Genomic DNA, 113,262 nt, shown 5'->3' with positions numbered 1-113,262 from the left:
GCGCCAGCGCGGTTTCCAGGCTTTCGGCCAGGCGCGAGCGCACGCCTGCGCGTACACGCAGGCGGTCCACCACGACATCCAGGCTGTGGCGGGTGTTGGGGTCCAGCGCCGGCATGGAGTCGATGTCCGTCATCTCGCCGTCCAGACGCAGGCGTACATACCCCTGAGCTTGCAGATTGGCACATTCGGCTTCGAAACTGCCCTTGCGGTCGTGTGCCACGGGCGCGAGAATGGCGATGCGGCTTTCTTCCGGCATGGCGAGCACGGCATCGACCATCTGCGCGACGCTTTGCGCTTCCAGCGGCTCGCCATGTTCGGGGCAATAAGGTGTGCCAACTCTGGCATACAGCAGGCGCAGATAGTCGTGGATTTCTGTTACCGTGCCGACGGTGGAACGCGGGTTGTGGCCTGCGGATTTCTGCTCGATGGCAATGGCGGGCGACAGTCCCTCGATCAGGTCGACGTCCGGCTTGTCCATCAGTTGCAGGAACTGGCGCGCGTAGGCCGACAGGCTTTCGACGTAGCGCCGCTGGCCTTCGGCATACAAGGTGTCGAAAGCCAGGGAAGATTTGCCCGAACCCGAGACGCCCGTCATCACCACAAGCTTGTGGCGAGGCAGGTCCAGGGAAATGTTTTTCAGGTTATGGGTGCGTGCGCCGCGTATGCGAATTTCATCCATCCGGTAGTCACAGATGCGTAGGCCAACTTGGTACTATAGCGCCCTTCAATGTAGTACGTAGAGGAGAACGGCATGGCGTCGGTCAACAAGGTCATTATCGTGGGCAACCTGGGGCGCGACCCCGAAGTCCGCTACAGCGCGGATGGCGCGGCAATCTGCAACGTATCCGTGGCAACGACTTCTCAATGGAAGGACAAGGCAAGCGGCGACCGCCGCGAGGAAACGGAATGGCACCGCGTGGTGTTCTACGGCCGACTGGCCGAAATTGCCGGTGAATACCTGCGCAAGGGGCGTTCCATTTATCTCGAAGGCCGCCTGAAAACCCGCAAGTGGACGGACAAGGACAACATCGAGCGCTACACCACGGAAATCGTGGCGGACCAGATGCAGATGCTGGGTGGCCGTGAAGACGGCGGTGCCGGTGGTGCTGGCGGCAGCTATGGTGGTGGCCGTTCCGGTGGTTCCGATTATGGTGATTCGGCGCCCGCACCGCGCCAGGTGCCGCAACAGCGCCAGGCGCCGCAGCAATCCGCACCGCGTCCCAGCCAGGCGGCGAACCTGGCGGACATGGACGACGATATTCCGTTCTGAGGATGGCCGTGGCGTGCTGCCGGCGGTAGGCTCCTGTCGCGGGAGCCAGACTGCCAGGCGCCGCTGCGGATGTCATGCAGTGCCACGGTCGCAGAAGCGGCCGCTGCAGGCCGGCCTTGTGCCGGCCTGTCTGTTTTTTGTATCAAAGTCTGGGCAGTTGGCGCTCAGAACGTCTTGCGCAGTTTCCGGTCCAGGGAAATCAGGCCGCCACCGAAGGCTGCGAAGAACAGGCAGCCGAAGGCCCAGAGGCTGGATAGCTGGACGGCCTTGTGTTGCAGCGTCGAAAGCAGGGCGGCACCGCCATCGGCCAGGCGCCGCGCACCGTTGGCGGTGACCAGCGTGGCGGTTTCCTTGATGGCGGCGATGCCGTCCGGACTGAGCAGCGGTTCGGCGTCATACGGGAAGTGCAGGTGGTACCAGACTGTCGTGAACAGCATGACGGCATTGGCCAGCGCGAAGGCCCGGGTATAGAACCCGAGCAGGATGGCAATGCCGCCCACGACCTGCACAATGGCCAGGAGCGGTGAAAACAGCCAGCCGGGGTGAAAGCCAATGTTTTCGACAAAGCCCACCTGGCCCAGCGGGTCCAGGATCTTGGGCCAGCCTTCGATCAGCAGCCAGCCGCCCAGCGCGACGCGCAGCAGCAGCCAGCCCAGGGGCTGGGCGAACTGGTTATAGAAACCAGATAGTTTGGGGATAATCAGCTGGTCTGGCGAGGTATTGAAATCCAGCGGTGTTTTCATGGAACTCTCGGTATGAAGGAAGGAATCGACCAGCGGCAGAGTATCCCGCCGTTGTTGCTGCAATTCTTATAATGATTGAGGATCATTTGCCAAAGCGCAAGCTTTAGTTGCGCATGAATACATGCCTGCCGGCAAGGCTGTTGCCGGACAATGGCGGCGTGCAGGCTGCTTCGTCCCGCCACCATCGGCTGGCCCGGGGGCGCAACCGTGCATGCCATGGCCATGGTCGTGACATGCCTACTATATGGTTAAAAATGATAAGTACATTGAGCAGTGCCGATATCGCCGCCCGCGCACCGCGCTTTGCCTTGATTCCGGTAGGCGCCTTCGAGCAGCACGGCCCTCATCTGCCGGTGACGACCGATACCCTGATTGCCCAGGCCATCGGACAGGCGGTCTGCGAGCGCGCCGGCGGCATGCTGGTCAGCCCGGTGACGGTCAGCTGCTCGCATGAACATGCCGGGTTTCCGGGTACGGTTTCGGTGTCGGCGACGACGCTGGCGATGCAGGTCCATGACATGGCCGATTCCCTGGAGCAGGCCGGGTTTGGCCTGGTGGTCGTGCTGAATTGCCATGGCGGCAATTATGTCTTGTCCAATGTGGCGCAGGAACGCAACGTGAGGCGCCCGCGCATGCTGCTGTTGCCAGCGCGCCAGCATTGGGAAGCGGCAGTGGCCCATGCCGGCGTGGAAAGCAGCCCGAGCGCCGACATGCATGGCGGCGAGATCGAAACTTCCCTGCTGCTGCATCTGTGGCCTCAGGCGGTGCGCGTGGATCTGATCCAGGACCATGCCGCGCCGAACCGGCCCTTGCTGACGTTCCATGGCATGCGCCACTATGCCGAGCAGGGCGTGATCGGTTTCCCGTCGAGGGCGACAGCCAGGAAAGGCCGGCTGCTGCTGGAAAAAATGGCAGAGCTGCTGGCAGGTGAGATCTTGTCGGCGCTAGAGCACGTCGGGTGTCCCCTTGACGGCCCAGCCGCCATCGACCGATAGGGTCGTGCCGGTAATGTAGCTGGCCGCTGGCGATACCAGGAAGGCGGCCGCAGCGGCGATTTCCTCGGGTTCGCCCAGGCGACCCAGGGGCGTGCGGCGGGCAATGGCCTGCATATCCAGTGCCCCCTTGTCCTGCAGGGCCAGCGTCAGCGCGGTGGTGACATAGCCAGGGGCAATGGCATTGACGCGTATGCCCTGGTTGCCCCATTCGACTGCCATGGCGCGCGTCATGCCGAGAATCCCGGCCTTGGCGGCGCTATATGCATTGCGGGCGGGAATGCCGACGAAACTGGCAATAGAACCGGTATTGACGATGGCTCCCCGGTTGCCGCGCGCATCCGCTTGCTGGTGCAGCATATGGGCGGCGACGGCCTGGCTCATCAAGAAGGCGCCGCCCAGGTGTATCGAAAGCAGGTGGTTGAAGCCGGCGGCGCTTTGTTCCAGCGTGGGCGCGACCTGTTCGCCTATGCCGGCGTTGTTGATCAAGGCATGGATACGCCCGAAATGCGCAATGGCAGCTGCCACGGCGTCGCGCACGCTGTCCTCCTGGCTGACGTCGCAGCCCAGCCCCAGGTGGGCGGGCCCCAGTTCAGCGGCGCATTGGCTGGCCTGGGCGGCGTCCAGGTCGAGTATGCCTACCCGCCAGCCGCTGTCCGCCATATGCCGGGCGGTCGCCCAACCTATGCCTTGGGCCGCGCCGGTGATGAGGATGGCGGCAGGGGAAGAAATCGCTTGCATCGTTGTCTCCTTGGTTTTTTTGCAGGACGGGCGAAATCCGTGATAGAAATAGCATTCCAATATTGAATCATGTTCCAGTTTTGGCGTCGTGGGTAGGGGCAGCCTGGCCGGATGACAGGAAAAGGCCGCGCCGCGATGCGTTCCGGATGGATGGCCAGTGAAACCGAATACGAGCCTGCCGCTGCAGCATGATGAGTCCTTGCCCGACGTTAAATACCTGCGTTTTCTCGATACGCTGTACCGCACCCGGCGCCTGAGCCGCACGGCGGAACTGTTGGGCCAGAGCGCGCCAACCATGAGCATCTGGCTGGCAGCTTTGCGCGAGCAGCTGCGCGATGCCCTGTTCGTGCGCACGCCCGGGGGCATGCAACCGACGCCACGCACCGAATCCCTGATGCCGCTGGTGCGTAATGCGCTGGATTCATTGCGCGGCATCGTGGCCGGCCCGGGCAGTTTCGACCCGCAGACGGCCGAGAGGCAGTTCCGCCTCTGCATGACCGACGGCAGCATGCTGACTTTGCTGCCACGAATCCTGGCGCACCTGCGGCTGCAAGCGCCCCAGGTCAAGCTCAAGGCCATCAAGATCAATGCCAGAACGCCTCGATTGCTGGAAAGCGGCGAGGCCGACCTCGCGCTGGGCTTCGTGCCTACACTGGCTACCGGTTTCTACCAGCAGGCGCTGTTCGACCAGGTATGGGTGTGCCTGGTCAATCCGGACCATCCCGAGATCGGCAAGCGGTTGGATCTGGAAACCTACGCGCAGGCGCGCCATATCGAGATTCCCGGCGGCACCGGACATGCCATGCTGGCCGATGCCCTGGCGCGGCACCAGGTCATGCGCCGCGTCGCACTGGAGATCCCGGTATATCTGGGAATACCGGCGATCATTTCGAGCAGCGACCTGATCGCCACCGTGCCCAGCCTGACTGGCCATACGCTGGCGCGCCGCTCTGGCCTCAGCATCCATCCCTGCCCGGTACCTGTGCCCCCCTTCACCGTCATGCAGTACTGGCATGAGCGCGTGCACCTGGATGCCGGCCACCGCTGGCTGCGCCAGGCGGTGCACGAGGTTTGCGCCGACCGCACCCGCACGCCTGTTCCGGTCTGATCCGGGGCGTTGCATGGCGCAAGTTTGCCAAAGGCAAACTCGCACTTTGCCTCTGCCCCAGTGCCAGCCATGGCTCAGCTTCCTAGAATTCGCAAAAAAACGAGGAGGCAGCTATGAGGGTATTGGTGACCGGGGGCAGCGGTTTTTTGGGGGCCTGGGTCGTGCGACAACTGGCGGCGGCAGGCGTGACGCCCGTGGTGTTCGACATGAGCGGCGCGCGCGACAAGGTGGCGCAGGTGGCAGGGGCTGAGCTGGCACGCGACCTGGTCTGGGTTGTGGGTGATATCCGCCGCTCAGATGAAGTCATGCTGGCGGCTGAAGGGTGCAAGGGCGTTATCCATCTGGCCGGTATGCTCACGCCGGAGTGCTCGGCAGACCCGGTGCTGGGTGCCGAGGTCAACCTGATCGGCACCCTCAATGTGTTTGACATGGCACGCCGCTCCGGTATCGGGCATGTGGCCTACGCCAGCAGCGCCGGTGTCTACGGCCCGGAAAGCAGCACGATGCCGCAGCCGGCCACATTCTATGGTGCCTACAAGCTGGCCTGCGAGGGCGCGGCCAGGGCCTATTGGCGCGACTATGGCATTTCCAGTATCGGCTTGCGGCCTTTCGTGGTCTATGGGCCGGGTCGCGAGGGGGGGCTCAGTGCTGGCCCGACATTGGCCTGCCGCGCCGCGGCCCTGGGCGAGGCATACCGCCACCCCTTCACCGGCAGCTGTGGCCTGGTGTATGTCGAGGATGTTGCGGCTGTCTTTGTGCAAGCGGCCTTGCAGGCCACACCGGGCGCGCAGGTGTTCAACATGGGGGGCGAGGACGTAGCTGTTGCAGCCTTGCTGGATGCCATCCGGCAACAGGTGCCGGGTGCCAGCCTCAGTGCGCACGGGCCTGCCCTGCCAATTGCGGCCGGGCAAGGCGCGGCGGGTCTGGACGACTGGTTTCCGGGGCGGCCACGTACGGGGCTGGTGGCTGGGCTGGCGCAGACCATCGCCTATTACCGCACCGCAGCCGCCGTGCCAGCGGCCAACCCGGAGCAACCGGCATGAACATGGAAAAACGTGGGCGCGTCGCGCTGGTGGCTGGTGCGGCTGGCGGTATCGGGGCAGCCGTGGCGCAGCGGCTGGCGCGCGAAGGCGCTGCGCTGGCGCTGCTGGACCGGGATGTGGAGCGGGTGATGGTCCTGGCAGACAGTTTGCCTGGCAGCCTGGCGCTGGCCTGTGACTTGACGGACGAAGCCGAGGTGGCCGCGGCGGTCGGGCAAACCGTGGCGCACTGGGGGCGGCTGGATATCCTGGTGCACAGCGTCGGGCTGATCGGTTCCTCGCTGCCGGTGCATGAACTGCCGGTCGACGACTGGGACCGCATTATGGCGGTGAACCTGCGTAGCGCCTTCCTGTGCACGCGGGCCGTCGTGGCCCCCATGCTTGAGCATGATTACGGTCGCATCGTGCATATCGCTTCGATTGCGGGCAAGGAGGGCAATGCGCAGCAATCGGCTTACTCCGCATCCAAGGCGGGGGTCATTGCGCTGGTGAAGTCACAGGGCAAAGAGTTGGCGCGCACGGGCATACGCGTCAATGGCATTGCGCCTGCGGTGATACAGACCGCGCTGGCCGAGCAGATGACACCCGAAGTCAAGGCGGCGGTACTGGCGCGCATTCCCATGGGCCGGCCGGGCGAACCGCAGGAAGTCGCAGGCATGGTGTCTTGGCTGGCGTCGGACGAATGTTCCTTTTCCACTGGCGCGACTTTCGATCTATCAGGGGGCAGGGCGACGTACTGAGTGCCGGTGCCGGAGTACGGGCCGGGCAACAAAGGCGCAACGGCGGGCAGCGTGCCGCCGCTGTGCACGATAAAACCAATGGAGACAAACATGAAAAAAGACCTTCTTCGCATGGTGCCGGAAGCACCGGCTGGCCGCCGCCAGTTTCTCAAGACCTGCAGCGGCGCCACGGTGGCGGGCCTGGCGGCGGGCTTGTCGCTGCCGGCGCTGGCGCAGGCCAAGCCCATCACGCTCAAGGCCGTGGTGCAGCATCGCAACGGCGAATCCTACAAGAAATGGGCCTGGTTGCAGGAGCAGGTGGCGCAGCGCAGCGATGGCAGACTGGCGATAGAAATCACCACCATCGGTGAATTGGGCCTGGGCGGTTCCGAGATGCTGCGCGTGCTCAAAAGCGGGGTCATCGACATGGCCGAGGTGCTGCCTGGCTACGTCGCCAGCGATTTTCCGATGATAGAAGCCTGCGACCTGCCGGGTATCTCTACCAGCTTCGATCAGTCGCGCCATATGTACGATGTCTGGACCAGCAATGTCGTGGCCAGGCATGAATCGGTATTGGGCGGAAAGGTCATCAGTTCCTTCTGCTGGTCCACCATGTTCATGTACACCAAGTTTCCGCTGGATGCGCTGACGGACTTCAAGGGCCGGAAGATCCGTGTTTTCGCGCCAGCGCAGGCGCGTTTCCTCACGGCATTGGGGGCGGAGCCGGTCAGTATGACAACTGCCGATATGTACCCCGCGTTGCAGCGCGGCATCATCGACGGCGCCATTACCGGTACCGAGCATGTGAAGGCCAGCAGCTTGTGGGAGGTGACGCGCTACATGACCAACATCAATATTCCCCCCATGGGCTCCTACATTGTGCTCGGCGCACGCTCCTGGGCCAGGCTGCCTGCGGATCTGCAGCAGATCTTCATCGACATCGGCCCGGCATTGACGGACCTGGGCTGGAAGCTGGGGCGCGACAACGACGTGCTGGGTTTTGAGTATGCCCGCGAAAAGGACATGGTGCTGACCCTTGAAGCCAAGCCTCAATGGGTGCCGGAACTGACGCGGATTTCCTCCCAGGACATCGTGCCCTGGTGGGCCGGGCGGGCTGGGCCGCAAGCCAGGAAAAACTTCAATGAGTTCCTGGCGCCCATCGTTGGCTACACCTTGAACTGAGCCGCTCGCCACCGCACGCGCCCGCCAGGGCGTGGCGCCGCCGGCTTTTTCCTCCAACCCCGGTTTCCCGGTACGGCGCGGCCGGCCCAGGGGGATGCCGTTCCTAGGGGATGATTGTGATCGTTTTACGTAATTTCCTGGCCCGCCTGGCCGAAGGCATGGCATGGGTCAGTGGACTGTTGTTCCTGCTGCTGGCGTTCTACATGACGGGCGATGCGCTCAGCCGCACGCTGGGTGGGCCGTTCACTGGCGTGGCCGATCAGGTCGCGTCGCTGACGCTGGCGCTGGGCGCATCCTGGGCATTGGCCATGGGGGTCAACAATGGTACGCATGTCCGTTCCGACATCCTGCTGCCCTTGTTGCCCGCGCCGCTCAAACGTCTGTTCGGTATTTTCGCGCTGATCGGACTGACGGTGCTGGCATGGATACTGACTTGCAACTTCTATGTCATGGCGCTGGAATCCTATGAAATTGGCGCCATGCTGCCGCAGTCCATTGTGGAGATGCAGCTGTATATCCCGCAGGCCATTTCCACGTTTGGTTTCCTGGTGTTTGCCCTGACCTCGACACTGGCCTTGTTGATTGCCATTGCGGGTCGCGCGGGTGCAGAAGAAGGAGGTGCATGAAATGGCCGCCGTCGTGACAACTTCCCTGTTGGTGCTGTTTGCCTTCTTCATGCTGAGTTTCCACGTCGCCAGTGCACTGGGGCTGACGGCCGCGATTACCGGTTCGCTGTTCCTGGGGGATATCTGGAGCTTTTTCGCGCAGATCCCCTGGAACAACATCAGCAATAGCGGGCTGATCGTCGTGCCGCTTTTCATCCTGATGGGTGAACTGCTGTTGCGCAGCGGCGTGACCGAGGATCTCTATGAAACGCTGTCCAAATGGATGGGCCGCGTGCCTGGCGGCCTGCTACATTCCAACGTGCTGGCCAGCGGCCTGTTCGCGTCCATTTGCGGCTCCAGCGTAGCGACGACATCCACCATTGGCGCCGTGGCGCTGCCGCAAATGCGCCGGCATGGCTACGACGAGAAGCTGGCCATGGGCTCCATCGCGTCCGGTGGCACCCTGGGTATCCTGATTCCGCCCAGCGTCATCATGATCATCTACGCGATCATGGCCGAAGTATCCATCGCGCAGCTTTATATGGCAGGCATCGTGCCAGGCCTGCTGATGATGGTGGCCTTCATGCTGGTCATTTTCATCGCGGCGCTGTTGGTGCCGACCAAGGCGCCACGGCTCCAGGCGCGGGCCAGCTGGCAGGAGCGCATCCGTGGGTTGCGGGCCATCGTGCCGGTGCTGATCCTGATGTTCATGGTGTTGGGCACGATTTATGCAGGCATTGCCACGCCGACCGAGGCGGCGGGCTTTGGCTCCGTGGGGGCATTCTTCCTGGCCTTGCTACGCCGCCGGGTGAACCGCGCCATGTTGCGGGAGGTGTTCCTGGCCACCGCGTCGACGACCAGCATGGTGATGCTGGTCGTCGTGACGGCATTCGTCCTGCAGTTCGTGCTGTCGCTGGGAGGCGTGCCGGCGGCCGTGTCCAACTGGATTGGCGGCCTGGGCCTGAGCCAGCTGGAGCTGATACTGCTGATTGCCGTCATCCTGGTGCTGCTGGGCACTTTCATGGAAAGCATGGCGCTGATCGTTTGCACGATGCCCATCTTGCTGCCTATCCTCAAGATGGCTGGCGTGGACCTGGTGTGGTTCGGCATCATTGCCGTGATCCTGGTGGAAATGTCGCTGATCACGCCGCCGGTGGGCATGAACCTGTTCGTCATGCAAGGGCTGCGCATGCGTTTGGATGGTGCGCATCGCGTCGGCCCGATTACCCAGGTATTCGCGAGTACGGTGCCGTTCGTGGTGGCCATGGCAGTGGTGCTGGGGCTGATCATCGCCTACCCGAACATCGCCATGGGCCTGGTGCACAGCATGCGCTAACGCCGCCGGGGGGCGCCAGGAAAGGGAACGTCTAGCGCCGCTCCAGCAGCACGCCGCTTTCCATGTGGTGCGTCCAGGGGAACTGGTCGAACAGCGCGCAGCGTGTTATGCGGTGGGTGTCGTGCAGCTGCGCGATATTCTGCGCCAGGGTTTCCGGATTGCAGGATACGTAAAGGATACGGTCGAAGCGGCGGGCCAACTCGCAGGTGTCCGGGTCCATGCCGGCGCGTGGCGGGTCGACGAACAGCGTGCCGAAGTCGTAGCTGTCGAGGTCTATGTCCTTGAGGCGCTGGAAGGCGCGCACCTTGTTGAGCGCCTGCGTGAATTCTTCCGCAGACAGCCTGGCAATGACAAGATTGTCGATGCCGTTGGCTGCGATATTGGCTTGCGCCGCCGCAACCGATGTCTTGCTGATTTCGGTGGCCAGCACGCGCCGCACCTGGGTGGCGAAGGGCAGGGTGAAATTGCCGTTGCCGCAGTACAGCTCCAGCAGGTCGTCATCGCGTTGCCCCAGCGCGACGCAAGCCCATTCGATCATCTTGATATTGACCGTGCCGTTGGGCTGGGTGAAGGCGCCTTCTGGTTGCCGGTAGTGAAATGCGCGCCCCCGGATGGCCAGGGTTTCGGTGACGTAATCCTGGCCGATGACGCAACGCTGTCCCCGCGAACGGCCGATGAGGCTCACGCCCAACTGTGCTGCCAGTGCTGTGGCGGCCCGCGTCCAGGCTTCGTCGAGCTTGCGGTGATAGCACAGGGTGACCAGCGCTTCGCCCGAGAGCGTAGTGAGGAATTCGACCTGGAACAGACGCTCGCCCAGCACCGGGTTGCTGTTCCAGGCTTGCTTGAGCAGTGGCATCAAGGCGTTGATGTGCTGGCTGGCAGGCGGGAATTGTTCCAGCAGGATAGGCGAACGCTTGCCTTCGCCGGGCGCGAACATGGCGTAGTGGCGCTCGTCGCCGTCACGCCAGAGGTGAAACTCGGCCCGCAGGCGGTAGTGCTGGCGCGGCGAGTCATGGACGTCAGGCGCGGGCGCGCTGAACGGAGCCAGCAGCTGCGCCAGGCGCAGGCGCTTGGCTTCCAGCTGGGTCTGGTATTCGGATTCTTGATAAGTGTGCGACATGGTGCAGGCCGGGCGGTGATCCGGGCGGTATCGTAACCCAGCGCCGGGGTGGCTGGCGGCGTTCCGGCCTATTCGCTTTCGGCGCGCGCCAGGTCGCCAAGCGCAAGCACCGGCGCGGCGTCTATCTCGCTGGCGTTGAGCAGGCTGGTGAGGCGTTGCAGCGAGGCCAGCAGCACGGCCTGTTCCCAGCCTGGCAGGCCATCGAAGCGCTGCACGAACTGTTCCTGCAGGCAGGCGGGTGAGTTCTGCATGAGGGTGATACCGGCGTCGGTCAGTTCAATCCAGACACGGCGCTTGTCGTGTTCGTCGCGGCGTCGGCGCACCAGCCCTTTCTTTTCCAGGCGGTCGAGGATGGTGGTGATGGTGGCTTGCGTCAGGTTCATTGCCTGGGCCAGCTGGCTGCCCTGCATGGGGGCGTGTTCCCGGAGCGCCTGCATGGCGAGCAACTGCGGCAAGGTCAGGCCATGGCTGCGGCTGAGCTGTTTGTCGGAAAAATCCGTGGCGCGGATGATCTGACGCAGCAGGACCAGGGCGGTTTTGCTTTGTTCCATGCTTACCGGGTAGAGAGCTAGAGGAGTGAAGGGGTAGGAGAGATTTGGGGACGGAAAAGAGGGGGGAGTGCTAGGGAAGGGCGGCGCAGGCAAGTTTAACGCCTTTGCCTGGGCTCGGCTCCCGAAGTGGTGTGCGGCGTTTTGGTCTGAAATCACGCATCAATATGTTTAGTGATTCAAATGAAATTATTCCGGTATTTGATCGGTTTTATTTGATTGCCCTAGGGTTTTCCCTTTATTTGTATCTAAAAATTAGGTTGTTATCGTTTAAATCATGGTGTTAGGATAAAAAATACATTGAATCACTAAGTATTTTCCGGGTGGATGACGGGCCATGCAATGGCCTGTTCCTGTCTTGGTAACACATGCGCTGCCGGGGAAAAACAAGGAGGATAGAGATGCAAGCGGTTTTCACACGCCGGCCCTGGCAGAGGCTGGCCGTTGCAGCGGGCATGGCGCTGCTGGGCGTTTCGGCGCAGGCGCAAACCACGGTCGAGGACTTGCAGTCACGCGGCGCGCGCATTGGCTATGCCAATGAAAAACCATTTGCCTATACCGAGATGGACGGGCACGTCACGGGGGAATCGCCGCAGATCGTCGCGGCTATCCTGCCCGCGCTGGGCATTGCGAAAATCGAACCGGTGCTGACGGAGTGGGGCGCGTTGATCCCGGGCTTGCGCGCCCAGCGTTTCGATCTCATCGCCGCTGGCATGTACATCACGCCCGAGCGCTGCAAGCAGGTACTTTTTACCGATCCGCACTACCAGTTGCCCGATACGCTGCTGGTGGCCCAAGGCAATCCCAAGAATCTCGATAGCTACGAGTCCATCGCGGCTGATCCGTCGGTGAAACTGGCGATCACCTCTGGCACCGTTAACCTGAAGTATGCGCGTGATGCTGGGATCAGCGACGACCAGATCGTCCAGGTACCCGATACCTCCTCGCAGTTGCAGGCGGTGCTGAGCGGCCGCGCGGACGCGACGATAGGTACGCAGCTCACCATGCAGGGGCTGGCAGCGCTTTCGCGCGGCCGTGCCGAGGCCCTGAGGGAGTTCAAGGACGACCCGGCGCATATGGGCTACGGTGCGCTGGCATTTCGTCCCGAAGACCGTGCATTGCGCGATGCTGTCAATACGGCCTTGAAACAATGGCTGGGGTCTGAGGCGCATCTGGCCGCAGTCGCGCCGTTCGGTTTCGACGAGCGCAACATTACGCACAAGACGGCCGCCGAGCTTTGCCAGGCGGAGTAATGGCAGCATTTTCAGGCCCAGTCCGTCCGAGGCGGGGCGACGTTCATCCGGGAGGCTCCCGTGCCTGACTGGATGCCACTCTTGCTGCAAGGCGCCTGGCTCACGGTGCAGATCACGTTCTTCGGCGCGCTGGTTGCCATCGTGCTGGCGGTAGCGGGGGCGCTGGGCCGGCTCTCGCCCTGGCGCTTCCTGCGCTGGTTCAGCATTGCCTATATCGAGTTGTTCCGGGGCACGTCGCTGCTGGTGCAATTGTTCTGGCTGTTCTTCGTGTTGCCGCTGCCGCCTTTCAATGTGTCCCTGTCGCCCTATGTGGTGGGCATACTGGGCCTGGGGCTGCACATTGGCGCCTACGGGGCGGAAGTCATGCGTGGCGCTATCCTGTCGGTGCCGCGCGCGCAGTATGAAGCCTGCATTGCGCTCAACATGGGGCGGGGCCGGCGGTTCTTCCGCATTATCCTGCCGCAAGCCTTGCTGGCGGCCATCGGGCCGGGCACCAACCTGCTGATCGAACTGCTGAAGAATACCTCGCTGGTATCACTCATCACGCTGGCAGACCTGACCTTCCGCGCCCGTCAGATCGAACAGGCCACCTTCGAGACCGTCACGGTATTCGGCCTGGTGATGCTGCTGTATTTCGCCATGGCGCAGTGCATCAATGCCGCGATGCGGCTGCTCGAGCGCAGGCTGGCGCGCGGCAGGTTGAAGGGAGGCATGTCGTGAGCGAACTGATCGACTGGAAATATGCCTGGGATATCCTGCCCGCACTGTTGCATGCGTCATTGAAGACGCTGCTGATCACGGTGCTGGGTTTTGCCATAGCCGTGGTGCTGGGGTTATTCCTGGCCGTATGGCGCCGCAGCCGGCACGCCTGGTTGTCCTGGCCTGCCACGGCGCTGATCGAATTCATACGCAGCACGCCACTGCTGATCCAGGTGTATTTTCTGTTCTATGTCGGGCCGTCGATAGGCCTGAATCTGACCGCGATGCAGATCGGCATACTCGGTATTGCCGTGTATTACGCCAGCTATACCGCCGAAGTCTACCGGGCGGGGCTGGATGTCGTGCCGCGCGCACAATGGGAAGCCGTGCGCGCCTTGAACTTCGAGGCAGGCCGCGCCTATCGGCGCATCATCCTGCCGCAGGCGCTGAGGCCGGTCCTGCCGGCATTGGGCAACTACATGATCGCCATGCTCAAGGACACGCCGGTGCTGTCGGCGATTACCGTGGTGGAGATCATGCAGGAAGCCAAGAATCTCGGGGCCGAGCATTTCCGTTATCTGGAACCCATCACCATGGTGGGCCTGTTCTTTCTCGCGCTCAGCCTGGTGCTGGCCTACCTGGTGCGGCGCCTGGAAATTCGCATGGAGCTGCCAAGATGAACCTGTTTCGCATGATCTCTGCCTTCGGGCCCGGCTCGCAGTCCGGCGCGCCGTCGCCTGCCCCGTCGGACTACATGGTGCGCTTCCAGAACGTGGAAAAGCGCTATGGCGATTTCAAGGTGCTCGACGGGCTCAACCTGGATGTCCGTCCCAATGAAAAAATCGCCATTATCGGCCCCAGCGGTTCGGGCAAGTCCACGCTGCTGCGCACACTCATGACGCTGGAAGACATAGACAGCGGCCTGATCGAAGTGGACGGCGAGTGGTTGACGCATATGCCCGGGCCGGACGGCACGCCTGTCCCGGCCAGCGAGCGGCACCTGCGCCAGGTGCGGGGCAAGATAGGCATGGTGTTTCAGAGCTTCAACTTGTTCCCGCACCTCACTGCCTTGCAGAATGTCGTCGAAGCGCCGGTACAGGTGCTGGGGCTGCCAGCCGCAGAAGCGCTGGAGCGGGGGCGGGCGCTGCTGGAACAGGTGGGCCTGGCCGAAAAAATGGATCACTATCCGGCCCAGTTGTCCGGCGGCCAGCAGCAGCGCGTGGCGATTGCGCGGGCGCTGGCGATGCGGCCCAAGGTCATGCTGTTCGATGAAGTGACATCGGCGCTGGACCCTGAATTGTGCGGCGAGGTGTTGTCTGTCATCCAGCAACTGGGCGAGGAGCATGACCTGACCATGCTCATGGTGACCCACCAGATGGGGTTTGCGCGGCAGTTCGCCGATCGCGTGTGCTTCTTCTATGCCGGGCGTATCCACGAGGAAGGCCCGCCTGAAGAAATCTTCTCCGCGCCGCGCGAGCCGCGTACCCAGGCCTTTCTGAGCGCGGTGCAGGAAGCCGCCTGATCGCGCATGCGTCTGCCAGGTTTACAATCGCGCGGTTTCCGCGGCCATGGGGGTTGCGGACAAGGCCCGGTGCCGCAGGCGGCGGGCGGCCGGGACGATCATCATGGATGCAGAAGGAAAAGCGGCGCGGGTTGCCATCGTGGGAGCAGGCCCGGCGGGCCTGATGGCCGCAGAGCGGTTGTCCGCCCAGGGCGTGGCGGTGGATATCTACGAAGCCATGCCTTCTCCGGGCCGGAAATTCCTGCTGGCTGGACGTGGCGGTCTGAACCTGACTCACACGGAGGCGCACGATGCCTTCGTGCGCCGCTATGGCGAGCGTGCCGGCGAGGTCGGCGCCTGGCTGGCGGCCTTTGATGCCGAGGCGGTGCGCGCCTGGGCCGCAGGCCTGGGGGTGGAAACGTTCGTGGGATCGTCCGGCAGGGTCTTTCCGACCGGCATGAAAGCTGCGCCCTTGCTGCGTGCCTGGCTGGCGCGGCTGGCGGCCCATGGGGCCAGCCTGCATGTGCGGCACCGCTGGCAGGGCTGGTCAGAAGATGGCGCGTTGCGATTTTCCGCACCGGCGGGCGAACGCCAGGTCGTGGCGGATGCCGTGGTGCTGGCGCTGGGCGGCGCCAGTTGGCCGCGCATGGGGACGGATGGCCGCTGGGCGGAGTGGCTGCGCGAGCGCGGGATAGCCGTTGCGCCATGGCAGGCGGCCAATGCCGGCTTCCAGGTCGGCTGGAGCGAGCACTTCATTGAGCGTCATGCCGGCGAACCCCTGAAAGATGTCGCCATGGCGGTGCCTGGGACGGGCGATGGGGCGGGCGACGATAGCGCTGCCCTGGTGTGGCGCCGGGGTGAATGCATGGCAACGCGCTATGGCCTGGAAGGCGGGCTGATCTATGCCTTGGGCGCGGCCTTGCGCCAGCACCTGGCGCAGGCGGAACAGCCGCAGTTGTGGCTGGACTTGCTGCCGCAACGCGATGCGGCCTGGGTGGAGGCTGAAGTCCGGCGTCCGCGCGGTGCGCGTTCCTGGTCGTCGCACTTGCAGAGCCGGCTGGGCCTCAAGGGCGTGAAGATGGCCTTGTTGCGGGAATGCCTGCCGGCAGAGGTGTTCACGGATCCCCGGCGCCTGGCTGCGGCCATCAAGTGCCTGCCGGTGCGCTTGTCCGGCATGCGGCCGGTGGCTGAAGCCATCAGCAGCGCGGGGGGCGTTGAGTTTGCCGAAGTCGATCGGCATGGCCAGTTGCTGCGCTTGCCCGGCGTGTTCTGCGCCGGTGAAATGCTGGATTGGGAAGCGCCTACCGGCGGTTATCTGTTGACCGCCTGCCTGGCTGGCGGTGCCGTGGCGGCCGAGGGCGTGAGCGCCTGGCTGCGGAACAGGCAGAGCGCAGGCGTGCCGGTGCCGCACGCCTGAGCGGTATTCAGCCGGGTTCACCCTGTTCCCGGCGGCCGGACCAGGCCAGCAGTGCGCACAAGGGTATGAACAGCAGAAAGACTGCCTGCTGCCCCAGCCACTGACCGGGAAAGCTGCCCAGCAGCCCGCCCGCCAGCGCGCCGGCGGGCCCTGCCATGGCCTGGAAACCGGCAACCCGGCCCAGCCCGACGCGTTGGCCCAGCAAGGCGAATTGTGTCAGTGTCTGGATTTGCAGCAGCCCCAGGCCGCCGCCCAGCAGCATGCCCCCCAGCCATAAGAGAGGCACCTGGGCGGCCAGGCCCAGTACCAGCGTGCCGCAGGCCAGCAGGGCGGCGCTGAGCAGGCTGGTGTCGTGCCCCAGCCGGGCCACCAGCCCGCCACCCAGGAACAGCGCCAGGATGAAGGCAACCCCCTGCACTGAGACCAGCGTCGCTGCAGTCGTTTCTCCCAGCCCCAGGTGCTGGATCGCGATGACCACGATATAGAACGCATAGTACATATGCAGCATCTGTATGAACGCCTCGCGCAAGGCCAGGCGGCGAGCTTGCGGGTGGGCGACCAGCGCACGGGTATCGAAGCGCCGGGATTGCCCCGCCGGCGGCCCCAGCGGCTGTTGAGTGAAAACCAGCGGCGCCAGTAGCGCCGTTATCAGGAACATGGCGGCGATCAGCCAGAAGCCGCCGCGAAAGCCGACGGCCTCGATGACGCTGGCGCCCAGGATGGGGCCCAGCAGGAACATTCCAGCCATATGGGTGGCCCGGTACCATCCGGCGCGTTCCTGGCCGATGCGGCTGAGGGCTGCCATGAAAACCGTGTTCAGGGAAACGAAGCGCGCCGGCATGATCGCGCTGATGGCGACCGTCACGATCAACAGGAACAAGGCATCGGACACCAGCGGCAGGATCACATACAGCGAGCCGGCTGCCAGCGACCCGGCGATGAATAGCCGTACGGCCCCGTAGCGTTCTACCCAGTAGCCCATGGGCAGGCTGGTGAACAGAATCCCCAGGCTCTGGCCGGCGGCGACCAGCCCGAGCAGCCAGGGGGAGGCCTGGAGGTGCAGGGCATAGAGCGTGGTGTTGATTTTTGCCAGGCCCACACTGATGCCCATGAACAGGGAAAGGGCGGCGAACGAGGCCAGGAAGCGGTGCCGGGCCAGAAAGGCGAAGGCGGCGCCCAGGGCAGCAGGGCGGCGGCCGGTATCTATGTGCATGTCACGCTCGGGAAAGGCGGCTGCAAGCCGGAAAGACGGAATACCGGAAATATTCCGTCTTTTAATTATCTGCCGCCTGGCGATTTTCATTGCATCTGGTTTTCTATTTGGTTATTCGCGTTTGCTACGGTGGGATTGTTATTAATTCATGCTTGGGGAAGTAAATGAATTAATTGTATTTGACGCTGTTTGGCGGCGGCAAAGATACTGGCAAGGAGGTATCAAAACAATCAAATCTACGCGGGAATTCTCATGGTGCATTTTTGGAAATGGCCTGGCCAGGCCGCAGGAATTATTTTGTCCGCCGCCATGGCGGCAACGCCAATAGCGGCGGCAGCACAGGGGGACGGGCAGCCAGCCGCGCTGGAACAGACGGAAATCCGCTATCAGGGCTGGGCCGGACAGGTGATATGGATAGAATTGGCCGACGACCTGGGGTTCCTTGCGCCATTGCAGGCCAAATGGGTAGGCAATACGATCAGCGGGCCACAGGACATTCAGGCGGTCGTGACGCGCGACACGGATATTGGCGGGGCATTTAATGGCGCAGTCGTCAAATTGCTGAGCAAGAAAGCGCCGGTGACTGCCGTGATTGGTTATTACGGCGTCGACGATCATACCTGGACCGGTTATTACGTAACCGATGACAGTCCGATAAAAAGCGCGCAGGATTTGATTGGCAAGAAAGTGGCGGTCAATACATTGGGCGCGCACCACGAATTCATGGTGCGTGAATACCTGGAGCGTGCGGGTCTCAACGCCCAGGATGCCAAGCAGGTATCGCTGATCGTCACGCCGCCGGTCGCGGCCGAGCAAAGCCTGCGCAGCGCCAATGTCGACGTGGCGCAGCTGGGCGGCGTACTGCGCGATAAGGCGCTGGAGCGCGGCGGCATTCATCCGTTGTTTACCGACCAGGATCTGTTCGGCACCTTCACGGCGGGCAGCTATGTGCTGCGAGATGATTTTATTGCGAAGAACCCCAATACTACGCGCCATCTCGTGACGGCACTGGCCCGGGCGATAGAGTGGGCACGGGAGACACCGCCGGACGAGGTGCGGGCGCGCTATACGCGCATCATCAAGGAACGCCGGCGCGCGGAGAGTGCCGATGCGATTCCCTACTGGAAGAGTACCGGCGTGGCCCAGCCGGGCGGGCTCATCACCGATGACGAATTCCAGATATGGATAAATTGGCTGGTGAAGGACGGCCTGCTGCAGGCGGGCCAGGTTCAGCCTGCCAGTCTCTACACCAACGAGTTCAATCCCTATGCCGGTGCTGCCGGCGACGGGGCGCGGCCATGAGTGCGCAGACGGCAGGCCAGGCGCGCCACGGAGCGGTGAAGATTCGTTTTCAGCAGGTGCGCAAGGAGTTCCAGGTGCGTGCCGAGAACGGCGCCCGGGATCAACGGTTCGTTGCGGTCGACGGGCTGGATCTCGAGATACATGCGGGTGAATTCCTGGTGCTGGTCGGGCCCAGCGGCTGCGGCAAGTCGACGTTGCTGGACTTGCTGGCTGGCCTGTCGCTGCCCACCAGCGGTCAGGTGCTGCTCGATGGGGTGCCGATACGTGGCCCGGCGCGTGACCGTGGCGTGGTGTTCCAGCAATATGCCCTGTTCCCCTGGCGCACCGCGCTGGATAACGTGGCGTTCGGCCTGGAGGTGGCTGGCCTGAACCGGCGCCAGCGGCGCGAACAGGCGCTGCACTATCTGGACCTGGTTGGGTTGGGAGCCTTTGCCAGCCGTTACCCGCACGAGTTGTCCGGCGGCATGAAGCAGCGCGTGGCGATTGCGCGCAGTCTGGCTTACGACCCCCAGGTGCTGCTGATGGATGAGCCGTTTGCGGCGCTGGATGCGCAGACGCGAGAAACGCTGCAGGAGGAGCTGGTAGACATCTGGCAGCGCACAGGCAAAACCATCGTCTTCATCACGCACGGCATAGACGAAGCCGTGGTGCTGGGGCAGAGAGTGGCGGTCATGACATCTCGGCCAGGCCGCATCAAGCACATCGTTGATATTCCGGATGCTTTGCGGGCCGATGTCGATGATGTGCGGTCGCTGCCATTGTTTGGTGAGCTGCGCCATGAAATCTGGACGCAGCTGCATGACGAAATCAGTACGGCGCGCCAGGCACGCCGCGAGCGTATCGCACGCCAGCCATTGATCAAGGAGCCCAGCCATGTCTGAATCATCTTCTGCCGTCCTGCCGGCGGGCAAGCCCGTCCTGGCATGGCCTTCCTGGCCGCAACTGCAGGTACGCCTGGCCCGGCTGGCCTGGCGTTCGGCGTTGGTGTTGATCCTGATCGCCGTCTGGGAACTGGTGCCCCGCCTGGGCTGGATAGATCGCGTCTTCCTGCCGCCACTCAGCGAGGTCCTGGAAGCGGGCTGGGTGCTGGCGCTCAATGGCCAGCTTTGGGAGCACACCAGCGTTAGCTTGCTGCGCGCAGTCGGGGGGCTTGCTATTTCCGTGGCCTATGCCGTGCCGCTGGGCCTGGCGGTCGGCTGGTACGGCCGGCTGGGGGATTTCCTCAATCCGCTGATCGAATTGCTGCGCAATACGGCGCCGCTGGCGCTGCTGCCGGTATTCATCCTGTTGCTTGGGATCGGCGAGGTCTCCAAAGTCAGCATGGTGGTGTATGCCTGCTCCTGGCCGCTGCTGCTCAACACGATCGCGGCGGTCAAGCAGGTGGACCCCTTGCTGATCAAATCGGCACGGACCATGGGGGCCACACCCTGGCAATTGTTTAGCAAGGTCATCCTGCCGGCGTCGGTGCCGACGATTTTCGTCGGCATACGGCTGGCCAGCGCGTCGGCCATGCTGGTGCTGATCGCTACTGAAATGGTGGGGGCCAAGGCCGGCTTGGGCTATCTGATCATCTATGCCCAGTACAGTTTCCTGATACCGGACATGTATTTCGGCATCATCGCCATCACGGTGATCGGTGTCGTCCTGAACTATCTGCTGCAACGTCTGGAGCAGCACTTCACGACCTGGAAAGGGCAGCCGGCCTGAGATAAGGCCTGAAGGAGAATGGATATGAGCAAGCAGGCACGCAGGCAACTGAAACTGGGCGCTTTCCTGATGGCGCCGGGCCACCATGTTGCCGCCTGGCGCCATCCCGGGGCGCAGGCGGATCTGGGGCGGGATTTCGCTGCGTATGCGCGCATCGCGCAAGAGGCCGAGGCGGCGCGCTTCGATGCGGTATTCCTGGCCGATACCCTGTCTGCCGGCGATACCTCGGCCAGCGCCAGTTCGCGCACGGCGCGGGTGTCTTATTTCGAACCGTTGACGCTGCTGTCGGGCCTGGCGGCGGTGACGCACCGGATCGGCCTGATTGCGACGGTGTCGACATCATTCAACGAGCCATTCAATGTCGCCAGGAAATTTGCCTCGCTGGACCTTATCAGCCAGGGGCGGGCAGGCTGGAATCTGGTGACGTCGAATCATCAGTCCGAGGCGGACAATTTCGGTGCCGGCCGTCACCTGCAGCATGACCTGCGCTATGAGCGCGCCGAGGAGTTTGTCGATGTCGTGCTCAAACTCTGGCAATCCTGGGCGCCGGATGCTTTCCTGTACGACAAGCCTGAGGGTCGCTACTACGACCCGGCCAAGCTGCGTGATACCCGCCACGCCGGCCGGCATTTCCAGGTGCAGGGGCCGTTGCACGTGGCGCCGTCCGCGCAGGGGCATCCGGTCATCGTGCAGGCAGGCTCGTCGGGGCCGGGGATAGAGCTGGCGGCGCGCACGGCGGAAGTCGTGTTTACGGCGCAGCGCACCCTGGAGGAAGCGCAGGCGTTCTACCGAACCTTGAAAAGCCGGGTGCAGGCCTACGGCCGCGATCCGGACGACCTGAAAATCATGCCCGGCATTTTTCCAGTCATCGGCGCCAGCCGCACTGAGGCCCAGGAGAAGTTCGAGGCCTTGCAGGCCCTGATCCATCCGGAAGTGGCGGTACACCTTTTGTCCGACATGATCGGCTTCGATCTGACGGGCTATCCGGTGGATGGGCCGTTGCCGACCCTGCCGGTTTCCAATGGCGGGCAAAGCCGCCAGCAACTGCTGCTTGCCCTGGCGCGTGATGAAAACCTGAGCATCCTGCAATTGGCGCGCAAGATCGCCGGGGCGCGTGGCCATTGGCAACTGGTCGGTACGGCCAAGGATGTCGCGGACGAACTGGAGGCATATTTCGTGGGCGGCGGCGCGGACGGTTTCAATATCATGCCGCCCACTTTGCCCGGCGGCCTGACCGAGTTCATCGCCGGCGTACTGCCGGAATTGCGTCGGCGCGGCCTGTTCCGTGAAGAATATGAAGGCGATACCCTGCGCGCCAACCTGGGCCTGCGCGTGCCGGTGGACGTGGAAGCGGGTACCCGCAGCCGGGCTGCGGCCTGAAGACAGCGCCCTGGCCTGGCCGCGATACCGGGCCAGGCCAGGGTGGTGCCGGGTGATCGGGGTTGTCCCGCATTGAGCCGGGCGCAGGGCGAAAATGATGGCGATCCCCTGCGGCGCTATGTAGAATACGCAGCAGGGTGTTAGCCGCATATTGCGGCGAGACAGGTTCATGCGCTGGTCGGGCCGCCGCGCGGAGCCATCGCGTCCATGACTTCCGTCTGCCCGTGCGCCCGCGAACCCTTGCGTTCGTGCTGCCTGTGCCGCCTTCGCCGCCTGCGCCATCTTCACCTGCGCCATCTTCACCTCCGTCCCCCTCTTTCCTGCAAGCGTCCGGCGCATGCCTGGCCGCGCCCCTGCGTGGCGCCGCAGGCGCTGCTGCCGTTCCGTCGTGCATGGGGCCGGCTTCCTTTTGTTCCTTCTGCTGCTTGCCTGCTTGGCCCGGCTATCCCGGCCCGGGTTGCCGTGGCGTTTCGGCGTGGCGCCGCGCCAGTCCGACCATGCGCCGAGTGCTGGCGCATGCGGCGCCTGAAGCCACCTGATCGGGTCGCCCGATCCGGCCGCCTGATCCGGGCGGCTGATGCCGGGCTGCCGGTCGCCAGCGGCCACTGCCGCTGAACGAGACTCGAACAACGAGAGACAAACCGCCCGATGCACGGCTCCTGGAAGGCCGTCCGGGCACAGATTACGGATATTCCCCCATGCAGGTTTCAACTCTGGAAATCCTGGCGACCGCCTTGTTCGCCATTGCCATCATCCATACGTTTTCCGTGCCGGTGTTCGCCCGGCTGGCGCACCGCAACGGCCCGCATGCCGGGTTGTGGCACATGTTCGCCGAGGTCGAGGCCGTCTTCGGCCTGTGGGCCTTTGCCTTCCTGGTCGGCATGGCAGCGCTGCAGGGCGCCGGGCCGATGATCGAATACATGGACACGCGCAACTTCACTGAGCCGCTGTTCGTGTTCGTCATTATGGTGGTGGCTTCCAGCCGGCCCATCATCGAACTGGTGGGCGTTGTGGTGCGCGCCCTGGCGCGCCTGCTGCCGGTGCCACGCGAATTGGCGCTGTTCTTCGTCACCATGTCGGCCGTACCCCTGGCCGGGTCGTTCATTACCGAGCCTGCTGCCATGACGCTGGCGGCGCTGCTGTTGCGCGATGCCTATTTCCGGCGTCCGGGCCAGGCCGGCTTCAAGTACCTGACGCTAGGGGTGTTGTTCGTCAATGTCTCCATCGGCGGCGTCCTGACCTCCTATGCCGCGCCGCCTGTCCTGATGGTGGCCTCCACCTTCGGTTGGGATAGTACTTTCATGGCGGCGCATTTCGGTTGGCGTGCCGCGCTGGCCGTGGTGATCAATGCCTCCCTGCTGACCCTGGTCTGCCGCCGGGTGCTGCTGGCCGGGGAAGTGCAGGCCGGCAAGCAGCAAGACGTGCAGGTGCCCTGGATATGCACGCTGGTGCATCTGGCTTTCCTCGTCTGCATTGTCGTGACGGCGCATCACCCAGCGGTTTTCCTGGGTCTCTTCCTGATGTTCATGGGCTATACGCAGGCCTACAAGCGTTTCCAGTCGCCACTGATGCTCAAGGAAGGGCTGATGGTGGGCTTTTTCCTGGCTGGCCTGGTGGTGCTGGGCGGCATGCAGAAATGGTGGTTGCAGGACCTGCTGGGCGGTCTTGCTCCCCAGGTACTGTTCTGGGGCGCGACGCTGCTTACGGCTGTAACGGACAATGCGGCCCTGACCTATCTGGGGTCGCTGGTGGACGGCACCTCGGAGGCCTGGCGCTATATGCTGGTGGCCGGCGCCGTGACGGGCGGGGGGCTGACGGTCATCGCCAATGCTCCCAATCCGGCGGGCTACGCCATCCTCAAGCATGCGTTCCCGGATGGCAGTATTTCCGCCGGGCGCCTGCTGCTGTCGGCGCTGGTGCCGACAGCCGTGGCGGCGGCCATGTTCCTGCTGCCGGTCTGAATCCGGCGCAGGGGCCGGCCGGGCTGGCCAGAGGCACTGCTTTGTCCTGATATCGTGCGCAAACGGACGGTTGTGGCAGGCGGGATGAGGGCGGCCGGCGCAGACTTGTCCATGTCTGTCACGGCCACCTGCACAAAAGAGGCTAAAATCGTGTTTTTCCGGCTGGCCTCTCCTTTGGGCGGGGGCCGGCGCCAGCGTGGCGGCGCCTTGTGTGCCGCATCATGCGCCCGGGCCTGCTGCGCTTACGCCATGCCCGCCCCGGCGGACAGTCCGAACCAAACAAGTTCATACACGGAGTTTCCTCGCATGCGTACCTGCTACACCGGCCAGGTTTGTCGCGACCATCTCGGCCAGACCGTCACCTTGTACGGCTGGGTGCATCGTCGTCGTGATCACGGTGGCGTGATCTTCATCGACCTTCGCGACCGCGAGGGCCTGGCCCAGGTGGTGTTCGACCCCGATGGCGTCGAGTCCTTTGCCATTGCCGAACGCCTGCGCAACGAGTTTTGCGTGCGAGTCACCGGCCTGGTGCGTGCCCGCCCCGAAGGCACGGTCAATAAAGACCTGAAATCCGGCGAAATCGAAATCCTGTGCCGCGAGGTCGAAATCCTCAACGCCTCGGTCACGCCGCCGTTCCAGCTCGATGACGACAATCTGTCCGAAACGACCCGCCTGACGCACCGCGTGCTGGACCTGCGCCGCCCGCAGATGCAGCGCAACCTGATGCTGCGCTACCGCGTGTCCATCGAAGTGCGCAAGTACCTCGACAGCCTGGGCTTCATCGACATCGAAACCCCGATGCTGACCAAGAGCACGCCGGAAGGCGCGCGCGACTACCTGGTGCCCTCGCGTGTGAACGCCGGCCACTTCTTCGCGCTGCCGCAATCGCCGCAGCTCTTCAAGCAGATGCTGATGGTGGCCGGTTTCGACCGTTACTACCAGATCACCAAGTGCTTCCGCGACGAAGACCTGCGCGCCGACCGCCAGCCTGAATTTACCCAGATCGACTGCGAAACCTCCTTCCTCGATGAAGTCGAGATTCGCGCGATCTTCGAAGGCATGATCCGCTCGGTCTTCAAGTCGGTGCAAGGCGTGGACCTGGCCGAAAGCTTCCCCACGATGACCTGGGACGAAGCCATGCGCCGCTATGGCTCGGACAAGCCCGACCTGCGCGTCAAGCTGGAATTCACCGATGTCACCGATGTGATGCGTGACGTGGATTTCAAGGTATTTTCCGCTGCCGCCAATGCGCCGGGCAGCCGTGTCGTGGCGCTGCGCGTGCCGGGCGGCGCGGCCCTGTCGCGCAGCGAAATCGACAGCTACACCCAGTTCGTCGGTATCTATGGCGCCAAGGGCCTGGCCTGGATCAAGGTCAATGAAGTGGCCAAGGGCCGCGAAGGCCTGCAGTCGCCCATCGTCAAGAACCTGCACGATGCCGCGCTGGCCGAACTGGTCAAGCGCAGCGGCGCCCAGGACGGCGACATCATCTTCTTTGGCGCCGACCGCGCCAAGGTCGTGAACGACGCCATTGGCGGCTTGCGCGTCAAGATCGGCCACAGCGAATTCGGCCGCAACAACGGCCTGTTCGAAAGTGGCTGGAAGCCGCTGTGGGTGGTCGATTTCCCGATGTTCGAATACGACGAGGAAGACGATCGCTACGTGGCGGCCCACCATCCCTTCACCAGCCCCAAGGACGGCCACGAGGATCTGCTCGAAACCGATCCGGGCAAGGCGCTGGCCAAGGCCTACGACATGGTGCTGAACGGCTGGGAAATCGGTGGCGGTTCGGTGCGTATCCACCGTGCCGAAGTGCAGAGCAAGGTGTTCAATGCGCTGAAGATCGGCCCGGAAGAAGCCCGCGAGAAATTCGGCTTCCTGCTCGATGCGCTGCAGTATGGCGCGCCGCCCCATGGCGGCCTGGCGTTCGGCCTGGATCGCATCGTCACCATGATGACCGGCGCCGAGTCCATCCGTGACGTGATTGCCTTCCCCAAGACCCAACGTGCGCAGTGCCTGCTGACCCAGGCGCCGTCGGAAGTTGATGAAAAGCAATTGCGCGAGTTGCATATCCGCCTGCGCCAAACGGAAGTGAAGTAAGCTTCCAGTTACCATGAAGCCTCGGGAGGCGCAGGCATGTCAGTGATCCGGGTCGTCAGCTACAACATCCACAAGGGACGTTCGGCGCTGGGCAGTCGGGAATCACTGTATGACTTGCGGCTGGGGCTGCATGGGCTCAGCCCGGACCTGGTCTTCCTGCAGGAAGTCCAGGGCCGCAACGACTTGTCGGGCGTGCTCGATGCGCAGCACGAATCCCTGGCGGCGGGGCTGGATCTCCAGGTCGCGTATGGCCGCAACGCCGTCCGCGACCACTCCGAGCATGGCAATGCACTGTTGTCGCGCTATCCCATCATCGGCCACGAAAACCAGGATATCTCCGACCATAAGCTGGAGCAGCGCGGGCTGCTGCACGTGCGGGTGGAACTGGATGGCCACGAGGTGCATTGCTTCGTGGTGCACCTGGGCCTGTTCGCAGGCAGCCGGGTGCGGCAGATCCAGGCCTTGATGGAGCGCATCAAGACCCAGGTGCCGGGTGATTCCCCGCTGCTGATCGCGGGCGATTTCAACGACTGGCAGAACAGCCTGTCGCCGCTGTTCGTTGAGCAGCTCGGGGTCTATGAAGTCTTTGCGAATGCGCCGCGTGCGCAGGGTGTGGGCCTGCCCAGGCTGCGAGAATCCGTGCGCGCCATCAGCAATACGCTGCGTGGCCAGGGCCGCGGCGCTGGCGGGGTGGAGCACCGCGTCAACCAGCTGGGCATGGGCAGTTCTTCGCGCCTGGTGCCGCCGCCACGCACTTTCCCCGCCGTCTTCCCCTGGTTCCGCCTGGACCGCATTTACCAGCGGGGCTTTGCCGTGCGCAGCGCCCGGGTGTTGCGCGGCCAGCCCTGGGGCAAGTTCTCCGATCATTCCCCTATCCTGACCGAACTCGAACTGCCCTGAGGCTGCTGTCCTGGCGCTGGTCGCGCCCTTGGTGGCAAGGCCCTGGGCAGCGCGGTTCCGGTGTGGCGCAGAGGGCTGTTGCGCCTGGTGGCGAGGCGGCTCGGACTTCCAGGCTGTGTTTCTTCTCGGCCGCTTTTTTTGCCTGGCGTTTTTTTTCGGTACACTGCAAGACATACCTGTTTTCAATTGTTGCCATACTGTCATGTGTGGCTGAATTCCTGTTTTTTGCCGCTAGGCCATTCCGGGGCGCAGGCACCTCCTTGCGGGGCACCTTGCGGACGGCATGGCGAAGAGGCTTTTTTGCACGGCCGGAAACTGCATGAATCGTATTCTTCTAGTGCGCACATCGTCCCTGGGGGACATGATTCACGTGCTGCCGGTAGTTTCAGATATTCAGCGTCATTTCCCTGGCGCCACCATAGATTGGGTGGCGGAAGAGGCGTTCGCCGAAATCCCTGCCTGGCACCCCGGCGTCAACGAGGTCATCAAGGTGGCGCACAGGCGCTGGCGCAAGAGCTGGTGGGCACCCGAGGTCAAGGCGGAACGCGAAGCCTTGAGGGAGCGTCTGGGGCGCTATCACTACGATGTCGTCCTCGACATGCAGGGCATGCTCAAGACCGTCTGGGTTGCACGCCAGGCTCAGGGGCGGCGTCATGGGCTGGACTGGAAATCCGCGCGCGAAGCGATTGCGTCGCTGTTCTACGATGTGAAACACCGCATCGAGTTCTGGCAGCCCGGCGTTCTGCGCCAGCGCCAGCTGGGCGCCAAGACATTTGGCTACAACCTGGATGCGCCGCCGGATTTCGGCCTGTCGCGCTTCCTGATCCGGCCAGAGCCGCCTGCGTCCTTTGTCGAAGCCTATGAGCAGCGCGAAGCTCCCTATGCCGTGATCATGCCGTCTGCCAGCCGTCCGGAAAAGCGCTGGGCCGACGCTCATTGGCACCAGGTTTTCGCGCAACTGCGCCAGGCCGGCCTGCAACTGCGCATTGTGTCTGGCAGCCAGGCGGAGTTTGAGTGGGCGCAAGCCCTGGTGCAGGATATGGACGGCGTGACTGTCCTGCCGCGCATGGCCTTGACGGAAGTGGCGCAGCTCCTGGCCGGAGCGCGTGTGATGCTGGGCCTTGACACCGGGCTGACGCATCTGTCTGCAGCCTTGGGACGCCCGACCATAGGCATTTATACCGACTCCACTCCCAGGCGCGGCGGCCTGGTGGGTACTGCTTACACGGCCAGCCTGGGCGACAAAGGCCAGCCGCCCGACTACGAAGCCGTCAGGCGCGCCATCGAGCAGGCCATGGGGCCGACGGTAAGCTTGCCGATTTAATCCGGAGATGTCATGAACACGCGCCCAAGCGCAAGCCCTGGTCAGCAGGCCGAGGGCCAGCGAGGCAGTTCCCCTTCGGAGCCGCCCATTTCTTCAACGAGCGTGGAACGGCTGGCCAGGCTGCTGTACTGCTGTCTACTGTATCTGTTGGCGCCATTGGCATGGTTGATGCTGGCCCGCCGTGGCCGCCGTGCGGGCGGCCGCTGGGAGGTGCTGGGGGCCGGGCGCTTCGGCTACTACGGCCGCCAGCAGGCGCCAGCGCGTACCGGGGCGCAGTGGGTGCATGCCGTCAGTGTCGGGGAGACCCGGGCGGCGCAGCCCCTGGTGCAGCAAATCCTCGCTGCTGGCCATCCGGTATTGCTCACGCACATGACGGCCACTGGCCGCGCCGAGGGCGAGCGCCTGTTTGCCGCTGCCATTGCATCTGGCCAGTTGCAGCAAGCCTGGATTCCCTATGATTTCCCTGGTGCTACGCGTCGTTTCCTGGCGTATCACCAGCCTGCCCAGGGCATATTGATCGAGCGTGAAATCTGGCCGAATTTGCTGGCTGCTGCGCGCCAGCGTGGCTTGCCCGTAGCCCTGGCCAGCGCGCGCTTTTCCGGCAAATCACTGCGCCAGGCGCGCCGTTTTGCCTGGCTCATCCGGCCGGCCCTGCGGGGCTTGGCGCCGGTGCTGGCGCAGACCCAGGCCGACGCCGGACGCCTGACGCTGGCCGGTGCGCGGAACGTGCAGGTCGTGGGAAACCTGAAATTCGACCAGCAGGTGCCGGCACGCCAATTGCAGGCGGGGCGCGGTTGGCGCATCCGTCTGGGGCGGCCGGTTATCCTGATTGCCAGCACGCGGGAAGGGGAAGACGTCCAGATCGCGCAGGCGATTGCCGCCTTGCGGCGTGCGCACCTGGCGGCTGCGGATTGCCTGTTCGTCCTGGTGCCGCGTCACCCGCAAAGGTTTGATTCCGCGGCTGCCGTGCTGGCAGAGCGCGAATTGCCCGCCCGGCGTCGCAGCGAAAGCGAGGAAGTGCCGCTGCCCGGGCTGGAAACGGCCGTGCTGCTGGGCGATTCCATGGGGGAGCTGGCGTTCTTCTATGCGGCGGCGGATGTGGCGATCGTGGCTGGCAGTTTCGAGCCCATGGGGGGCCACAACCTGATAGAAGCCTGTCTGGCCGGTGCGCCGGTCATCGTGGGGCCTCATACCTTCAATTTCAAGGATGCGGTGGAAGATGCCCTGGCACGTGGCGCCTGTTTGCGGGCCGGCGATGCCGACGCTGCCGTGAAACTGGCCTGGGATCTGGTGTGCAATGATGCGCGCCGTACCGCCATGGCAGCGCGCGCACGGCAGTGGGCCGACAGCCATACAGGCGCCACGGCGCGCATGATGACCGCCTTGGGCCTGGACGCGGCACCTGCCGCCTGATTTTTCTGCCTGAGTTTGTTGCCTGAGTTTGCCGCTTGAGTCCGCAGCCTGACACTGTATTTTGAACGGGTTCTTCCTTATGCGCTTGTCTCCAGGCGCATAAGGGGTCGGGCAGAGGTCACGCGGGGGCGTTGCCAGCCAGGTGTGCCAGGCCGTCCAGCACGGCATGCGGCACCAGTTGCGGGACAATAGGGGGCAGGTTCGCCAATGCGGCCAGGCTTTGCAGCAGGCTTTCCACTTCGCCGGCCAGTTGCGGCCAGTTGCCGCCGGACACGAAAAGCTGCGGCGCTGCGTCGCAATGCTGACGCAGCGCCAGCCATTGGCGCAGCACGGCCCCGGCCTGAGCGGCGGCCATGCCGCTGGAGATGGCGTCATGCGTATTGGTCGGGAAATTCTGCAGGTCGCCGGCAGCCAGCGGCAGGTGGGCCGTGCCCTGGGCCAGGCTGCGTCGCATCATGGCTGCGCCGGGCAGAATCAATCCGCCCAGAAAGCCGCCTTCCGGGCTGATGGCGTCTATCGTCGTGGCCGTGCCGAAGGTGGCCAGCAGCAGGGGCGTGCCGGCCTGGCGGCGCTTGTGCCAGATGCCCAGCAGCGCCGCCCAGCGGTCCGCGCCCAATTGCCCTGGCGCGTCGTAGCCATTGTGCAGTCCGAGGGCGCTGGCAGCCGGCTTGAGCCATTCCAGCGCGCAGCCTGCGGCGGCAAGGATGTCCGCCAGGCGCTGTCCGAGCGCCGTGCCGGCCACATTGACGCCACAGGCTTGCCGGAATGGCGGTTGCTGCGCCGCAAGCCAGCCGGGCAGCACGGTCGGAATGTCTTCATGGGCCAGTGACAGCACGTCCGTGGCCCGGCCATCCGGCGCGCTCCAGGCCGCCAGCTTGATCCGGGTGTTGCCGGCATCTATCAATAGTTTCATGCTTGGGCCCTGACGGAGATCTCGCCGACGGTAATTGCATCCATGCCCAGGGCGTGGCGCACCTGCAAACGGCCGAACCCGTCCAGTCCGGCGGCGGTGCCGGACAACAGTACCCGGCCGTCCTCGATGACATTGACCTGCCGGCTGGCCAGCGCGTCCATGCCGGCATGCCGGTCCAGAAAGGGCTGGAAGCCTGCGGTTTCATGCAGGTGCACGGCGGTCTGCCAGGCGCTGGCGATGTCAGCGGCCAGTTGCACGGCCATATCCAGCCATTGCTCGGCGCTGCCGGGGGCGGCGCCGCTGACCTGACTCCAGTCGGCCACGGCGCGGCCAAAATGCTGGCTGACCGCTGCGGCGTCGCGCAGGTTTACGCCCATGCCCATGACGACAGCGCGCTGGCCCGTGGCGGGTTGGCGGGCGGTTTCCACCAGGATGCCGGCCAGCTTGGCGTCGCCGTACTGCAAATCGTTGGGCCATTTCATCAGTACCTGGCCGGCATTGTCACCTGCGTGGCGTCGCAACGCTTCGCAGGCGGCAATGCCGGCAACCAGGGACAGGCTGGGCAACAGTGCGGGCGCGGCCGTGGTGGGGAAGGCACAGGAAAGCATCAGTGCCGCGCCTGGCGCGGCATTCCAGGGGCGTCCGGCACGGCCCCGGCCCTGGATCTGCAGGTGCGCGCCCAGCAGCCAGGGCAGGGCGGGTGGGGTGGCCTCGCGGATCAGGGTCATCAGGTCCGCGTTCGTGGAACCGGTTTCCTCAACCCAGCGCAGCATGCCAAAGTCCGCGAGCCTGGGGGCCAGCGCGGACTGCAGCATGGCGGCGGCAGGCAGGGCAAATGGGGCAGTGGGCATACTCATGGCGGCGATTTTATAGGAATTGGCCGCGACCGCCTCTGGCGCAGTGGGAAAGCGCTGGCCGGCTGGCTGCCGGGCCTGCATGCGGCCGGCCGCGCCGGTATGATTCGTCCTGTATGTATTCGCCGTGGGCGGCGACAGGAGGACAGACTATGGCAGCAAGAACGGAAACTGAAATCTTCGAGGGCGAAGCCGGCCGCATCGACTGCGCGCTGGACTGGCCCGACGGTGAGGTCAAGGGGTGGGCATTGGTGTTGCACCCCCACCCCCTGCATGGCGGTGCGCGCGGCAACAAGGTCGTGACGACCATCGCGCGTGCGGCCAACCAGCGCGGCCTGCTGGCCGTGCGTCCCGATTTCCGTGGTGTGGGGCAGTCCGAAGGCAGCTTCGACCATGCGCGTGGCGAAACCCGCGACATGATTGCGCTGGTCGAGCAGTTTCGTACCCGCTACCCCGATGCTGCCGCAGGCGCGTGGGCGCTGGGTGGATTTTCCTTTGGCACCGCCGTGGCGGCGCATGTCTACGATGCCTATGCGCGCCAGGAGCGCGCGCCGGATGCCTTGCTGCTGGCGGGGCCGGCAGTGGCGCGTTTTCCGCTGGAAGGCCAGGAAGAAGCCCGGCGGGTGCCGCTGGACCGCACGCTGCTGGTGCATGGCGAAGTGGATGACGTCGTGCCCCTGGCGGAAGTGTTCGACTGGCTGCGCGCCGATGGTGTGCCGGTTACTGTCGTGCCCGGGGCTGGCCATTTCTTCCATGGGCATCTGATCACCTTGCGTGGCCTGGCCGAAGCGCACATCGCCAGGCTGTGCGGCTGAACCCCAGGGATGCCGAAACCTGGCAGGAACTTTGCGGGGCGAGTGCCGGTCACAAGGCATTGCTATGCATGCGGTGGCGGTATCGTTACAGAGGGTTTCCGCCGTTGGCTTTCTTGTGCCGGCGGGAAGGTGAGACAATAACCGCTTCCATCCTGAACCCCGTCCGGGGGGCGGGCGGTAAGCCGTGCCTCCGGATTCGTCTTTTCTGCTTTTATCCATGACAGCTGCTTCTCACAAGAAATCCCCATGGCGTCCCGTGCGGCGTACCCTGGTGACGCTGGCGCTGGCCGCTGCGCCATTGCTGGCCACCGCCCAGACTACTGCGGCGCAGGCGCCGGGTACGCCGGCCGCAGTCGCCGAGCTGTCGTCCATTCCTGCACCGGTCATCGCGGCACGCGCCTGGATCTCCATCGACGTTACCAGCGGCCAGGTGCTGGCAGGTTCGCAGCCGGACATGCGTGTCGAGCCGGCTTCGCTGACCAAAGTCATGACGGCCTATCTGGCTTTTGCTGCGCTGGATGAAAAGCGCGTGACGGCCGACCAGCAGGTGGCCGTGTCGCAGCATGCCTGGAAGACCGGTGGCTCGCGCATGTTCATCGAACCGCGCAAACCGGTGACCTTCAATGAATTGCTGCAGGGCATGATCGTGCAGTCGGGCAACGACGCATCGGTCGCAGTGGCCGAGACCATTGCCGGTAGCGAAGCCGTGTTCGCCGACCTGATGAACAAGGAAGCGAAGCGACTGGGCATGACCGACAGTCATTTCATGAACGCCACTGGCCTGCCAGACCCGCAGCACACCACGACGGTGCGCGACCTGGCGACCCTGGCGACGGCGCTGATCCGCGACTATCCCCAGTATTTCGGCTTCTACAAGCAGCGCGAATTCACCTATAACAACATTACCCAGCCCAATCGCAATCGTCTGCTCTGGGCCGATCCGTCTGTCGATGGCATGAAGACGGGCTTTACCGACGCCGCAGGCTACTGCCTGATCGCGACGGCCATGCGCGGTGACCGCCGCATCCTGACGGTGGTTGTCGGTACCGACAGCGACGCTGCGCGTGCCGAGGAAAGCCTGAAGCTGCTCAACTGGAGCTTCCAGAACTTCGATACCGTGAAGGTCTTCGCCGATGACAGCGCCAACCTCGTGGTGCCGGTGCGCGAAGGCAAGGAAGATACGGTGCAGCTGGGTACGTCCGAGCCGCTGTGGCTGTCCGTGCCGCGTGGCCGCGCCCAGGACGTCAAGCCCGTGGCCTCGCGCCCGGACCCCTTGCTGGCGCCGCTGCATGTCGGCCAGGAGATCGGTACGGTATCGCTGTCGCTCGACGACAAGGTCCTGACCACTGCGCCGCTCGTCGTCAAGCAGGATGTCGAGCGTGCCGGTTTCTTCGGCCGCCTGGTGGATAACGTCAAGTCCTGGTTTGATTGATCCACGCCGGGTGCGGGGCTGACCCGCGCCCGGGGGCCGTCCCTGTCTTCGGGCAGGGCGGCTACCCGCCTGGCATGGCAGTTTCCTTCGTGGCCTTTTTCCCGTTCCTGCGGTTAAACGCCGCAAGGAGTAGCAATGATTCCAGGCATGGCAGCCGATACGCTGGTCTATCTGAATGGCGCTTATCTTCCGGTAGGCGAAGCGAAGATTTCCGTCCTCGACCGGGGGTTCATCTTCGGCGACGGTATCTATGAAGTGGTGCCTGCCTATCAGGGCCGGCCGTTCCGCATGGACGAGCACCTTGCCCGCCTGGCGCGCAGCCTGGCTGCGATACGTCTGGAATTGCCCATGGGCATGGCAGGGGTGCGGCGCATTGTCGAAACCTTGATCGCACGCCAGGCAGCCGAGAACTGCATTGTTTACTTCCAGGTGACGCGCGGCGTTGCGCGCCGCGACCACCCGTTTCCCGTGCCTGCGCCCGAGCCCACGGTTTTCGCCATGGCAACGGCTTTCCGGCGCCCGGATGCGGCGGCCCGCGAGCGCGGGTTGTCGGTCATCAGCATCACCGACGAGCGCTGGTTGCATTGCGACATCAAATCCATTTCCCTGCTGGGCAACGTGCTGGCCAAACAGGCGGCCGTGGAGGCTGGTGTCGATGAAGTGCTGCAGTTTCGCGATGGCCTGCTGACGGAAGGCTCGTCCTGCAACGCCTGGGTGGTGCAGGGCGGCAAGTTGCTGGCGCCGCCGCTGGGGCCGAAGATTCTCGAAGGCATACGCTACGGGCTGATGCTCGAACTGGCCAGGGAGGCGGGCATAGAATTCCAGGCCCGCGACATCACGCGGGCGGATGTGGAAACCGCTGACGAGCTGCTGCTGACTTCCGCAAGCAAGGAAGTCCTGCCTGTCCTGCGCCGGGATGGCGCCGCGGTTGGCGCAGGCGTGCCTGGCCCGGTGTTTCGACGCCTGGCGCAGGCGTATGATTCCCGTATTGAAGCCTTAATGGCGCAGCCGCCAGTGACGGCCGCCTGATAGGTGGCTTGATCCTGGCAGCCGATGCCAGGTGTTTGCCGGCGCTGTCCGAGAGGGCGCCGGGCCGTTTTTATTTGGAGCCGCAGTATGACGACCCCGCAACAACCCGCTATCGAGTTCCCGCTGGATTTCCCCATCAAGGTCATGGGGCGCCAGCATCCGGAGCTGGAAGACCTGCTGAGTGCAATCGTGCGCGAACACGCGCCGGATTTCGATTCCGCGAACGTGGAACGGCGCCCCAGCAGCGGCGGCAATTATGTCGGGCTCACCTTTACGGTACGGGCGACGTCGCGCGAGCAGCTCGATAACCTGTATCGCGCGCTGCATGGCCATCCCATGGTGGTCTATCTGCTGTGATGGTCGAAGCCGTGCATGCCGCGCCTGTGGCAACGCCGGCGGATTGCACCCGCTGGCTGGCCGGGCCGGTTGCCTACCTGCCGGTCTGGGAAGCCATGCGCAGCTATACCGAAACGCGTGGCGCCGATTCCGCCGATGAGATCTGGCTGACCGAGCACGCACCGGTCTATACGCTGGGTCAGGCGGGCAAGCCCGAGCATCTGTTGTGTCCAGGCGACATCCCTATCGTGCAATGTGACCGTGGCGGACAAGTGACCTATCACGGTCCGGGGCAGATCATGGCCTATGTCCTGTTCGATTTGCGCCGGGCCGGCATCCATGTGCGCGACTACGTCTACCGTCTGGAGCAGGGCGTACTGGATGTGCTGCATGGCTGGGGGCTGGCAGGCGCCTGCCGGCAGGCGGGCGCGCCGGGTATTTATGTGCCGTTGGACGGCTTGCCGCCGGCACCCGCCATGCCTGGCCAGCCCGCGCCAAATGTGGGAAAGGTCGCGGCGCTGGGCGTCAAGATCCGCAACGGCAGGGCCTACCACGGCGTATCACTCAACCTGGCGATGAACCTGGAACCTTTCGATCGTATCAATCCCTGCGGGTACGCCGGACTGCGTACCGTAGACCTGGCCGGCCAGGGTATCCGCCGTGACTTCCAAGGGGCTGGAGACGAACTTGCCGCCAGCCTGTGGCGTGCGCTGCGCGCCTGACGGTGACCCGGGCTTGGGCCATGGCCAGCCTGCGCGCAGCGCGCGATAACCTTGTGTAACCATCCCTGGGACTGGCGCAGCGGGCCAGGGGTAGTAAACTGGCGCTATTCCTCATTCTTACTGCGCCACACGGCCGAATCCGTGTTGCGCTGCAAAAGATCCTACGCATGAGCCAATCCGCAGAATCCGCCCAAATCGCCGTGCCGGCTGCCACTGGCGCGGTGCAGCCCGCTGCCGCCGCCGCGCAGCCGGCTTATGACCCGACCCAGAAACAGAAGTCGCAGGCCAAGACCGCGCGCATTCCCATCAAGATCGTGCCGGTGGAGCGGCTCAAGAAGCCGGAGTGGATCCGAGTCAAGGCGGCGACGCCCGGTTCGCGCTTCTACGAGATCAAGAAGATCCTGCGCGAACACAATCTGTTTACGGTCTGTGAAGAAGCGTCCTGCCCGAACATCGGCGAATGTTTCGGCAAGGGTACGGCGACCTTCATGATCATGGGTGACAAGTGCACCCGGCGCTGCCCGTTCTGTGACGTCGGTCATGGCCGCCCCGATCCGCTGGATGTCGATGAGCCATTGAATCTGGCGCGTTCCATTGCGGCCATGAAGCTGTCCTACGTGGTCATTACCTCGGTGGACCGCGACGACCTGCGCGACGGTGGTGCCGGGCACTTCGTCGAGTGCATCCAGCGCATCCGCGAGCTGTCGCCCAATACGCGCATCGAAGTGCTCGTGCCGGATTTCCGTGGCCGCCTGGAGCGCGCGCTGGATATCTTCGATATCGCGCCGCCCGACGTCATGAACCACAATCTGGAAACCGTGCCGCGCCTGTATCGCCAGTCGCGTCCGGGCTCCGACTACATGCATTCGCTCAAGCTGCTGGCCCAGTTCAAGGAACGCCAGCCGCATATCCCGACCAAGTCCGGCCTGATGCTGGGCCTGGGGGAGACCGACGAGGAAATCCTGCAGGTCATGCGTGACATGCGTGAGCACAATGTTGACATGCTGACCATCGGCCAGTACCTGCAGCCTTCCGAGCACCACTTGCCCGTGTTGCGCTATGTGCATCCCGATGTCTTTGCCATGTTCGAACGCGAGGCCTACGACATGGGCTTCAGCCATGCCGCCGTCGGCGCCATGGTCCGTTCTTCTTACCATGCTGACCAGCAGGCGAACGCCGCTGGCGTGAATTGATGACTTCCTGTCGTTCCTGATTTCTGGCCGCCGTGGCGGCCAGAAACAGGGTTCCCTTCTTTTTCTGGAATTTCCGCCATGTCGTTCAGGACTCTTGCCGTAGCCCTGTCGTTGCTGGTATTGGCCGCCTGCGATCGCTCGTCCGACACGCAAGCCCCCGCGCCAGCCACTTCCCCGACCGCCGCTTCGGAACAACAGGCGCCTGCCGCTTCGGCGCCGCGAGCGGAACTGAGCGCAGAGGAGCGCGCCGAGCTGGCACGGGTGTACGCTGGGCGCTGGCTGGAAGTGCTCGATATCTCGGAAATTCAGCAGGACGGCGCTGCGACGCTGGCCGTAACATTCTCGGCGCCGCTGGATCCGCAGCAGAAGCTGGATAATTACCTGAGCGTTTCCGACCAGAGCAGTGGCAAGGTCGATGGCGCCTGGCAATTGTCCCGCAACCTGATGACGGCCACGCTGGGGCCGCTGTCGCCGCGCCGGACGCTGGACGTGACTGTCTCCGCCGGCTTGTCCAGCCTGGGCGGCACCCGCCTCCAAAAGGATAACAGGGAGACGATCAAGACCCGTGACGCCGATCCGGTCGTGGGCTTCGCGTCCAGCGGTTCGCTGTTGCCGACGGAATTGGTCGACGGCCTGCCCGTGATGGCGTTGAATGTCGACAAAGTGAATGTCGACTTCTTCCGCGTCCGGCCGGAGAACCTGGTTTCGGTGCTGGAGTACGGCAATATCCGTGGTGGCATGGATCTCTGGGATGCCGACTATCTGACCAGAAGCGCCGATCTGGTGTATTCGGGGCGCTTCGACCTGCATACCAAGCCCAATATCCGCGAGACCGTGCTCCTGCCATTGGGCAGCATAGAGCCGCTCAAGCAGCCGGGCGTCTATTTCGCCGTGATGCAGCGGGCGGGCAGCTATCAGTATTCCTTGCCCACCACCCTGTTCAGCCTGAGTGATATCGGCCTTTCGGTGCACCGCTACCATGACCGCATGCTGGTCCTGACGCAGGCGCTGACTGGCGGCAAGCCGAAGTCCGGGGTGGAAGTCTCGGTGCATGACAAGGACGGCAAGGTGCTGGCCAGTGGCAGCACCGACAGCCATGGCATGCTGGAATTGCCGCAGAAAGAAGAAGCCCGGCTGGTCATTGCCCAGCAGGATGGCCAGACCACCTTGCTGCGCCTGGCCACATCGGTTCTGGACCTGTCTGAATTCAAGGTGCAGGGGCCGCCATCGGGCAGCCTGAATTTCTTCATGTTCGGCCCGCGCGATCTTTACCGTCCGGGTGAAACCGTGCCTATCAATGCCTTGCTGCGTGACGCCGACGGCAAGCCCGTTGCCGCGCAGCCAGTCGCGGTGGAGGTCATGCAGCCGGATGGCAATGTGCGCTTGCGCTTTACCTGGACGGCAGACAGCGGCGGCCTGTACCAGCGTGATCTGGCCCTGCCATCCGATGTGCAGGCCGGGTTGTGGACGGTGCAGGCTCGAACTGGCAACGGCGATGTGCATACCTACACGTTCCATATCGAGGACTTCATGCCCGAGCGCATGAGCCTGGCGTTGGAAGAGCCCGCCGAGCTGCTGCAGCCGGCGGACGAGGTGGCGTTCGGGATAGAGGCCCGCTATCTTTACGGTGCGCCGGCCGGCGGCAATCGCCTGTCGGGGCAGATCTACGTCGCGCCATTGCGCGAAGCGGTCGCCGCCTTGCCTGGCTATCAGTTCGGCCGGGTGGATGAAACCGGGCTGACCCAGACCATCGAGCTGGAACCTTCGGTGCTGGCCGATGACGGAACTGCAGTGATTTCGCAGCCTTCGCAGTGGCGCGAGGTGCGTTCACCGGTACAGATCACCTTGCAGGCCAGCGTCCAGGAAACCGGGGGCCGGCCGGTAACGCGCCGCCAGTCGGTGGCCGTCTGGCCGGCAGAGCGTCTGCCGGGCGTGCGCCTGGTCAATGTCGACAGCGATGGCAGCGTGGATGCGGATAGCCTGGCCGAGTTCAATTTTGTCTTGGCTGACCGGGAAGGCAAGCGCCTGGCAAGCAAGGGGCTGATCGTCCGCCTGGTGCGTGAGCGCCGTGATTATTACTGGAGCTACGGCGGTAGCGACGGCTGGGGCTACCGCTACGATGAAAAACATTTTGTCGTGGACGAACGCACGCTTGATGTCGCCGCCGGACAGTCCGCCGAGGCCGGCTTTATGGTGGAGTGGGGCCCTTACCGCGTGGAAGTGGAAGACCCGGTCACCGGCCTGGTTTCCAGCGAACGATTCTGGGCCGGCTATCGCTGGCAGGATACCGGCGAAGGTTCCGGCGTGGTGCGTCCCGACCAGGTTGCCCTGACTTTGGACAAGGCGTCCTACCGTGCTGGCGACGTGGCCAAGGTGACAGTGGCGCCGCCCGTTGCCGGCAGCGGCTATCTCATGGTGGAGTCTGCGGAAGGCCCCTTGTGGTGGCAGGCCATAGACGTGCCCGCCGAAGGCCAGGTATTCGAGATTCCGGTGGCGCGTGACTGGGATCGCCACGATCTGTATATCAGCGCATTGGTCTTGCGCCCCGGTGAGCGCAAAACCGTGCAGACGCCCAAGCGTGCCGTGGGCGTGTTGTATTTGCCGCTGTCTCGCGAAGACCGCAAGCTGAACGTGACGCTGGAAGCACCGGGGCAGATGCGCCCGGAACGCGCCTTGACCACGCGAGTGCAGGTCAAGGACGAGCAGGGCAAGCCGGTGGCCAATGCGCATGTCCTGCTGTCCGCCGTGGATGTGGGCATCCTCAATATCACCGAATTCAAGACCCCTGACCCCTACACCGCCTTCTTCGGCCGCAAGCGCTACGGTGTCGATCAGATGGACATGTATGGCCGCCTGATCGAAGGCGGCAACCTGCGCCAGGCCTCGCTGGCTTTCGGCGGGGATGCCTCGTCCACGCCTGGCGGCCTGCCGCCGCTGACCACGGTCAGGCTGGTGTCGCTGCTGGCGGCCCCGGTAAAGACCAACGAAGAAGGCTATGTGGACGTCAATGTCGACGTGCCGGATTTCAATGGCGAGTTGCGTGTCATGGCGCAAGTCTGGAATGACGCTTCCTACGGGGCCAGCGAAGCTGCCACGGTCGTGTCTGCGCCGCTGGTGGCGGAACTGGCTGCGCCGCGTTTCCTGGCCGGCGGCGACCGCAGCACCCTGGCGCTGGATCTGCATAATCTGTCTGGTGCAGTCCAGGATCTCGATATCAAGTTGGAGTTCAGCGGTTCGCTGGCGGCTGACGGCGAGCGCGCCAAGGGCACCAGGCTCAAGTTGGCCAATGGCGCCAAACGCACGTTGGACATCCCGATCAAGGCCGTGGGCGGCTTCGGCCAGGGCACTGTCGCCGTGAAGATCAGTGGCCTGAAGGTGGACGACGATGCCAGCGGCACCCTGGCGCGCGACTGGCAGATCGGTGTGCGTCCGGCCGTGCCCGCGCAGACACGCAAGTTCCGGGCCGTCCTGCCGGCGGCGGGTGAGGCCTGGACCCTGCCTGCCGATATGGATGGTGGCTGGCAGGAGGGCGGCCTGCAGGCCGTGCTCGACCTGTCATCGCAACCGCCGCTGAATGTCGCTGAACAGGTGCGGGAACTGATTGCCTATCCGTACGGTTGCACCGAGCAGACCGTTAGCGGGCTTTACGCTTCGCTGTACCTGGACCAGGCGGCGCTCATGCGTCTGGGCGTGAAGAGCGAACCGGACGAGCAGCGTCGCAAATCGGTAGATATCGGTATCCAGCGTCTGCTGTCCATGCAGCGTGCCGATGGCGCCTTCGGCTTGTGGAGCCCGGAGTCGCCCGAGGCGCACTGGGTGACGGTGTATGCGACTGATTTCCTGCTGCGCGCCAAGGCGCAGGGACACGAGGTGCCCGCCTTCGCGCTGGAACAGGCAACCCGCAAGCTGCAGTCCTACCTGACTGACGGCAATGTTGGCCTGGACTTTCACTCGGAGCGGCCGGCGCATGCGATCTTCGCCGTGCGCGCCTATGCCGGATCGGTGCTGGCGCGCAGCAAGCAGGCGCCGCTGGCCAGCCTGCGCGCGCTGTTCGAGCGCAGGGACGTGGCGCTGTCCGGCCTGCCGCTGGCGCATCTGGGCCTGGCCCTGATCGCCATGGGCGACAGCCAGCGCGGAGAAATTGCGTTGCGCGAGGCACTGGGCAAGCAACGTCCGGAAAACTATTGGCTGAATGATTACGGCAGCCAGCTGCGCGACGGGGCCGCCATCCTGCAACTGATGCTGGAAAGCGACGCCTTGCCGACCGAGCGCAATCAGCTGTTGTTGTCGGTCGCAGACCTGATGCACGATAAGCGCTGGCTCTCGACGCAGGAACGTGCCTCCTTGCTGCTGGCCGCAGTGCGGCTGGATCAATCGACCCAGCCGCGCTGGACCGCCACCTGGGAAGCCGGTGCCAGCAGCGAGACGATTTCTTCCGATCGCGCTCGTGGCGTCATGGTGCCTGCGGCAGACCTGGCAGGCCATGCCCTGACGCTGCGCAATGAGGGCGAGACGGAACTGTACGCAGGCCTGACGCTGCGCGGCTATCCGAAAACCGTGCCACAGGCGCAAAGCAACGGCATCTCCATCCGGCGCCAGTACCTGGATACGGCAGGCAATGCAATCAACCTTGCCGATGTCCGCAGTGGCGAGCTGATTCTGGTATCCATCAGCGTGCGCGCTGATATTTACGTGCCCGATGCGCTGGTCGTGGACCTGTTGCCTGCCGGCCTGGAGCCGGAAAACCAGAACCTGGCAAACGCCTCCGCCAGCCTGGAGCAGGCTGGGGGGCAGGTCAATGATCTGTGGCAGCGGGCGATGCAGACCAACATCATCCACCAGGAATACCGGGATGATCGCTACGTGGCGGCGCTGCCGTTGTCGCCCAACACGAACACCAGCCTGTTGTACCTGGCGCGCGCAGTGACGCCGGGCACCTATCTGGTGCCGCCGCCCTTTGTCGAGTCTATGTACACGCCGTCGCGCAATGGCCTGGGTGCGGCGCCAGGGCGCATGACCATCAAGCCCTGACAGGCCGGATGGCAATGGGCAAGGTGCAACAGGGTGCGGGAGCAGGGCCGCACCCGACAGGAAGGGCCGCACGGCCGTGAGCGCGAAGCGAGCCGGCCATTGGCGCCGCCGGTGCGCCTGGGCGGCGGCAGGCCTGCTGGTGGCCGTGGCGCTGCTCTGGCTGGCTGACCGCTGCTTTCCCTTGCCCATGCCTGCGGCCGCGACGGCTCGGGTCGTGCTGGCCGAAGACGGCACGCCGCTGTGGCGCTTTGCTGATGCCGATGGTGTCTGGCGCTACGAGGCCAGGCGCGAGGATATATCGCCGTACTACATCGAAGCCCTGTTGGCCTATGAGGACCGCTGGTTCTGGCAGCATCCGGGCATCAATCCGGTCGCACTGGGCCGCGCCACCTGGCTTAACCTGCGTTATGGCCGGGTCGTTTCCGGCGGCAGCACGATTTCCATGCAGGTGGCGCGCCTGCTGGACCCGCATCCTCGTACGGTGGCCGGCAAGCTGCGCCAGGTATGGCGTACCTTGCAGTTGGAATGGCACTATTCCAAGGAAGATATTCTCGAGCTCTACCTTAATCGGGCGCCTTTTGGCGGGGTGCTGGAAGGCGTGGCGGCCGCCAGCTGGACATACCTGGGTAAATCCCCGGCGGAGTTGAGCCGTGCCGAGGCGGCGTTGCTGGCAGTGCTGCCGCAGGCTCCCAGCCGGCTGCGGCCAGATCGCCATCCGGAGCTGGCGCAGCAGGCGCGCGACAAGGTATTGGCGCGCATGGCCGAACAGGGCATCTGGAGCGCGGCGGAGGTCGAGGAAGCCCTGATGGAACCGGTGCACCTCTTTACCCTGCCCAGGCCGCAGGCGGCGCCGTTGTTGGCGCGCAGGCTGGTGCAGCAGCAGGGGGCGGCCCCGGTGATACGCACCACCATAGATGGCATGCTGCAATTGCGTATTGAACAGGCCATGCAGCGCTGGAAAGCCACCTTGCCGCCGCGCGTATCCGCAGCGGTGCTGGTGATAGAGCATGACACCATGGCCGTGCGCGCCTACGCCGGGTCGGTGGATTTTCTGGATACTGCCCGTAACGGGCAGGTCGATATGGTGACGGCCATACGCTCGCCTGGTTCCACTCTCAAGCCCTTCCTGTTTTCACTGGCGCTGGACGAAGGCCTGATCCATTCTTCCTCGTTGCTGCAGGATGTGCCGCGCCACTATGGCGAGTACCGGCCACAGAACTTCGCTGCGGATTTCTCTGGGCCGGTGTCGGCAGCCGAGGCGCTGTCGCGTTCGCTGAATCTGCCCTTGGTGCAATTGCTCGAAGCCTATGGCCCAGTGCGCTTCGCCACCGAGTTGCGCGAAGCCGGGCTGCCGTTGCGCCTGCCGCAGCAGGCAGTGCCCAATTTGTCGCTGATCCTGGGCGGTGCCGGTACGTCGCTGGAGCAGTTGGTTGCGGCCTATAGCGTCTACGCCCGGGGCGGCAACATGGCGGCGCCGCGCTATGCGGATGACGACCCGCTGCTTGAGCGCCGCCTGATTTCTCCTGGTGCCGCATGGATTACGCGTCAGGTGCTGAGCGGCCGCCTGACGCCGGACCAGCCGGCGGCAGGCGCCAATGCCCTGGCCTGGAAAACCGGCACGAGCTATGGATTCCGTGATGCCTGGGCGGTGGGTGTCGGGCCGCGCTATCTGATCGGTGTCTGGGTCGGCCGTCCCGATGGGGCACCGGTGGCTGGGCAGTTCGGGCAGGCTGCTGCGGCGCCACTGTTATTTCAGATACACCGGCTGGCGCATCGCGAGAGTGCCAGCCTGGCCCGGCAGTTGGCGGCTGGTGCCCCGGCACAGGTCGGGACGGCGCGCATCTGCTGGCCCTTGGGGCAGCCGATGCCGGAAGGCAGCCCGGATTGCCGCCAGGCGCGCCAGGCATGGGTGCTCGATGGCGTTACGCCGCCGACGCTATTGGCGGGCGACCAGCGTCCTGGCGCCGGCCTGCTGCTGGATTACTGGGTGTCTGCCGCAGGCTTGCGAGTGGCGGCGGCCTGCCCTGGGGCGCGGCCAGCCAGCATGGTGGCCTGGCCGCAGCCGCTGGAACCCTGGTTGCCGCGACAGGAACGCCTGTCCGCGCGCCTGCCCGGTGTCGACCCGGCCTGCCCGCCACCAGTTGTGGATACCGGCACGCCATTGGTGATCCTGGGCGTGCGCGAGGGTGACCGCCTGCGCCGCCCGGCGCGCAGTCAGGCACCGGTGACGCTCAACCTGAGCGCGCTGGGCGGCAGCGGCCAGCGCTGGTGGTACATGAATGGCCGGGCATTGCAGGAACGCGAGCTGGCAGGACTGCTGAAAGTGGCGCTGCGCCAGCCCGGACGCTACCGCATCACCTTGCTGGATGAAGCTGGGCAGACCGCCAGCGTGGGTTTCGAGGTGCTGGAGTAGCATCTTTGCCATGGTCCTGCCTCAGCGGCACTGGGACAGTTCAGGGGCATGCATCGGGCAGGTCGGTGTGGACGCCACGATTGGGAATTAGGAAATAGGGAAAGCGTTGTTCTGATTTCCGCCATGCATGGGTAGCATGACTCTTTCGCCTTGCTGCCCCGGGCTGCCGCTGTCAGGCTGTCCGCGTCGTCCTGGCATCGTTGTGGAATAGGTATCACGCCGTTATGTCTATCATCGCGATAGCGGGCAGCCCGTCGGCCCGCTCACGTTCAAATGCCCTGTTGCGCTATGCCGCGCAGGCGCTTTCGCAGCAACATGGTTCAGTGGACAGCCTGGGAATCCGCGACGTCAGCGCGGAAGACCTGGTCCATGGCAACTATGCCAGTGAAGATGCCGCCAGGCTGCGCCAGCGCGTCACGCCGGCACGTGTCGTCCTGATCGCCACGCCGGTCTACAAGGCATCGTTTGCCGGCGGCCTCAAGGCCTTGCTGGACCTGCTGGACCAGACCGCGCTGGCGGGCAAGATCGTATTGCCCCTGGCGACGGGCGGCAGCGCCGCGCATCTTCTGGCGCTGGAATACAGCCTCAAGCCAGTGCTGTCTGCGCTGGGGGCGCGCCATATCCTGGCAGGTGTTTATGCCACCGAAGCCCAGGTGCAGGTTGACGAACAGGGCAACGCTCAGCTCGACGAAGACATACGGGTAAGGCTCGATGCCGCCATCGAGGCTGTCAGCCAGCTGTTGCCGGCCCGGACTGCCTCGCGTCCCTATGACCTGGGCCGCCTGGCCAGCCAGTTGCAGCTGGCCGTCTGAATCATGCCGGGCCGGTCTGCGGCCTGTCACCTTTATTTTGGTCCCTCTGTCCCGCAGGAGCGAGAACATGACAGTTTCTTCGATTAACGCACGCAATCAGTTCCGTGGCAAAGTGAAAGCCATCATCCTTGGTCCGGTGGTCTCCGAAGTCGAGATCGAAACCCCGGCGGGCATCGTGACCTCGGTCATCACGACCCGTTCGGTCGAAGACCTCGGGCTGGAAATCGGCACCGACGTCCTGGCTTTCGTGAAGGCCACCGAGGTGTCGGTCGCCAAGCTCTAGGCGTTTTGCGCCGACGTGTTCCAGCTGTCGCGCCTGGGGAAACCCGGGTCGCGCTGATTGCGGCCTCGCGCCCATCCTTTTTGCTTTATGCTGAACCCGATCCTGGGGCGCAGGCCAGGCTACCGGGCGGCAGACGAAAGAGATGAGGGTTTTCCCTTGGTTCATGGAAAAGTGCAATGATTGTCCGGAATATTGCATTTCGGATGCATCGTTAACATATTTATAATCTCCTCGTAATCTGCCAGGGATACCTGTTTTTTGGCGGCAAGTCTCCGTCATGTAAGGGTTTTCCATATTCCTGGCTTGCCTGGTCGCGCGTTTTTCGCAGCGGCCATTTATAAGGAGACAGATATGGAAAACACAATTTCCAATCCGATGCTGGAGAAGGTCAAGGCGCTGCTGCCGGAGATCGCTTCGCGTGCGGCCCAGGCTGAACAGGACCGTCAGGTGCCGGCCGAAAACATCGCGCTGCTCAAGGGCATTGGCCTGAATCGCGCCTTCCTGCCCAAGGCCTATGGCGGCCTGGAAATGTCGCTGCCGGATTTCGCGCAATGCATCGTCACCCTGGCGGGTGCATGTGCCAGCACCGCCTGGGCATTCAGCCTGCTGTGCACGCACAATCACCAGCTGGCCATGTTCCCCAAGCAGCTGCAGGATGAAATCTGGGGCGAGAACCCGGACGCCACCGCCAGTAGCAGCATCGCGCCGTTCGGCAAGATCGAAGAAGTCGAAGGCGGCGTGATGTTCAGCGGCCGCATGGGCTGGAGCAGTGGCTGTGACCACGCCGAATGGGCCATTCTGGGCTTCCACCGCCTGAACCAGGCGGGCGAAAAGGTCTACTGTTTCGCCGTGTTGCCGCGCCAGGACTATGAAATCCTGGACGACTGGTATGCCATCGGCATGCGTGGCAGTGGCTCCAAGACCCTGGTCGTGGACAAGGCCTTCGTGCCCAACCACCGTATCCAGGCAGCCAAGGACATGATGGAAGGCAAGTCTGCCGGGTTTGGCCTCTACCCGGACAGCAAGATCTACTACACGCCGTACCGTCCGTACTTCGCCAGCGGCTTTTCGGCCATTAGCCTGGGCGTGGCCGAACGCATGCTCGAAGCGTTCAAGGAAAAGACCAAGAACCGCGTGCGTGCCTATACCGGCGCTTCCGTGGGCAACTCCGTGCCGGCGTTGATGCGCCTGGCCGAGTCCACCCACCAGGTCGCCGCTGCACGCGCGCTGCTGGAAAAGGCCTGGGAAGAGCACCGCGAGCACGGCGAAGCCAAGCGCTACCCGACCCGCGAAACGCTGACGTTCTGGCGTACCAACCAGGCCTATGCCGTGAAGATGTGCATCGAAGCCGTGGATCGCCTGTTCGCTGCCGCTGGCGGCGGCGCCTGGTTCGAAACCAACGAAATGCAACGCCTGTTCCGCGACAGCCACATGACGGGTGCGCACGCGTACACCGACTATGATGTCTGCGCCCAGATCCTGGGCCGTGAACTGATGGGCCTGGATCCCGATCCCAGCCTGACCTGATGTACCGTGAGCCGGCCTGCCGGCCTGCGCTGTCCGGTGGGGCGGCGCCAGGGCGGCAGGCCGGCTCACCTGGACTGCCTGCTGCTGGCGGGCAGTCGTTTTCCATCATGAGGGCGCAGCGCGACAGGCGCCGCATGCCATGGATGGCAAGGAGACGATATGACACAAGCCTCTCAGACGGGTACTTCGATTGACCCGCGAGTCCTGCGCCGCGCGCTGGGCAACTTCGCAACCGGCGTGACGATCGTGACGGCCAGCTCGCCCAGCGGCGAGCGCACCGGCGTGACCGCCAACAGCTTCAACTCGGTATCGCTGGACCCGCCGCTGGTGCTGTGGAGCCTGGACAAGCGTGCCGGCAGTTGCGCCGTATTCGAGCAGGCCAGCCATTTCGCCGTCAACATCCTGGCATCGGACCAGATTCCGCTGTCCAATCAGTTTGCCCGTCCCAGCGCCGATAAGTTTGCCGGGGTGGCTGTGCGTGAAGGCCACGGCGGCAGCTTGCTGCTCGACGGTTGCGCCGCCAGCTTCCAGTGCGAAAAGCACCAGGTGATCGACGCCGGGGACCACTGGATTCTGATCGGCCGCGTGCTGGAATTCGAAGATGGCGGCCAGGCACCGCTGCTGTATCACCAGGGCGCGTATTCCATGGTCTTGCCGCATCCGCATGGTGCGCGCGGCGAGAATGCGGCTCCCCAGCTGCCCAGTGGCTACCAGTCGCGTCTGCGAGACAATTTCTACTACCTGATGACGCAGGCCGTGCGCCGCTACCAGGAAGACTACCAGCCCGAGCAGCTCAAGACTGGCTGGCGTGCCGGGGAAGCGCGCCTGCTGATGGTGCTGGACCCGGTGCAGCCGTTGAGCCTGGGCGCGTTGGTGCGCGAGGCGGACATGCCGATGCGCGAGATCGACGGCGCGCTGGCCTTGTTGCGCGAACGCGGCCTGGTACAGGACAGCGCCGATGGCGTGCTGCTGTCCGACGCTGGCGCGGCGGAGGCCAAGGCGGTCTGGGAAGTGGCCCAGGCGCAGCAGGAGCGTGTATTTGGTAATTTCAGCCCGGCGCAGTTGCATGCCTTCCGCACCGTGCTGTCCGCTGTCATCGACTCGCAGCCTCGTTCCTGAACGCCCCTGGCGGCTGGCCCGCCAGGCGATGGAAAAAGCGGCTGAAATAGGCGGGGTCCTTGAAGCCCAGCAAATGGGCGATCTCCGCGACAGGATGGCTGGTGAAAATCAGCAGCCGCTTTGATTCCTGCAATAGCCGTTCATTGACCAATTGCTTCGATGAGCAGCCGGCGACGCGCCGGCATGTCTCATTCAGGCGCAGGTCGCTGACATTGAGCAGTTCGCAGTAGCGTGCGATGGGCCAATGTTGCAGGAAGTGCTCCTCCAGCAGGGTATTGAAGGCGCGAAACAGTGCCAGATCATCCTTGCGTGCCGGTGGCGCGGGCATGGACGCCGGCGCCAGCCGCAACAGGCTGATGAACGTCAGCTGCGCCAGCAGGCGCAAGGCCTGCGCGCGGGCAGGACGGCGTGACTGGAACTCGGCGCGCAGGCGTTCGAACAACTGGGTCAGGCCGTGGATTTCCTCGCGGTGGCTGCCGTCCAGCGCTTCAATGGACAGGCAGATGGGCGCGATGGCCTGCCCATGCACCAGCCCTGGTTCCGCATTCAACAGATCGGTGATGATGGGCTGGCGAACGGTCAGCACATGGCCGCTGGCGTTGTCTTCGGTCACGAAGGCGTGGGCGAAGGCTGGCGGCGTCAGGAAGATCATCGGCCCGTCCAGGCGGTACAGGCTTTCGTCCATATGGACACGCACGGCTCCGCTGGCAACGTAATGCACCTGGAAGTAGCGATCGTGCCTGTGCACCGACATGCTGCGGCCCAGCCGGTTGGCCAGGGTGTCCAGCTCGGCGTAGTGGACATCGGCATCGGCATGCTCGGCGCCGGCCAGATGGCCGATGCCGAGATTGGGGATGGGTTGTCCGGTCGGAATGTTCATGGTGGCACAGGAAACCACCGCGCGGCTGGCAGGGTTGGCCTGCGCAGGTGCCGGCGTGGCGGCATGGTGGCCCGCCTCAGGGTTTGACTTGCTTGAGTTCGTCGAGCAGGGCCAGCAATTGGTCCAGCTTGTCCTTGCCGAACTGCTGCTGCAGGCGGTTGTGGTTCTGTTCGACCTCGGCGGTCATGCGCTGGTAGATATTGCTGCCGTTTTCCGTGATGCTGACGTAGATGCGGCGCTGGTCGTGCTCGGCCTTGCGCTTGCTCACCAGGCCATCGCGCTCCATGCGGTTCAGGATGCCGGTCATGCTGGGTTTCAGGATACAGACCAGGTCAGCCAGTTGGTGGCTTTCCATGTCGCCATGCTGCTCTAGCGTGCGCAGGATGCGCCATTGCTGCTCGGTGAGATTGTTGCGGTTGAGCGACGGACGGAAAAACTGCATGGACGCTTCGCGGGCCTGCAGCAGGGAGAGGGTAAGAAAAGGACGGGTGATGATGGACATGGGTTGATCAGCGGAAGGGGAGCCCCTGCCGGAAGCAGGCGGATATGACCAGCCCGGCGCATTGGCCGGGCTGGCGCTGACCCGCAGCGGGGACAGTCTCCTGGGCATTGTTATGCCGTCTGGCCACAAGGTTTCCGCATGAAGCGTTGATGCCGGCCAGGGACGGTGGTTAATGCCTGATTATGACGGATTTTGCGCTGCCGTAGGGAAGTGTTCCGGCAGGTTGGCCACCCTATTTTCAGGGGGCCGCGACAGGCCTGGCCAGTAACGCCCCGGGCTGCTGCCGGAGCGTTGTTGCGGCTCTGCCGTGGTGCCAGGATTCGCTTGCCCGCGCTCAGGCCTGGCGGGGCTGGCGGATGCGGTCCAGGGCGTTGATGTCATTCGAGTTGTGCAGATGGGGCACCGTCCAGCCGTGCTGGTCGTATTCGGACAGGCACTGGTCCACCAAGCCCGTCATCTGCGCCAGTTTGCCGGAGGTTTTGGCATAGCCCAACGTCTGCAGGCGAATGTCGTCCTGGTTGCCGGCGTAGTTGATTTCATACAACTCGTGACGGCCGCCGAATTCACTGCCGATGGCATCCCACATCAGCTTGAGTATCTTGATGCGTTGCACGTGGTCCATGCCGCCCGAGCCACGGCAATAGACCGACAGGTATTTGTCCAGTTCCGGGTTGGCGAGATCGCGCGCGCCCGATGGCAGGTAGATGAGGCCGCTGGCCACGGTCTGTTCGATGATCTTCTTGATGGCGGGGTAGGCGGTGGGCGCCATGACGCGGTAGGTCTGCATGGCCTGGTTGCTGGGCAGCAGCGCTGGCGTGCTCCAGCTATCCTGGCGCTCGGCTGCGCCGTACATGGCGTCGGTCAGCGACCAGAAGAGGTTGCGCCAGGCAACGACTTCGCCGACCTGGGCGGCGACGCCGCGGAACTCCAGCGTGCCGGTGCATTCCAGCGCCTTGACCAGCAGGCCGCTGATGAAGTCCAGTTTTACCGCCAGGCGGGTGCAGCCCTGCATGGGATAGATGCGGCCGAAGCCGCCCTGACTGGCGAAGTTGCGGCAGCGTTCGTAGTCGCGGTGTACCAGCACGTCTTCCCAGGGCACGAATACCTTGTCGAGGACCAGGATGGCGTCGTTTTCATCGAAGCGGCTCGACAGCGGGTACTCGAAGGCGCCACCGGTGAGGCCGGCCTGCAGTTCATAGGAAGGGCGGCAGATCAGCTTGACGCCCCGGGCGTTCATGGGGGCCAGGAACATGACGGCGAAATCAGTGTTGTCGCCCATGACCTGCGCCGAGCCGAAGCCGATGAAGTTGTAGTGGGTGAGCGCCGAATTGGTGGCCACCACTTTGGCACCGCTGACCACGATGCCCTTGTCGTTTTCTTCGACGATGCGCATGAACACGTCGCTGACCTGGTCGCTGGGCAGGTTGCGGTCTATGGGTGGGTTGACGATGGCATGGTTGAGGTACAGCACCGATTCCTGGATGCGGCGGTACCAGTGGCGCGCGTTGTCGGCGAAGCGACCGTAGAACTCCGGGTTGGCGCCCAGCGCCTGGCCGAAGGCGGCCTTGTAGTCCGGCGTGCGGCCCATCCAGCCATAGGACAGGCGCGACCAGGCGGCGATGGCATCGCGTTGTTCGCGCAGCTCGTCCTGCGTCCTGGGAATGGTGAAGAACTTGTGGGTATAGCCGCCGCTGCCCGTGTCGGTGTTCCAGCACAGCTCATCCCGAGTGGCTGGGTCGTGCAGCGCGTCATACAGGTGCGCGACCGAGGCGGCGGCATTGCGAAACGCCGGGTGGGTGGTCACATCTTCGACGCGGTCGCCGTAGATATAGATTTCACGGCCATCGCGCAGGCTGGCCAGGTATTCCGCACCGGTCAGGGGGCGGTGGGTGTCGCTGCGGTAGCGTTCAGGGTACATGCGTGCTGTCTCCATTCCTGGATTCTGGTGTCATGGGCATGCCAGGGCGTGGGCCTATGGCTGGGCCGGGAAAGAACCCTGCGGGCCGCCGGTTCGTTACCGGACGGTGCATGCGTGGAACCCACATGGTAGGAACACAAAGACAGAAGTGGAATGCAGCTTTCGCCGTTAAGCTTGGACTTTTCGCAAGGCGCCGGGCGTGGCGCCCAACTGGCGGAAACGGACTGGCGGCATGCCGGTGCGCAGGCTGAAAAAGCGCGAAAAATACGCAGGGTCCTGGAACCCCAGCGCAAAGCATATCTGGCTGACGGACTGATTGCTGTGCAGCAGCAGGCGCTTGGCTTCCTGCAGCTGGCGTTCAGCGATGATCTGTTTGGAAGACATATCCGCCAGGCGGCGGCAGATCAGGTTCAGGCGTGCCGTCGTCAGCCCCAGCGTATCGGCGTAGCGTTGCAAGGGCCAGTTGTCGACGCAGTGCGCCACGAGCAACTGATTGAAGCGATGGAATAGTTGTAGCTCGGTTGGCGCAACCGGGCGCCGTGCCGGGGCGGCTGTTCCCAGGCGCAGCAGGGACGCGATGATCAGGCGCAATAGCGCCATCAGGTTGCCGTCACGTCCCGGGTGGCTGGCATGGAATTCGGCCTGGGCCTGGTGGAACAGGCGCTGCAGCGTATGGCCGGCGTCCTGTTCGTGCTTCTGGTGCGGCGCCAGCGCCACGCACAGCGGCTGGCCCAGCGCTACGCTGAATTCGGCTTCGTCGTGGAACAGGCTCCAGACGCGTTGCTGCCGGATGGTCAGAGTGATGCCTTCGCTGTCGGCATCCGTGACAAAGGCATGGGGGACGCCCGGCGGGGTGAAAAAGCACACGGGTCCTGGCAGCCGGTATTGCTGGTCGTCGAGGTACAGGTGTACCTGGCCATTGAAAATGCAATGGATCTGGAAGAATCGGTCGTGCCGGTGAACCGGCACGCTGCGGCCGAAAAATGAACTTAGCCGGCCATGTTCGTCGCAGTGGAAATCTGCGTCGGCATAGCGCTGGTCATGAACGGGGCCCAGGTCCAGAAAGGGAATGGGCGCGGTTTTCCAGGTCGTGCTCGTCAACGATTGGCTTACCTATATCAATATCCGGGCGGGTGCCACGCAAAGGGGGGCGAGAACATGCATCGCGGCAGCAGCGGCAATGCACGGGCTGGCGCGATGGTAGCAAGGCCATGGCCTGATTGCTGCTTTTTACTGGTTGTGCGCAGGGTATTTGCCCTGGCCGTGGCGGTCTGCCTGAGGCAGGGAACGCTGCCCGGAGTATCCGGGCAGCGTTTCAGCACGCGGGCGCCATGCAGGCGCAAGGCCGGCGGGCGTGGCCATGCCAGTCTTGCGCTGCGGCGCGGGGGGGCGCCGGGGGCAGGGCGTCAGGCGCCGATGCCGCCCATGCAGACGTACTTCAGTTCGAGGTAGTCTTCGATGCCGTACTTCGAGCCTTCACGGCCCATGCCCGATTCCTTGATGCCGCCGAAAGGCGCGATCTCGGTGGAGATGATGCCTTCGTTGACGCCTACCATGCCATATTCCAGTGCTTCGCTGACGCGCCAGGCGCGGCCCAGGTCGCGGGTAAACAGGTAGGAGGCCAGGCCGAACTCGGTGTCGTTGGCCATGCGGATGGCGTCGGCTTCGGTGCTGAAACGGAAGATGGGAGCCAGCGGGCCGAAAGTTTCGTCGCGCGCCACCAGCATTTCAGGCGTGACATCGCCCAGCACAGTCGGTTCGAAGAAGGTGCCGCCCAGCGCATGCGGTTTGCCGCCAGCCAGGACGCGAGCGCCCTTGCCGATGGCATCGGCAATGTGTTCTTCGACCTTGGCCACGGCCTTGGCGTTGATCAGCGGACCTTGCTCTGCACCGGGCTCCTGGGCCGGAGCCACCTTGAGTGCATTGACGGCCTCGGCCAGCTTGGCGGCGAAGGTGTCATAGATACCGTCTTGTACCAGCACGCGGTTGGTGCAGACGCAGGTCTGGCCGCTATTGCGGAATTTCGAGGCCAGCACGCCCTGGATGGCGGCGTCCAGGTCGGCGTCGTCAAATACGATGAACGGCGCATTGCCGCCCAGTTCCATGCTGACCTTCTTCATGGTGTCTGCGCTTTGCGCCATCAGCAGCTTGCCGATGCCGGTGGAACCGGTGAAGGACAGCTTGCGCACGACCGGGCTGCGCGTCAGCGCGCCGCCGATGGCGCGGGCGTCGCCGGTGACGACGTTGACCACGCCGGCGGGGATGCCGGCGCGCTCGGCCAGTTCAGCCAGCGCCAGCGCGGACAGCGGGGTTTCCGAAGCCGGCTTGATCACGACCGTGCAGCCTGCCGCCAGGGCCGGGCCGGCCTTGCGGGTAATCATCGCATTGGGGAAGTTCCACGGCGTGATGGCCGCGACCACACCGATGGGCTGCTTGACGACCAGCAGGCGGCGACCGGAGCGGTCTTGCGGGATGATGTCGCCGTAAATGCGCTTGGCTTCCTCGGCAAACCATTCGATGAAGCTGGCACCGTAGGCAATTTCGCCACGGCTTTCTGCCAGCGGCTTGCCTTGTTCCAGGCTCAGCAGGCGGGCCAGGTCTTCCTGGTTTTCCATCATCAGCTCGAACCAGCGGCGCAGCAACGCGGAGCGCTGCTTGGCCGTCATTGCGCGCCAGGCCGGCAGGGCCTGCTCGGCGGCCTGGATGGCGCGGTCGGTCTCGGCCTCGCCCAGCGATGGAACGCTGGCGATCTGGCTGAGGTCAGCGGGGTTGGTGACCGGGAAAGTCTTGCCGCTGTCGGCGTTGACCCATTGGCCGTTGATATAGGCTTGCGTACGCAGCAGGCTGGCGTCGTTCAGGGCAAGCGAAGCGGGGGTGTGTTGGGTGCTCATTGTCAGATCCTGATCTCAGTGCCGGATGATGACGGACTTCAGTTCCGTGTAGTCGTCGATGAAGGCCGAACCGAATTCTCGGCCCAGGCCGGACTGCTTGGCGCCGCCGAAAGGCACGGCGGGGTCCAGCAGCGTATGCATGTTGACCCAGACAGTGCCGGCCTGGATGCGCGGCACGTAGTTCAGGGCCTTGCCCAGGTCGTTGGTCCAGAGGCTGGCCGACAGGCCATAGGGCGTATCGTTGAAGAGGTTCAGCAGTTCTTCTTCGTCGTCATAGGCGAGGAAAGTGGCCACGGGGCCGAAGGTTTCCTCGTTGAGCAGCGCAGCCTTGGCATCCTTGGCCACCAGTACGGTGGGTTCGACGAAGTAGCCGGGGCCGTCCACCGGTTTGGCGCCGTGCACGATGGTGCAGCCTTCGGCGCGGGCCTGGGAGAACAGTGACAGCAGCTTGTCGAAGTGAGGTTTGTTGGACAGCGGACCGAATTGCGAGGCGTCGTCCAGCGGGTCGCCGATGCGCAGCGTGCTCAGGGTGGCGGAAAGTTTTTCCAGGATTTCGTCCTGGCGCGAACGGTGCACGAAGAAGCGCTCGCCTGCGGCGCAGATCTGGCCCTGGTGCAGGAAACCTGCTTCCATGATGCCGGCCACGGCCTTGTCGGCATCGACATCCTTGAGGAAGCCGACGGAATTCTTGCCGCCCAGCTCCAGCGTGAAGCGGGTCAGCTTGGCTCCCAGCGCAGTGCGGCCCACGGCGATGCCGGTAGGCACGGAGCCGGTGAAGCTGACCTTCGCGGTGCCGTCATGTTCGATGAGCTGGCGGCCGACATCGCCACCGCCGTTGAGCACGTTCAGCACGCCATCCGGCAGGCCGGCCTCGCGAGCCAGCTCGGCTACGCGCAGCAGCGTGAGCGGAGTGAATTCGCTGGGCTTGATAATGCTGGTGCAACCCGTTGCCAGGGCCGAGCCGAACTTCCAGACGGCGATCATGATGGAGAAGTTCCACGGCACGATGCCGGCCACGACGCCCAGGGGCTCGCGGCGCGTGAAAGCGGTATAGCGCTCGCCGTTGAAGGAAGGCAGCGACGGGTTGATGGTTTCGCCCGTGATGCGCGTGGCGGCGCCGGCATAGTGGCGCAGGAAGGCGGCCGCCTGGCCGACTTCGAAAGCGCGCGAAATATTGATCAGCTTGCCCGATTGCAGGGTTTCCAGCTGCGCCAGTTCTTCAGTGTGTTCCAGCAGCTTGTCGGCGATGCTCAGCAGCAGTTCGCCGCGTTGCGCCGGCGTGGTGTTGGCCCAGGCGCCGCTGAAGGCGCGCTGCGACGATGCGATGGCGGCGTCGATATCCGCCTGTGTGGCGCTGGCGATGCTGGCAACGGTCTGGCCGGTAGCCGGATTGACGATGGCGATACGGGCGCCGCTGCTGGCGACGGCCTGGCCGTCGATGAAATGGCCGTGCTGGCGGGCCAGGAAGGCTTCGACTTCGGGGAGCAGAGTGACTTGGCTCATTTGATATGACTCCGTGTGTTCGGCTTGCCGTGTGCCGTGGTGATCAGAGTGAACGGCCCAGGATCAGGTCGGCGGCTTTTTCCGCGACGGCGATGACCGGCGCGTTGGTGTTGCCGCTGGGGATGTCCGGGAAGATGGAGGAATCGGCGACGCGCAGGCCGTCGATGCCATGCACCCGCAGTTCCGTGTCGACCACGGCGCTGCGGGCATCCGGGCCCATGCGGCAGGTACCGATGGGATGGTAAGTGGTTTTGACGCCGCCCCTGACGAACTGTTCCAGCGCCGCAGGGTCGCTCAGCCAGTCAGGGTTGGGCGAGAAGATATCGCGCAGCAGGGGTTGCATGGTCTGGGTACCCAGGAACTGCAGCCCCAGGCGCACGGCGCGGATCTGGGCCGGCAGGTCGTCCGGGTGCGTCAGGAAGTTGGCCTTGATGCGCGGCAATGCCGCCGGGTCGGCGCTGGAAAGCAGGACTTCCCCTTCGGAGCGCGGGCGCAGGTGGCCGACTTTCAGGGTCAGGCCATGGGTGCGGCCCTTGCCGACGCCGTCCGGGTCATCCCAGGTATCCAGAATGGGCAGGAAATGGATCTGCACATCGGGCCGTCCTTCGCCGTGGGTATCGACGAAGGCGCCGCCTTCCAGCACGTTGGAACTGACCGGGCCGGAGCGGAAGGCCAGCCATTCAATGCCGTTGCGGATGGCGTTCAAGCCGCTATCCTGACCATACAGGCTGACGGGTTCGCGGGTTTCGGCGTTGACCGACAGGTGCAGGTGGTCCTTGAAGTGCTGCCCCACCGGCAGGTCCTGCACGGGCGTGATGCCATGCTCCTTGAGGTGTGCCTCCGGGCCGATGCCGGAGAGCATCAGCAGCTTGGGCGAACCGATGGCGCCCGCGCAGACAATCACTTCGCGGCGCGCCTTGACCGTTACCGGGCTACCGTTGCCGCGCCGGTAGGTGACGCCTTCGGCGCGTTTGTTCTGGATATTGATTTTTTCCACCATGGCATCAAGGATCAGTTCGAACTGGCCTTTGCCCTGGATGGATTTCAGGTAGGTGCGCGAGGTGCTGGCGCGTTCGCCGCGCAGGGTGGTGGTCTGGTAATAGCCGACGCCCTGCTGCGATTTGCCATTGAAATCGTTGACGTAATCGAGCCCCAGTTCCTGGCCGGCGCGGATGAATGCCATGGACAGCGGATGCCGGTAGCGGTTTTCGCTTACTGGCAACAGGCCGTCATTGCCATGGTATTCGCCAGTCAGGCTTTCATGCGCTTCGGCGCGCTTGAAATAAGGCAGCAGGTCGTCGAAGCCCCAGCCAATGCATTGATGCTGCTGCGCCCAGGCGTCGTAATCTTCTCGATGGCCGCGCATGTAGATCATGCCGTTGACCGAACTGCTGCCGCCTAGTACCTTGCCTTGCGCCACGATCATCGGGCGGTTCAGGGTTTCAGGGGCCGGGTCGGTCATGTAGGGCCAGGTTTTCTTGGCGATGATCTTGGCGACGCCCGCTGGCATGCGGATCATCAGATTGTCGTCGCTGCCGCCCGCCTCCAGCAGCAGCACGCTGCCGCCACCGCGGCGGATGATCTGGGCGGCGATAACGGCGCCGGCGGAACCGGCACCAATAATGACGTAATCGAATTCCTGGCTGGACATGAATGTCTCCTGGGTTTCTCTTGCCGTCTTGTGGCGGCATCAAAGGTTAGCGCTGGGGGCAGCGGCCGAGAAGGCCGCTGCGTGGTCCCATCAGTAGCCTGGGCCTGCGGGTTGTGCCGGTGCGGCGGTTTGGCCATTGCCCTGGAAACGGGCGGCCAGTTGGCCCAGCGCATTGGCGAGCAGGCTGGTATCCACGCCGACCGCAACGAAGGAGCAGCCCAGTTCCAGATAGCGTCGTGCCAGCGCCTCGTTGGCGGACAGAATGCCTGCAGCCTTGCCTGCCTTGACGATGCGGGCGATGCCATCTTCAATGGCGGCCTGCACATCCGGGTGGCCGGGGTTGCCGCGATGGCCCATGGATGCCGACAGATCGGCGGGGCCGATGAAAACGCCATCGACGCCTTCGACGGCAGCGATTTCGTCGAGGTTTTGCAGTGCGGTCGGGGTTTCCACCTGCAGCAGCAGGCAGATTTCTTCATCGGCGCGGTTCAGGTAGTCCGGCACGGTGTTCCAGCGCGATGCGCGGGCCAGGGCAGCGCCGACGCCGCGAATGCCGTGCGGCGGGTAGCGCGTGGCACGTACCAGCTGGCGCGCCTGTTCGGCGTTTTCCACCATGGGTACCAGCAGGGTCTGCGTGCCGATGTCGAGCAGTTGCTTGATCAGTACGGCGTCGCCAGTGGCAGGACGCACGATGGGATGGCTGTGATAAGGCGCGACAGCCTGCAACTGCGCCAGCACGGCGCGCAGGTCGTTGGGGGCATGCTCGCCGTCGAGCAGCAGCCAGTCGAAGCCGGCGGTGGCGGCGATTTCCGCGCCATAGCCTTCTGCCAGCCCGACCCACAGGCCGATCTGCGGGCGGGTCTTGAGGTTCTTCTTGAAAGTATTGATGGGGAGATCCATGCTGCGTACCTCAGACGAAACGGAAGGCGATGGAGCCCAGCAGGTCGTAGTCGACATGGAAGGTATCGCCCGCGCTGCCCGAAACCGGGCGGGTGAAGGAGCCGCCCAGGATGGTCTGGCCCGCTTCCAGCGTAACACCATACGGCGCCAGTTTATTGGCCAGCCAGGCCACGCCTTTGGCAGGGTGGTTGAGCACGGCGGCGGAGACGCCGGATTCCTCGATCACGCCATTGCGGTAGAGGATGGCTGGTACGCGGCGCAGGTCGATATCGTTGGGGCGCACGGGGCGGCCGCCCATCACGATGCCGGCGTTGGCGGCATTGTCGGAAATGGTGTCGAAGACCTTGCGGGTCACCTTGGTTTCCGGGTCGATCTGGTGGATACGCGCGTCGATGATTTCCAGCGCGGGCACCACGTATTCAGTCGCGTCCAGTACGTCGAAAATGGTGCAGCCGGGGCCGCGCAGCGGCTTGCCGAGGATGAAGGCCAGTTCGACTTCCACACGCGGCACGATGAAGCGGCTGATGGGAATGTCGGAACCTTCCTCGAACACCATGTCGTCGAGCAGCGCGCCGTAATCCGGCTCGGTGATGTTGGACGACACCTGCATGGCACGCGAGGTCAGGCCGATTTTGTGGCCGACCAGGCGGCGCCCGTCGGCGATCTTCTTGGCCACCCAGGCGCGCTGGATGGCGTAGGCGTCTTCAATGGTGATGCCGGGATATTCCAGCGAGAACTGGCGGATTTGCTTGCCGCTGCGCTCGGCCTCGTCGAGGCGGGCGGCGGCTTGTTCGATGATGTCGGAAGAGAGCATGGAATGGAAGCGGTAAAAGGGCTAGGCGCGCGGGTCTGGTATCAGCCCTTGGCGAACAGGGGGTGCAGGCTGCTGTGCTTGGCGTCGTAGACCTGGCCGGTGCCTTCGTCTATCTGCAGCGTGACGCCGACGGGGCGTTGCGCCAGGACGCTGTCGAAATGGCGGCGCAACGTGGCCAGCAGGGCGTCGCCGACCTGCTTGTGGACCAGGCTGCTGCGGCCGGAACCCATGCGCAGGTTGGCATAGCAGAAGCCGTAGTCACCCTTGCCGTCGGCCACGGCCGAATAGGCAGCCGGGTAGGCCAGCACGCGTGTGCCGCCCTTGGGGAAAACCGCCTTGCCCTGTTCGTCGCGCTGTTCCAGCATGGTGTCGGCCAGGTCGCGGCAGACGGCGCCGATATCGGCGTCGCGTTCCAGGTCAGGGGTGAAAAGCAGTACGAGGTGAGGCATGGCGAAATCCGCGCAGAGAGATAAAGGAAGCCGGGAAGCCTGTAGGCTTCCCGGTGCGTGGTGGCGTCAGAGGCGGGCGGAGGCTGGCACGTAGGCCTGCTGGTTGGCCTGGGCTTCCGGGATCGAGGCCCCGGTCTGCGGCGTCACGGGGAAAATGGCGTTGATCTGGCCGGTGCCCGAGGACGGGAAGTACGGCGTGACCACTTCGGCATGGCCGTCATACTCGGACCAGCCCAGCGCGCCCAGCAGCATGGCGGTGTCGTGCATGAAGCCTTCGCCATGGCCCTTGGAGGCGTACTCGGGCAGCATGGCGCAGAAGTCCTGCCATTGGCCGCGTTCCCACATGCGGACGACTTCCTCGTCCAGCGTGCCCAGGAAGGGGCTCCAGATCTTGTCCGAGAAATCGGGCGCCAGGCCGTTCTGGGCGAAGCGGTGCGAGAGTGAACCGCTGGCGAAGAAGGCGACGGTGCCGTCATAGTGGTCTTCCACGGCCTTGCGGAAGGCCCAGCCCAGGCGTGCGCTGTCGTTCAGGAAGTGCACGGTACACAGCGCGGACACGGAGATCACCTTGAAGTGCTGGTCCGCGTTCATGTAGCGCATCGGCACCAGCGTGCCGTATTCCGGGCCCAGCGTGGTCTTGTCGTGCGCCAGGGTTTCAATGCCGTACTCGCGGCCGACCTTCGCCAGAATCTGGCCCAGCTCCGGGTTGCCGGGAAACTCGTACTGCATGTTGCTGATGAAGTGCGGCAGTTCGTTGCTGGTGTAGTTGCCCTTGAAGTGGGGCGCGCAGTTGATGTGATAGCCGGCGTTGACCAGCCAGTGCGTATCGAACACCACGATGGTATCCACGCCCAGCTCGCGGCAGCGGCGGCCGATCTCGATGTGGCCGTCGATGGCGGACTGGCGGAAGCCCTTGCGGGGGCCGTCCAGTTCGCTCAGATACATGGACGGAACGTGGGTGATTTTTGCAGCCAGTGCGAGTTTGCCCATAACTGTCTCCTTCCTTGCCGGACGGCAAGGCCTGCCCTGTCATCTGTCGGTTCGGCCCGGCCCCGGCAGGGCACAGGGCGGGCCGTTTTCAGCGCTGTGGATACAGCGTATCAGACTCCCCAGCGGGGAATGTGATGGCTGCCCATGGAAATGCACACGTTCTTGATCTCGGTAAAGACTTCGAAGCTATAGTCGCCGCCTTCGCGTCCCGTGCCGGATGCCTTGACTCCGCCGAAGGGCTGGCGCAGGTCGCGTACGTTCTGGCTGTTGATGAAGACCATGCCGGCTTCGATGCCGCGTGCCAGGCGGTGCGCCTTGCCGATATCCTGGGTCCAGATGTAGGAGGCCAGGCCGTATTCCACGTCGTTGGCCAGGCGCAGGGCCTCGGCTTCGTCCTTGAACTTCATCAGGCAGACCACCGGCCCGAAGATTTCTTCCTGGGCGATGCGCATGCGGTTGTCCACGTCGGCGAACACCGTCGGCTGGATGAACTGGCCGTTCTTCAGGTGCTCGGGCAGGTTGGCCGGACGCTCCAGGCCGCCAGCCAGCAGGTTGGCGCCTTCCTCGATACCGATGCGGATGTAGCCCGTCACCTTGTCGTAGTGCTGCTTGGTGATCATCGAGCCGACCTGGGTCTTGGGGTCCTGCGGATCGCCGACCAGCAGGCGCTTGGCGCGTGCGGCGAATTCGGCCACGAACTCGTCGTAGACCGATTCCTGAATGAAGATGCGGCTGCCGGCGGTGCAGCGTTCGCCATTGAGCGAGAAGATGGTGAACAGGGCTGCGTCCAGCGCACGGTTCAGGTCAGCGTCGGCGAACACCAGCACCGGCGACTTGCCGCCCAGTTCCATCGAATACTTCTTCAGGCCGGCGTTGCTCATGATGCGGCGGCCGGTGGCCGTGCCGCCGGTAAAGGAGATGGCACGCACGTCGGGGTGCTGCACCAGCGGTTCGCCCGCCTGGGCGCCATAGCCCTGGATGACGTTGAACACGCCCGGAGGAATGCCGGCTTCATGTGCCAGGCGGCCCAGTTCGTTCGCCGTCAACGGCGACAGCTCGCTCATCTTCAGGACAGCGGTGTTGCCCAGCGCCAGGCACGGCGCGGTCTTCCAGGTGGCCGTCATGAAGGGCACGTTCCAGGGCGACACCAGCGCGCACACGCCCACCGGCTGGTGCAGCGTGTAGTTCAGCATCTGGTCGTCGACTGGATAGGTATGGCCGTTCACGCGGGTGCACACTTCGGCGAAGAAGTTGAAGTTGTGCGAAGCGCGCGGGATCAGCACGTTGCGGGTCTGGTGGATGGGCAGGCCGGTGTCCAGCGTTTCCAGTTCCGCGATGCGGCCGACGTTTTCGTCGATCAGGTCGCCCAGGCGGCGCATCAGGCGGGCGCGTTCCTTGGCGGGCGTTGCGGCCCAGCCCGGGAAGGCGGCCTTGGCGGCGGCCACGGCGGCATTGACTTCCTCGGCACCGCCGCTGGCGACTTCGCCGATGGCTTCGTTGGTGGCCGGGTTGTAGTTGGTGAAGGTTTCCTTGCTTTCGACCTCTTGGCCGTTGATCCAGTGCTTGATCATGCTCATGTCGATATCCTGTGGGGTGGCGAGGGCGCCAGGCTCATGCCGGCGCGCCGTTTGAAAAACGCCGGCTCGGGGCCGGGCTGTTCCAGTACTGCGAGGAGCGCGGGCGCTCCGTTCGGTGCATCGTGTTGCCTGCGGCTTGCCGGGGCTGGCCGCAGGCGGGTGCTGCGGTTCAGCGATTGTGCTTGGCGAAGAAATCGCTTTCGCTGACGATGAAGTTCACCAGGCGGCCCACGCCTTCGACTTCGGTGACGACCTCATCGCCCGGCTTCACGTCCGACAGTCCTTCCGGCGTGCCCGTGGCGATCATGTCGCCCGGCAGCAGGGTCATGAAGCTGGAGAAGTATTCGATCAGCGTCGGGATGTCGAAAATCATATCCGCCGTCGTGCCTTCCTGGCGCAGCTCGCCGTTGACCCAGGTGCGCAGCGTCAGCGCGGCCGGGTTGGGCACATCGGCGGCATCCACGATCCACGGGCCCACCGGCGTGGTGGCGTCGCGGTTCTTCACGCGCAGATTGGGACGGTAGTAGTTTTCCAGGTAGTCGCGGATGGCGTAGTCGTTGCAGACGGTATAGCCCGCCAGGTATTCCAGCGCGTCTTCCTTGCGCACGTTGCGCGCCGGCTTGCCGATGACGGCCACCAGTTCGCACTCATAGTGCATGTATTCGACGTTGTCGGGGCGCCAGGTCTGCTGGCGGTGGCCGGTATAGGTATTGGGTGCCTTGACGAAGGCCAGCGGCTCCGTGGGCGGCTTGAAGGCCAGCTCGCGGGCGTGGTCGGCGTAGTTCAGGCCCAGTGCGAACATGCTGCCGCTGGCGGGCGGCAGCCATTCGACGTCCTGTTCTGCCAGGCGCGTGCCGTCCTGCAGCACGGCTTCGATCTTGCCGCCGATATCCTCGACGGTGACATGGACGGGCTGGCCCTGGTGACGGATGATGGCGCGTTTCATGTCAGTGGTTCTCCTGTTCCTGCACGATGACGTTGCGCAGTTTGCCCAGGCCGTCGATCTCGATGATGACTTCATCGCCGGGTTCGACGTCCACGCGGCCTTCCGGCGTGCCGGTGATCAGCACGTCGCCTTCATTGAGCGTCATGAATTCGCTCAGCGTTTCGATCAGTTCGGGAATGGTGCGCACCCAGTTCGCCGTCGAGTTCTGCTGGCGCAGCTCGCCGTTGACGAACACGCGCAGCCCGAGCTGGTTGACGTCAGCGATGTCGGCGGCAGGCACCAGGGCCGGGCCGATGGCGCAGAAGCCGTCGCGGCATTTCGCCTTGACTGCCGGACGGTAATAGCTGTCCTCGGGCAGGCTGAATTCATTGACGATGACGTAGCCGGCCACGTGCGACATGGCATCGGCGGCCTTGACGCGGCTGGCGCGCTTGCCGATCACCACGCCCAGCGCCGGGCCGGGCTGCAGGCGGGCGTCCGCAGGCTTGGCGACCTGGCCGCCATCCTGGTTGCGCGTATTTGGCGTCTTGATGAACAGCACGGGTTTGACCGGCGGACGCTGATAGGGCGGCTGCTGGAATTCTTCCAGGCGGCTGTCGAGCAGTCCGCGATAGTTCAGGGCGATGCCGAACAGGGTGCCACGCGTGGCGTCGCTGAGCGGGGTATGGGTCGATGATGTCATGGGTGCTCCGAGCCCGGCTTGTCCCGCAGGTTTCCCTGGCTGGTGAGAGGCTGGCAAGCCGCCGGGCATGTGCCTCATTTAATTAACATGTTAATCATTATGGAGACGGCGCGGATGCGTTGTCAACCATGCATGAAAGGGGGGCGGGTTATCCCTTAGGCGGCTAGAATCCTATTGACACCAAAACACCAAGTAATTAACTTGTTAACAAAATTGATTTTCACAATAGACCGGTCAGAGGCGCATGATGCCGTCCCGTCTGCCGGTCAAATCCTTCACGGAGACAAGGCGATGAAACTGTCCAGACTGGCAGCCATCTGCGCGATGGCGGCAGCCGCTAGCACCGCTATGGCAGCGGACAATGTGACCCTCAAAATCGCACACTTCCTGCCTGCCGCGTCGAACGCGCAGGCCAATGTGATCGAACCCTGGTGCGCCAAGCTCAAGACCGAGTCCGAAGGCCGCATCAATTGCCAGATCTATCCTTCCATGCAATTGGGCGGCACGCCGGCGCAGTTGGCCGACATGGCACGCAATGGCGTGGCCGACATCGTCTGGACGGCGCCGGCCTATTCGGCAGGCAAGTTCCCGACCCTGGAAGTTTTGGAGCTGCCGTTCATGCTGCCTTATGGCGGCGTGAAGGGTAACGAGCTGATCTGGAAGTTCTACCAGGAACACGGCACGGATGACTTCAAGGACTACAAGGTCCTGGCCATGTTCGGTGACGGCGGCATGGATATCCATTCGCGTCCCCGCGCCGTGCGTACCCTGGAAGACTTCAAGGGCCTGAAGCTGCGTGCTTCCAGCCGCACGGTGGCCCGTACCCTGGAAGCCCTGGGCGCCACGCCCGTGAGCATGCCGCCGGCGCAGATGACCGAAGCCATTTCCAAGGGCGTGGTCGATGGCGCGCTGGGTGCCTGGGAAGTCGTGCCTTCGACCAAGCTGGAAGAAGTGACGCGCTACCACAGCGCCATTGCCGAGGGCGAGCCCGCCATTGGCTACACCGTGCTGTCCATGCTGATGAACAAGCGCAAGTATGACCAGATGCCTGCCGACCTGAAGGAAATCCTCGATCGCAACAGTGGCGATGCGCTGGTGAACGACTTCGGCGTGGCCTGGGACGAAGCGACCCGCAAGGCCAAGGAACTGGTGACTGCCGAGCAGATCATCGCCATCGAGCCGGCTGACTACGAAGCCATGCGCAAGGCAACGGACGCTGTCGGCCAGGAGTGGGTGGTGGACTACAACAAGCGCGGCAAGAAGGATGGTGCCGAATTGTTCGAAGCCGCCCGTGGCCTGCTGGCCCAGTAATGGATTGCTGGACTGCATACGAGTACAGCTATGAATGAAGCACACCCAACAGGGATGGATCCGTCCACCCTGTCACTGCCCAGCCGCCTGCACAGGCTGCTGGAGCCCGTCTGCCGGGGATTTTCCCTGGCGGGCGGCCTGGTCCTGGTGGCCCTGATCATCATGTCCCTGATTTCCCTGGTGGGCCGCAAGCTGTTTGCGACCCCCATCCGGGGCGACATGGAACTGATGGAAATGGGCGCCGCCATTGCCATCGCCGCCTTCCTGCCGCTGTGTGAATTGCACGGCCGGCATATCAAGGCGGATGCCTTTACCCTTTGGGCGCCTGCCCGAGTCAACCGGCGCCTGGATATCTTCGCGCACCTGTTGATGCTGCTGGCGGCCTCGCTGCTTTTGTGGCGCACGTTCCTGCAAATGCAGGACAACATGGAATACGGCGACGTATCCACGCTGTTGTCCGTTCCCATGTGGATACCGATGATGCTTCTGCTTCCCAGCCTCCTGCTGCTGGCCCTGGCCGCGCTGGCGCGCATCCTTGACCTGCTGAAGATCGGCAGGGAAGAAACGGCGGCAGCCGCGCAACAAGGGGTGCAAGCATGAGCGGCATGACCCTTGGATTGATTGCACTTGGCTTTACGCTGGTGCTGCTGGTACTGCGTGTGCATATCGGCCTGACCATGCTGGCGGGCGGCATCCTGTGCTATTGGGCGGTTAACGACGGCGATTTTTCCGGCCTGCTGTTCACGCTCAATAACCTGGCCTATGCCCGTTTGTCGAACTACGACCTGGCGGTGATTCCGCTGTTCGTGCTGATGGGGCAGTTCGCAACCCACGGCGGCCTGTCGCGTGCCATTTTCCGGTGCGCCTCGGCCTTCGTCGGGCACCAGAAGGGCGGCATCGGCATGTCGGCGATCGGCGCTTGCGCCGGTTTTGGCGCCATCTGCGGCTCCTCGCTGGCAACGGCGGCCACCATGAGCCACGTGATCCTGCCGGAGCTGCGCCGCAATGGCTATCCCGGCCCGCTGGCTTCGGCCACGGTCGCGGTGGGCGGCACGCTGGGCATCCTGATCCCGCCTTCGGTGCCGCTGATCGTCTATGCGGTGCTGACGCAGGAATCCATTGCCAAGCTGTTCGTCGCAGCGGTGATTCCCGGCACGATCGCCATCATCGGCTACCTGATCGTGCTGCGCATCATCGTCAGCCGCCGGAACATCACCACCGAACTGACCAAGGCGCCCCTGATGGAACGCGTCAAGGCCTTCATCGGCATCCTGCCCGTGATCGGCGTGTTCCTGGTGGTCATCGTCGGTATCTACGGCGGCTGGTCCAACCCGACCGAAGCAGCAGCCATTGGCGCATCGGCCTGCGGCATTCTGGCTGTGGTGCAGGGCGGCATGCGCTGGCCCGGCCTGCGCGCTAGCATCATCGGCACGTCGGAGACGACGGCCATGATCTTCCTGGTGCTGCTGGGGGCGGACTTGCTCAACTCGGGCATGGCGCTGACGCAAATGCCGGTGGAACTGGCGACGCGCATCAGCGAGTCCGGCCTGTCGCCCATGCTGGTGATCACTGCCATCCTGCTGATCTACCTGATCCTGGGTTGCCTGATGGATTCGCTGGCCATGCTGCTGCTGACGATCCCCATCTTCTTCCCCATCGTGATGGGGCTGGATATGCCGGGACTGATGGGCGAAAACCGCGCCATCTGGTTCGGTATCCTGGCGCTGATGGTGGTGGAAATCGGCCTGATCGTACCGCCGCATGGCATGAACCTGTTCATTGTGCAGCGCGCTGCGCCTGACGTGCCGTTCATGGCCTCGGCCAAGGCGGTGGTGCCGTTCCTGATCTCGGACTTCATCCGGATCGGCCTGCTGCTGGTATTCCCGGGGCTGGCGCTCTGGCTGCTGCAGTTCTGATCAGCGCGCCGCAGGCCGCATAGGCCGGGCGCATCGCCCAGGCGGCGACATGACGGCCCGAAGAGGTGTTGCGCTTCTTCGGGCCGTTTTCCATGGGTGTTTGATGTGCGCCACGGCTGATGGCGCTTGGTTAAAGGAGAGGCCATGACGACAGGCCAAGGCATCGGTGTGGCGGGCAGCGCAGCCCCGCAGGGCAACGTGGCAGGCAGTGCTGGCCAGCCGCAGTCCGGCAGCGGGCGGCTGATGGTCATCCTGGCCGCGCTGGCGGCGTTCGGGCCGCTGTCCATTGATATGTACCTGCCGGCGCTGCCGGATATTGCCGCCGCCCTGGGTGTGGATACCGGCAGGATACAGTCGACCATAGGCGTGTTCCTGGCGGGCTTCGGCGTGGGCATGTTGTTCTACGGCCCGCTGTCGGACCGCTTCGGACGCCGCAGGCTGCTGCTGGGCGGTGTGGCGCTGTATGTCATTGCCAGCATTGGCTGCCTGCTGGCCCAGTCGGCCGGGCAGCTCATCGGCTGGCGCTTGCTGCAGGCCCTGGGTGGCGCCGGCGCATCGGTATTGGCCAGGGCGGTGGTGCGGGATGCTTTTCCGATAGGCAAGGCCGCCACCGTGCTGTCCTGGATGCACATGATCACCATGGTAGCCACGCTGGTGGCGCCGTTGCTGGGCAGCCTGCTGCTGACGGTGCTGGGCTGGCGCGCCGTGTTTGCGGCACTGGCCGTCCTGGCGGCGTTGGTGTGGCTGGCGGTGCTGCTGCGGGTGCCTGAAACCCTGCCGCCGGCAGAGCGCCGGGATTCGGTCCTGGCGGCGTTCAAATCCTATGGAGACATTCTGCGCCGTTCACGCGCACTGGCCTGCATTTTGGCCATGGGCTTCACCTTTGGCGGCATGTTCGCCTATATCACCGCATCGCCGTTCGTCTATATCGAGTATTTCGGCTTGTCCCCGCGCAGCTATGCCTGGCTCTTCAGCTTGAATATCCTGGGCGTGATGGTCATGACATACGCCAATACCCGGATGCTCAAGCGCATGCGGCCGCAGCAATTGCTGCGCCTGGGGGGCAGTATCGCCGCGCTGGCGGGCATCGCGCTGCTGGTGGCCTGCGTGCTGGGCGGGCCGGGCGGGCTGCCGTGGATCGTCGTGGCCATGCTGGCCTTCTTCAGTGTGACGGGCATGATGGGCGCCAATGCGCTGGCCTGCCTGCTGGCCTGGTATCCGCTGCAGGCCGGTGCAGCCACGGGCCTGGCTGTCGCACTGCAATTCGGCCTGGGAGCGGTATTCAATGCGCTGGTGGCCTGGATGCATGACGGCACGCCGCTGGCCATGGGCAGCGGTGTGGCATTGGCCGGGATGGTTGCGTGCGCGGCAGCCTGGTGGGCAGGAAAACCCGGATCGGCATAGAATGGGGACAAGGGCTGGCGTGATGCATGCCAGCGCTGCAAGCGGTGCAGTGCCCTGGCAAACAGGGCGCCTTTCCTGCCGTTTGCCACAGGAGGACCCATGATGCGCACTTCTGCGATTTCCGCGTTTTTTTCTTTCTCGTTGCGTTGCTCGGCCGTGATGGCTGCAGTGGCCGTGCCGCTGGCCGGCGTGAGCCAGGCGGCCGAGCCTGCCGTGCAGGCCAAGGCGTCTGGCGAAGTCCGGCGGGTCGATGCCGCCAACGGCAAGGTCACCATCAAGCATGGCGCCATTCCGGAACTGGAGCTTGGGGCCATGACGCTGGTGTATCGGATCAGCCCCGAACTGATCGTGCTGGTCAAGCCGGGCGACAACATCCGCTTTACGGCAACCCGCACTGACGGACAGTATTGGGTCATTGCCATCGACTGATCCTGCCCGGGCGAAAAAAAACCTCGCCGCTGGGGCGAGGTCATGTCCGCATGGCCGTGGGCGGCCATGCCGGGTTACAGCACGTAGCGCGCCAGGTCTTCGCTGCCGGCGGTTTCCGCCAGGCGCTGGTTGACATAGGCGGTGTCGATCACGACCTTGCCATGATGGCTGGAGGCATCGAAGGAAATTTCCTCGAGCAGCTTTTCCATGATGGTGTAGAGACGGCGCGCGCCGATGTTCTCGGTGCGTTCATTGACCTCTGAAGCCAGTTCTGCAAGGCGACGGATGCCATCTTCGGTGAATTCCAGTTCCACGCCTTCGGTGGCCAGCAAGGCGGTGTACTGCTTCACCAGCGAAGCATCGGTTTCCTTCAGGATGCGCACGAAATCCTCTGCGCTCAGGGAGTCCAGTTCCACGCGAATGGGCAGGCGGCCCTGCAGCTCGGGGATCAGGTCGGACGGGCGTGCCAGATGGAAGGCGCCCGAAGCGATGAACAGGATGTGATCGGTGCGCACCATGCCGTAGCGCGTATTGACCGTCGTACCCTCGATCAGCGGCAGCAGGTCGCGCTGCACACCCTGGCGCGACACGTCGCCGCCGCTTTGTTCCTGGCGCGTGGCGATCTTGTCGATTTCATCGAGGAAAACGATGCCGTTCTGTTCCACGCTGGAAATGGCGCTGCGACGCAGGTCTTCTTCGTTGATCTTCTTGCCGGCTTCTTCATCGACCAGCAGCTTGAAAGCTTCCTTGACGGTGATCTTGCGGGGCTTGGTGCGTTCCTTGGCCAGGCCAGCGAACATGCCGCGCAACTGCTCGGTCATTTCTTCCATGCCCGCCGGACCCATGATGTCCATCTGCGGCAGGGGCTGGGCCACGTCGATTTCGATCTCGGTGTCGTCCAGCTGGCCTTCGCGCAGGCGCTTGCGGAATACCTGGCGGGCGGTGTTTTCCTCGCGCTGGGGGCTACCGCTGGCATCGCGCGCGGGCGGAATCAGCACGTCCAGGATGCGGTCTTCGGCGGCATCTTCGGCCAGGGTGCGCACACGCTGCATTTCACGCTCGCGCGTCTGCTTGATGGCGTATTCGACCAGATCGCGGATGATGGTGTCGACGTCGCGGCCGACGTAGCCGACTTCGGTGAACTTGGTGGCTTCGATCTTGATGAAGGGCGCACCGGCCAGCTTGGCCAGGCGGCGGGCGATTTCGGTCTTGCCGACGCCGGTCGGTCCTATCATCAGGATGTTCTTGGGGTGGATCTCATGGCGCAGCGGCTCGGCCACCTGCTGGCGGCGCCAGCGGTTGCGCAGCGCCACGGCAACCGCGCGCTTGGCGCGATTCTGGCCGATGATGAATTTGTCGAGTTCGGAGACGATTTCTCCGGGGGTCATGGTCGAAGCGGACATGTGGGCTATCCTGGTGTGGGGGAAGCTGGGCGGTTCGGCGCATCCGGGGCGCGCGGCGCGGCTCAGTCTTCCAGAATTTCGATGACGTGGTTCTGGTTGGTGTAGATGCACAGGTCGCCGGCGATTTCCAGCGATTTCTTGACGATGGTTTCCGGCGCCATATCGGTGTTGTGCAGCAGGGCCAGGGCGGCCGACTGGGCATAGGAACCGCCGGAGCCAATGGCCGCCAGGCTGTGCTCGGGTTCCAGGACATCGCCATTGCCGGTCAGGACCAGGGTGTGGTCCTTGTCTGCCACGATGAGCATGGCTTCCAGGCGGCGCAGCACGCGGTCGGTGCGCCAGTCGCGGGTCAGCTCGACGGCGGCGCGCATCAGGTGGCCCTGGTGCTTTTCCAGCTTGGCTTCGAAACGTTCCTGCAGCGTGAAGGCGTCAGCCGTGGCGCCTGCGAATCCGGCCAGCACCTTGCCGTGGTAGAGACGGCGGATTTTCCGGGCTGTGCCCTTGATGACGACATTGCCCAGCGTGACCTGGCCGTCGCCGCCCAGCGCGACGCGGTTGCCGCGGCGGACACAGAGGATGGTAGTAGCGTGAAATTGTTCCATGGCGTGCCTTGTTTTCCGGTATGCGGATCAAGCATGAAACATGGGGGCAGACAGGGGATTTTCAAGAGCCGGACCTGTCTGACCCGCTTCGGCGGGTACGCAGGCCGGTCAGGCGAGGTGCGCCGGGTAGGGGAGTGGCCATGGCGGAAGATGGCGCCGGCAGTGGCTGCCTGCCGTTTCTGCAGGCGGTGCGCGCATAGGCGCGCTAGCATTTATCCCAGAGGGGCTGCTTGCCATCGCCAGGATGGCAAGCGAGTCCTGTGAGCCGCAGGGCGGTGTGACCGAGCGATCAGTCGCCGAACATTTTCTGCCGCATTTCGCGGCGTTCCTGGGCTTCCAGCGACAGCGTGGCGGTCGGACGGGCCAGCAGTCGGGGGATGCCGATGGGTTCGCCGGTTTCCTCACACCAGCCGTATTCGCCACTGTCGATACGGGCGATGGATTGCTGCACCTTCTTCAGCAATTTGCGCTCACGATCCCGTGTGCGCAACTCCAGCGCATGCTCTTCCTCAATGGTGGCGCGGTCGGCGGGATCAGGGACGAATTGCGTTTCCCTGAGGTTTTCCGTCGTGGCGCCGGCATTGTTCAGGATGTCCTGTTCGATCTGGCGGAGCCGGTTGCGGAAGAAAGCCAGCTGTACGTCGTTCATGTAGTCCGACTCGGGCATGGCCAGCAGCTCTTGTTCCGTGGGCAGGTCGATGACTTCGGCGTTGCCAGCAACCGGGTTCGTTTCTTGGTTTGCAGCCTTGGTAGCCATGAAAAACACTCCGTCTTGATGATGTTACGGCGTCGTGTCGGGGCATATCACTCTGAATGCGCAACCTGCATACTGCCGGTGGACGTTTCCAGGCGTGGCCCGCCCCTTATTTCGCCAGGCACTGCTCCAGCCCTTGGGTAAAGATTTCCTTGGGCAATTTTCGACCGATAAACACCAGTTTGGTGGATTTCTTTTCCTGCGCACCCCAGGGTTTGCCGGGCTCGGCGCCCATCAGCATGTGAACGCCCTGGAACAGCATGCGGCGGTTCACGCCCTTGAGGTACAGGATACCCTTGTAGCGCAGCAGGTCAGGACCATAGACCTCCAGGACGCCACCCAGGAATTCTTCCAGCAGGCCCGGGTCGAAGGGCTTGTCGGAGCGGAAGATGAAAGCGCCGATCTCGTCGTCATGGGCGGGATGGGCATGGTCATGATGATGGCAGTTCGGGCCGCATTCGTGGCCTTCGTCATCGTCATGATCGTGGTGATGATGTTCGTGACCGTGGTCATGGTGATCATGACCGTGGTGGTCATGGTCGTGATGATCGTGGTCATGCGCGGCGTCGGGATGGTTGTCCGACAGGAATTCAGGGTCCAGCTCCAGGATGGAGTCGATATTGAAGCCGCTGATGTCCAGGATCTTGTTCAGATCGGTATCGCCGAAGTTGACCGGCTCGATGGGCGCACGCGGGTTGATGCGCACCAGACGGTGGCGCAGCGCGTCGTAATCGGCCTGGTTCACCAGGTCTTTCTTGGACACCAGGATGCGGTCGGCAAAGCCGATCTGCTTCTGGGCTTCGGGCTGGCGGTCCAGCGTTTCCATGCCGTGCTTGGCATCGACGATGGTGACGACGGCGTCCAGGCGGTAGTAGCCCGCGACTTCGTCGTCCATGAAGAAGGTCTGGCACACAGGGCCGGGATTGGCCAGGCCGGTGGTTTCGATGATGACGCGCTCGAACTGGATGGCGCCGCTGTCACGGCGCTGCTTCAGGTCGATCAGGGCGCGCAGCAGGTCGCCGCGCACCGTGCAGCAGACGCAGCCGTTGTTCAGTTCGACGATCTGTTCTTCGCTATCCTGCACCAGCAGGTCGTTATCAATGCTTTCCGGCCCGAATTCGTTTTCGATGACTGCGATGCGGCGGCCGTGATGCTCCGTCAGGATGCGCTTGAGCAGGGTGGTTTTGCCTGCGCCGAGAAAGCCTGTCAGGACAGTGACGGGGACCATTTGTTCGAGTCTGAGCGGTTGATTCATGCTTGGCCGGTTCTTGCCTGGAGTGACGGGATAATCCACCGAAAATACAGGCTGGAACGTCCTCGGTAACGTATAGGGAACGCTGGATTACATCACAGCACGGCGAGTTGGGCAAACTTTTAGCATACCGGCGCGACGTATGGCTGTAACCGCCGGTTATAACGCTCGTGCATCAGCAGGGAAATTCGGCAATGGCGCGGCATGAATGGCCGTGCTTCAGGCTGGCAAGCCGCGCCAGTGCTGGCTGGCGGCATGACACTGCCGGTAGGGATGTGCTTGCGGACAACAAGTGTCAAAGCGACCGGCTGAAGGGGGCAGGCAGCAGCCAGCGGCGCGTCAGCCGTTCACTGCGCGTGCTGCATGCACGCCTCAGTGCGCGTGGGAGTGGCCGTGGCCGCAATCGGCCTGTTTGCCCGCCTGCTGGCAGGCCGGGCACAAGGCCCGGATTTCTATTTCGTGGGTGCTCAGGGCGTAGCCGGTATGGGCCACGCGCTGGGCCAGCGCGCGCGTCATGTCCGGGTCGCTGAGTTCGGCGACGTTGCCGCAGGCGGTGCAGACGATCAGGATGTCATGCGGCGCGCCGCCCGCATCCAGGCAGGCGGTCCAGGCATTGACGGCATCCAGGCGGTGGATCAGGCCTTCTTCCATCAGGAAGTCGAGCGCGCGATAGACCGTCGGCGGTGCGGCACCCGGATGGCTGGCGCGCATCGCATCGAGCAATTCATAAGCCTTCAGGCTGCGGTCGTGGCGCAGCAACAGCTCCAGGACTTTGCGGCGGATAGGCGTCAGGCGGCGTCCCCGGCTGAGGCACAGGGATTCGGCGACGGCCAGCCTTTCGGCTACCGGGTCCGCCTGGGGCGGGCGAGGTGCTTGGGACATTCTTTGGCCTGTTCACGCTAAGCGGCGGCGCGGGAAACCGTTCCGCCTGGAATGATGGAAAGCCGCACCGGAAGATCCGTTGCGGCCAGGATGCATATCTCTATTCTAACCACTCTCGCGCGCACGGCGCGGCGATCGGCTGCCATGGATGAAATGTTATGATATAACCCTATTAATGATATATCGTGACAACGCCATGTCTGCTGTGACCTCTGACCAATCCACAACCGACGCCACGCACGCTGCCGCGGCCGTGGCGCATGCCTGTCAGCATGCGCCGGCCCGTCGCGAAGCGCAGGGGCTGGCGCCGCGTGCCTGGCTGGATGCCTCGGCGGCGGCGCGCCTGTTGCTGGTTGGCGGCGTGGCAGTTGCCGGCGCTTTGTTGCTTATCTGGGCGACCTTGCCATGACGGCTTTGTCCGTGGCGCAGCCTTTGCCGGCTGCGATCAGCCTGCGCGGCCTGTGCGTGGGGTGGCGGGAACGCATTGTGCTGCACGATTTGAATGGCGAAGTGCGCCATGGCAGCCTGACGGCCATCGTCGGGGCCAACGGCAGCGGCAAATCCACGTTGCTGCGCACCATGATGGAGCAGTTGCCGCCGTGTGGCGGCACGGTGTCATGGGCCGAGTGGGCGCGCCAGGCGCGTGCCTGGCTGCCGCAGGCCTGCGCCATCGACCGCTCGATGCCGGTGCGGGTGATAGATCTCGTTGCCCTGGGCGCCTGGCGCCGTGTCGGCCCATGGGGCAGGCTGTCTCGCAGTGAGTGGGAGCGTGCCCACGCCGCCCTGGACGCCGCTGGCCTGGCGTTCTGCGCCAACCGTCCGTTGCGCCAGTTGTCGGGCGGGCAGATGCAGCGCGTGCTGTTTGCCAGGCTCATCATGCAGGACGCGCAAGTGCTGCTGCTCGATGAGCCTTTCGCCGCCGTCGACCGTGAAACTACCGAAGACCTGATGCAATTGCTGCACAACTGGCATGACGAAGGCCGCACCATCATTGCGGTGCTGCACGACCTTGAACTGGTGCGGCAGCACTTTCCCGAAACCTTGTTGCTGGGAGCGGGCGGGATGCTGGCCTGGGGGCCTTCGCGTGAAGCGCTGAGCACTGCCAACTTGCAGCGTGCGCGCCAGTCTGGCCACGGAGAGTGGCTATGACCCTCTATGATTTCCTGTTGGCGCCCTTCGTTGATTTCGGCTTCATGCGCCGCGCACTGGCCGGCACTGTGCTGCTGGCACTGGCGGCGGCTCCGCTGGGGGTGTTCCTGATCCTGCGCCGCATGAGTCTGATGGGCGACGCCATGTCCCACGCCCTGCTGCCTGGGGTGGCGGTAGGTTTCCTGGTGGCCGGCCTGTCATGGCCGGCGATGCTGGCCGGCGGTCTGGTGACGGGCCTGCTGGTGGCGTTGCTGTCCGGCATCGTGTCGCGCCTGACGCCCTTGCGGGAAGATGCCAGCATGGCGGCCTTCTACCTGATTTCGTTGAGCCTGGGCGTATTGCTGGTGTCACTCAAGGGAACCAGCGTCGATCTGATGCATGTGCTGTTCGGTACGGTGCTGGGCCTGGACAACTCCGCGCTCTATCTGGTCAGCGGCAGTACGGCCATTACCTTGCTGGCGCTGGCGATGTTCTACCGCATCTGGGTCGCGGAATGCCTGGACAGCGAATTCATCCGCACCGAATACGGCAAGGGCGGCCTGGCGCACATGGTGTTCCTGGGGCTGGTGGTGCTGAACCTGGTTTCCGGGTTCCAGGTGCTGGGCACCTTGATGGCCGTAGGCTTGATGATGCTGCCCGCTGCTGCTGCCCGGTTCTGGGCCGAATTCATTGACGGCCAGATCGCGCTGGCCGCGCTGCTGGGCGTGACGGCCGGACTGATCGGCCTGCTCTGGTCTTTCCATTGGGATATCCCGTCGTCGCCGGCCATCATTCTTTCTGCTGGCGTGATCTACCTGTTTTCCCTGCTGTGCGGCTCCCGTGACGGGTTGCTGCGCGGCCTTTTCCGGACTGAAACGCAAGGAGATAAGTGATGAGTGCAGGGATGTTGTTTGCAGGTGGGCGTGCGCGGCGCGGCTGGGCACGGTTGGGCGCGGCAATGGCCGTGATGGCGGTCTGCGGGGTTGGTGCCGCGCAGGCCGAGCCGCTGAAAGTCGTGGCGAGTTTTTCCATTCTGGCCGATATGGTCAATGAAGTGGGTGGCGACCAGGTGCAGACCGTGGCCCTGATCGGCCCGAACCAGGACGCTCATAGTTTCGAGCCGCGGCCGGGCGACGCGCGCAAGCTGGGCGAAGCCCAGCTGCTGGTCGTCAATGGCCTGGAATTCGAAACCTGGCTGCCCGGTCTGGTCAAGGCGTCCGGCTTCAAGGGCAGTACTGCCGTGGCCAGCGCCGGCGTGAAGGCGCTGCGCAATGCGGAGGACGGGCACGACGACGATGATGATCACGACCACGGACACGATGACGATGATCACGATGATCACGGCCATGACGACCATGGGCATGATGATCAGGCCCATGGCAATGACAGCCACGGCCATGCGGAGGATGCGCACGGCCACCATCATCATGGTGAGTTCGACCCGCATGCCTGGCAGGATGTCAGGAACGGCATCCTGTACGCGCGCAATATCGAGCGTGCGCTGATTGCTGCTGACCCGGAACACGCCGAGGGCTATCGCCAGCGCGCCAACGATTACGTTGCCCGTCTGCAGGCGCTGGACGGACGCCTGCGCGAGGCGTTCGGCGCATTGCCGCAGGATCACCGTAAAGTGGTGGTGGCGCATGCGGCGCTGGATTATTTCGGCCAGGCTTATGGGCTGGTCTTCCTGCCGGTGGCGGGGCAATCCACGGCGGCTGAGCCTTCGGCCGCAGAGATGGCTCGTCTCATCAAGCAGATCCGCGACGAGCATATCAATGCCGTTTTCATCGAAAATGTGTCACGCTCCAGGTTGGCTGACCAGATTGCCCGGGAAACTGGCGCGCAGGTTGGCGGTCTACTCTTTACCGACGCGCTGGCGGCTTCCGGGCAGCGCGGTTCGACCTACCTGGACATGATGGAATGGAACGCGCAGCAGCTTCTCGACGCATTGAAGCCCCAGTCTTGAGCAATCTGGCCGGCCCGGGCTGCAGTACCAGCCCGGCCGGTACCTGCACGGTCTCGCGGCCTTCAGGGGGGCTGGCCAGCCCGGCGCGTTGCCGGGCTTTGGCAAGCCTGGCCGGCATGCTGGCCGTGGTGCTGGCCGGCCTGAGTCCGCTGGCGGCCCAGGCGCATCCGCATATGTGGATAGACGCCAGCGCGGAGTTTGAATTCGATGAGGCAGGGCGTCTGGCCGCGGTGCGCCAGACCTGGCTGTTCGATGAAATGTTCACGGCCTATGCGCTGCTGGGCCTGGAGAAGGAAAAGGACGGCAGCTATTCCCAGGCCACGCTGGCGCCACTGGCGCAGGAGTGGATGGAAGCGCTGGCCGTGCCGCAGACCCATTTTTTCTCTGGGGTCAGGCGTGGCGGCGGTGACGCGCCACGCTTGCTGTTTGGGCCATGGCGCGACGCCAGCATGGCCTGGCATGGCGATTCCGGTCGTATCTCCATGACCTTCGATCTGCCATTGAAACAGCCCGCCGCAGCCGGCGGCCAGCCTTTGCGACTGGATGTGTTCGACCCGACCTATTACGTGGCCTACGATTTCAGCGCGCCCGGCGCCGTGACCTTGAAAAATGCGCCCGCAGGCTGCGCCCATACCTATCATCCGCCGAACGAACTGGACTGGCAGACAGCCGCCAAACTGGCCGAGTTGCCCGCTGATATCGAAACGCTGCCAGAAGAACTGTTCCTCATCACCCGCAGCCTGTCTCATCGTATTGAATTGAGCTGCCCGTAAAAGGTATTTCCCGTCATGCTTACGCGTCCCCGTTCCCGTTTTTCTCTATGGCACGTGGCGCCGGCAGCTCAGGTTTACCCGCCGCGTTCCGGGGAAGGGAGGCTGCTTGCGTGCCTGGCTGTTGTGGTATTGCTGCTGGCATGCGGCTGGGCCTCAGGCGCCTGGGCGCAGGGCATGGCGCATCCCTTCGGCGTGCCGGAGGCCAGTGCGGGCGGAGGGGCGTACAGCCAGGGCTGGATGGCGCAGATATCGGCCTGGCAAAGCGGTTTTTACCGTCAGTTGACAGGCGCGGTGCGTACCTGGCGCGATGGTGGCGGCGCCTGGCTGCTGGTCTGGCTGTCCTTTGCCTACGGCGTGTTTCATGCGTTGGGGCCGGGGCATGGCAAGGCCGTCATCACCGCCTATGTGCTGGCTAACCGCCAGACCGTGCGCAATGGCGCGATATTGTCCCTGGTATCGGCCATGGTGCAGGCACTGGTGGCGGTGGTGCTGGTAGGCCTGGCCGTGAGTGTGCTGCAATGGGGCGGCGCCACGCTCACGCAGGCGACCTGGTGGCTAGAGCTGGCTTCCTTCGGTTGCGTGGCGCTGCTGGGCGCCTGGCTGGTCTGGAAGCATGCGCTTCGTCCGGTCTGGCGCTGGTGGCAGGGACGCACGGCGCGTGCTCGCGGACAGAGGGAGCATTTCGCACCGGGACAGGGCCCTGTCCCGGCTCATGGGCATGCTCATGCACCTCATGGATCGGACGGTCATGCCGCCCTGGCGCAGGGTCACGCACATCATCATGACCTTCATCGCGATCATGTCCACGAGCACGACGGCCATGTGCATGACGGGAGCTGCGGCTGCGGTCATGTGCATATTCCGCCAGCCAGCAGCGTGGCGGGCGAACTGAACTGGCGCCAGGCCTGGTCGGCCTTGCTGGCCGTAGGCTTGCGGCCTTGCTCGGGCGCCATCATCGTGCTGGTGTTCGCCTATTCGCAGGGCATGTTCATGGCAGGCGTCTGGTCGGCCCTGGCCATGGGCGTGGGCACTGGCCTGACGGTAGCTGCGATGGCGGTGGCCGCGCTGGTGGCAGGCAATCTGGCTACTCGCCTGGTGGGGGGCGAGGGGCGCTGGGGCGCCATCCTGTACGGCTGGATACAGGCTCTGGCCGCATGCGCGGTATTGGCCCTGGGCGTACTGTTGTTCGGTGGCGCCTGGATGAGCGCCGCGCCCCTGGGCGGATAAACCCAGGGGGAGTGGGACAGGGTGCCGGACTCAGCCCAGGGCGGGGCTACGGCGCTTCGTGTAGCCGCTGGCCTGTTCGTAGGCGTGGCCCAGTTGCAAGACGGCCAGATCCGCATGTGCCGGCCCCATCACTTGCAGGCCCATGGGCAGGCCGTTGGGCCCGAAGCCTGCCGGCACGTTGAGTACCGGCAGCCCGCCCAGGGAGCCGCCAATCACGACTTCCATCCAGCGGTGATAGGTGTCCATGTCGCGGCCGCCGACCTGCTTGGGCCAATGCTGCTTGGCATCGAAAGGGAAAATCTGCGCCGAGGGCAGCACCAGGTAATCGTAGTCCTGGAACAGCGTATCGAGCGCCTTGTACCAGGCCGTGCGGTTCGCCGCGGCCGCCTGGACATCCATGGCACTCAGCTTGAGCCCGTTTTCGATTTCCCAGATGGCTTCCGGCTTGAACAGGGCGCGCTTGGCCGGGTCCTTGTAGAAACCGCCCAGGCCGCCGGCGATGGTGCTGCTGCGCAGCGCCAGCCAGGTCTTCCAGAGCGAGTCCATGTCGAATTCCGGTTGCACGGCCTCCACCTTGCAGCCCAGGGTGCGGAAGTTTTCCAGTGCGGCGACGCAGGTGTCCATGACACCGGGGTCCATGGGCAGATAGCCATTGAAATCACCCAGCCAGCCGATGCGCATGCCCTTGACGTCGCGTTGCAGCGGTTGGGCGAACTGCGCCGGGTCTTCCTTGATGGACAGCGGCGCACGGCGGTCAAACCCGGCCTGGATGGAAAGCAGCATGGCCAGGTCGGAGACATTGCGGCCCATGGGGCCTTCATAGCCGAGCTGCTGCATGAACACATCGCTGGTCGGGCCGAAAGGCACGCGGCCGAAGGACGGGCGGAAACCAAAGATATTGTTCCAGGCTGCCGGGTTGCGCAGCGAACCCATCATGTCGCTGCCATCCGCGACGGGCAGCATGTCCAGGGCCAGTGCCACGGCCGCGCCGCCGCTGGAGCCGCCTGCGCTGCGGGTGGGATCGAAGGCGTTCACGGTGGTGCCGAACACCGGGTTGTAGGTGTGCGAACCCAGGCCGAATTCCGGCGTGTTGGTTTTGCCGATCAGGATGGCACCAGCCTTGCGGGCACGCTCGACGATGATGGCGTCGTGCTTGGGCACGTATTCCTTGAAGAGCGGCGAACCGTTGGTGGTCAGGATGCCAGCCGTGGCGGCGAGGTCTTTGGGCGCTTGCGGGAAACCGTGCATCCAGCCCAGGCGGGTGCCGTCGCGGCGGGCGGCGACGGCCTGGCGGTCGGCCTCGGTGGCGGCGGCCAGCAACTGTTCGCGCGGCTGTAGCGAAACGATGGCGTTGTAGGTGGGATTCAGGCGGTCGATCTGATCCAGGTATGCCCCCATGACTTCCACGCAGGAGACCTGGCCGCCGTGAATGGCTTTGGACAGCTCGGTCGCGCTCCAGCCGGTGATGGCACCCTCGGGCCGTGCCGGAGCGGCAGCGGCAAACACGGCAGGGCTGGCGCTGCTGGCCAGTGCGGCGGCGCCCAGGGTCTTGAGGAAGTGGCGGCGGCCGTCCTGTGCGGCGGCCTGGCTATCCGTAATGAGGTGGCTCATGAAGTCTCTCCTGTTGTTGCCTGGTACGGCATCTCATTATTGTTCTGCTGGAACGAAGTGTAAAAAACCGGGGTGGCAGTGCTTGAACGTACAAGAAGCCGCAATACTGCCGGAACTGCTATTAGGAGGCAGAAGGGTCGGTCTTGAATAGGAAATGCCTGCCAGATTTTTGTATGGGCCTGTCAGGCAATGTCTGTGTAAGGGGTGAGGCCCGGTCTGTCGTGGCAGGCCGGGCTGTTGGTTCAGGTGTCCAGGGACGCGTTGGCCAGTTTGGCGTAGCGTTGCGGACGGTAGCGGCGCAGCCAGAGTGCAACCAGGATGCCGTAGGCGGCTACCAGAACCAGGCCGATCGGGATGGCGGTATTGAGAAACTCAATGCCGCCGGTCAGCAGTTCCATGTGTGTGGCGATCAGGAATACGCCGGTGCTCATGGCGCTCAGGCTCAGCAACGGCGCGACCAGGCGCTGCCAGATGTTGGTATGGCGTTTGTCGTGCTGGAAGAAGCAGATCACGGCCAACGAGGTCAGCACCTGCACGCTCAGGATACCCAGCGCGGCCGGTGCGCTACCCAGCGGCAGGACGCCTGTCATCGGGTCGATGCTGGCCAGGCCGAAGGCGGCCAGCAGGATGATGTTGACGATGGCCAGGACGAAGCTGGCGACATGCGGCGTCTTGTGGCGCGGGTGCAGGCGGGCGAAGAATGGCAGGAAGACCTGCTCGCGGCCCAGTGCATACAGGTAGCGCGACAGCGTATTCTGCAGGCTGAGGACAATGGAAAACAGGCTGGTGATCAGCAGGGCATTCATCAGCAGCGACAGCCAGTGGCCGGCCACGCGGGCGGCGGTATCGAACCACATGGTGCCGGGGTTCTGCTCGGCGATGGCTATCGCCTGGCTGGGTCCGTAACTGACGATCAGCAGCCAGGACGACAGCACCAGCAGCGCGGTGATCAGGACCACGGAAATATAGGTGGCGCGCGGAATGGTGCGGGTCGGGTCGCGTGCTTCCTCGGCATAGATGGCCGTGGTTTCGATGCCGATGAAAGAACTGGCCACGAAGGCGAACACCGCGCCTACGCCCGGCGACAGGAAGGCATCTACGGTGAAGGATGCCGTGCTGAAGGATTCCGGTCCGCCACCGTCGCCGATGACGGCCAGGTCGAAGACAATCAGGGTGATGACTTCTATGCTCATCAGGATGCCCAGTGTCTTGCCGTTGAGCGCGACATTGCGCGAGCTGAGCGGCTGGACGATGCAGGCAATGACGATGCTGGCGACCCACCAGGCCACATTGATGCCGACTTCGCCGAGTGCCAGTGACAGGAAAAAGCCGATCATGCCGTAGCAGGACATCTGCAGGCCGCCATAGGCGACGATGGCGAGGAACGCGGCGGCTGTGCCCATGGGGCGCCCCAGGCCGGTGGAGATATAGGCGTAGAACGCGCCAGTGTTGTGGATATAGCGGCTCATCGCTACGAAGCCCACGCAGAACAGCAGGTAAACGATGCCGGCGACCAGGTACGAGCTGGGCAGGCCGATGCCATTGCCCAGCAGGATGGCGGTGGGGGCTACGCCTACCAGCCCGGTCAGCGGGCCGTTGGTGGCCAGGACGAAGAACACCAGGCTCCACAGGCCGATGGCGTTGCGGTTCAGGCCTGTGGCCTGTCCGGTTTCATTGTTTTGCATAGTGTTGTCTCCTGACCCTGGTGCGAGGCCGGGTCCGTCCGACGGTTTGCGGTAGGCCAGCCTGCCGGCGGACGGGGCTGTTTTTCTTATCGGGAGCCTCGGGCTCCTGTGACGCGAGGCCCGGAAGCGGCGCGCTTGCGGGCGCGCTGCTCCTGAGCGGCTTAGTTGAACGACAGGTAGTGCTTGGTGTAGCCGTCGCTCAGCACTTCCCAGACGGTGGAGGTGCCCTTGGTCACGAACCAGCTGTCGCCGGTGCGGTACAGCTTGCTTTCGCCGGTGGATTCGTCGGTGATACGGACTTCGCCTTGCAGGATGGTGGCCTGTTCGTTGAAGGGGTAGACCAGGCGGTACTTGCCCTTGCCGGTGCCGAAGTAGCCGGCGCTGATCGCGTCGGTCGGTGCGCCGTGGGTCATTTTGCCGTAGGCCTGGATGTCGCCGCCTTCGAGGATTTCGCCGCCGATGCCGGTCAGGCTGCCCCAGGAGTCCAGTTCCTTGATGGTGGTGCCTTGTTGGAGGGGGGTCAGTGCCATGGTGGTGTTTCCTTGTGGGTTGAATGGGTGAAAAGAGTGGGCGTGGGGATCAGCGGCGACCTTGCCAGAAGCCGGCGGTCTGGTGCGCGATCTTGCCCAGGGTGCACAGCAGGGCGCGGGAGCGGTCCTTGCCATGGATGGAGGGGCGGCTGATGGCGCTGACGAGCTTGTAGCGCTCGGAGCCGCCAAGAATGCCTTCGGCCAGGATCTTGCAGATGATCTGGCTGGGCGTGACGCCAAAGCCCGAGTAACCCTGCACGAAAAAGACGTTGTCGTGACCGGGCAGGTTGCCGATCTGCGGGAACAGATTGCGCGAGGTGGCCATGGGGCCGCCCCATGCCAGGTCGATGCGCACGTCCTTCAGGTAGGGGAAGACTTCCAGCATCAGCTGTCGGTTCCAGGCCTTCAGGTCATTCGGGATGTAGTCGAAGTAGGAGGTCGCCGCGCCGAACAGCACGCGGTTTTCGGCAGTAACGCGGTAGTAGTTGATGATCGGACGGATGTCGCTGTAGGCGCCCCGGATCGGGCTGATGCGCTCGATCAGCGCATCGGACAGCGGCTCTGTCATCAGCTGGAATGCATAGGTATTGATGGTGCTGCGGTGCAGTTCCGGCTCCAGGCGGTTGATGAAGCCGTCGCAGGCCCAGACCAGGCGCTTGGCGCGCACGCGGCCCTTGGCGGTACGCAGTTCGACGTAGTCGCCATAGGTGACTTCCACCACGGGGCTGTGTTCGAAAATGCGCACGCCGTAGATTTCGGTCACGGCCTTGGCTTCGCCCAGCAGCAGGTTGAGCGAGTGCACGTGGCCGCCACCACGGTGCAGCAGGCCGGCCTGGTAGACATCCGTGCCGATGAGCTGCTGCACGTCCTTGCCTTCGACGTAGCGGATTTCGTAGGGCGAACCCAGCGACTTGAATTCCTTTTCCCAGGCGCGCAGCGTCTTGGCCTGGCGGCCGTTGTAGGCCATGTAGCCGTAGCCGCTGTGGAAGTCGGCGTCGATGTTGTACTTGGCGATGCGGTCGCGCATGATCTGCGGGCCGATGTCGCTCAGCGCGAAAATGGCCTGTACGCCTTCGTCGCCGACATCCTTGCGCAGCTTGCCGAGGTCATGGCCGATGCCGGCCATGACCTGGCCGCCATTGCGGCCGGAGCCACCGAAGCCGAGGTAGCGGGCTTCCAGGACCACAATGTTCTCGACACCGTTTTCGGACAGTTCCAGCGCGGTATGGATGCCGGAGAAGCCGCCGCCGATGATGGCGACATCCGCCTCGATGACCTCTTCCAGGGAGGGAAAGCTCAGCTCGTACTTTTTGGTGGCGGTATAGTAGGTTGCGGTTTCGTCGATATGCATGGCCTGTCCTTGTGCTCTCTTTCTTGTCGGAAACCGGCACGGCGTGGCGTAAATGACACAAGGTGCCCGGTTTGGGGCCGGAGGCGTGCCGTCGTGGAGCGAAACAGGCAGACCTGCGGCAGGATTCCGGAAAATTCGTTAACTTGTTTATTAACTCGCAAATCGACCCGGTTGATCTGGTACGTGCTTGCCAAATTTTGCCTGTAAGCGCCGCAGCATACTCAGGTAAACCCTAATCGTTGCTTTCGGGGCTTTGGCACAGAATTTGCTGATCTCGTGGTTGAGAGTCGTTGTGTCACAAGCCGTATTGGCTGGTTTCGTGCATGAATGCAAAGGTGCCGTGCTATGGAAATGCTTCCCGTTGCCCATGATCTGAAGTGCTGGAACGAGTTGTTGCGGCAGGCCTGCGGCCAGTTCGAAGCCAGTTTGTCGGAAGACCAGGGCATCTTCATAGGCAGCATCCAGCAGCAGGATATCGACGGGCTGGGGCTGACACGGATACGCACCAATGCGGGGCGCATCGTGTGCCGCCAGATGGCAGCGGCGCAGGATTCTGCCGACGACAGCCATTGCTTCCTGGTGGTGCAGCGCCAGGGCAGTTCCCTGTTGCGCCAGAAAGGCCTGACGATGGAGCTGCTGCCGGGCGACATGGTGCTGATGGATGCGGTGCAGGGTTGCGAAATCGTGCCCAAGGGACTGATGGAGCACGCGTCGGTACATCTGGACCGCGGCAAGGTGGCACGCCTGCTGCCGGAAAAGCTCAACCAGCTGTGCCGTATCGGCCGCTTCAGTTCCAGCAGCCGGCTGGCACGCATCCTGGTGGAGCAGATCTGCGCGGGCGATATCGGTGAATGCGCAGTGGCGGGCGATGGCGCTGCCATGCAGGAAGCCTTGCTGTCGCTGCTGGCGCAGTCGCTGCGGCAAGGAGAAGGGCGGGCCGCCAGCATTTGGCCGGAAGCTGCACAGGCCGAGGACGCCCTGTTGCCAGTTGCCGCGCGCGGTCGCAACGGCGGCGGGCTGCTGGCAGTGGCGCGCGGCCTGATAGAGCAATCCCTGGCAGACCCCTTGCTGTCGCCGGTGCGTATTGCCGACCGCATGGGGGTATCGGTGCGCCAGCTGTACCGCCTGTTCGAGGAAACCGGTGACAGCGTATGCCGCTATATCCAGCGGGCGCGTCTGCAACAGGCGGCCGTGGCGCTGCGCAGCGTGCTGACCGAAACCCGTTCCATCACGGACATCGCCTTTGCCTGCGGCTTCAATGACGCGGCGCATTTCAGCCGCGCGTTCCGCAAGCAGTTCGGCATGTCGCCACGCGAATATCGCCTGGGAGCGCAGTAGGGTCGGGCAGCGTCAGCCGTCGCGGCGCCGGGCCCGAGGGTGGGCCTGGTCATAGACCTTGGCCAGATGCTGGAAATCCAGGCGGGTGTAGATTTGCGTGGTGGAAATATTCGCGTGCCCCAGCATTTCCTGGACAGCACGCAGGTCCTGCGCGGATTGCAGTACGTGGCTGGCGAAACTGTGGCGCAGCATGTGCGGGTGCAGATGCGTGGGCAGGCCTGCGGCGATGGCCAGTTGGGCCAGTTGCTTTTGCACCATGCGTGGTGAAATGCGGCGGCCGCGCGCACCCAGGAACAGCGCGTGGCGGTCTTGGGGCAGGGCCTGCGCCGGGGCCAGCGCGGGCCGTGCCGCCAGCCAGGATTGCAGCGCCTGGCGGGCATGCGAACCGACAGGCACGATACGCCGTTTGCCACCCTTGCCCAGCAGATGGGCTTCATTTTCATCCAGGTCTATCCAGGCCTGTGAGCGGTAGCCATCATCATCGGCATAGCGGATGTCGAGCGCCACCAGCTCGGACAGGCGCAGTCCACTGGAGTAGAACAGTTCCGCCATGGCGTGGTCGCGGGTGGCGGCGCTGTCGTGGCCGGCGCGTGCCGCTGCGTGATTCATCAGCCCCTGGGCCTGCTCCACGGACAAGGCCTTGGGCAGGCCGCGCGCAGCCTTGGGCGGGCGCAGGTCGGTGGTGGGGTTGCCGGGCATGCCGGATTGCGGTGCCCACCAGCGGTAGAAACCGCGCCATGCCGCCAGCATGCGCGCCAGCGCGCGCGGTTGCATGCCTTGGCCGTGCATGCGTGCCAGGTACTGGCGCAGGTGGCCGTTGGCGGCCTGTTCCGGCGCCATGCCGTCCAGGCATGCAGCCAGGCGCGTCAGGTCGGTGCGATAGGCAGCCAGGGTCGGCGGCGCATAGCGGCGCTGGTGCGCCAGGTAATCCAGCCATTGCAGCATGGAGGTCGGCAAGGGCCGGGCCTGGCTGGAGGAGGAAGTCATGGTTCTGGGCGCTGTCAGGCGTTTTGTTCGGGGGGGCAGGTGTCGGCTGTCTCGGCCGGGGCGGGGGCCTGTGCCGGGGCTGAGGCTTCCAGGCGAGTCAGCATGGCGCCCGCCAGTTGCGCGATGCGTTCCAGGAACAGTGTTTCCATGTTCGGCACATAACGTTCCCGGCTGCTGTCGGCGAGGATCAGCAGGCCGGTGGTCAGCGCGCCTTCTTCGGTACTGCCGTCGTCGTGCTGCTGCAGCGCATGCAGCGGCACGATGGCCAGCGAACCTGCCGGCGGCGCGGCATCGCCGGGCATGGCCGCCAGCAGCGGAGCCAGCGCCTGGTTGGCGGTGCTGCTGGCGCAGCAGGCTGGGCGAGACTGTGCCGTGGCGTACTGGCGCAGGGCCTGCACAGCGGCTTCATCCAGAGCATGCGCGGGAGCTGGCATCACGCCATCCGGGCCTGCCTGCACGTGGAGCTCGGGCTGCCAGGCCAGCAGCGTGACGCTTTGCAGGTCGAATTCGCGTGCCAACCCCAGTACGAAGCGCGGGCCCAGCTGGCTGGCGTCTGCTTCGGCCAGCAGGCCGGCCAGCCAGGCGTGCAGCTGCGCGCTGATGCGTTCGTTGCGCGCCGCCTGCTGGCGCAGTTCGGCCAGGGCCAGTTCCAGCGTACGCACCCGGTCGCGCAGCAGCAGATTCTGGCGTTCTCCTAGCGGAATGACATGTGGCAGGCGCGGGTGCGGCACGGAAACGGCGCTGAAAATCTCTGCATGTTCCGTCAGGAAACCGGGGTTGTGTTCAAGAAAACGGGCAACCTCGGCGGCGTGTAGCGAGTCGTTGGGCATGGCGTCTGGCATTCCTGGAAATGGGCCTGGGTCAGCAACCGGCAGGCAGTTGCTGGGCGACCAGTCGGTCGATGTCGATTTCCCCATGATAGACCGTGACGGCTGGGCCGGTCATGCGCAGTTGTTGGCCGTCCCAGGCGATGGTGAGTACGCCGCCGCGAGTCTGCACGCGCACGGGGGAGATCAGGTCGCCCTGGCGGATGCCGGTCACCACGGCGGCGCAGGCGCCGGAACCGCAGGCCAGGGTTTCCCCGGCGCCGCGTTCGTACACGCGCAGCCGGGCCTCATGCGGGCCGGTCACCTGGAGAAAGCCGACGTTGACGCGGCGGGCGAAGCGCGGATGGCTTTCCAGCACCGGCCCGAGCTGTTCGACGGGCGCGGTCTCTACATCTTCCACGCGTAGCACGGTATGGGGGTTGGACACGCTGACTACCGATAGCCAGGGCTGCTGCCAACCTTGGGGCAGGCCGGGGGCGGAAAGCGGCAATTGCCATTGCGTATCCTCGCCTGACTGGCGTGTTGCCAGGCCGCTGGCATCGAAGGGCAGGCTGCCAGGCAGGAAGGACGTACTGCCCATGTTGACGGTGACTTCCCCATCGGGGCCCTCTTCCAGCAGAATGACGCCGGTACAGATTTCCGCGCGCAGCGGATTGCGCGCCGACAGCCCATGCTCATGGACATAGCGCACGAAGCAACGCGCGCCATTGCCGCAGTGCTCCACTTCACTGCCGTCGGCATTGAAAATGCGGTAGCGGAAATCGGCGTCGGCCCGACTGGCAGGCTCTACCACCAGCACTTGGTCGGCGCCCACGCCCCGATGGCGATCGGCCAGGGCGCGAATGCGCTCCGGCGTGATGTCCAAGGTGGCGCGCACGCCGTCGAGCACGACAAAATCGTTGCCGGCGCCATGCATCTTGCTGAATTTCCAGAGCTTGCTCATGACTTCATTTTCCATCCGGAGGGTGTCGGGGCAGGCTGGGCTGCCCCCGGGATTTCATCCCCATTGTGGCATTTTCGCGCCAGCGGGCGGCGCGTGGGGCAGCCGCCCGTTCAATAGCGGCCAGTCATGCCGGGCGGCGTGGTTTTGAAGCGACGATGCACCCAGTAATACTGGCTCGGGCATTCGCGTACCCAGCCTTCGATGAGCTGGTTGAGACGTACCGTTGCGGCTTCGGGGCCGTTATCGCCCGGGAAGTCCTCCAGCGGAGGCAGGACACGGATCGTGTAGGTGCCGTCCTCGGGATGCCAGACGGACAGGATGGGCAGCACGGGCAGCGCCCATTTGCCGGCAATCTGTGCCGTCGAGGTCAGCGTTGCGGCGGGGTTGCCGAAGAAGGGGGCGAAGATGGAACCCCGGCTGCCGAAATCCATGTCCGGCAGATAATAGATCGGCCGGCCGTCCCGAACATGCTTGAGCAGGGTACGGATACCGTCGCGGCGGCTGACCAGTTGCACATCGTTGAAGCGTGTACGGCCTTCGCGGATCAGCGCGTCGATTTCCGCATCGCTCTGGGTCGAGTACATGGTGGCGGAACTGGGCACGTCCATGGTCAGGCGGGATGCCGCGGCATCCAGGCCGATGAAGTGGGGCGCCAGCAGCAGCGAGGGCTGCTTGTCGTCCAGGCAGCGTTGCAGGTGTTCGAAGCCTTCCACGCGCACCATGGCGCGCACGGCATCGGGCGTGCCGAACCAAAGCACGCCGCGGTCGAGTACCGATTGTGCCAGCGCATGGAAATGCTGGCGCAGCAGGTGTTCACGTTCGTCGCCGGTGAGCGCCGGAAAGCAGAGTTCAAGGTTGCGTCGGGCCACGCGCACACGCGGCTTGACGAGCTTGTACGACAGCCATCCCAGTGTCTTGCCCAGGCGCAGGCGCGTGCTTGGGCGCATGCGGCCGAACCAGGCAAACAGCCGGCGCAGGAGGCGGATTTTCAACGAAGGACGGTCCATGGTGTGACAGGGCTAAGGCAGCACCTGCCGGGGGGCAGGCAGGTGCGGGGTGAGGATGAGCTGCCGTGGCAATAACAGGGGCAGTGGTAGTGGCGATCCTGGGGGGCGGGACGCCTGAGGGGGCCCGCAATGGCGGCCCGGCGGTTTCCCGCCAGCATGGCGGTTACTCGCCGGCATCCGGGGCCGTGGCGCCGGGCGGCGGCGCGCCACGCGGAACCTTGTAGCGGTTATAGCCCCACAGGTACTGTTCCGGGAAACGCCGTATCAGTTTTTCCATTTCGACATTGATCAGGGCGGCCTGCTCTTCCGCAGATTCCGGCAGGGGCTCGGGGACGCGGGCGTGGTGGATGCGCCAGCCCTTGCCGCCGGGCAGGCGCTCGGCGGCGGTCAGTATCACGATGGCATTGCTGTTGCGCGCCAGTTTGCCGGGCAGGGTAACGGTATAAGCCAGGCGGCCGAAAAATGGTGCCCAGACGCCTTCACCCTGGCTCGGCGCCTGGTCGGGCAACATGCCCACGGTTTCCTTGTCGCGCAGGATGCGCACGAAAGCCCGCACGCCCTGGCTGGTGGCGGGCACCGTGGAGACCCCGGACGTATTGCGCGCAGCTTCCATGGCCGGGGCCAGCCAGGGCTTGCGCGGCGGCCGGAACATCACGGTGACGGGGCGCTTGCGTGCGAAATAGCGCGCCGTGATCTCGAATGACCCCAGGTGCGGTGTCAGCATCAGCAACGCACGCCCTTCCTGGCGGGCGTCATCGACGATGTACTCATCGTCGCAGACGACCTGTGCCAGACTGGCATCGTTGCGAAACCAGATGCGCGGGGATTCGAGGATCATCGCGCCGGTTTCGGCGGCCGCGCGGCGGGCAAAGGCAGGATCGTCGTAGCCGGCCTGGATGGTATTGGCACGCAGGCGCTCACGATACTTGCCGGGCAGGGCGTAGATCAGGCGGCCGGCGCCACGCCCCAGCATATGCAGGACAGGCAGGGGCAGGCGGGCTAGCAATCGGAGCAGGAACAGCAGCATGGTCGGGGTATGGACAGGGCGAAAGTTCGCGTCGGCAACAGGGTCTATTTGAGATTATCGTTGCATTTTCGCTTAGAATGGCAATCGCTACCGTGTTAACCGACAACTTGCGGGGTGGCGCCGGAATTATCCGGCTGTGGTATTACCGCTAAAGCGTCGCGCCCGATTCCGTCCTGTCACGCCGGCTCCTGGGGGTGCAACGCCTCGTTTCATCTGAGAGCCGGCCCATGCCGGTCTATAAAGGACATAATCGTGGTGCAGAACTCTTTCCTTTTCACCTCCGAGTCCGTATCCGAAGGGCATCCTGACAAGGTTGCCGACCAGATCTCCGATGCGGTGCTGGATGCCATTTTCGAGCAGGACCCCAACGCTCGGGTGGCGGCCGAAACACTGTGCAACACCGGTCTGGTGTTGCTGGCGGGCGAAATTTCCACCACGGCCAATGTCGACTATATCCAGGTAGCGCGGGATACCATCCGCCGCATCGGCTACGACAACACCGATTACGGGATCGACTACAAGGGTTGCGCCGTTCTGGTTGCCTACGACAAGCAGTCTCCCGATATCGCCCAGGGCGTGGATCGCTCCAGCGAGGATTACCTGAACCAGGGCGCGGGCGACCAGGGCCTGATGTTCGGTTATGCCTGCGATGAAACCCCGGACCTCATGCCTGCGCCGATCTGGTATGCGCACCGCCTGGTGCAGCGCCAGAGCGAACTGCGCAAGGACGGCCGCCTGCCGTGGCTGCGTCCGGACGCGAAATCCCAGGTTACCTTCCGCTATGTGGATGGCAAGCCGGCGGAAGTCGATACCGTGGTGCTGTCCACCCAGCATGCGCCCGAAATTTCGCAGGAGACGATCAGGGAAGCAGTGATCGAGGAAATCATTCGTCCTTGCTTTGCCGATGGCCTGCTGACCCCCAAGACGCGCTTCCTGGTGAATCCGACCGGCCGTTTCGTCATCGGCGGCCCGCAAGGCGATTGCGGCCTGACCGGGCGCAAGATCATCGTCGATACCTATGGCGGCGCATGCCCGCACGGTGGTGGCGCTTTCTCCGGCAAGGACCCTTCCAAGGTCGACCGCTCGGCCGCCTATGCGGCGCGCTACGTTGCCAAGAACGTCGTGGCTTCCGGCTTGGCGCGCCAGTGCCAGGTGCAGCTGAGCTATGCCATCGGCGTGGCCGAACCCATCAACATCACGATCTACACAGAAGGCACCGGCATCATTCCGGATGACGAAATCGCCAAGCTGGTGCGTGAGCATTTCGACCTGCGTCCGCGCGGCATCGTCAACATGCTCGACCTGCTGCGCCCGATCTATTCCAAGACGGCGGCCTATGGCCACTTCGGCCGTCCCGAGCCGGAGTTCAGCTGGGAAGCTACAGACCGCGCGGCATTGTTGCGCAAGGGCTGAGGGGTTCAACTCGGCAGCTGGCGGCCCAGGCCGCCGGGAATAACGGGGAGCTGCCCATGGCAGGCTCCCCGTTGGTCATTCTGTCCGGGCGCAAACGGCAGGGTGGCGGGCATGGGCGTTTGCATGGGCAGCCTCCGGGCAGGTGTATTGTTGCTGTCATGCACGTCTGGCCCAATGGCGCTATGTTCCACTGCTCCGTGCCGACATGAAAATTCTGCTCGTGACCGATGCCTGGCATCCCCAGGTCAATGGCGTTGTACGGACCTGGACCGTCATGTGCGCATTGCTGACAGCCTGGGGACATGAGGTCCGGGTGATTGAGCCTGGCGGCGCACGCACGATAGGCGCTCCGTCCGAGCCCACCCTGAGGTTGTGCATTAACCCCGGACGCCACTTCCGGCGCCAGCTGGGCGCGTTCCAGCCTGATGCCGTGCACATTGCCACGGAAGGGCCGTTGGGGCTCGCGGCGCGGCGTCATGCGCTCCGGCATGGCTGGCGCTTCACGACGTCGTTCCACACCATGTTTCCCGATTACCTGAAAGTACGCATGGGTGTGCCCGCCCGCTGGTCGTGGGCGTTCATGCGCTGGTTCCACAAACCGTCCCAGCGCGTGCTGGTGCCGACGCGCAATATTGCGGATGTGCTGAGTGCGCGTGGCTTGAAGAACCTGCAGGTATGGGCGCGCGGCGTCGATCTGGCGGCGTTCGCGCCGGATCTGCCGGCACCGCCGGAACTGGCCCATCTGCCGCGTCCGGTCTGGCTGAATGTGGGGCGGGTGGCACGAGAGAAAAACCTGGATGCCTTTCTGGCCCTGAAATTGCCGGGCACCAAGGTGGTGGTCGGCAGCGGCCCGGAAGACAGGCGCCTGCGCGAGCAGTATCCGGATGTCCTGTTCGTGGGGCCGCGCCGGCATGCGGAACTGCCACCGTACTACGCGGCCGCGGATGCGTTTGTCTTTCCGAGCCAGACCGACACGTTCGGCCTGGTCATGCTGGAGGCCATGGCCTGCGGTACGCCGGTTGCGGCATTGCCGGCGGATGCGCCTCGCGAGGTTGTGCGGGAAGGGGTGACCGGTTGCCTGGACGCGGATCTGGCGGCCGCCTGCCTGCGCGCGGCGCAATTGCCGCGTGGCAGCGTGCGCGAAGGGGTGCAGGCCTTCACCTGGGACGCCATTGCGCAGCAATTGCTGGATGCACTGTGCGGGGTCAGTACGGTACAATTCCGCGCATCCTGAGGAGCGCTGCGACGCACCAGCCGGTTTCGGTGTGCCAGGCTCAGGATAGTTTCGTCACCCACATGGCCGGCAGGGTCATCTTGCCGTGCGTGGGGCAGCCCGGGCGTTTGCCCAGGCCGCATTGCCTGCGCCTGGGCGCGGGACGAACGGCGCTCGCCAATTCCCTTTCGCACGGGGATGGCGGCGCGTGCTTGCGCAGTCGGCTCCGTGCATGGATACCGGATATCTGGAGCTAGACTGACATGACGACTGTGAATTCTTCCGTTGATTACAAGGTGGCCGACCTGGGCCTGGCAGGCTGGGGCCGCCGTGAAATCGCCATTGCCGAAACTGAAATGCCCGGCCTGATGGCGACCCGGGAAGAATATGCTGCCAGCCAGCCGCTCAAGGGCGCGCGCATCGCCGGCAGCCTGCACATGACGATCCAGACTGCCGTGCTGATCGAAACCCTGAAGGCGCTGGGTGCGGAAGTGCGCTGGGCCTCGTGCAACATCTATTCCACACAGGATCATGCTGCGGCGGCGATTGCTGCCGGCGGCACGCCGGTGTATGCCGTCAAGGGCGAATCGCTGGAAGAATACTGGGAGTACACGCACCAGATCTTCTCGTGGCCCAATGGCCAGCATGCCAACATGATCCTGGACGACGGTGGCGATGCTACCCTGCTGCTGCATCTGGGCACACGTGCCGAGTCCGATCTGTCGGTGCTCGACAACCCCTCCAGCGAAGAAGAGCGCGTGCTGTTCGCCGCCATCCGCAAGCAACTGGCGATTGACCCCAAGTGGTACTCGGTACGCCTGGCGCAGATCAAGGGCGTCACGGAAGAAACCACGACGGGCGTGCACCGCCTGTACCAGATGTCGCAGAAGGGCGAACTGGCCTTTGCCGCCATCAACGTCAATGATTCGGTGACCAAGTCCAAGTTCGACAACCTGTATGGCTGCCGCGAATCGCTGGTGGACGGCATCAAGCGCGCGACCGACGTGATGGTGGCCGGCAAGACCGCCGTGGTGATCGGCTACGGTGACGTGGGCAAGGGTTGCGCCCAGGCGCTGGCTGCGCTGCGTGCCCAGGTCTGGGTGGTGGAAATCGACCCGATCTGCGCCCTGCAGGCCGCCATGGAAGGCTACAAGGTAGTGAGCATGGACGAGGTGGCCGACAAGGCCGACATCTTCGTCACGGCGACGGGCAACTACCACGTCATCACGCGCGAGCACCTGTACCGCATGAAGGACCAGGCCATCGTCTGCAACATCGGCCACTTCGACAACGAAATCGACGTCGCCAGCCTGGAAGAGCTGGAGTGGGAAGAAATCAAGCCGCAGGTCGATCACGTCATTTTCCCTGACGGCCGCCGCATCATCCTGCTGGCCAAGGGGCGCCTGGTGAACCTGGGTTGCGCGACCGGCCATCCGTCCTTCGTGATGTCGTCTTCGTTCACCAACCAGACCATTGCGCAGATCGAGCTGTTCACGCGCAACGAAGCCTATACCAAGGGCAAGGTCTACGTGCTGCCCAAGCACCTGGATGAAAAAGTGGCGCGTCTGCACTTGAAGAAGCTGGGCGTGAACCTGAGCGTGTTGCGCCCGGATCAGGCGGCTTATATCGGCGTGCCGGTTGACGGCCCGTTCAAGCCTGATCATTATCGCTATTGAGGCAGGCTGACGCGCCAGGCCCCGCGTCTACAGGACAGGGGTAGCTGGCGCGCCTTCGCCACAGGAACGGCGGGGGCACGGGTTGCAGACTGCTTCGCGCAGGATTTCCATTACTGTCTGTCATAGGAGCTGTGCCATGTTTCTACTGATCTGGATCCTTAATGCTGTTGCGCTGCTGATCGTCGCCTCGATCCTGCCTGGTATTGCCATCTCCAGTTTCTGGTCTGCCCTGGCGGCTGCCGTCGTGCTCGGCCTGCTCAATGCCGTGGTCAAACCTATCCTGGTGTTCCTGACCTTTCCCATCACCATCGTCACGTTGGGACTGTTCCTGTTCGTGATCAACGCACTGGTGTTCTGGCTGGCAGGTTCCCTGTTCCGTGGCTTCACGGTCAACGGCTTCTGGTGGGCCTTGGCGGGCGCCTTGCTGTACAGCCTGATTTCCAGCGCCTTGTCTTCCCTTCTGGTGAAATGACTTCCCTTTCATCCCAATACGCCATCAGCCTGGAATTCTTTCCGCCCAGGGATCTTGCTGCGCAGGAACGCCTGGTCCGGACGGCCAAGCAATTGATGGCATTGAACCCTGGCTACGTCAGCGTCACTTTTGGCGCTGGCGGCGCGACTCGCGATGGTACGGCCGACACGGTGCGCACGTTTGCGAACCTGGGCTGCGAGGTGGCGCCGCACCTGGCTTGCATAGGCACCAGCCGCGCCGACCTGTCAGCCATTCTGGGGGCTTATCGCGAGCAGGGTGTCAGGCGGGTGGTGGCCCTGCGGGGCGATCTGCCGTCGGGCATGGGCAGCCTCTACGGTGAGTTCCGCTATGCCAGCGAACTGGTGGCCTTCATTCGAGAAACCACGGGTGACTGGTTCCACATCGAGGTGGCGGCCTATCCGGAAATGCATCCCCAGGCCGAAAGCCTGGCGCGTGACATGGACCACTTCGTGGAAAAAGTGCAGGCGGGCGCTGACAGCGCCATCACCCAATACTTTTTCAATCCCGATGCCTACTCGGATTTTGTCGAACGCGCACAGGCGCGCGGCGTCGCGATTCCCATCATTCCGGGCATCATGCCCATCGTCAACAATACCCAGCTGACGCGTTTCTCGCAGATGTGCGGGGCGGAAATCCCGCGCTGGTTGCGCTTGCGGCTCAATGATTACGCAGACGATCGCGAGTCGCTGCGCGCCTTTGGCGCGGATGTCGTGGCGCAGTTGTGCCAGACCTTGCTGGAACGCGGCGCACCGGGCCTGCACTTCTATACCCTGAACGGCAGCGAGGCGGTACGCAATATCTGGCGTCGTCTCAGCCCTGGGGAACTGTAGCAGGCCGTGCCAGCTTGCCGGTGGCGGTAGAACATGGCTGCCAGCTTGCAAGGGGGATGGCTTGCCTCAGACTATGAACGCCTAGGGTCAATGAGTCGTGGCCGTGGCGCTGGCGTATACATGGCTGCGCCTACCGTCCAGCGCATGGGCGGGTTCGCCTGCCACAGTGACACGTCGGACGACGCGCGGCTGAGTGCCGTAGTCGTTGATCGCATAGTGTTGTGTTGCACGATTGTCCCAGATGGCGACGTCGCCTGGCTGCCAGGACCAGCGTACAGTGTTTTCCAGACGGTTGGTACGGTTCTGGAGTATGTCGAACAGGACTCTGGATTCAGTGGAGCGCAAGCCGATGATGCGCTTAAGGAAGTGGCCCAGCAGCAGATTGCGCTCGCCGGTTTCGGGATGCACGTGCACCAGAGGGTGTGCCGTCTCGAAGCGTTTGGAGAGAAACACTTCGGTGTAATGGCGCAGCTGTTCGCTGGAGACTTCCTGCCGGTTGGCCGCGTAGTCGTATTCATTGCTGTGTATGGCCCAGGCCTGGTCTACAAATGCCTTGAGCGTGTCTGGCAAGTCTTGATAGGCCGTGGCGGTGTTGGCCCACACGGTATCGCCACCATATTCTGGAATGACGACGCCACGCAGGACCGCAATTTTCGGGTAATCAGGTACGAAGGTGACGTCGGTGTGCCAGGAATCGGCACGACCGCCGCCTTTGGATGCATCCAGTTCCAGGATACTTTCACTTTGTTGGAGCGCGGGCTGAGTGGGGTGTGGAACCAGCGTGCCGAACAATCGTGCAAAGGCTTCGTGACTGGTATCGTCGAGGTGATGCTGGCCCCGGAAGAACAGTACTTTGTGCGTCAATAAGTCGCGATACAGGCGTTGAAACAGCTCGGGCGCGAGCGTGTCGTGCAAGGTGACACCATGGATCTGCGCGCCGATATGGCCGCTCAGTTTTTGCAGGGAGTATTCACTGTGGACTTCGGGCGAGGCAATTTCGGTGACAAAGCTCATGACGGTTCCAGTTGGCGAAAGTGTCGAAGGGCCTGCGCATCGGCGACGGTTTGCCGCTGAGGCGATCTCTTGTTGCGTCCCGATTTTCTCGGGCGGGGCTGCCTTGCTATTTCAATGTCGGGCTGGACTTTCGCCAACGATATTTTGCTGCTTTGCTTATCGGCATTATCAAATGCAGATTATTGAAATTCCTTTTGTTTATTAATGGCTTATTTTCTTCGTTGAGACGATTTCCTACCTGGATGCAAAGGCAGGAACCCGCCGGGGGCGGGTTCCTGGTCGTACATCTTTACTGGCGTAGCGCTGGGGTGCTTGCCCTGCTTGCGTGTCAGGCCGGCATGCGCGGATACCAGCCGCCAGGCGTCAGCACGGCGTCCAGCTTCGCATCGTGGCCGGCGGGCTGGTAGTCCACCGGCAGGCGTCCTTCTTCCCACGAAATGCCCAGCGCAATCAGTGCGGGATTGGCTTGGCGCAGTTGTGCCAGCGTGCGGTCGTAATAGCCGCCGCCGTAGCCCAGGCGGTCGCCTTTGGCGGTCCAGCCCAGGGTAGGGACCAGCACGACATCCAGGCACGCATCGGCAGCTGCCAGGTCCGGGCCATCGACTTCCTGCACGCCATAAGCGCCGGTTTTCATCGGACTATCGGGATGCCATGCGCGGAACACCAGTGGCTGATCCGCGCTGATGACGGCAGGCAGCAGGACTTCCAGTCCGTCTTCCTCTACCCATTTCGCCAGCAGCGGCAGCAGGTCGGGCTCGCCATCCAGGGCATGGAAAGCGGCAATGCGAGCGGGCGACGCGTGGCCAGCCTTTTCGGCAGCTTCGCGCCGCAGCGCCAGCCAGGTAAAAAGCCGGCCGCGCAACAGCAGCCCGCCGCGGCTGCGGTTGGCGTGATCCATGTTGTTTCGCCGCTCACGCAGCGTAGTCCGCAGCGTGGCTGCGGTATCCTGTATGGTATTAGCGGTTTTCATGCGGAATGCCAGTCATGAGTCATAGTCAAGTATCAGCACGGTATCAGAAATCGGCTGGGAGCGTCCGTCCTGCCTGGCGCGCCTGGTTGGGGGCTTTGTTGTTGGCCGGCACGGCGCCGGTGCTGGCGCAGCAGGGCAGCTTGCGCCTGGCTTCGCTGTCGCCGCAGATGCAGCCGGCGCAGCGCAATGCCGACAGCGCCTTGAGCGCGGCACGGGAAGCGTTCCAGAAAAAGGATTGGAAGGCGCTGCCTGGACTGGTGGAAAGCGCGCGCGACGCGGAACTCGGCATGTATGCCGAATACTGGATGTTGCGCTACCTGTTGACCGAGCAACGCACCATAGACCCGACCTTGCTGCAGGCGTTTGTCGACCGTTATCCCGGCACTTACCTGGCGGACAAGCTCAAGGGCGACTGGGTTCTGGCGGCGGCGCGCGCCGGTGACTTTGCGCAGGTGCGCCGTGTCGGTGACGTACAGGTAGGCAGCCCGCAAGTGAGCTGCGCGCAACTCGATGCGCGCTATCGTGGCGGCGAGTCGGTGCGTGATCTCGATGCCGTTGCCGTGTTTGCGCCGGGCAATGCCTGTTGGGCGCTATTCGACAAACTGTCCGCTGACAAGGTATTGGATCGCAGCACGCTGGTGCTGATGTGGCGCGACCTGCTCGATGAAAACAAGCTGGCTCACGCGCGCCGCATGGCTTCCTATGTGCTGAATCCGGCCGAACTCAAGGAGTACGACGCGGCGCTGAAGAATCCCATGCAGTGGCTGTCGCGCCAGGAACAACGGCTGCGTACGCCGGCGCAGCGCGATATTGCCACGGTGGCGTTGTCGCGCCTGGCGCGCAAGAACATGGAGGATGGCGACGCCTATCTGCGCCGTGCCTGGAACGGCCGCCTGCCGGAAGAAGACCTGAAATGGGTGCGCAGCCAGTTCGCGCTGGTTGCCGCGCTGAACCTGAACCCGGTTGCCCACCGTTGGTACCAGGAGGCCGATGGCGTGCGTCTGACCGAGTACAACGCCGCCTGGCGGGTCCGGGCCGCGTTGCGCCAACCCGAAATCGACTGGGGCTGGGTGTCGCGTTCCATTGCGCAGATGACGCCGTCGCAGCGTAACGAATCCGTCTGGGTGTACTGGAATGCGCGCAGTCTGAAGGCGCGCGGCCAGGAAACGGCTGCCAATGATGCATTTGCGTCAATTGCCGGAGAATACGGCTTCTATGGCCAGCTGGCTGCCGAGGAACTGGGATTTGCCATTGCACCGCCACCGGCTCCTGCGCGAGTCACGGCGGCTGAACTGGCGGACGTCGCGGCCAACCCTGGCCTGCGCCGTTCCATCGCGCTGTTCCGTGAAGGCTGGCGGGCCGAAGCCGTACCGGAATGGAATTTCGCGTTGCGCGGCATGAACGACCGGCAGTTGCTGGCGGCGGCTGAATTGGCGCGCCAGGAACATATTTACGACCGCGTGGTGAATACATCCGAACGCACGCGCGACCAGATTGATTTCTCGCAGCGCTATATCGCTCCCTTCGAGGGGCGGGTGAGCGCCCAGGCGCGCTCTATCGACCTGGACCCGGCATGGGTCTATGGCCTGATCCGCCAGGAATCACGTTTCATCACCGATGCACGTTCGACGGTAGGCGCGTCGGGGCTGATGCAGCTCATGCCGGGCACGGCCAAATGGGTGGCTAAAAAAATCGGCATGACGGATTTCCATCCGTCCAGGGTCAACGAGTTCGAGGTCAATACGGTGCTGGGCACCAATTACCTGAACATGGTCCTGCAAGACTTGGATGGTTCACAGGTGCTGGCCAGCGCGGGTTACAACGCCGGGCCCAAGCGGCCGGTGCTGTGGCGTTCGCGCCTGACACACCCGGTTGAAGGCGCAATTTTCGCCGAGACCATCCCCTTTACGGAGACCCGTATCTACGTGAAGAACGTCTTGTCCAACGCGACCTACTATGCCGCCATGTTTACGGGCGAGCCGCAGTCGCTCAAGGCCAGGCTGGGCAATATCGAGCCCAAGGCCAATGCCGCAGTGGACTTGCCGTGAGCCAGGATACCGTTGCCACGCCAGGCAAGCGGGCAGACGACAGCCTGGCTGGCCTGGATGTCTATGAAGTCGGCGGCGCCGTCCGCGACGAACTGCTGGGCCTGCCCGCCGGCGACCATGACTGGGTCGTCGTCGGCGCCAGGCCGGAAGACCTCGCGGCACGCGGCTTTCTTCCGGTGGGCGGCGACTTTCCGGTATTCCTGCATCCCAGGACCAAGGAAGAATATGCCCTGGCGCGCACGGAGCGGAAGTCCGGGCGGGGCTACAAGGGCTTTACGTTCCATACCGGGCCGGAAGTCACGCTGGAAGAAGACCTGGCCCGCCGCGATCTGACCGTCAATGCCATCGCCCGCCGCCCGGATGGTGTGCTGGTGGACCCATATGGCGGCGTGGCCGATGTGCGAGCCCGACTGTTCCGGCACGTGGGGCCTGCATTTGTCGAAGACCCCGTACGGATACTCAGGCTGGCGCGGTTCAGCGCCCGCTTCACGGATTTCCGCGTGGCCGACGAAACGCTGGCCCTGGCGCGGGAAATGGTGCGAGCGGGCGAGGTAGACGCGCTGGTGCCAGAGCGGGTCTGGAAAGAGTTGTCGCGTGGGCTGATGTCCGTGCGGCCTTCCCGTATGTTGCAGGTCTTGCTGGACACCCATGCCCTGGCGCGGATTGCGCCCATGCTGGCGCTTGATGGTGCGCCCGAGAGTTGGGCAGTGCTGGATCGGGCTGCACAGGCTGGTTTGCCGCTGGCCGGACGCTACGCCTTGTTGGGCCGCGCCGCCAGTGATGTGGCAGCCTTGTCCAGGTTGTGGAAAGTTCCGGCTGAATGCGCAGATCAGGCACGCCTGTTGCCTGTTGTATTGGCCGCGGCAGCAGAAACCGGCGCCGGCCGCCTGGATGCGTTGGAAACCTGCGACGCCTTGCGCAAGCCCGAACGCTTTCTGGCCTTGCTGGATGCCGCCAGTTTGCTGGTGCCGGTGGATATTCGTGCCTGGCACCAGGCGTTGGATGCCGTGCGTGGGGTGGATGCGGGCGCAATTGCGGCTGCGCTGCGCGAGCAGCCCCAGGCCATCAGGGCCGCAGTGCGGCAGGCCCGCGCAATGGCGTTGCAGGCCTTGCCGGAATAGAGCAATAGCGGGGGCCCTTCGGGGCAGACCCATGTCGTGTCGTTGGATGGACTGCACGCCATGCGGCAGGCCGGCGAGCCGTTGGTGCAACCCATGTGGCTAGTGAAACACGGCCTCCAGCGTGGGGGCCTGCAGCAGGCGCTGCGCCCATAGTGACAGGCTGGTGCCGTCCGCGTGCTGCAGTTTGTCGCGAGTGGCGGGAGATAACTCACCGAAACGCAGGCTCAGCAACTGCGCGAGCAAGGCTGCCTGACCTGCAGCCAGCCCTTCTTCGTGCCCTTTCTGTTTGGCATAATCCAGCGCCAGCTGTTCGTCTGCGATTGCCATTTCACGGCGCAGGGCGAGTAGCCGAAAGTCTCTGTCGGCATACATATCTTCCAGATGTTGCAAGGCTTCCCGCACAGGGGCGTGTTCGATCCGGTTCATAGGATTCTCTTCCAGGTTGTGATGCAGGCAGGTCACCCAGTCAGTGAGCGCCGGCGGAAATGCATGCAGGGTTTCCGCCTTGGTGAGTTCGATTATATGGACCTGCATGGCCTGGCCCAATTGCACCGCGGGGAGCCGCGAGTCGCGCAAGGTAAAGTGCCAATCTGCCTGGCCGGGAACGTCCGGGTACAGGTCGTGCTCCAGCAGGCCGATACTGATGGCAGGTTTAAGTGATTGATATTGCTGGCCTGCAGTCAACTGATCCGACAGCATGCGGGCCAGATAGAACATATTGCGCAAGGGCCATTGCGGGTAATGGCGCAGCTGCATTTCGACATTGAACAGGCTGCCGTGCGTAGCCTGCGCCAGGATATCCAGAATAATCTGTTTGCTGGAAACGTCAGCCGGCAGAATATTCGGGTTGAGTATCTGTATGACTTCTATGGGTGTATCACGGTAACGCACCGCATTGATCAGGTCGGTGAGCAGGTGCCGCTGCTGTGAAAACAGGGTCTTGAAGACCAGATCGTTACTGAGCGCCAAGGTCCGGCGCCTGAAGGGCGGCGGGATGGCATGCGTGCCGGTATCCGAGCGGGGAGTCGTCATGATGGTGCTGTGCCTGTATGCGAAAACGGGACAGGAACAGTCTGACGGAGCGGCGGCAAGCTCGCGGGATGAAACGATCCCGTTCTGGATGGGGAGTTATACCCGCATCCTCAGGCAGCCAGCGGCTCGTGTGTGGGCGGGATGGCCAGCGAGGCACTTTCAGAGCATGTCGCGGCGGTCGCCTCGCAGGAAACCCAGCAGGGGGGCTTCGATGTCGCGCCCGATGACCAGGACTTTGAAGAGCTCGCCCATTTCCGCCTCTGACAGCAGCTTTTGTATCGGGGCCACCTGGCGCGCGTAGGCGAGGCTGTCGCTGCTGTCCAGGGTGGATAGCCATTCCAGCAGGCCGGCATTGGCCAGGAAACGTGCCTGGGAGGTATAGCCCAGAACCTCCAGGCCGCCTGCCAGCGCAGCATCCGCCATGGCGGTGAAGTCGACGTGCGCCGTGATATCCTGGGCGCCGGGCACGACCAGGGGATCGCCGTGCGCATGGTGGCGTAGATGGCACATCAGCGTGCCTTCGGCACGCTGCGGATGGTAGTACTCGTGGCGTGGAAAGCCATAGTCGATCAGCAGCGCGGCACCGCGCAGCAGCCATCGGCCCATATCGCGTATCCAGGCCTCGGCGCGCAGATTGACTTCCGACACATAGCCGGGCAGGGGTGGCATGCGGCTGGCGACGGTGTCGGACAGATCGGCGGAAGCTGGCTGGTCCAGCCAGACAAACTCGCCCTGGTCACCCAGGCCGACATGTCGTTCAAGCAATTGGCCGCTGTCATCCCAGCGGAACAGCTTCACGGGCATGGCATCGAGCACCTCATTGGCAACGACGCAGCCTTGCCAGCCTGCCGGCAGGGTGTCGCGCCATTGCACGCGGTCGCCAAAACGCGCCAGGCGTTGTTGTTGACGCGCTCTCAGGTCGGCAGACAGCTCCAGGATTTCATAGCGTACCGGCAGCCCCAGCGCATCCAGGCTGTCCAGCAGGCCTTCGGCCAGCGCGCCGCTGCCAGCACCGAATTCCAGCACGTTCAAACTGTCGATCTGTACCAGGACTTCTGCCATCTGGCGCGCCAGGGTCGCGGCAAAGGCTGGCGTGAGTTCGGGCGCGGTAATAAAGTCGCTGCCCGGTTGGGGGGCCGCACTGGCATCAGGATCGGCGGCAAGTTTGACCTGTGCGCCGCTGTAATAGCCCAGGCCCGGTTCATACAACGCCGTTTCCATCCAGGCGTCGAAGGGCAGGGCACCACCAGCCTGTCCAATGGCCGCTGCCAGGCGTTCGCGCAGCTGCTGGCTGACGGCCAGGGTGACGGGGTCCAGGCGTTGAATCAGGGTGTCCAGGGAAGGATGCATGGCAGAGTGGCAAAAAGGCAGCGAGGGAAACGGGGTATTGTCCCATGCCGGGCGGCCGGGTGTGCAGGCTGTGCTGCACGCTAGAAGGGAGGATGGGGCAGATAGAAAAAGCGGGAAGCGGCCCGGAGGGGCGGCTTCCCGCTTTTTTGCGGTACAGGCACCAGGTGGCGACGCGTCAGGGGCGTTGCTGGGCCACCGAGTCAGTGCCGCGAGAGCTTAGCGGCGGAAATCGCCACGGGGAGCGAATTCGCGGCGCTTGTCGCCCTGGCCTTGCGTACGGCCGGCACCGGCGGTCTTGACGTAAGGTTTGCCGGCATGAGCTTCACCGCCTTCACGGCGCGCGCGCGGGGCACGGTCACCGAATTCGGCGCGGGCCGGGCGTTCGCCGCGGTCAAAGCCGGGGCGCTCGCTACGTTCCGGACGGGCGGGACGGTCACTACGGTCCGCGAATGCAGGACGGGCAGGACGGTCACCACGATCGTAGCCGGGGCGTTCGCTGCGTTCCGGGCGGCTGAAGCGTTCCGGACGTGCCGGGCGGTCACCACGGTCGGCGAACTCGGGGCGGGCCGGACGCTCGCCGCGATCGAAGGCGGGGCGTTCGCTGCGTTCCGCGCCGTCGGCGTTGTTACCGAAGCGGCTGGGCGACTTGCCGTACTTGCCCTGGCTGAATGACGGGCGCGATTCGCCGGGACGACGGCCACCGGGGCGGCTGCCCGGACGACCCTTGGGGCCACCTGCCGGACGGGCGCGGCGTTGCGGCTCCAGGCCGGGGATTTCGCCCACGTCCAGGGTCTGGCCGATGTAATGCTCGATACGGCGGATCTTGTGGCGCTCGCTGTGCGTAGCCAGCGTGAAAGCCTGGCCGTCGCGGCCGGCACGGCCGGTACGGCCAATGCGGTGCACGTAGTCTTCCGCCTGCATGGGCAGGTCGAAGTTGAAGGCGTGGCTGATGCCTTGCACGTCGATACCGCGAGCGGCAACGTCCGTGGCAACCAGGATCTGCAGCTGACCGCGTTGCAGCATGGACAGGGTACGCGTACGTTGACGCTGGTTCATGTCGCCGTGCAGGGCGGCGGCGCTGAAGCCGTCGTTGCTCAGCACATCAGCCAGGTCATCGGCGCCACGCTTGGTAGCCGTGAAAATGATGGCCTGATCCAGCGCCGTATCACGCAGCATGTGGTCCAGCAGACGCAACTTGTGGGCGGCATCGTCGGCGTACAGCAGGGTTTGCGTGATGTTCTGGTGCTTGTCGCGGTGGCCGGAAATGTCGATGCGCTTGGGTTCGCGCATCATGCGTTCGGCCAGGCGAGCCACGCTGCCATCCAGCGTCGCGGAGAACAGCAGGGTCTGGCGCGATGCCGGGGTGGCCGCGACGATGGTTTCGATGTCTTCGATGAAGCCCATGTCCAGCATGCGGTCGGCTTCGTCAAGAACCAGCGTGTGGACCGTGGAGAGGTCGACGCGGCGCGATTTCAGGTGGTCGATCAGGCGGCCGGGAGTGGCAACCAGCACGTCCACGCGGCGCGACAGGGCGCGCAGCTGTGCGCCATAGGGCATGCCGCCGACGGCGGTGGTGGTGCGCAGGCCGGGGATGTTCTTGCCGTAGATCTGCGTGGCCTCGTTGACTTGCAGGGCCAGTTCGCGGGTCGGGGCCAGCACCAGGATCTGCACGCCACGGCCTTGGTTGGTGGGCTTGCCGACTACACGCTCGAGCGCGGGCAGCATGAAGGCGGCGGTCTTGCCGCTACCAGTCTGGGCCGAAACCATCAGGTCGTGGCCGGCCAGTGCTTGCGGAATGGCTGCGGCCTGGACGGACGTGGGGGTGGAAAAGCCAGCTTCAGTCAGAGCGGACAGCAGTGCGGGCGATAGCCCCAGGGTATCAAAAGTCATAGGTAAAAAGTTTCCCAGGGACGCACGAAGGCATCCCGATAATGGGTGTACGGCAGCAGGGCGGGAGAGGTGCCTGTGGCGGTACGGTTGAACGGAGCATCGTGCCGACCGGAACAACCGCAGCGCGTGGGTTCCTGGCGGAACCTGGGCGTAGGGAAAGAGGTCAGGGAGCGATGACGGCCATCATGGGCGAAGGTCTTGGACCGGACGACTGCTGGCGCACAGGGCGCGAAATGATGGCACGGACATATGCAGTGCCGCGATTTTAGTGTTAACCCCAGGAAAAATCCAGGGATTTCAATTGGCTGTTGTTTTTTGCCGCGTGATTCGCGCAGTCGAAAGGTGCGCGCTGTGCCTGGACCCAGATCGGACAGCCAATGGAAGAAATACATTTCTTTCGTTCAGACACTTCTGGGGCGCAAGAAAAGATCTATCCATATCGCTTATCGCTCATTCCGGAAACAGCCCTTCCTGCCGGCCTGCTTGGGATGTATCGGTGCGCCAGGCGATGGCTGGCAGGTGCCGTTCGGCCAGCCATTCGTTGACCCGGCGAAAATGCCCGCATCCCAGGAATGGTACCGGCGGGCGGCGGGCCGACAAGGGCGAGGGGTGGTTGGCGCACAGCACCAGATGACCCTGGCCTGCCGGCAGCAGCGCCTGCTTGGCCTGGGCGTGGCCGCCCCATAGCAGGAAGGCGGCAGGTTCTGCCCGGTCGGCAATATGGCGTATCAGTGCATCGGTGACGATTTCCCAGCCGCGTTTGGCATGGGCGGCTGGCTGGCCATCTTCCACTGTCATCACGGTATTGAGCAGCAGCACACCCTGTTCGGCCCAGCGGGTCAGGTCATTGCCCCAGTGGGCGATGGCCGTTGCGGCAGGAATTTCCGGCAGTGCGGCACGCGCGCCATCATCCCGGGCGATTTCCAGGAACATATTGCGCAGGCTGGGCGGGCGCTTCATGGCGTCCGGTACGGAGAAAGCCAGCCCCTGCGCCTGTCCCTGCCCGTGGTAGGGGTCCTGGCCGAGAATGACGACGCGGGTCTGGCGGGCGGGCGTCAGTGCCAGGGCCCGCCATGGATGCGGCGGATAGATCACGGCGCCTTCCGCCAGCCTTCGGGCCAGGAAAGCGGCGACGTCCTGCCGTGCCTGGGCGACAGCGGGTTGCTGCAATACGGCCAGCCACTCAGGGTCCAGGCCGGTAGTCTCGGGGTGCAGGATTTGCTGCGTCAGGGATGCGGGAGCGGGAAGGGAGGCCATGCGGAGCTGCCATGAGAGAACAACGATGGCGGCAAGCATAGCAGGTGGAGCGGCGGGCCTGCCCGGCCCAGGCTCCGGCAGCAGCACGCCGCCGTTGCGGCGGCGCGCCGGACTGGCGGGAGGCTGTTGCCCCGCCGTGGGGAATCAACGGCGGGTGATCAGCGCACCCAGCAGGAAGGAAACCGCTGCGACCACGCCCAGGGCCTGCCAGGGTTTGGCCTGGATGCATTCCTCGGCGGAATCGACGTAGCCGCGTACTGTCTGCGTAGCGGTGGCTGCCTTGTCTTCCACGATGCCGCGGACCTTGTAGATTTGGTCTTCCAGGCGGGCGCGCAGTTCTGCGACGTCGGCGTCCTTGTCCTGCAGGGCAGCTTCCAGGTTGCCGAGCGCTTCCAGAACGTCCTCGCGCAGCGAGTCCTGTACATCCTGGCCGGCGCGTTTACCGACACTCTTGATTTCTTCGTAACCTTGTTCGAGACCACGGCTGGTGCGATTCAGAATGCCCATCATCGTTCTCCTTGAAGATGCGTCCAGGAATAGACGCCATTAGCTTGATTATCGGTGGAAATCCCGATGGCGTCACCCTTGTTTTGTTGCCGGATGCTGCCATGCCTGCCCTGCTGCGCCGAAGATGTTTCCGGAGGTTATCCCTGGGTTGACCGAGATGGATGCTGTTCATATCATTCGTACTGAAATGAATTCTATCGAAGTGATTTCATGGGGAATGATTCTGTGAAAAATAATAGCGGTGTGCAGGACTACGAGCTGCGCATCCTGCGCTCCCTGAGGCGCATCACCCGCGCAATCGCCCTGCATTCCAGGCATCTGGAATCCTGCAGCCACATCACTGCGCCGCAGCTGGTCTGCCTGCGCATCGTGATCGAGGCCGGGCCGCTGACGGCGACGGCTATCAGCAAGGAAATGCACATCAGTCCAAGCACGGTGGTAGGTATCCTGGATCGTCTGGAAGACAAGGCCTTGATCCGGCGTGAACGCGGCAAGGAGGACCGGCGCATCGTGTTCATCACGGCGACGCCAGCCGGCGTTGCGCTGGCGCGGCAGGCGCCCTTGCCATTGCAGCAGGCGCTGTCGGCCGGCTTGTCCAACCTGCCGGAGATAGAACGGGCGACCATCACGCTGTCGCTCGAACGTATCGTCGGGTTGATGGAGCCGGAATTGCCGGGCGCGCAGGCGGCGCCGGAAAGCGCAGCGGAATTGGCATCGCCCTTGCTGGAAGTGCCGGATGGCGATACGGCGCCTGAATCGGGGCTGGCGGTATGAGCGCCGCGGGCTACCAGATCGCGCGCGGAGGTGCGCCTCCAGGCGCGGCGAATTACGTTCTGGATGCGCCGGTCGTGGCTGACGGCGCGGCCATCCATGCACTGATTGCGGCGAGCCCGCCGCTGGACCTCAATTCCGTCTACGCCTATCTGCTGTTGTGCGAGCATTTCAGCGCTACCTGCGTGGTAGCGCGCCAAGGCGCCGATATCGACGGCTTCGTTTCGGCCTACCTGCCGCCGGGACGCGAAGATACGATTTTCATCTGGCAGGTTGCCGTTCATGAGCGCGCCCGGGGCCAGGGATTGGCCCGGAAGATGCTGGCGCATTTGCTCGCGCGCCCCGCCATGAAGTGGGTGCGCTACCTGGAAACCACCATAGGACCTGACAACCACGCCTCGCGCCGCACGTTTGCGGCACTGGGCGAGGCTCTCGGTGCCCCTTGCACGGAACGTCCGTTGTTTGACGTTGCGTTGTTCGGCGGCGCCTCCCACGAGGACGAGCGTTTGCTGCGCTACGGCCCGTTCCACTTTCCATCGCGTTGATCCTGTTCCCGGGCGCCGGCTGTATGTGCATGGCGCGGCCGGGCGGCGCAATGGTCATCCGGCGCAGTACCGGTTCCCCCCCTTGGGCATGGCCCCGGGAACCAGGGGGCGGCTGGCGGGATGGGCGATGGATTCATTCAAAGATGAAGCAAGGGAGGAAGCATGATGGATTTGAAAATATTCGACCGGATGGAGTCGGAGGTGCGGGGATATATCCGCTCCTTTCCGGTGATATTCAGCCAGGCCAGGGGATCGCTGCTGGTCGACGAGGAAGGTGGCGAGTATGTAGATTTCTTCAGCGGCGCAGGCACGCTGAACTACGGCCATAACAATCCCGTATTCAAGGAAAAGCTGCTGGAATATCTCGGCGCTGACGGGGTCGTGCACGGGCTGGACATGGCCACCAGTGCGAAGAAGCATTTCCTTGAATCCGTGGAGCAACTGCTGCTCGCGCCGCGCGGCTGGCGCTACACCCTGCAATTCACCGGGCCGACCGGCACCAATGCCGTGGAAGCCGCGCTGAAGATTGCCCGGCAGGTGACGGGACGCAGCAACGTGGTGTCGTTCACGCATGGCTTCCACGGCGTCAGCGGCGGTTCGCTGGCCACGACCGCCAACGAAAAGTTCCGGGAGGCCGCCGGAGTGGCGCTGGGCAATACGGCATTCATGCCCTATGACGGCTACTTCGGGCCGGATGTCGACACCATGGTCTATTTCGAGCGCATGCTGGAAGACCCGTCCAGCGGCCTGGACAAGCCAGCGGCGGTCATCGTGGAGACGGTGCAGGGCGAAGGTGGGGTCAATGTCGCCACGGTGCGCTGGCTCAAGGAGTTGCAGCGCCTGTGCAGCCGCCATGAAGTCCTGCTGATCGTCGATGATATCCAGGTGGGCTGCGGCCGTACCGGAAAGTTCTTCAGTTTCGAAGCCATGGGCTTGCAGCCCGACATCATCACGCTGTCCAAGTCGCTATCCGGTTTCGGCCTGCCCATGTCACTGGTACTGATGCGTCCGGAACTGGATATCTGGAAGCCGGGCGCGCACAGCGGCACGTTCCGCGGTAACAACCTCGCGTTCGTAACAGCAGCACAGGCGTTGGAGAGCTACTGGCGCGACGATGCCTTCAGCCGCGAAATAGCGCGCAAGGAGCGCAAGGTCAGGGACTGGTTGGAAAACCTGGTGCATAGCTACCCGGATGCGGGCCTGGCGGCACGGGGGCGCGGCCTGATACAGGGGCTGGTCTGCCAGGACGATCCGGCGCTTGCAGGCCGTATCGCGGCCCAGGCGTTCAAGCATGGCGTGGTGATCGAAACGTCCGGCGCGCATGACGAAGTGCTCAAGCTGCTGCCGGCGCTGACCATTGAGGACGAACTCTTGGCGCGCGGCCTGGATGTGCTGGAGCGCAGCGTGGCCGAGGTGCTGGCCGTCTCGGGCCGCCGGGCACGGATTCTGAAAATCGGAGGAGTACGCTGATGCTGGTCAAACATGTGAATGACGTCGTGGGGACAAGTGACGAGGTCCGCACCGATACCTGGATGAGTCGCCGCGTCTTGTTGAAGAAAGACGGCATGGGGTTCTCGTTTCACGAGACCACTATTTTCCCCGGGACCGAAACCCATATTCATTACCGCAACCACCTGGAAGCCGTGTGGTGCATTGAAGGCGATGGCGAAATCGAAACCATCGCCGATGGCCGCAAGTATGCGTTGGGGCCCGGCGTGGTCTATGCGCTGGATCAGCATGACGAACATTGGCTGCGTGGCGGCAAAGAGCCGCTGCGTGTGATCTGCGTCTTCAATCCGCCCCTGACCGGCAAGGAAGTGCACGACGCCGAGGGTGTCTATCCGCTGGCGCAGGAGAGCTGAGCCGTGAGCAATGCCGTGCGGTGTCTCGCCGCACGGAAAGGAGAAAACGTCATGATTACCCCTACGCTGGACCCTTACGCATCCCGCACCGACCGCGACGCCGGCATTGTGCAGCGTGTCGAACCGGTCATCCATGGTGGCGGGAGCTATGCCGATGCCTTGAACCTCGGGCAGCAGGAAGCTTATACACGCGATGGTTTCATCGTGCTGGAGGATTTATTGCCCGCTGATGAAGTAGATATCCTGCTTGATGAGGTCGACCGGATGACTCGCGATCCTGCTATCCGGCAGCGCGAGGAGGCCATTACGGAAAAAGGCAGCAATGCCGTCCGTTCCATCTTCCGTGTGCATGAACTGAGCCCCATCATCCAGGCGTTGGCCCAGGATGAGCGGCTGCTGAACGTGGCCCGGCAGATACTGGGGTCGGAAGCCTATATTCATCAATCGCGCGCCAATCTCAAGCCCGGCTTCAAGGGCAAGGATTTCTACTGGCACTCGGATTTCGAAACCTGGCACGTTGAGGACGGCATGCCGGCAATGCGGGCGCTCAGTTGCTCGGTATTGCTGACGGACAACTCGGCGGTAAACGGCCCCCTGATGCTGATGCCCGGCTCGCAGAACCAGTTCATTTCCTGCGTCGGCCGTACGCCTGAGGCTCACTATAAATCCTCGCTCAAGCAACAGGAATATGGCGTGCCGGATCCGGTCAGCCTGCAGTTGCTTGCGGAGAAAGGCGGCGTGGTTCCGGTCATCGCCAGGGCCGGTTCAGTGGTGTTTTTTGATTGCAACACCATGCATGGTTCGAGCAGCAATATTTCGCCCTGGCCGCGAGCCAACGTGTTCATGGTCTACAACAGTGTCGAAAATCGCCTGGGCCCGCCGAAATACGGCCTGTCTCCACGTCCGGAGCACATTGCGGCGCGAGTTGGAGGCGAGCCCCTGGCGGCGCTGCCGGTGGGCACGTTCATGCAACGGGTCCGGGCGTAACAGGCGTGCCGGCGCAGGCGCAGGGCGTAGCGGCGCCGGGTGCTTAGAAGCGCCGTTCCAGCGTCAGCATGCTTTGCCAGGTACTGCGGCTGTAAAGGCCGGCAATATTGCTGTGCACACGCTCGTACTGCACTCCCAGCTTGGGTTCGAAACCGGCAACTTGCAATTTTCCATGGCCGATGGTCAGCGACGTAGTGAAGCGCCGGTCCTTGCGCCATTCGTACATCAGGGGGTGGCGTTCATCGTAACGGCGAAAGCCCAACTGGGCGAACGCGCTGGCGTTGAAGCCGCCCGGCACCTGAACGTTCATGCCAACGTTGACCTGGCGTTGCCGGAAGGATTCGCTGCCGGTTCGCAGGCTTTCACGCAGATAGCCTGCACCCACGAGTACGGCAACCTGACGCGAAACCAGCCACAGCAGGCCAGGCGAGACGCTGCTGGTGTCGCCTTCATAGCTGGCGAGATTCGGATCGTAGTAGCTGCGATGCAGCCATCGCATATACGCCGAGGCTTGCAGCCTGGGGCTGATCCAGTGGCCGATGCTGGCGTTCAGGCCCTGGCCGTGCGAATACCGTTGGCCGGCCAGCCATTGCCATTGCATGGCTGGCCCCAGCGCCACCCAGCTGGATACGGTCTGGTGCTTATAGTCCAGGGATAGCATGACGGCATTCTCGTCGTAGTCGGAAGCGCTGGCGTAATCGAGCTTATTGGCCGATGCGCTGTATGCCAGGAAGTTGTTGCCGCCGAGATTGACCTCCTGGTCCAGTTGCAGCGCGTAATGCATGCCCCAGGAAGCCTTGGGCATGGAATCCGGGTTCTTCTCGAATAGCAGGCCGCCGATTGCCAGTTCGCTGGCATCACCGCGCTGGTTGATGTTGTTGCTGTGCAGCAGCCTGATCCTGAGCAGGGGGCGTATGCGTTCCGCCTGAGCGATCTGGTCCAGAATTTGCTGCGCGATGCCGCGCAGCGCTGCGGGCAGGCCTGGCACATCCAGGGATTGCTTGAGCTGCTCTTGCGCGGCCCGGTATTGTTTGTCCTCGAAGAGCATGATACCCAGGTCGAACCGGACGGTGTGCAGGCCGGGGTCGGCTTGCAGCATGGCACGGTATTCGCCGATGGCTTCGCCATGCCGTCTTTGCGAGCGCAGGAGTGCGCCCTTGCCGTAATGCACCAGCAGCCGATCATGGCCGGGAATGGTTTCGTACAGGCCCAGCACCTTTTTCACGGTGTTCCAGTCGTGCCGCTTGATTGCGGTCGTCAGTACGATTTCCGCCAGTTGGGGGTGGCGCAGCAAATCGGCATCAGTGACCGTGGGAGGGTGCTTGGATGGCGTCGCGGCAGGGGGCGGGGTGGGGTGTTGCTGGCCAGGTGGAAGATAACGCTGTTCCCAATCCGGGGTCAGCTGGCGCAAGTTGTCCAGCGGTTCCTGGGGCAGATCTATCGAGGGTGCGCCGGCAGGGGGGGCGGGCTGCGCCAAAACGGCGGGTATCACGCCTGGAACCAGTCCCAGGATCAGCAACAGGCCAGCAAGTACGGGAAACCGGGAACGATGAAAAAATGGCAAAGCAGCCCCTGGCAGCAAAAATGGAGAATGCAGGTTGGGCAGGAATATCCGGGCAGTCATGTGCCCATGGACCTGCTGCGCTACTGAGTGGCAACACCAGCGGCAATACCACTGGCCCCATGCATCTGAAATGCGCGGGGCCAGGCGTGTTGACCTCAGTCCGGCACGCGGTTTATTGCTTGGCAGCCAGGCCGTAGTTGTTCAGCAGGGCTTCCAGGGCTGGGCCGTACAGGCGGCCGGCGACTTCGTCGGCATTGGGGCCGAACACGCCCAGGTCGTATTTGACGCCGGCCAGGGCGGCTTGCACGTCCGCATTGTTGGAGGTCAGCGTTGTGCTGCCCTCGGAGACACCCAGGTTTCCGTCGGCTTGTACTTTCACTTCGGCTTGATTCAATGCGCCGCCAATTGTGAAACTGCCGGAGGTGGGGCGCGCGCCGGTAATGCCGGCCACGGAACCTTCGCCGACCCACTTCGTGCCGTCATTGCTGATGGTGTAGGAGAACGTTCCTTCGGTGCCTTCGATATGGTTGAAGGCCACGCCGTTGTATTCCAGCTTGGTATTTGTTGCCAGTGTGTTCAGGTAGCCGTTATCGGTGAACTCGCCGACGGCTTG

At 63.9% G+C, this 113,262-nt stretch carries 103 protein-coding genes and 1 riboswitch (2 of these 104 only partly in view); of the genes, 58 read left to right on the top strand and 45 right to left on the bottom strand.

Going from position 1 to position 113,262, the window contains the following annotated elements; all coding sequences use genetic code 11:
* A protein-coding gene (gene uvrA, locus ACEW7X_RS15750; RefSeq protein ID WP_068367594.1) for an excinuclease ABC subunit UvrA crosses the window boundary here: on the bottom strand, positions 1–679 show its start. 2,183 nt of this gene lie to the left of the window's left edge; only the first 679 of its 2,862 coding nucleotides appear in the window; its start codon is at positions 677–679; its stop codon lies beyond the left edge, outside the window.
* A 72-nt stretch (positions 680–751) separates the two neighbouring features.
* Between uvrA and ssb the strand changes: the two genes are divergently transcribed.
* Positions 752–1,270 carry a single-stranded DNA-binding protein gene (ssb, locus tag ACEW7X_RS15745; protein ID WP_068367592.1) on the top strand — a complete coding sequence of 173 codons (519 nt, stop codon included), beginning with the start codon at positions 752–754 and terminating at the stop codon, positions 1,268–1,270.
* A 164-nt stretch (positions 1,271–1,434) separates the two neighbouring features.
* Here the strand turns inward: ssb and ACEW7X_RS15740 are convergent, their stop codons facing one another.
* Positions 1,435–2,013, bottom strand: coding sequence for a DoxX family protein (locus tag ACEW7X_RS15740; RefSeq protein ID WP_068367866.1), 579 nt, complete (start codon positions 2,011–2,013; stop codon positions 1,435–1,437).
* A gap of 254 nt (positions 2,014–2,267) precedes the next feature.
* Between ACEW7X_RS15740 and ACEW7X_RS15735 the strand changes: the two genes are divergently transcribed.
* Positions 2,268–3,008, top strand: coding sequence for a creatininase family protein (locus ACEW7X_RS15735; protein ID WP_420177413.1), 741 nt, complete (start codon positions 2,268–2,270; stop codon positions 3,006–3,008).
* Here ACEW7X_RS15735 and ACEW7X_RS15730 read toward each other — a convergent pair.
* Positions 2,958–3,746 carry an SDR family NAD(P)-dependent oxidoreductase gene (locus ACEW7X_RS15730; RefSeq protein WP_420177412.1) on the bottom strand — a complete coding sequence of 263 codons (789 nt, stop codon included), beginning with the start codon at positions 3,744–3,746 and terminating at the stop codon, positions 2,958–2,960. The genes ACEW7X_RS15735 and ACEW7X_RS15730 overlap by 51 nt on opposite strands.
* Before the next feature lie 157 nt (positions 3,747–3,903).
* On the opposite strand from ACEW7X_RS15730, the gene ACEW7X_RS15725 reads away from it, so the two are divergent.
* The 6 genes from ACEW7X_RS15725 (at position 3,904) to ACEW7X_RS15700 (ending at position 9,736) form a co-directional block, all read left to right on the top strand.
* Positions 3,904–4,854 carry a LysR family transcriptional regulator gene (locus ACEW7X_RS15725; protein WP_257740142.1) on the top strand — a complete coding sequence of 317 codons (951 nt, stop codon included), beginning with the start codon at positions 3,904–3,906 and terminating at the stop codon, positions 4,852–4,854.
* A 113-nt stretch (positions 4,855–4,967) separates the two neighbouring features.
* A complete protein-coding gene (locus ACEW7X_RS15720) occupies positions 4,968–5,897 on the top strand; it encodes an NAD-dependent epimerase/dehydratase family protein (RefSeq protein ID WP_068367588.1) in 930 nt (309 codons plus the stop codon).
* Positions 5,894–6,634: an SDR family NAD(P)-dependent oxidoreductase gene (locus tag ACEW7X_RS15715; RefSeq protein ID WP_253595032.1), complete on the top strand. Its 741-nt coding sequence runs from the start codon at positions 5,894–5,896 to the stop codon at positions 6,632–6,634. The genes ACEW7X_RS15720 and ACEW7X_RS15715 overlap by 4 nt, the downstream gene beginning before the upstream one ends.
* A gap of 90 nt (positions 6,635–6,724) precedes the next feature.
* A complete protein-coding gene (gene dctP, locus ACEW7X_RS15710; RefSeq protein WP_420177411.1) occupies positions 6,725–7,795 on the top strand; it encodes a TRAP transporter substrate-binding protein DctP in 1,071 nt (356 codons plus the stop codon).
* 116 nt (positions 7,796–7,911) lie between these two features.
* On the top strand, positions 7,912–8,421 hold the full coding sequence (locus ACEW7X_RS15705; protein ID WP_165389936.1) for a TRAP transporter small permease subunit: 510 nt from the start codon (positions 7,912–7,914) through the stop codon (positions 8,419–8,421).
* A gap of 1 nt (position 8,422) precedes the next feature.
* A complete protein-coding gene (locus tag ACEW7X_RS15700) occupies positions 8,423–9,736 on the top strand; it encodes a TRAP transporter large permease (protein WP_068367580.1) in 1,314 nt (437 codons plus the stop codon).
* A gap of 31 nt (positions 9,737–9,767) precedes the next feature.
* Here the strand turns inward: ACEW7X_RS15700 and trmA are convergent, their stop codons facing one another.
* Positions 9,768–10,856, bottom strand: coding sequence for a tRNA (uridine(54)-C5)-methyltransferase TrmA (gene trmA, locus ACEW7X_RS15695; protein ID WP_420177410.1), 1,089 nt, complete (start codon positions 10,854–10,856; stop codon positions 9,768–9,770).
* A 68-nt stretch (positions 10,857–10,924) separates the two neighbouring features.
* Complete coding sequence (locus ACEW7X_RS15690; RefSeq protein ID WP_068367576.1) at positions 10,925–11,407, bottom strand: MarR family winged helix-turn-helix transcriptional regulator; 483 nt, start codon at positions 11,405–11,407, stop codon at positions 10,925–10,927.
* A 398-nt stretch (positions 11,408–11,805) separates the two neighbouring features.
* Here ACEW7X_RS15690 and ehuB point away from each other — a divergent pair, with 398 nt between their 5' ends.
* The 5 genes from ehuB (at position 11,806) to ACEW7X_RS15665 (ending at position 16,274) form a co-directional block, all read left to right on the top strand.
* Positions 11,806–12,657 carry an ectoine/hydroxyectoine ABC transporter substrate-binding protein EhuB gene (gene ehuB, locus ACEW7X_RS15685; RefSeq protein ID WP_420177409.1) on the top strand — a complete coding sequence of 284 codons (852 nt, stop codon included), beginning with the start codon at positions 11,806–11,808 and terminating at the stop codon, positions 12,655–12,657.
* Between the two features lie 72 nt (positions 12,658–12,729).
* Positions 12,730–13,377, top strand: coding sequence for an ectoine/hydroxyectoine ABC transporter permease subunit EhuC (gene ehuC / locus ACEW7X_RS15680; protein WP_207224886.1), 648 nt, complete (start codon positions 12,730–12,732; stop codon positions 13,375–13,377).
* A complete protein-coding gene (ehuD, locus tag ACEW7X_RS15675; protein ID WP_202969509.1) occupies positions 13,374–14,036 on the top strand; it encodes an ectoine/hydroxyectoine ABC transporter permease subunit EhuD in 663 nt (220 codons plus the stop codon). Before ehuC ends, ehuD begins: the two co-directional genes overlap by 4 nt.
* 74 nt (positions 14,037–14,110) lie before the next feature.
* Positions 14,111–14,878 (top strand): ectoine/hydroxyectoine ABC transporter ATP-binding protein EhuA, encoded by a 768-nt coding sequence (gene ehuA, locus ACEW7X_RS15670; protein ID WP_420177937.1) that lies wholly within the window; start codon positions 14,111–14,113, stop codon positions 14,876–14,878.
* A 103-nt stretch (positions 14,879–14,981) separates the two neighbouring features.
* A complete protein-coding gene (locus ACEW7X_RS15665) occupies positions 14,982–16,274 on the top strand; it encodes a TIGR03862 family flavoprotein (RefSeq protein WP_068367571.1) in 1,293 nt (430 codons plus the stop codon).
* A 7-nt stretch (positions 16,275–16,281) separates the two neighbouring features.
* On the opposite strand, the gene ACEW7X_RS15660 is transcribed toward ACEW7X_RS15665, so the two are convergent.
* Positions 16,282–17,487, bottom strand: coding sequence for an MFS transporter (locus tag ACEW7X_RS15660; protein ID WP_068367569.1), 1,206 nt, complete (start codon positions 17,485–17,487; stop codon positions 16,282–16,284).
* A gap of 297 nt (positions 17,488–17,784) precedes the next feature.
* Here ACEW7X_RS15660 and ACEW7X_RS15655 point away from each other — a divergent pair, with 297 nt between their 5' ends.
* The 9 genes from ACEW7X_RS15655 (at position 17,785) to ACEW7X_RS15615 (ending at position 29,571) form a co-directional block, all read left to right on the top strand.
* The gene (locus ACEW7X_RS15655; RefSeq protein WP_420177408.1) at positions 17,785–18,789 is read left to right on the top strand and encodes an ABC transporter substrate-binding protein; all 1,005 of its coding nucleotides are present in this window, start codon (positions 17,785–17,787) and stop codon (positions 18,787–18,789) included.
* Positions 18,786–19,670 (top strand): ABC transporter ATP-binding protein, encoded by an 885-nt coding sequence (locus ACEW7X_RS15650; RefSeq protein WP_127775317.1) that lies wholly within the window; start codon positions 18,786–18,788, stop codon positions 19,668–19,670. The genes ACEW7X_RS15655 and ACEW7X_RS15650 overlap by 4 nt, the downstream gene beginning before the upstream one ends.
* Positions 19,663–20,496, top strand: a complete 834-nt coding sequence (locus ACEW7X_RS15645; RefSeq protein ID WP_127775316.1) for an ABC transporter permease — start codon at positions 19,663–19,665, stop codon at positions 20,494–20,496. Before ACEW7X_RS15650 ends, ACEW7X_RS15645 begins: the two co-directional genes overlap by 8 nt.
* A gap of 18 nt (positions 20,497–20,514) precedes the next feature.
* Entirely contained in the window at positions 20,515–21,876 is a 1,362-nt protein-coding gene (locus ACEW7X_RS15640; RefSeq protein WP_420177407.1) for an LLM class flavin-dependent oxidoreductase, read from the top strand.
* A gap of 698 nt (positions 21,877–22,574) precedes the next feature.
* Positions 22,575–23,837, top strand: coding sequence for a putative Na+/H+ antiporter (locus tag ACEW7X_RS15635; protein WP_068367556.1), 1,263 nt, complete (start codon positions 22,575–22,577; stop codon positions 23,835–23,837).
* 306 nt (positions 23,838–24,143) lie between these two features.
* Complete coding sequence (gene aspS / locus ACEW7X_RS15630; protein WP_068367555.1) at positions 24,144–25,934, top strand: aspartate--tRNA ligase; 1,791 nt, start codon at positions 24,144–24,146, stop codon at positions 25,932–25,934.
* A 36-nt stretch (positions 25,935–25,970) separates the two neighbouring features.
* Entirely contained in the window at positions 25,971–26,834 is an 864-nt protein-coding gene (locus tag ACEW7X_RS15625) for an endonuclease/exonuclease/phosphatase family protein (RefSeq protein ID WP_420177406.1), read from the top strand.
* Positions 26,835–27,153: 319 nt separating this feature from the next.
* Complete coding sequence (waaC, locus tag ACEW7X_RS15620) at positions 27,154–28,158, top strand: lipopolysaccharide heptosyltransferase I (protein WP_130486447.1); 1,005 nt, start codon at positions 27,154–27,156, stop codon at positions 28,156–28,158.
* 111 nt (positions 28,159–28,269) lie between these two features.
* Positions 28,270–29,571, top strand: coding sequence for a 3-deoxy-D-manno-octulosonic acid transferase (locus ACEW7X_RS15615; protein ID WP_068367857.1), 1,302 nt, complete (start codon positions 28,270–28,272; stop codon positions 29,569–29,571).
* A 118-nt stretch (positions 29,572–29,689) separates the two neighbouring features.
* Here the strand turns inward: ACEW7X_RS15615 and ACEW7X_RS15610 are convergent, their stop codons facing one another.
* Together ACEW7X_RS15610 and ACEW7X_RS15605 are read right to left on the bottom strand one after the other, a co-directional pair.
* Positions 29,690–30,484, bottom strand: coding sequence for a type III pantothenate kinase (locus ACEW7X_RS15610; protein WP_068367549.1), 795 nt, complete (start codon positions 30,482–30,484; stop codon positions 29,690–29,692).
* Positions 30,481–31,341 (bottom strand): biotin--[acetyl-CoA-carboxylase] ligase, encoded by an 861-nt coding sequence (locus ACEW7X_RS15605; RefSeq protein WP_257740133.1) that lies wholly within the window; start codon positions 31,339–31,341, stop codon positions 30,481–30,483. The genes ACEW7X_RS15610 and ACEW7X_RS15605 overlap by 4 nt, the downstream gene beginning before the upstream one ends.
* A gap of 149 nt (positions 31,342–31,490) precedes the next feature.
* Between ACEW7X_RS15605 and ACEW7X_RS15600 the strand changes: the two genes are divergently transcribed.
* The 12 genes from ACEW7X_RS15600 to ACEW7X_RS15545 all read left to right on the top strand — a co-directional run bounded on the left by ACEW7X_RS15600 (position 31,491) and on the right by ACEW7X_RS15545 (position 48,050).
* A complete protein-coding gene (locus tag ACEW7X_RS15600) occupies positions 31,491–32,153 on the top strand; it encodes an alpha/beta hydrolase (RefSeq protein ID WP_068367547.1) in 663 nt (220 codons plus the stop codon).
* A 217-nt stretch (positions 32,154–32,370) separates the two neighbouring features.
* Positions 32,371–33,585: a D-alanyl-D-alanine carboxypeptidase family protein gene (locus ACEW7X_RS15595; protein ID WP_068367545.1), complete on the top strand. Its 1,215-nt coding sequence runs from the start codon at positions 32,371–32,373 to the stop codon at positions 33,583–33,585.
* Positions 33,586–33,720: 135 nt separating this feature from the next.
* Positions 33,721–34,614: a D-amino acid aminotransferase gene (locus ACEW7X_RS15590; RefSeq protein ID WP_130486451.1), complete on the top strand. Its 894-nt coding sequence runs from the start codon at positions 33,721–33,723 to the stop codon at positions 34,612–34,614.
* 87 nt (positions 34,615–34,701) lie between these two features.
* Positions 34,702–34,971, top strand: a complete 270-nt coding sequence (locus ACEW7X_RS15585) for a DUF493 family protein (protein WP_068367541.1) — start codon at positions 34,702–34,704, stop codon at positions 34,969–34,971.
* Positions 34,971–35,672, top strand: coding sequence for a lipoyl(octanoyl) transferase LipB (lipB, locus tag ACEW7X_RS15580; RefSeq protein ID WP_257740295.1), 702 nt, complete (start codon positions 34,971–34,973; stop codon positions 35,670–35,672). Before ACEW7X_RS15585 ends, lipB begins: the two co-directional genes overlap by 1 nt.
* 167 nt (positions 35,673–35,839) lie before the next feature.
* Positions 35,840–36,865 (top strand): lipoyl synthase, encoded by a 1,026-nt coding sequence (lipA, locus tag ACEW7X_RS15575; RefSeq protein WP_068367538.1) that lies wholly within the window; start codon positions 35,840–35,842, stop codon positions 36,863–36,865.
* 78 nt (positions 36,866–36,943) lie between these two features.
* Entirely contained in the window at positions 36,944–41,896 is a 4,953-nt protein-coding gene (locus tag ACEW7X_RS15570; RefSeq protein WP_420177405.1) for an alpha-2-macroglobulin family protein, read from the top strand.
* Between the two features lie 76 nt (positions 41,897–41,972).
* The gene (gene pbpC / locus ACEW7X_RS15565; RefSeq protein WP_420177404.1) at positions 41,973–44,309 is read left to right on the top strand and encodes a peptidoglycan glycosyltransferase PbpC; all 2,337 of its coding nucleotides are present in this window, start codon (positions 41,973–41,975) and stop codon (positions 44,307–44,309) included.
* Between the two features lie 224 nt (positions 44,310–44,533).
* Positions 44,534–45,121, top strand: a complete 588-nt coding sequence (gene ssuE, locus ACEW7X_RS15560) for an NADPH-dependent FMN reductase (protein WP_253100013.1) — start codon at positions 44,534–44,536, stop codon at positions 45,119–45,121.
* A 67-nt stretch (positions 45,122–45,188) separates the two neighbouring features.
* The gene (locus ACEW7X_RS15555; RefSeq protein ID WP_068367532.1) at positions 45,189–45,404 is read left to right on the top strand and encodes a TOBE domain-containing protein; all 216 of its coding nucleotides are present in this window, start codon (positions 45,189–45,191) and stop codon (positions 45,402–45,404) included.
* Between the two features lie 351 nt (positions 45,405–45,755).
* Positions 45,756–46,931 (top strand): p-hydroxyphenylacetate 3-hydroxylase oxygenase component, encoded by a 1,176-nt coding sequence (locus ACEW7X_RS15550; RefSeq protein WP_068367530.1) that lies wholly within the window; start codon positions 45,756–45,758, stop codon positions 46,929–46,931.
* 159 nt (positions 46,932–47,090) lie between these two features.
* Complete coding sequence (locus tag ACEW7X_RS15545) at positions 47,091–48,050, top strand: p-hydroxyphenylacetate 3-hydroxylase reductase component (RefSeq protein WP_068367528.1); 960 nt, start codon at positions 47,091–47,093, stop codon at positions 48,048–48,050.
* Here ACEW7X_RS15545 and hpaA (ACEW7X_RS15540) read toward each other — a convergent pair.
* From hpaA (ACEW7X_RS15540) to ACEW7X_RS15475, 14 genes are all read right to left on the bottom strand, one after another.
* Positions 48,025–48,930: a 4-hydroxyphenylacetate catabolism regulatory protein HpaA gene (gene hpaA, locus ACEW7X_RS15540; protein WP_068367526.1), complete on the bottom strand. Its 906-nt coding sequence runs from the start codon at positions 48,928–48,930 to the stop codon at positions 48,025–48,027. The two genes, ACEW7X_RS15545 and hpaA (ACEW7X_RS15540), sit on opposite strands and share 26 nt — an antisense overlap.
* A gap of 76 nt (positions 48,931–49,006) precedes the next feature.
* Positions 49,007–49,432 (bottom strand): homoprotocatechuate degradation operon regulator HpaR, encoded by a 426-nt coding sequence (gene hpaR / locus ACEW7X_RS15535; RefSeq protein ID WP_068367524.1) that lies wholly within the window; start codon positions 49,430–49,432, stop codon positions 49,007–49,009.
* A gap of 334 nt (positions 49,433–49,766) precedes the next feature.
* Positions 49,767–51,350, bottom strand: coding sequence for a 4-hydroxyphenylacetate 3-monooxygenase, oxygenase component (hpaB, locus tag ACEW7X_RS15530; RefSeq protein ID WP_068367522.1), 1,584 nt, complete (start codon positions 51,348–51,350; stop codon positions 49,767–49,769).
* 168 nt (positions 51,351–51,518) lie between these two features.
* Complete coding sequence (gene hpaA, locus ACEW7X_RS15525; protein WP_068367520.1) at positions 51,519–52,451, bottom strand: 4-hydroxyphenylacetate catabolism regulatory protein HpaA; 933 nt, start codon at positions 52,449–52,451, stop codon at positions 51,519–51,521.
* 305 nt (positions 52,452–52,756) lie between these two features.
* Positions 52,757–54,241, bottom strand: coding sequence for an NADP-dependent succinate-semialdehyde dehydrogenase (gene gabD, locus ACEW7X_RS15520; RefSeq protein ID WP_068367518.1), 1,485 nt, complete (start codon positions 54,239–54,241; stop codon positions 52,757–52,759).
* Between the two features lie 15 nt (positions 54,242–54,256).
* Complete coding sequence (locus tag ACEW7X_RS15515; protein ID WP_420177403.1) at positions 54,257–55,744, bottom strand: aldehyde dehydrogenase family protein; 1,488 nt, start codon at positions 55,742–55,744, stop codon at positions 54,257–54,259.
* A gap of 43 nt (positions 55,745–55,787) precedes the next feature.
* On the bottom strand, positions 55,788–57,395 hold the full coding sequence (locus ACEW7X_RS15510) for a GMC family oxidoreductase (protein ID WP_420177402.1): 1,608 nt from the start codon (positions 57,393–57,395) through the stop codon (positions 55,788–55,790).
* 90 nt (positions 57,396–57,485) lie between these two features.
* On the bottom strand, positions 57,486–58,295 hold the full coding sequence (hpaI, locus tag ACEW7X_RS15505; RefSeq protein ID WP_068367512.1) for a 4-hydroxy-2-oxoheptanedioate aldolase: 810 nt from the start codon (positions 58,293–58,295) through the stop codon (positions 57,486–57,488).
* 10 nt (positions 58,296–58,305) lie between these two features.
* Entirely contained in the window at positions 58,306–59,109 is an 804-nt protein-coding gene (hpaH, locus tag ACEW7X_RS15500; RefSeq protein WP_068367510.1) for a 2-oxo-hept-4-ene-1,7-dioate hydratase, read from the bottom strand.
* 41 nt (positions 59,110–59,150) lie between these two features.
* Positions 59,151–59,558 carry a 5-carboxymethyl-2-hydroxymuconate isomerase gene (locus tag ACEW7X_RS15495; protein ID WP_415833025.1) on the bottom strand — a complete coding sequence of 136 codons (408 nt, stop codon included), beginning with the start codon at positions 59,556–59,558 and terminating at the stop codon, positions 59,151–59,153.
* Positions 59,559–59,624: 66 nt separating this feature from the next.
* Complete coding sequence (hpaD, locus tag ACEW7X_RS15490; protein WP_068367506.1) at positions 59,625–60,548, bottom strand: 3,4-dihydroxyphenylacetate 2,3-dioxygenase; 924 nt, start codon at positions 60,546–60,548, stop codon at positions 59,625–59,627.
* Between the two features lie 110 nt (positions 60,549–60,658).
* Positions 60,659–62,119 carry a 5-carboxymethyl-2-hydroxymuconate semialdehyde dehydrogenase gene (hpaE, locus tag ACEW7X_RS15485; RefSeq protein WP_068367852.1) on the bottom strand — a complete coding sequence of 487 codons (1,461 nt, stop codon included), beginning with the start codon at positions 62,117–62,119 and terminating at the stop codon, positions 60,659–60,661.
* Between the two features lie 175 nt (positions 62,120–62,294).
* Positions 62,295–63,071 carry a fumarylacetoacetate hydrolase family protein gene (locus ACEW7X_RS15480; protein ID WP_068367504.1) on the bottom strand — a complete coding sequence of 259 codons (777 nt, stop codon included), beginning with the start codon at positions 63,069–63,071 and terminating at the stop codon, positions 62,295–62,297.
* 1 nt (position 63,072) lies between these two features.
* Positions 63,073–63,753 carry a fumarylacetoacetate hydrolase family protein gene (locus ACEW7X_RS15475; protein ID WP_068367502.1) on the bottom strand — a complete coding sequence of 227 codons (681 nt, stop codon included), beginning with the start codon at positions 63,751–63,753 and terminating at the stop codon, positions 63,073–63,075.
* A gap of 291 nt (positions 63,754–64,044) precedes the next feature.
* Between ACEW7X_RS15475 and ACEW7X_RS15470 the strand changes: the two genes are divergently transcribed.
* The 5 genes from ACEW7X_RS15470 to ACEW7X_RS15450 all read left to right on the top strand — a co-directional run bounded on the left by ACEW7X_RS15470 (position 64,045) and on the right by ACEW7X_RS15450 (position 68,813).
* On the top strand, positions 64,045–65,064 hold the full coding sequence (locus ACEW7X_RS15470; RefSeq protein ID WP_130486457.1) for a TRAP transporter substrate-binding protein: 1,020 nt from the start codon (positions 64,045–64,047) through the stop codon (positions 65,062–65,064).
* A gap of 30 nt (positions 65,065–65,094) precedes the next feature.
* A complete protein-coding gene (locus ACEW7X_RS15465; protein ID WP_068367498.1) occupies positions 65,095–65,664 on the top strand; it encodes a TRAP transporter small permease in 570 nt (189 codons plus the stop codon).
* Positions 65,661–66,980 carry a TRAP transporter large permease gene (locus tag ACEW7X_RS15460; RefSeq protein WP_068367496.1) on the top strand — a complete coding sequence of 440 codons (1,320 nt, stop codon included), beginning with the start codon at positions 65,661–65,663 and terminating at the stop codon, positions 66,978–66,980. Before ACEW7X_RS15465 ends, ACEW7X_RS15460 begins: the two co-directional genes overlap by 4 nt.
* 144 nt (positions 66,981–67,124) lie before the next feature.
* Entirely contained in the window at positions 67,125–68,384 is a 1,260-nt protein-coding gene (locus tag ACEW7X_RS15455; RefSeq protein WP_083969384.1) for a Bcr/CflA family multidrug efflux MFS transporter, read from the top strand.
* A gap of 99 nt (positions 68,385–68,483) precedes the next feature.
* Positions 68,484–68,813: a copper-binding protein gene (locus ACEW7X_RS15450; RefSeq protein WP_238591291.1), complete on the top strand. Its 330-nt coding sequence runs from the start codon at positions 68,484–68,486 to the stop codon at positions 68,811–68,813.
* A 74-nt stretch (positions 68,814–68,887) separates the two neighbouring features.
* On the opposite strand, the gene hslU is transcribed toward ACEW7X_RS15450, so the two are convergent.
* The 5 genes from hslU to ACEW7X_RS15425 all read right to left on the bottom strand — a co-directional run bounded on the left by hslU (position 68,888) and on the right by ACEW7X_RS15425 (position 73,706).
* Positions 68,888–70,216 (bottom strand): ATP-dependent protease ATPase subunit HslU, encoded by a 1,329-nt coding sequence (hslU, locus tag ACEW7X_RS15445; RefSeq protein ID WP_068367495.1) that lies wholly within the window; start codon positions 70,214–70,216, stop codon positions 68,888–68,890.
* Between the two features lie 62 nt (positions 70,217–70,278).
* Complete coding sequence (gene hslV, locus ACEW7X_RS15440) at positions 70,279–70,818, bottom strand: ATP-dependent protease subunit HslV (protein WP_068367493.1); 540 nt, start codon at positions 70,816–70,818, stop codon at positions 70,279–70,281.
* Positions 70,819–71,107: 289 nt separating this feature from the next.
* Positions 71,108–71,485, bottom strand: coding sequence for an RNA polymerase-binding protein DksA (dksA, locus tag ACEW7X_RS15435; protein WP_193755146.1), 378 nt, complete (start codon positions 71,483–71,485; stop codon positions 71,108–71,110).
* A 196-nt stretch (positions 71,486–71,681) separates the two neighbouring features.
* A complete protein-coding gene (locus tag ACEW7X_RS15430) occupies positions 71,682–72,827 on the bottom strand; it encodes a CobW family GTP-binding protein (protein ID WP_130486460.1) in 1,146 nt (381 codons plus the stop codon).
* Positions 72,828–73,196: 369 nt separating this feature from the next.
* Positions 73,197–73,706 (bottom strand): Fur family transcriptional regulator, encoded by a 510-nt coding sequence (locus tag ACEW7X_RS15425; RefSeq protein ID WP_068367489.1) that lies wholly within the window; start codon positions 73,704–73,706, stop codon positions 73,197–73,199.
* A gap of 196 nt (positions 73,707–73,902) precedes the next feature.
* On the opposite strand from ACEW7X_RS15425, the gene ACEW7X_RS15420 reads away from it, so the two are divergent.
* From ACEW7X_RS15420 to ACEW7X_RS15395, 6 genes are all read left to right on the top strand, one after another.
* Entirely contained in the window at positions 73,903–74,115 is a 213-nt protein-coding gene (locus ACEW7X_RS15420) for a hypothetical protein (protein ID WP_420177401.1), read from the top strand.
* Positions 74,112–74,855 carry a metal ABC transporter ATP-binding protein gene (locus tag ACEW7X_RS15415; protein ID WP_068367485.1) on the top strand — a complete coding sequence of 248 codons (744 nt, stop codon included), beginning with the start codon at positions 74,112–74,114 and terminating at the stop codon, positions 74,853–74,855. Before ACEW7X_RS15420 ends, ACEW7X_RS15415 begins: the two co-directional genes overlap by 4 nt.
* Positions 74,852–75,727: a metal ABC transporter permease gene (locus ACEW7X_RS15410; protein WP_068367483.1), complete on the top strand. Its 876-nt coding sequence runs from the start codon at positions 74,852–74,854 to the stop codon at positions 75,725–75,727. The genes ACEW7X_RS15415 and ACEW7X_RS15410 overlap by 4 nt, the downstream gene beginning before the upstream one ends.
* Positions 75,728–75,738: 11 nt before the next feature.
* Complete coding sequence (locus ACEW7X_RS15405; protein ID WP_068367841.1) at positions 75,739–76,800, top strand: metal ABC transporter solute-binding protein, Zn/Mn family; 1,062 nt, start codon at positions 75,739–75,741, stop codon at positions 76,798–76,800.
* On the top strand, positions 76,797–77,573 hold the full coding sequence (locus ACEW7X_RS15400) for a DUF1007 family protein (RefSeq protein ID WP_420177400.1): 777 nt from the start codon (positions 76,797–76,799) through the stop codon (positions 77,571–77,573). Before ACEW7X_RS15405 ends, ACEW7X_RS15400 begins: the two co-directional genes overlap by 4 nt.
* A gap of 174 nt (positions 77,574–77,747) precedes the next feature.
* Positions 77,748–78,800, top strand: coding sequence for a nickel/cobalt transporter (locus ACEW7X_RS15395; RefSeq protein WP_253099993.1), 1,053 nt, complete (start codon positions 77,748–77,750; stop codon positions 78,798–78,800).
* 30 nt (positions 78,801–78,830) lie between these two features.
* Here ACEW7X_RS15395 and ACEW7X_RS15390 read toward each other — a convergent pair whose 3' ends face one another.
* The 4 genes from ACEW7X_RS15390 to ACEW7X_RS15375 form a co-directional block, all read right to left on the bottom strand.
* A complete protein-coding gene (locus ACEW7X_RS15390; RefSeq protein ID WP_420177399.1) occupies positions 78,831–80,411 on the bottom strand; it encodes an amidase in 1,581 nt (526 codons plus the stop codon).
* Between the two features lie 242 nt (positions 80,412–80,653).
* Complete coding sequence (locus tag ACEW7X_RS15385) at positions 80,654–82,096, bottom strand: APC family permease (protein ID WP_420177398.1); 1,443 nt, start codon at positions 82,094–82,096, stop codon at positions 80,654–80,656.
* Positions 82,097–82,257: 161 nt separating this feature from the next.
* Positions 82,258–82,626 carry a cupin domain-containing protein gene (locus ACEW7X_RS15380; RefSeq protein ID WP_068367479.1) on the bottom strand — a complete coding sequence of 123 codons (369 nt, stop codon included), beginning with the start codon at positions 82,624–82,626 and terminating at the stop codon, positions 82,258–82,260.
* A gap of 49 nt (positions 82,627–82,675) precedes the next feature.
* Positions 82,676–83,977, bottom strand: a complete 1,302-nt coding sequence (locus ACEW7X_RS15375; RefSeq protein WP_068367477.1) for an NAD(P)/FAD-dependent oxidoreductase — start codon at positions 83,975–83,977, stop codon at positions 82,676–82,678.
* A gap of 345 nt (positions 83,978–84,322) precedes the next feature.
* Between ACEW7X_RS15375 and feaR the strand changes: the two genes are divergently transcribed.
* The gene (feaR, locus tag ACEW7X_RS15370; protein WP_068367475.1) at positions 84,323–85,315 is read left to right on the top strand and encodes a transcriptional regulator FeaR; all 993 of its coding nucleotides are present in this window, start codon (positions 84,323–84,325) and stop codon (positions 85,313–85,315) included.
* A gap of 12 nt (positions 85,316–85,327) precedes the next feature.
* Here feaR and xerC read toward each other — a convergent pair whose 3' ends face one another.
* The 5 genes from xerC to ACEW7X_RS15345 form a co-directional block, all read right to left on the bottom strand.
* Positions 85,328–86,302, bottom strand: a complete 975-nt coding sequence (gene xerC / locus ACEW7X_RS15365; protein WP_068367473.1) for a tyrosine recombinase XerC — start codon at positions 86,300–86,302, stop codon at positions 85,328–85,330.
* Positions 86,303–86,316: 14 nt separating this feature from the next.
* The gene (locus tag ACEW7X_RS15360; RefSeq protein WP_068367470.1) at positions 86,317–87,132 is read right to left on the bottom strand and encodes a DUF484 family protein; all 816 of its coding nucleotides are present in this window, start codon (positions 87,130–87,132) and stop codon (positions 86,317–86,319) included.
* Positions 87,133–87,163: 31 nt separating this feature from the next.
* Positions 87,164–88,072: a diaminopimelate epimerase gene (gene dapF, locus ACEW7X_RS15355; protein ID WP_127775286.1), complete on the bottom strand. Its 909-nt coding sequence runs from the start codon at positions 88,070–88,072 to the stop codon at positions 87,164–87,166.
* Between the two features lie 110 nt (positions 88,073–88,182).
* Positions 88,183–89,079, bottom strand: a complete 897-nt coding sequence (locus tag ACEW7X_RS15350; RefSeq protein WP_420177397.1) for a lysophospholipid acyltransferase family protein — start codon at positions 89,077–89,079, stop codon at positions 88,183–88,185.
* Between the two features lie 163 nt (positions 89,080–89,242).
* The gene (locus tag ACEW7X_RS15345; RefSeq protein WP_068367465.1) at positions 89,243–90,106 is read right to left on the bottom strand and encodes a lysophospholipid acyltransferase family protein; all 864 of its coding nucleotides are present in this window, start codon (positions 90,104–90,106) and stop codon (positions 89,243–89,245) included.
* 252 nt (positions 90,107–90,358) lie between these two features.
* On the opposite strand from ACEW7X_RS15345, the gene metK reads away from it, so the two are divergent.
* The 5 genes from metK to metF all read left to right on the top strand — a co-directional run bounded on the left by metK (position 90,359) and on the right by metF (position 95,731).
* Positions 90,359–91,519, top strand: a complete 1,161-nt coding sequence (gene metK / locus ACEW7X_RS15340; protein WP_068367463.1) for a methionine adenosyltransferase — start codon at positions 90,359–90,361, stop codon at positions 91,517–91,519.
* Positions 91,520–91,724: 205 nt separating this feature from the next.
* Complete coding sequence (locus tag ACEW7X_RS15335; protein ID WP_068367461.1) at positions 91,725–92,753, top strand: glycosyltransferase family 4 protein; 1,029 nt, start codon at positions 91,725–91,727, stop codon at positions 92,751–92,753.
* A riboswitch (S-adenosyl-L-homocysteine riboswitch) is annotated at positions 92,746–92,915 on the top strand. (Overlaps the previous gene by 8 nt.)
* A gap of 80 nt (positions 92,916–92,995) precedes the next feature.
* Positions 92,996–94,408: an adenosylhomocysteinase gene (ahcY, locus tag ACEW7X_RS15330; protein ID WP_068367459.1), complete on the top strand. Its 1,413-nt coding sequence runs from the start codon at positions 92,996–92,998 to the stop codon at positions 94,406–94,408.
* A gap of 136 nt (positions 94,409–94,544) precedes the next feature.
* On the top strand, positions 94,545–94,880 hold the full coding sequence (locus tag ACEW7X_RS15325) for a phage holin family protein (RefSeq protein WP_068367457.1): 336 nt from the start codon (positions 94,545–94,547) through the stop codon (positions 94,878–94,880).
* On the top strand, positions 94,877–95,731 hold the full coding sequence (gene metF / locus ACEW7X_RS15320; RefSeq protein WP_068367455.1) for a methylenetetrahydrofolate reductase [NAD(P)H]: 855 nt from the start codon (positions 94,877–94,879) through the stop codon (positions 95,729–95,731). The genes ACEW7X_RS15325 and metF overlap by 4 nt, the downstream gene beginning before the upstream one ends.
* Before the next feature lie 87 nt (positions 95,732–95,818).
* Here metF and ACEW7X_RS15315 read toward each other — a convergent pair whose 3' ends face one another.
* Entirely contained in the window at positions 95,819–96,745 is a 927-nt protein-coding gene (locus ACEW7X_RS15315) for a TauD/TfdA dioxygenase family protein (protein WP_083969380.1), read from the bottom strand.
* Positions 96,746–97,073: 328 nt separating this feature from the next.
* Positions 97,074–97,715: a 5-formyltetrahydrofolate cyclo-ligase gene (locus tag ACEW7X_RS15310; RefSeq protein ID WP_253099977.1), complete on the bottom strand. Its 642-nt coding sequence runs from the start codon at positions 97,713–97,715 to the stop codon at positions 97,074–97,076.
* A 14-nt stretch (positions 97,716–97,729) separates the two neighbouring features.
* Between ACEW7X_RS15310 and ACEW7X_RS15305 the strand changes: the two genes are divergently transcribed.
* Positions 97,730–99,763: a lytic transglycosylase domain-containing protein gene (locus ACEW7X_RS15305; protein WP_134838896.1), complete on the top strand. Its 2,034-nt coding sequence runs from the start codon at positions 97,730–97,732 to the stop codon at positions 99,761–99,763.
* Positions 99,760–100,884 (top strand): CCA tRNA nucleotidyltransferase, encoded by a 1,125-nt coding sequence (locus ACEW7X_RS15300; protein WP_420177396.1) that lies wholly within the window; start codon positions 99,760–99,762, stop codon positions 100,882–100,884. Before ACEW7X_RS15305 ends, ACEW7X_RS15300 begins: the two co-directional genes overlap by 4 nt.
* Before the next feature lie 99 nt (positions 100,885–100,983).
* On the opposite strand, the gene ACEW7X_RS15295 is transcribed toward ACEW7X_RS15300, so the two are convergent.
* From ACEW7X_RS15295 to ACEW7X_RS15275, 5 genes are all read right to left on the bottom strand, one after another.
* Positions 100,984–101,916: an Rpn family recombination-promoting nuclease/putative transposase gene (locus tag ACEW7X_RS15295; RefSeq protein ID WP_420177395.1), complete on the bottom strand. Its 933-nt coding sequence runs from the start codon at positions 101,914–101,916 to the stop codon at positions 100,984–100,986.
* Positions 101,917–102,075: 159 nt separating this feature from the next.
* Complete coding sequence (locus tag ACEW7X_RS15290; protein ID WP_420177394.1) at positions 102,076–103,266, bottom strand: class I SAM-dependent methyltransferase; 1,191 nt, start codon at positions 103,264–103,266, stop codon at positions 102,076–102,078.
* A 216-nt stretch (positions 103,267–103,482) separates the two neighbouring features.
* On the bottom strand, positions 103,483–105,156 hold the full coding sequence (locus ACEW7X_RS15285; RefSeq protein ID WP_420177393.1) for a DEAD/DEAH box helicase: 1,674 nt from the start codon (positions 105,154–105,156) through the stop codon (positions 103,483–103,485).
* 450 nt (positions 105,157–105,606) lie between these two features.
* Positions 105,607–106,413 (bottom strand): uracil-DNA glycosylase, encoded by an 807-nt coding sequence (locus ACEW7X_RS15280; protein ID WP_083969376.1) that lies wholly within the window; start codon positions 106,411–106,413, stop codon positions 105,607–105,609.
* A 144-nt stretch (positions 106,414–106,557) separates the two neighbouring features.
* On the bottom strand, positions 106,558–106,923 hold the full coding sequence (locus ACEW7X_RS15275; RefSeq protein ID WP_083969375.1) for a DUF883 family protein: 366 nt from the start codon (positions 106,921–106,923) through the stop codon (positions 106,558–106,560).
* A gap of 207 nt (positions 106,924–107,130) precedes the next feature.
* On the opposite strand from ACEW7X_RS15275, the gene ACEW7X_RS15270 reads away from it, so the two are divergent.
* From ACEW7X_RS15270 to thpD, 5 genes are all read left to right on the top strand, one after another.
* Positions 107,131–107,694, top strand: coding sequence for a MarR family winged helix-turn-helix transcriptional regulator (locus ACEW7X_RS15270; protein ID WP_068367443.1), 564 nt, complete (start codon positions 107,131–107,133; stop codon positions 107,692–107,694).
* On the top strand, positions 107,691–108,236 hold the full coding sequence (ectA, locus tag ACEW7X_RS15265) for a diaminobutyrate acetyltransferase (protein ID WP_068367441.1): 546 nt from the start codon (positions 107,691–107,693) through the stop codon (positions 108,234–108,236). The genes ACEW7X_RS15270 and ectA overlap by 4 nt, the downstream gene beginning before the upstream one ends.
* A 165-nt stretch (positions 108,237–108,401) precedes the next feature.
* On the top strand, positions 108,402–109,706 hold the full coding sequence (ectB, locus tag ACEW7X_RS15260; protein WP_420177936.1) for a diaminobutyrate--2-oxoglutarate transaminase: 1,305 nt from the start codon (positions 108,402–108,404) through the stop codon (positions 109,704–109,706).
* The gene (locus ACEW7X_RS15255) at positions 109,706–110,098 is read left to right on the top strand and encodes an ectoine synthase (protein WP_068367439.1); all 393 of its coding nucleotides are present in this window, start codon (positions 109,706–109,708) and stop codon (positions 110,096–110,098) included. Before ectB ends, ACEW7X_RS15255 begins: the two co-directional genes overlap by 1 nt.
* Before the next feature lie 51 nt (positions 110,099–110,149).
* Positions 110,150–111,085, top strand: a complete 936-nt coding sequence (gene thpD / locus ACEW7X_RS15250; protein ID WP_420177392.1) for an ectoine hydroxylase — start codon at positions 110,150–110,152, stop codon at positions 111,083–111,085.
* Positions 111,086–111,128: 43 nt separating this feature from the next.
* Here thpD and ACEW7X_RS15245 read toward each other — a convergent pair whose 3' ends face one another.
* A complete protein-coding gene (locus ACEW7X_RS15245) occupies positions 111,129–112,577 on the bottom strand; it encodes a surface lipoprotein assembly modifier (protein ID WP_167731921.1) in 1,449 nt (482 codons plus the stop codon).
* Positions 112,578–112,821: 244 nt separating this feature from the next.
* Positions 112,822–113,262: the 3' portion of a factor H binding protein domain-containing protein gene (locus tag ACEW7X_RS15240; RefSeq protein ID WP_253595076.1), read on the bottom strand. It continues 348 nt past the right edge of the window; only the last 441 of its 789 coding nucleotides appear in the window; its start codon lies off the right edge, out of view — the gene reads right to left on this strand; the stop codon is at positions 112,822–112,824.

The sequence above is a fragment of the Kerstersia gyiorum genome, from assembly GCF_048595715.1.
Lineage (GTDB): Bacteria > Pseudomonadota > Gammaproteobacteria > Burkholderiales > Burkholderiaceae_B > Kerstersia > Kerstersia gyiorum.
The sequence above is the reverse complement of the archived record's forward strand: the minus strand, read 5'-3'. Positions and strand labels throughout refer to the sequence as shown.

Bases quoted from the DNA above. Each gene is read 5' to 3' on its own strand.
- ssb (WP_068367592.1), top strand. From the start codon at position 752: ATGGCGTCGGTCAACAAGGTCATTATCGTGGGCAACCTGGGGCGCGAC.
- ACEW7X_RS15740 (WP_068367866.1), bottom strand. From the start codon at position 2,013: ATGAAAACACCGCTGGATTTCAATACCTCGCCAGACCAGCTGATTATC.
- ACEW7X_RS15735 (WP_420177413.1), top strand. From the start codon at position 2,268: ATGATAAGTACATTGAGCAGTGCCGATATCGCCGCCCGCGCACCGCGC.
- ACEW7X_RS15730 (WP_420177412.1), bottom strand. From the start codon at position 3,746: ATGCAAGCGATTTCTTCCCCTGCCGCCATCCTCATCACCGGCGCGGCC.
- ACEW7X_RS15720 (WP_068367588.1), top strand. From the start codon at position 4,968: ATGAGGGTATTGGTGACCGGGGGCAGCGGTTTTTTGGGGGCCTGGGTC.
- ACEW7X_RS15715 (WP_253595032.1), top strand. From the start codon at position 5,894: ATGAACATGGAAAAACGTGGGCGCGTCGCGCTGGTGGCTGGTGCGGCT.
- dctP (WP_420177411.1), top strand. From the start codon at position 6,725: ATGAAAAAAGACCTTCTTCGCATGGTGCCGGAAGCACCGGCTGGCCGC.
- ACEW7X_RS15700 (WP_068367580.1), top strand. From the start codon at position 8,423: ATGGCCGCCGTCGTGACAACTTCCCTGTTGGTGCTGTTTGCCTTCTTC.
- trmA (WP_420177410.1), bottom strand. From the start codon at position 10,856: ATGTCGCACACTTATCAAGAATCCGAATACCAGACCCAGCTGGAAGCC.
- ACEW7X_RS15690 (WP_068367576.1), bottom strand. From the start codon at position 11,407: ATGGAACAAAGCAAAACCGCCCTGGTCCTGCTGCGTCAGATCATCCGC.
- ehuB (WP_420177409.1), top strand. From the start codon at position 11,806: ATGCAAGCGGTTTTCACACGCCGGCCCTGGCAGAGGCTGGCCGTTGCA.
- ehuC (WP_207224886.1), top strand. From the start codon at position 12,730: ATGCCACTCTTGCTGCAAGGCGCCTGGCTCACGGTGCAGATCACGTTC.
- ehuA (WP_420177937.1), top strand. From the start codon at position 14,111: ATGGTGCGCTTCCAGAACGTGGAAAAGCGCTATGGCGATTTCAAGGTG.
- ACEW7X_RS15665 (WP_068367571.1), top strand. From the start codon at position 14,982: ATGGATGCAGAAGGAAAAGCGGCGCGGGTTGCCATCGTGGGAGCAGGC.
- ACEW7X_RS15660 (WP_068367569.1), bottom strand. From the start codon at position 17,487: ATGCACATAGATACCGGCCGCCGCCCTGCTGCCCTGGGCGCCGCCTTC.
- ACEW7X_RS15650 (WP_127775317.1), top strand. From the start codon at position 18,786: ATGAGTGCGCAGACGGCAGGCCAGGCGCGCCACGGAGCGGTGAAGATT.
- ACEW7X_RS15645 (WP_127775316.1), top strand. From the start codon at position 19,663: ATGTCTGAATCATCTTCTGCCGTCCTGCCGGCGGGCAAGCCCGTCCTG.
- ACEW7X_RS15640 (WP_420177407.1), top strand. From the start codon at position 20,515: ATGGATATGAGCAAGCAGGCACGCAGGCAACTGAAACTGGGCGCTTTC.
- ACEW7X_RS15635 (WP_068367556.1), top strand. From the start codon at position 22,575: ATGCAGGTTTCAACTCTGGAAATCCTGGCGACCGCCTTGTTCGCCATT.
- aspS (WP_068367555.1), top strand. From the start codon at position 24,144: ATGCGTACCTGCTACACCGGCCAGGTTTGTCGCGACCATCTCGGCCAG.
- ACEW7X_RS15625 (WP_420177406.1), top strand. From the start codon at position 25,971: ATGTCAGTGATCCGGGTCGTCAGCTACAACATCCACAAGGGACGTTCG.
- waaC (WP_130486447.1), top strand. From the start codon at position 27,154: ATGAATCGTATTCTTCTAGTGCGCACATCGTCCCTGGGGGACATGATT.
- ACEW7X_RS15610 (WP_068367549.1), bottom strand. From the start codon at position 30,484: ATGAAACTATTGATAGATGCCGGCAACACCCGGATCAAGCTGGCGGCC.
- ACEW7X_RS15605 (WP_257740133.1), bottom strand. From the start codon at position 31,341: ATGAGTATGCCCACTGCCCCATTTGCCCTGCCTGCCGCCGCCATGCTG.
- ACEW7X_RS15600 (WP_068367547.1), top strand. From the start codon at position 31,491: ATGGCAGCAAGAACGGAAACTGAAATCTTCGAGGGCGAAGCCGGCCGC.
- ACEW7X_RS15595 (WP_068367545.1), top strand. From the start codon at position 32,371: ATGACAGCTGCTTCTCACAAGAAATCCCCATGGCGTCCCGTGCGGCGT.
- ACEW7X_RS15590 (WP_130486451.1), top strand. From the start codon at position 33,721: ATGATTCCAGGCATGGCAGCCGATACGCTGGTCTATCTGAATGGCGCT.
- ACEW7X_RS15585 (WP_068367541.1), top strand. From the start codon at position 34,702: ATGACGACCCCGCAACAACCCGCTATCGAGTTCCCGCTGGATTTCCCC.
- lipB (WP_257740295.1), top strand. From the start codon at position 34,971: ATGGTCGAAGCCGTGCATGCCGCGCCTGTGGCAACGCCGGCGGATTGC.
- lipA (WP_068367538.1), top strand. From the start codon at position 35,840: ATGAGCCAATCCGCAGAATCCGCCCAAATCGCCGTGCCGGCTGCCACT.
- ACEW7X_RS15570 (WP_420177405.1), top strand. From the start codon at position 36,944: ATGTCGTTCAGGACTCTTGCCGTAGCCCTGTCGTTGCTGGTATTGGCC.
- ssuE (WP_253100013.1), top strand. From the start codon at position 44,534: ATGTCTATCATCGCGATAGCGGGCAGCCCGTCGGCCCGCTCACGTTCA.
- ACEW7X_RS15555 (WP_068367532.1), top strand. From the start codon at position 45,189: ATGACAGTTTCTTCGATTAACGCACGCAATCAGTTCCGTGGCAAAGTG.
- ACEW7X_RS15550 (WP_068367530.1), top strand. From the start codon at position 45,756: ATGGAAAACACAATTTCCAATCCGATGCTGGAGAAGGTCAAGGCGCTG.
- ACEW7X_RS15545 (WP_068367528.1), top strand. From the start codon at position 47,091: ATGACACAAGCCTCTCAGACGGGTACTTCGATTGACCCGCGAGTCCTG.
- hpaA (WP_068367526.1), bottom strand. From the start codon at position 48,930: ATGAACATTCCGACCGGACAACCCATCCCCAATCTCGGCATCGGCCAT.
- hpaR (WP_068367524.1), bottom strand. From the start codon at position 49,432: ATGTCCATCATCACCCGTCCTTTTCTTACCCTCTCCCTGCTGCAGGCC.
- hpaB (WP_068367522.1), bottom strand. From the start codon at position 51,350: ATGTACCCTGAACGCTACCGCAGCGACACCCACCGCCCCCTGACCGGT.
- gabD (WP_068367518.1), bottom strand. From the start codon at position 54,241: ATGAGCACCCAACACACCCCCGCTTCGCTTGCCCTGAACGACGCCAGC.
- ACEW7X_RS15515 (WP_420177403.1), bottom strand. From the start codon at position 55,744: ATGAGCCAAGTCACTCTGCTCCCCGAAGTCGAAGCCTTCCTGGCCCGC.
- ACEW7X_RS15510 (WP_420177402.1), bottom strand. From the start codon at position 57,395: ATGTCCAGCCAGGAATTCGATTACGTCATTATTGGTGCCGGTTCCGCC.
- hpaI (WP_068367512.1), bottom strand. From the start codon at position 58,295: ATGGATCTCCCCATCAATACTTTCAAGAAGAACCTCAAGACCCGCCCG.
- hpaH (WP_068367510.1), bottom strand. From the start codon at position 59,109: ATGCTCTCTTCCGACATCATCGAACAAGCCGCCGCCCGCCTCGACGAG.
- ACEW7X_RS15495 (WP_415833025.1), bottom strand. From the start codon at position 59,558: ATGCCTCACCTCGTACTGCTTTTCACCCCTGACCTGGAACGCGACGCC.
- hpaD (WP_068367506.1), bottom strand. From the start codon at position 60,548: ATGGGCAAACTCGCACTGGCTGCAAAAATCACCCACGTTCCGTCCATG.
- hpaE (WP_068367852.1), bottom strand. From the start codon at position 62,119: ATGATCAAGCACTGGATCAACGGCCAAGAGGTCGAAAGCAAGGAAACC.
- ACEW7X_RS15480 (WP_068367504.1), bottom strand. From the start codon at position 63,071: ATGAAACGCGCCATCATCCGTCACCAGGGCCAGCCCGTCCATGTCACC.
- ACEW7X_RS15475 (WP_068367502.1), bottom strand. From the start codon at position 63,753: ATGACATCATCGACCCATACCCCGCTCAGCGACGCCACGCGTGGCACC.
- ACEW7X_RS15470 (WP_130486457.1), top strand. From the start codon at position 64,045: ATGAAACTGTCCAGACTGGCAGCCATCTGCGCGATGGCGGCAGCCGCT.
- ACEW7X_RS15465 (WP_068367498.1), top strand. From the start codon at position 65,095: ATGAATGAAGCACACCCAACAGGGATGGATCCGTCCACCCTGTCACTG.
- ACEW7X_RS15460 (WP_068367496.1), top strand. From the start codon at position 65,661: ATGAGCGGCATGACCCTTGGATTGATTGCACTTGGCTTTACGCTGGTG.
- ACEW7X_RS15455 (WP_083969384.1), top strand. From the start codon at position 67,125: ATGACGACAGGCCAAGGCATCGGTGTGGCGGGCAGCGCAGCCCCGCAG.
- ACEW7X_RS15450 (WP_238591291.1), top strand. From the start codon at position 68,484: ATGATGCGCACTTCTGCGATTTCCGCGTTTTTTTCTTTCTCGTTGCGT.
- hslU (WP_068367495.1), bottom strand. From the start codon at position 70,216: ATGTCCGCTTCGACCATGACCCCCGGAGAAATCGTCTCCGAACTCGAC.
- hslV (WP_068367493.1), bottom strand. From the start codon at position 70,818: ATGGAACAATTTCACGCTACTACCATCCTCTGTGTCCGCCGCGGCAAC.
- dksA (WP_193755146.1), bottom strand. From the start codon at position 71,485: ATGCCCGAGTCGGACTACATGAACGACGTACAGCTGGCTTTCTTCCGC.
- ACEW7X_RS15430 (WP_130486460.1), bottom strand. From the start codon at position 72,827: ATGAATCAACCGCTCAGACTCGAACAAATGGTCCCCGTCACTGTCCTG.
- ACEW7X_RS15425 (WP_068367489.1), bottom strand. From the start codon at position 73,706: ATGTCCCAAGCACCTCGCCCGCCCCAGGCGGACCCGGTAGCCGAAAGG.
- ACEW7X_RS15420 (WP_420177401.1), top strand. From the start codon at position 73,903: ATGTCTGCTGTGACCTCTGACCAATCCACAACCGACGCCACGCACGCT.
- ACEW7X_RS15415 (WP_068367485.1), top strand. From the start codon at position 74,112: ATGACGGCTTTGTCCGTGGCGCAGCCTTTGCCGGCTGCGATCAGCCTG.
- ACEW7X_RS15410 (WP_068367483.1), top strand. From the start codon at position 74,852: ATGACCCTCTATGATTTCCTGTTGGCGCCCTTCGTTGATTTCGGCTTC.
- ACEW7X_RS15405 (WP_068367841.1), top strand. From the start codon at position 75,739: ATGTTGTTTGCAGGTGGGCGTGCGCGGCGCGGCTGGGCACGGTTGGGC.
- ACEW7X_RS15395 (WP_253099993.1), top strand. From the start codon at position 77,748: ATGGCGCATCCCTTCGGCGTGCCGGAGGCCAGTGCGGGCGGAGGGGCG.
- ACEW7X_RS15390 (WP_420177399.1), bottom strand. From the start codon at position 80,411: ATGAGCCACCTCATTACGGATAGCCAGGCCGCCGCACAGGACGGCCGC.
- ACEW7X_RS15385 (WP_420177398.1), bottom strand. From the start codon at position 82,096: ATGCAAAACAATGAAACCGGACAGGCCACAGGCCTGAACCGCAACGCC.
- ACEW7X_RS15380 (WP_068367479.1), bottom strand. From the start codon at position 82,626: ATGGCACTGACCCCCCTCCAACAAGGCACCACCATCAAGGAACTGGAC.
- ACEW7X_RS15375 (WP_068367477.1), bottom strand. From the start codon at position 83,977: ATGCATATCGACGAAACCGCAACCTACTATACCGCCACCAAAAAGTAC.
- feaR (WP_068367475.1), top strand. From the start codon at position 84,323: ATGGAAATGCTTCCCGTTGCCCATGATCTGAAGTGCTGGAACGAGTTG.
- xerC (WP_068367473.1), bottom strand. From the start codon at position 86,302: ATGACTTCCTCCTCCAGCCAGGCCCGGCCCTTGCCGACCTCCATGCTG.
- ACEW7X_RS15360 (WP_068367470.1), bottom strand. From the start codon at position 87,132: ATGCCCAACGACTCGCTACACGCCGCCGAGGTTGCCCGTTTTCTTGAA.
- dapF (WP_127775286.1), bottom strand. From the start codon at position 88,072: ATGAGCAAGCTCTGGAAATTCAGCAAGATGCATGGCGCCGGCAACGAT.
- ACEW7X_RS15350 (WP_420177397.1), bottom strand. From the start codon at position 89,079: ATGGACCGTCCTTCGTTGAAAATCCGCCTCCTGCGCCGGCTGTTTGCC.
- ACEW7X_RS15345 (WP_068367465.1), bottom strand. From the start codon at position 90,106: ATGCTGCTGTTCCTGCTCCGATTGCTAGCCCGCCTGCCCCTGCCTGTC.
- ACEW7X_RS15335 (WP_068367461.1), top strand. From the start codon at position 91,725: ATGAAAATTCTGCTCGTGACCGATGCCTGGCATCCCCAGGTCAATGGC.
- ahcY (WP_068367459.1), top strand. From the start codon at position 92,996: ATGACGACTGTGAATTCTTCCGTTGATTACAAGGTGGCCGACCTGGGC.
- ACEW7X_RS15325 (WP_068367457.1), top strand. From the start codon at position 94,545: ATGTTTCTACTGATCTGGATCCTTAATGCTGTTGCGCTGCTGATCGTC.
- metF (WP_068367455.1), top strand. From the start codon at position 94,877: ATGACTTCCCTTTCATCCCAATACGCCATCAGCCTGGAATTCTTTCCG.
- ACEW7X_RS15315 (WP_083969380.1), bottom strand. From the start codon at position 96,745: ATGAGCTTTGTCACCGAAATTGCCTCGCCCGAAGTCCACAGTGAATAC.
- ACEW7X_RS15310 (WP_253099977.1), bottom strand. From the start codon at position 97,715: ATGAAAACCGCTAATACCATACAGGATACCGCAGCCACGCTGCGGACT.
- ACEW7X_RS15305 (WP_134838896.1), top strand. From the start codon at position 97,730: ATGAGTCATAGTCAAGTATCAGCACGGTATCAGAAATCGGCTGGGAGC.
- ACEW7X_RS15295 (WP_420177395.1), bottom strand. From the start codon at position 101,916: ATGACGACTCCCCGCTCGGATACCGGCACGCATGCCATCCCGCCGCCC.
- ACEW7X_RS15290 (WP_420177394.1), bottom strand. From the start codon at position 103,266: ATGCATCCTTCCCTGGACACCCTGATTCAACGCCTGGACCCCGTCACC.
- ACEW7X_RS15285 (WP_420177393.1), bottom strand. From the start codon at position 105,156: ATGACTTTTGATACCCTGGGGCTATCGCCCGCACTGCTGTCCGCTCTG.
- ACEW7X_RS15280 (WP_083969376.1), bottom strand. From the start codon at position 106,413: ATGGCCTCCCTTCCCGCTCCCGCATCCCTGACGCAGCAAATCCTGCAC.
- ACEW7X_RS15275 (WP_083969375.1), bottom strand. From the start codon at position 106,923: ATGATGGGCATTCTGAATCGCACCAGCCGTGGTCTCGAACAAGGTTAC.
- ACEW7X_RS15270 (WP_068367443.1), top strand. From the start codon at position 107,131: ATGGGGAATGATTCTGTGAAAAATAATAGCGGTGTGCAGGACTACGAG.
- ectA (WP_068367441.1), top strand. From the start codon at position 107,691: ATGAGCGCCGCGGGCTACCAGATCGCGCGCGGAGGTGCGCCTCCAGGC.
- ectB (WP_420177936.1), top strand. From the start codon at position 108,402: ATGGATTTGAAAATATTCGACCGGATGGAGTCGGAGGTGCGGGGATAT.
- ACEW7X_RS15255 (WP_068367439.1), top strand. From the start codon at position 109,706: ATGCTGGTCAAACATGTGAATGACGTCGTGGGGACAAGTGACGAGGTC.
- thpD (WP_420177392.1), top strand. From the start codon at position 110,150: ATGATTACCCCTACGCTGGACCCTTACGCATCCCGCACCGACCGCGAC.